Source organism: Enterobacter sp. ku-bf2 (assembly GCF_001742765.1).
Lineage (GTDB): Bacteria > Pseudomonadota > Gammaproteobacteria > Enterobacterales > Enterobacteriaceae > Enterobacter > Enterobacter quasiroggenkampii.
This window is the reverse complement of sequence record NZ_MDVW01000001.1, coordinates 515,829-631,171: the sequence shown is the minus strand read 5'-3', so window position 1 is coordinate 631,171 and position 115,343 is coordinate 515,829. Positions and strand designations below refer to the sequence as shown.

Genomic DNA, 115,343 nt, shown 5'->3' with positions numbered 1-115,343 from the left:
ACGCGATGCCAGAGTTCCCGGGCTACTGCGGCGAGGCGAATCCCTCCCTGCCGGTGATCAAAGTGAAAGCCGTGACCATGCGAAACCACGCTATCCTGCAGACGCTGGTGGGACCGGGAGAAGAACATACCACGCTGGCCGGATTGCCGACCGAGGCCAGCATCCGTAATGCGGTTGAAGAGGCTATTCCGGGCTTCCTGCAAAACGTTTATGCCCATACCGCGGGCGGCGGTAAGTTCCTCGGGATACTGCAGGTGAAAAAACGCCAGCCGTCAGACGAAGGACGCCAGGGCCAGGCGGCAATCATCGCCTTAGCCACCTATTCGGAGCTGAAGAACATTATTCTGGTCGACGAAGACGTGGATATTTTCGACAGCGATGACATCCTGTGGGCGATGACGACGCGCATGCAGGGGGATGTCAGTATCACCAATATTCCGGGGATCCGTGGCCACCAGCTGGATCCGTCCCAGTCGCCGGATTACAGCACCTCGATTCGCGGCAACGGCATTTCCTGCAAGACGATCTTCGACTGCACGGTGCCGTGGGCGCTGAAGGACCGCTTCGAGCGCGCGCCGTTTATGGAGGTGGATCCGCGTCCATGGGCACCGGAGCTGTTTGCTGACAACACGAAATAAAATCATGCGCGTATGACCTGCGGGTCATACGCTGATTTTCTTCTCAAGCGTGGCGATATTTTCACCCGCCACGCGTTCCACAGTGAAACGATCGACGCTCAGCAAAATGAGCATCAGCCCCCTGCCGCTCTCCAGCAGCGGCGACATTTCGCAGAAGCGGTCTCGCCTGGCGGCCTCAAGCCGCTCCTGCGGGAACGCGTCACCCGCGTCGTTAAAAACAACGCAGACGTCATTGCCGCGGACATCGAACTGGACGCGAAAGACGTGCGAGTTATCCTCGTGAAGCGCGTAGCGGATGATGTTCGTCGCCACTTCACAGGCGGCGAGATCGAAGGCGAAACGCCACTCATCATCGACGGGAAGCGCGCTCAACCTGTCGCCAAGCCAGCCGGACAGCGGCGTCAGGGACGCGATCACCGCCGGAAACTCAGCCTGCTCCGGCCTCTGCATCTACTGCCCCAGCTGCGCAAGCGCGCTATGTTTATCCGGATAGATGCGGAAGATGCGATCCATTCGGGTCAGGGTGAACATGTTCATGATCCCGGGGTTCAGGGAGCACAGCGCCATTTCGCCTTTTCCGTTCATCAGCTTGAACAACGACACCAGCATCCCCAGCCCGCTGCTGTCGATAAAATCCACTTTGCTAAAGTCGACGATTAAGGCTTTACGATCGCTGCCAATTTCCTCCGTCACGGACGCTTTAAACGTCGCGGCAACGGAGGCATCCAGCCGCCGGACTGCGGGCGTGAGAATGTTGGCATGCGGTAGTCGCTCGGTGTTAATAATCATTCTGTTCTCCCTGACGTTCAATCACGAGAAGTGACACGTCGTCGGTTAAGGCGATCGGTTCATCACGATTTGCATTGCGCCAGCCAGTCAGGTGGTCACCAAACCGCGGCAGGAGCTGGTCAACCGGGAGCCGGGCATGCTCATGAAGCCAGCGTTCGAGACGCTGCGGGCCAAACTGCTCGCCGCTGACGTTCTCGCACTCCGTAATACCGTCACTGAATAAGCATAAGCGATCCCCCGGATTGAGGGTAAACGCGACATCCTCCCAGCTCAGGTCTGGGATCAGCCCGACCGGCGGGCCGCCATCGCCCACGGACGTGACGGCGCTGTCTGCGTTCACAATGACGGGAGTAGGATGCCCTGCCTGGCACAACAACCCCTGCCCGCTTTCTGGATCGATCACGCCGTAAATGAGCGTGAAATAACTGGTGATGTCGCTCTCTTCACTGCAAAAGCGGCTGTTCAACATCCTGACAACCTCCGCGGGTGACTGAATGCCGCCCTCATCGGTAAACAGGAAGCGGTCCACCACCCGGCCATGTAAAAACTGGCGAGCCACCGCGAGGGACATCATCGCGGCCCCCACGCCGTGACCCGAGACATCAACGCAATAGAATCCCAGATGGGAATCCAGCGGAAAGATATTGAACACATCGCCCGAGACCCAGGCTGACGGCAAGAAAAGCCAGTCGGAGAAGTAGTCGCCGTAGCGTAAGCGGTGTGAAGGCAGCACCGAGTGCTGAACCCGTGCCGCCAGTTCAAGATCTTTTTCAATCTGATGCAAGGCTTCACTCAGGCGCTTGTTGTGCGCCGCGAGGGTCGCCTCCAGCGTCAAAATACGGACCCCGGCGTGAAGCCGCGCCCGGAGTTCAGCCTGTTCAACGGGCTTACTCAAAAAATCATCCGCCCCGGCATCAAACCCCTGCGTCACGTCCCCGGCATTCTCGCGGGCCGTCAACAGGATGATATACACATAGCGGCCAAACTGACGGTTGCGGATGGTCTGACACAGCGTCAGCCCGTCCATTTCCGGCATTTCCCAGTCGCTTATCACCATGCTGACCGGCTGGCTGGACAAGATTTCCAGCGCGGCAACACCATTTTCCGCCTCGCTCACGAGATACCCCCACTGGGTGAGCATCCGGGAGAGTAACCGACGATAAATCAGCGAATCTTCAACGATTAACACGTGCAGCGCCGACATGTATCCCTCCTAAAGCGGTAAGAACCAGATGAGGCTCACGGTCCCTTCCCTGAATTTTGCGTTACCGTTGCCGTGCCCCGGATAGCGCGTCCCCGCATAGTTTGCGTACTGGACAGAGAACGATCCCGGCGTATAGCCCGCGTAGCCGAAGCTGTAGCTGTAATCGCCGTTCCAGGGTTGCTGCTGGCTGCTGTCCGGGAACCAGAACGCAGTTGCGCGAACGAAGAAATGTTGTTTAAAGGTGTAGCCGCAGCCGCCGAGCATGACGTTTTTATTTTTGCGGATGTCATCGCTGCTGAGGTCGTAGTAGCGCGGCACCCAGCTGTACCCGACCTGGCAAATGATGGAATCCCCTTTATTAATCAGGAGCGTGTTTTCAACCTGTTTCGGTAGCGAAAACTTGTAGGCCAGCGTGAAGGCACCCTGTTCGAAATAGGTATGTCTCCGGCTGCCTGACGTCCAGAAGTGGTTTTCACCGTAGTTACCGTAAACCAGGCTCACCGTATTGGCATGCCAGTCGTCATAGCCGAAGCTGTAGCGAAAATCGGCGGTATAGCGGGTGGTATCTCTGACCGGCAACCGGGAGGTAATGTTGGCAAACCAGAAGCTGTACGGGGAATACTGCAGACTAAGGTTGAGCGTCTGGTTAATTTTTTTCTCCTGCGCGGCGCTGTCAGAGCTATTAGGCACGCTCACCAGCTGCTCTTTCAGCCCCGAACTGAAGCTCAGAGCGCCTGAAAATTTCTTGTCATTTCCCGAGAACAAACGCCCCCACCGGCTGGTGAAAACGCCTGCCTGAACGGGTTCACCGTTTTTATCGCGCAGGGTTTCTTTATCACTACTTTGTGCCGCCTCTGCGGCGGGGATCGCAGCGAGCAGCACGCCCGCCAGAAGCCATTTTTCGCGCATAACCGCCATCCTTAGTTAGGTATCCAGCGTGCGCCGACGTCGTATTTTGCCATCAGCCACAAAATACCCAGTGCCGCCGCATGCACTAACGTGTTCTCTATCCAGGCGTGACGCCATAAATCGAAGGTAATGAACTGGCTCACCAGCAGCACCACGTACACATGCAAAATAAAGGTATAAAGCGAGTGCTGGCCTAGCGGGATCAAGAACCATCCCAGCAGGCGGTTGAGCGGCGTCCAGCAATACGTCAGCACCAGGTAGACGGTAACCATCAGGGCGATATCGTTTAGCACCCTCACCGGGCCCAGCCCGTTCTTCGCCGCCCAGGTGTGATAAAACGTATTGAAGCTGTCAGGCGGGATGACGTGCATGAGTAGCGCGGGCGGCATAAACGGGTTGGTATGGTTCTGGGCAACAAACCCCAGCACCAGCGACACCATGACCAGCGCCACTACCACCCCTTTCCCCGGAGGCGTCCGGGCGAAAGAGAGCAGTTCGGCTTTATACCAGCCGCTGGCCATCCCCAGCACAAAGATGAACTGCCAGGCCAGCAGCGGGAAGGCAAATTCGAACTCCGACGGCGTCAGCCGAAGCGGCCACCGCTGCCATAGGCCGTACACCAGCAGCGACAGCCCCAGCAGCCACCAGACTTTCCCTTTCTGCAGCATCCCCAAAAATAGCGGGCTGAGTAGCAGCAAGAAGATATACAGCCCCAGAATCTGCGTCTGATGGGGGCCGATCTGCAAATAGAGAATAATGTTGAACCAGGTCTCTTTAATTTGCGGCGTAACAGGATAAAGCGACCAGCTTTGACCCGAAAAACGGTCGGTAAAATGGGTGACCTCGAACACATTAATATGTGGGATATAGGCCAGGAGAATAAATGACACTATGATAATGATATTTACGCGATATATTTTCCACGCCCTGAGATAAAGCCCCCAGGAAACCGTGAGTAAAACCACTTTTTGCAGACGCGCGCGATTCAGCATGCCAAGCATAAACCCCGAGAGAATGACAAAGCCTTCTGCACCGGTTGTTAGCCCAAAACGTTCCCAGGAGAATATATTAAATACCGACATGACCTCCGTATGCGCCACGACCATCATGACGAGGGCTATGCCGCGCATAAAGTCAATTCTCAGGTCCCTAGCACCTGCTACGGCATAACGCCATGCTGTTGATTTAGCGTCATCTTCTTGCGCTACCGACGGCGCAACATGGCTCATAGGGTGTCCTTTGCCTGAAAACGAAAATTAAGGTCTAAATAAAGTAGATAGTCTAAAGGAATAGTAACTGCAATTTATCACCGGCAGATGAAAAACATTAAGCAGAATTAAATCCAAATTAATCACTGCTACATATTAATAAAAACGACGCTGGACACTTTTATTCGGCGTTCTACACTTATCTTAAATCTTGTTTAATCGCTATTTTCTTTCGCTTTTGGGCAACTGTCTGCGCAGCAGAATGGGTCTGCATTTTCACGGAATCAGGAACGCCGGAACTATGGATTTTTATTTTTCCCGTTTTGAACATCGTCGTCCTCCGGAGCCGTTAACAACACCGCGCTGGGTAATGATGACCTGGCAGGTGTTAGCGGTCGCGGCGCTTATTCTGGGTGCCAATTATATTTACTGGCGCTGGACCGCCTCCCTGAATACTGACGCATTATGGTATGCCATTCCGCTGGTCCTCGCCGAAACCCTGGCGTGGATTGGCACCGTGCTGTTTACCATCAATTTGTGGAAAGAACAGGATCCTCCTCAGAGTCCGCCGCCCGGCGAAATTAACGAATGTCTGTCACCTGAGGAGGTCGTAGAACCTCGTCCTGTAAAAGTGGATTTGTTCATTGCCACCTACTCGGAAGACACCGAGCTGGTCAGGCTATCCATTCGCGATGCCCTGAAGATGGCGTACCCGTTCCCGATTGACTACCGCATCCACGTGCTTGATGACGGCCGCCGCCCGGAGATGAAAGCCGTCTGTGAAGAGGAAGGCGTTAACTATATTACTCGCCAGACCAACATCGGCTTTAAGGCCGGCAACCTGCGCAACGGCCTTGAGCAAACCGACGGCGATTTTATTGTTATCTGCGACGCCGATACCCGCGTATTTCCCACCCTGCTCAGCCATACGCTGGGTTATTTTCGCGATCCGGACGTGGCCTGGGTACAGACGCCGCAGTGGTTCTTCGATCTTCCGGAAGGAGAAAATCTGTCGCGCTGGGGCCAGCGAAAAGCCGGAAAAGTGGGCTACGGTCTGGGCTGGCTGATACAAAAGTGTGTTGGCCCGGTCACGATAGGCCGCGACCCGTTTTTTAACGATCCGCGCATGTTCTATGATGTGATCCTGCGGCGGCGCAACTGGGCGAACGCGGCTTTCTGCTGCGGTGCGGCGTCCATTCACCGTCGCGAGGCGGTCATGCAGGCCGCGCTGAGAAGCTATGTCTGGTCCGTCGAAGAGGAGATCCATCGGCATACCCGCGACATCCGCGATGACGAAACGCGGGACGCGCTGCAGAATGCAATGCGTCCGCACGTGGCGTTTGACACCGAGCTCACCCCCTACAAATTCCACGTCTCGGAAGATATTTACACCTCGGTGCTGCTGCACGGTGACGCCGCACGACGCTGGCGCTCGGTTATGCATCCGCGGGTTGAGTCGAAGATGCTCTCTCCGCAGGATATGCTGACCTGGATGATCCAGCGTTTTAAATACGCCGCCGGTTCGCTGGATATTTTGTTTCATGACAACATCTTCAGCCGTCGCCGCTTCAGGCTTTCCCTCCCCCAGACGCTGATGTATGCCACCACCTTCTGGTCGTACATGGCCTGCGTGTGGAACACGGTATTTTTGATTTCGCCCATTATCTATCTCTTTACCGGCATTCCGCCGGTGTCCGCCTGGTCGACGCCGTTCTATCTGCATTTTCTTCCGTTTTTTATTTTCTCCGAACTGGCCTTTATGTTTGGTACCTGGGGGATCTCGGCCTGGGACGGCAGGGCCTCTTACCTCTCCTTCTTTTCCATGAACCTGCGCGCGCTCAATACGGTGCTGCGGGGCGAGCAGATCAAATTTCACGTCACGCCAAAAGAGCGGCAGACGGGCCGTTTTCTCTACCTGGTGAAGCCGCAGATTGCCATCGTGGTACTGACCCTCGCAGGGCTTATCTGGGGCGGTATCCAGGTGGCGCGAGGACAGGTGGACGACCCCTCCGGCTACGTCATCAATATTTTCTGGGGAGGGGTGAACATCGCCGCCATGCTGCCGCTGATTTTCGCGGCCATGTGGACGCCCGCTGAAGAGGACGAGGTCACCCAATGAGGATACGTGATGCCCTGCTGCCCGCGCGCAGCTACCTCACCATTTTGCTCGGCTTCCTGCTCGGCTTTGCCATTGTGGTCTGGGTGGAGAAACAGATGCCCACGCGCGTGGAAAGCAGCGGCGGCATCGCGCTCAGTAAAGACTTCCCACCGCTGCCTGCGAAACGCGCGCTGACCTATGACGAAGCCATCTGGGCGCGGGTCGCCTGGCAATACTACGTGAATAATACCCAGCCAAACGGCCTGGCGAACGCCAGCGACGGTGAGCCGTGGCTGAGCCTCTGGAGCGTAGGGAGCTACCTGTTTGCGACCGCTGCCGCAGAGCAGCTCAATATTATTTCCGCCGATGAATTCGACGAGAGGGTCGGCACGGCCCTGTTCACGCTGGGGCAGTTACCGCTCAACAAGCAAGGCCTCCCTGCCGCGTATTACCATGCGGACACCCTGAAGATCCTCGGCAAACCCGACGCCTCGGCAATTGGGCTGAGCCGCCTGCTGACAGCGCTTCAGACCCTCCTGTGGCGCTATCCTCAGCACGCGGCGGCTATCCACGATCTGTTTAGCCTCTGGAACACCGGCGCACTGATTGAAAATAACGTTCAAAGTCAGGCGGCCGTTCCGCTCCATCACTGGACGCTGACTGATGACGAACAGCGGGACAGCTTTGGCTACCGTCTCTATGCCAGCCATACGCTGCGCCTGATTGACAGCGCGGCAGGCCTCGCGGTGACCAACCCGCCTGAAGGGCAAAAGATGATCGATCTGGATGGCGTGATGGTGCCGGATGAAGGGCTACGCACGCCATGGGGCAAGCAAACCTCCCTGATCAGTCTCCCCTATCTGTTAACCGGTCTTGAGCTGGGCTTTGATGCGCAGAGCGCTGAAATCGCGTGGCGGATTATGCAGATCCAGCAGCGGCGCCATAGCCTGCGCAGCCCAAAACCGCCGGTCAGCACGGATTATGCCGAACCGGCGCCGGATTACGTCAACGATCTGCCGGACAGGCAGCCGGTTCAGGCGCGCAACCTGCGCGACGAGGTGCCGGAGAAAGTGGCGATTACCTCCACCCGCACCGCGTTTGCCTGGTATGCCCTGTTCCGCAACAGCTGGAGCGAAGCGCTGCGCCAGCAGGTTCTGGCCCTTCAGGTGCCGGGTAAAGGCTGGCAGCGCGGGTTAAATCTCAACAACAGCGTCAATGCCGTCGTGGACGCCGATACCAATGCCATTGTGCTGGAAAGTCTGTCTTACATCGCGCATGGTCAGATGCTCTGTCTGGCCTGCCTCTACACTTCCCCCTCAGCAGGAGCAACGCCATGAAGCCACGATCCCCGATCCTTTTCCACCTGCTCACGGGAATAACGATCTGCTGGCTGGCCTTATCGACCGTGCGTGCGGATACCGAGCTTCCTGCATCAGGTTACTCCCCGCGCAGCGGCGAGCTGACCGCCCGGGAGATGACCATCGCGAAAAACGCCTGGCAGTATTTCGTCACCAACTATCAGCCCACGACGGGCCTGGTGAATGCGGTCAACAAATATCCCTCCACCACCATGTGGGACAGCGCCTCCTATCTGGCCGCCCTGACGGCGGCGCGCGAGCTGGGGATCATTGATAAAGCGGAATTTGACCGCCGGATGCTGAAATTCCTCGCCACGTTAAACACCCTGGTACTGTTCCGCAACGAGCTGCCCAACAAGGCCTATAACACCATCAGCGGCCAGAAGGTGGACTACACCAACAAGCCCGGCGAAATTGGCTTCTCGGCGCTGGATATCGGGCGAATGCTGGTCTGGCTGAAAATCATCAAGGAGCGTTACCCGGAATACGGCAACAGTATTGATAACGTGGTGCTCGGCTGGGATTTCAGCCATGCGATCGACCCCTGCGGCACGCTGTACGGGGCCTATCTGGAGAACGGCCAGCCGAAGTACGTTCAGGAAGGTCGACTGGGCTATGAAGAGTACGGCGCGGCCGGGTTCCAGCTCTGGGGTTTTAATACCTGTAAAGCCAGCCGTCCGCAGCCTTACGAGCTGGCCGAAATCTACTGCGTGCTGGTCCCGTACGATACACGCGACCCGCGCAACACGTCGCAGCATAACTACGTGGTGACGGAATCCTACCTGCTCTACGGGCTGGAGTTCGGCTTTGATAAACCGACCGACCGGGATAACGCCCCGCGCGACTACTCCCTGACGTGGATGAAAAACTTTGCTGACCGCGTTTATCAGGCTCAGGAGAACCGCTATACCATTACCGGCGTCCTGACCGCGCGCTCCGAGCACCAGCTCGATAAGGCGCCTTACTTCGTCTATGACACCGTCTTCAGCGACGGATACAACTGGAACACCATTACCGATAAGGGCCAGTTCGTCCCTAACGCTGCCGCGATTTCGCTGAAGGCGGCGCTGGGCATGTGGGTGCTGTGGAATTCTCCTTATACCGACCGCCTGCTGAACACCATTGAGAATGCCAACGAAGAGGGAAAAGGCTACTACGAAGGGCTGTATGAAAACGGTGACGGCCCGATCAAAGAGTTCACCGCGAACAATAACGGCATCATGCTGGAGGCCCTGTTGTTCAAAAAAGAGGGAAAACTGCTGGCCTTCAACACCGACAACCCGAAGAGCAAGGATTTTGCGCCGTCGCTGTGGGATCAAAAGCTGCTCGATCAGTTTGAAGAGAACAACGCGCTGCGCAGTCGCCCGTTCCTGACCAGTACACCGGCCGTAAAAAGCTGGTGCGACCGGACCGGCGTCACGCAGCGTACCAAACCCGCCTGTCAGGCCTGTCAGTGCGCGTCATGCAGCGCGGACGAGCCCGTTAAACTGCCTCCGGTGACTGCGCAATGCTTAAAACCTTAGCCAGAGGGCTCGCGGGATTACTCCTCGCAGGCGCGATCATCTTTGCCCTGTTTGGCCATCAGGGCGCAGGCTGGCGCTGGCTCATCCACGGCGGCTGGCACTCCAGTGCGCGTATTGCCGCCCTGACGCCGGAGGAGCAGACGTGGGCGGCGATCGCCTGGCGCTATTTCGTCAATAATACCCAGCCGCAAACGGGCCTGGTCAACGGGAGCGACAAACAGCCTCGCGTCACGCTCTGGCAAATGGGCGATACGCTTATCGCCCTGCTGGCGGCAAAAGAGCTGGGGCTAATTGATGATGCCGAGTATGACGCTCGCTTAACCCGTATCATGGGCACCCTTAACCGCCTGATGCTGACCGATGCCCGGACGCCGGGCCGACTCTATTCCAGCCAGACGGCGACGCCCGTCGACTTTAGCGGCAAGCCCAGCAAAAACGGCTGGTCCGCGCGCGATATGGCGCGTCTGATGCTCGCCCTGCGCCTTACCGCAGAGCGGGAACCGCAGTACAGCGAATACCTCGATAAAATCATCCTGCGCTGGAATTTCTGTCCGGTCATCGACGACGAAGGTGAACTGTGGTCATCTTCCCTGCAAAACGGCCAGCCGGTGGTGCGCGAGGAGCTGCGCCTGGGCGAGAGCGAATATGCCGCGACGGCGTTTCAGCTGTGGGGGTTTTCCCCGGAGAAAGCGTTTACGCCCCCGGCGCACCACGTCATCATCGCCCAGCGGCGTCTGGCCGTTGATGCCCGGGATCCGCGCACCACGTGGCAGCCCTCCCTGATTACCACCCTTCCCTATATGCTGCCGGGTCTGGAGTTTGGCTGGGAGCCCGAAGGCGTTGCGGCCGATCGGCAAAAGCACCTGCGCAAGCAGGCCGAAAACGTCTGGCTGAGCCAGAAGAGCCGCTGGGAGACCGATAAAATCCTGACGGCCAGAGCAGATTTCTCGCTCTCTCAGGCGCCCTGGCATATCCAGGATACGGTCTGGGGAAATGGCTATGCCTGGAACTCGGTCGGAGACGATGGCCGGGACTACACCCGTTTCGCGCAGGTATCGACCAAGGCGGTTTTTGCCCTGTGGGCCCTGTGGGACACTCCGTACACCGACGTGCTGATGACGGTCACAAAACACCTTAACGATCCGCAGAAAGGCTGGTACGAAGGCCGTCAGGAAGCCACGGGCGATACCAACGCTGCCTTAACCCTCTCAACCAATGCCACGGTTCTGGAAGCCCTTTTCTTTAAACACAACGCCGGGCCGCTGTTTGATGTGCGTCGGTCGAAGAAAGAGAGCTATTTTTCACGCCGTCTGGCAGAGGAATACACGCCTGTCGGCCACTGTCTGCCGGGCGAAAGCACCATAAGGAGGACGCCGTGAAGTTTTATCGCGATCTGTTTGAATCCAGCCTGAACCGCGTCTTTCCGAATAATGAAAAAACCGCGTTTTTTCAGACGTTCTATGACGCCTTCGTCCACATGTCACCCGAAACTGAAGCGCATTTTTCTCGTCTGCCGGATCGGGAGGGTCAGCAGACCCTGTTTAAGAGTTTCTTCGCCATGCTTGCGGTGGACGGCGCGTTAATCGTGCCTGATTTTCTCGAGCGCCTGGCGCGGGAGCAAAGCGACGACGGCCTCCACCTCCCCCCGCGATTCTTTGCCCTGTGGCGCGAAGCGATGTTGAACGCGGTGAGTGAGCGCGATCCGCAGTGCGACGATGAGATCCTGACGGCCTGGGCCATGGCGATCGCGCCCGGGCTGGAATATCTGCGCCGACAGGCAGAACTGCACTACCGCGCGTAGGGAGGATCACGATGAGTTCGTTCACGTACGATCTTAACGCACTGCCGGCCGCCGTCATGATTTATGACCGCGAGGAACGCCTTCAGGCCTGGAATCACAACGTGGCTCTGTTTTATCCGGTCATAACCCCGTGGCTGAAGGTGGGGACAACACTTGAGGCGCTGGCGGAACGCTTTATCGATGCCGTTTACAATGTCGACCCCGGCCTGCGCCAGACGCTGCGCGAGTCGATCGTGCGCAACTGTCGGCAGGATAAACATTGCGAAGTGCGGCAGGCGGGCCAGCGGCGGATCTTCGTCCAGCACCAGCGGCTTGCGGACGGCGGCATTGTCAGCCTGCACAGCGATATCACGGAGCTGGATGAAGCGCAGCGCGCGCGCCATCAGCTGCATGACGACTTTCTGCTGACGGCGGAATCCATCCATATCGGGATCTGGGACTGGCAGGTTTCTGGCGACACGCTCCAGGTGAATGACACCCTGCTTGCCATGCTGGGCCAGTCGCGCACACAGTGGCGATATCCGGTACGTTTTCTCCTCAATCAGGTCCACGAGGACGATCGCGCAGCGCTACGCAAGGCGCTGCACGCTTCGAAGCAGGATCACCGTCCGGTCTTTGAATGTGAAATTCGCGTGCATCACCCTACCGAAGGACTGCGCTGGATGCTGCTCTCCGGCCAGGTGGTCACCCTCTCCATTGAGGGAAACGCCGAGCGCGTGATTGGCACGCTGCAGGATATTACGCGGCGCAAAGAGGCTGAAATTCAGGCGTTCGCCTCGGCCATTGAGGCACAAAAAGCCAATGAGGCAAAAAGCGCGTTCCTGGCGAATATGAGCCATGAAATTCGCACCCCGATGAACGGCATTATTGGCATGACCCAGCTGTGCCTGGATACGTCTCTCAGTGCCGATCAGCGCGATTATCTGACCCTGGTGATGAGCTCTGCCCAGTCTCTGCTGCATATCATCAACGACATTCTCGATTTTTCCCGAATTGAAGCCGGCAAAGTGGAGCTGGAGGCGGACCCCGTGCCTGTCCGCCCCTTTATTCAGTCGCTTATTCGCCCGCACATGCCGGGGGCGAGCGAAAAAGGCATCGAGCTGCTGGTTGATATTGCGCCCGACGTCCCCGACGTGCTGCTGGTCGACGGCGCGCGTCTGCGCCAGATCCTGACCAATCTGCTGGGTAACGCGCTGAAGTTTACCCATCAGGGAGAAGTGATCCTGGTGGTTGAGCCAGACGATAGCGCGGACAGATGGCGTTTTCGCGTGCGCGATAGCGGCATTGGCATACCGGCAGATAAGCAGAAGGCTATTTTTGAAGCCTTCAGCCAGGCGGACAACTCAACCACCCGCCGCTACGGCGGTACGGGGCTCGGGCTAACCATCTCGGCAAGACTGGTTGCGGCGATGGGGGGCGAATTAACGGTCTCCAGCGAGCCGGGAAAAGGCAGCGAATTTACGTTCTCGCTGCCGCTGGCGGCGCAGACCCTTGCGCCCGGAGAGCGCCCACATAGCCAGCGCTTTAACGGGGAACCCGTGCTGGTGGTTGATGATAACGCGACCAACCTGCGGCTGCTGGCAGCGATGCTCAGCCAGATGGGGCTGAAACCCACCTGTGTTAACAACGCCAGCGAGGCCATCAACCGGGTTAAAACGGGAACGGCTTGGCCGCTGATCCTGCTGGACGCGCAGATGCCGGATATGGACGGCGTGTCGCTGGCCCTTGAGCTTTCGGTTCTGCCGCAGGTTGCTGAGAGCCATATCATTATGCTGAGCTCCATGAGCCGACATTTTGATATCAATATGCTGAAGCGGATCGGGATCAAGACCTATCTGCATAAGCCTATCGCCCAGGATGAATTACATCAGGCGATTGCCGCCGCGTTTGAACGTTCGCCGGCGCCCGTGGGTGAAAGCACCCCCGCGCCTGTCGCCTCGCCAGGAGCTACGGGACTGCGGATCCTGCTGGCTGAAGATAATCTGGTCAACCAGAAGGTCGCCGCGCGCCTGCTTGAGCGGCTCGGCCACACCTGTCAGATCGTCGATAATGGCGTCGCGCTGCTGGAACGCTGGCGCGAGGATACGTGGGACGTTTTGCTGATCGACCTTCAGATGCCAGAGATGGACGGTGAAACCGCCATTCGCCTGCTGCGTGAAGAAGAACGGTCCCGCCCCGGCCCGGCTCAGCCCACCGTCGCCATGACCGCACACGCCATGCAGGGGGACAAAGAGCGCTGTCTTAACATGGGTTTCGACGGCTACATTGCCAAACCCATCAGCCAGGAGCGTCTCGCTGAAGAGATTGCCCGCGTACTCCAGCACCACGAAGACACCTCCGCTTTTCCGGATGAAGCACGCCTGCTGAAGCAGTGCGCTGACGATCCCGCCCTGGTGCAAGAGCTGCTGGCCCTGTTTGGCGAAGGGCTAAATGAAGCAATCAAAACCATTACCCAGGCGATCGACAGCAACGATCGCGAGGCGCTGCGCCGCGCGGCCCACAAGCTGCGCGGAGAGGCCGTCACCCTGGACTTCAGCACGCTCGCACAGCAGCTGCAGGTGCTGGAAAGCGACGCGCATGCGCTGGATGGGCAACAGCTTGCGGCCCTGAATGACAACCTTCGCCAGGAATCGCTGCGCCTGATGGCGTGGCTCACCGCACGCGGGGTAAACGCATAATGACTCGCAACTGCGCGCTGCTCTTTGCCCTGTTGACCACCCACACGGTGGCGAACTCCGTGCCGGTCAGCTGGTCACTGGCAGGAGAATGGCAGGTTCAGGATGCCAATGACAGCGCACATCCTGCCGCATCAGGCTGGCGCCCACTTCAGGTTCCTGCCAACTGGTATAGCGCCGGGTACGATCACCAGGGCGCGCTGTGGTATAAGCACGCGTTTTCCCTGCCCGTGCAGTCCCCCGACGTAATGAGTACTCTGGTCTTTGACGGCGTCGATTATCTTGCAGAGGTGACGCTGAACGGCCAGCCGTTGGGCAAGCATGAGGGCTATTTTCAGCGCTTTTCGCTGGATGCCCGTTCGGCGTTACAACGTCACAACCAACTCGTGGTCAGGGTCGACAGCCCTTACGAAGATCCCACTAAGGTCTGGCCGCTGCATAAAACGCTCATGAAGGGGATCCTTAACCAGCATGACACGCGTCCCGGTGGGGCCTGGTCGCCGCAAGGGCAGGACGCTAACTCAGGCGGCATCTGGGCACCGGTCAGGCTGCATCTTAGCCGGGGCGCTACCCTTGATGAGACCATCCTGCGGCCCGACTGGACGCAGGGGCTGACTCGCCCGGCGTTAAAGGCGGAGATTCGCTATCGCGCACTCGATCCGGGCCCGGCGACCGTACGGCTCACCGCCACGCCCGCCAATTTCAGCGGCAAACGCTATCAGGCTGATTTTCCGGTTACCCTCGAAAGCGGCGCCCATTCGGTGCAGGTGACGCTGCCCATGCCGAAGGCAAAACTGTGGTGGCCCGTCGGCACGGGGAAACCCCACCTGTATACCATTCGCGTGGCATTGCGGGATGAAAACGGCCTGATGGATACGGCGGTCACCCGCACCGGGCTGCGTAAGATCGTCGAGCAGCCCGACAATAAGGGCTGGCTCATTAACGACAAACGCCTTTTCATTAAGGGCAGTAATTACATCGGTTCCCCCTGGCTCAGCACCATGACGCGAGAAAAATACCGTCGCGATCTTCGTCTGGTGGAGGCCATGAACGCAAACGCCATACGCGTGCACGGACACGTTGCCGGACGTGCGTTGTATGACGTGGCCGATGAGATGGGCATGATGATCTGGCAGGATGTTCCGCTGCAGTGGGGCTACAACAACAGTGCGGCTTTCACGGAAAATGCGGTTCGCCAGACGCGGGAGATGATCGAACAGTTTGGCAATTCGCCCGCCATCATCGTCTGGGGCGGCCATAACGAACCGCCGTGGAATTCGCCGTGGATGGAAAAACGCTTCCCGGACTGGAATAAAGATCTGAATCGCGCGCTCACGCAGCAGGTAGCGGATACGCTTGCCGAAGATACTTCGCGCATCGTGCATCGCTTTTCCGCCGTCGAGGAGCATTACTGGGCGGGCTGGTACTTCGGTACCCTGCGCGACCTGCTTGCACCGGCCAAAACGGGGATCATTACCGAGTTCGGCGCGCAGGCGCTTCCCCGCTTATCGACGCTAAAAACCATCATCCCGGCTGCGTCGCTCTGGCCAAAAACGACCGCCGCTGACGATCCCGGCTGGACCGTCTGGAAATACCATAATTTTCAGCCCTTCCAGACCTTTAAGTTTGCCGGTATTCCGCGCGGGAAGAACATTCAGGAGATGATTCGCAATACTCAGGCGTACCAGTCTCAGCTGGTGGCCACGGCGGCAGAAAGCTATCGCCGACAGCGCTACCAGCCGGTGACGGCCCTGTTCCACTTCATGTTCGTGGAAACCTGGCCCTCCATCAACTGGGGCGTGGTGGACTACCTGCGTAAACCTAAGGCCGGGTTTTACGCGTTACAACGTGCGTACCAGCCTGTTCTGCCATCCATTGAACCGGTCACCGCGCAGTGGCAATCCGGGGCGGCGGCGACCGTGCGTCTGTGGGTCATCAACGACACCTGGAAACCGTGCCGCGAATGCCGTCTGACCTGGCGCATCACCCAGCGCGATAAGGTGCTGGCAAAAGGCACGACGACGATGACGATCGCAGCAGACTCGGGAACGATGGTAAAAGCGGTCACGGCTACGCCCGCGGGCCAGGATGGCGTGTCGATTCGGTTTACGATAAAAAACAGTGCGGGAAAAATTGTCGGCGAAAATCAGCGCACGGAGTCCGTCATAAAGTGAGCGAGGGGAAAAGGAAAATTGCCGCTTCCCCTGCTTTCTTGTACCCTTTCAGCGTTTACCCCAATCCCCTAAAAATCGAGACATCCGGACGCCTATGACTGCACATATTTCCAAAGATCCTTTGCATGGCGTAACGCTGGAGATGATGGTCAACGCCCTGGTGGCGAAATATGGCTGGAGCGAGTTGGGCGACCGCATCAAAATTAACTGTTTCAGAAAAGACCCCAGCGTTAAATCGAGCCTGAAATTTCTGCGCCGCACCCCATGGGCGCGCGCGGAAGTGGAAGCCCTGTATCTGGACTCTCTCAACGATGAGGGAAATACAGCGCAGGCGGCGCCCGCCTTTAATCCCTGGGCCAACAGTCGGATTATCAAGAGCTAATACGCAAATGACGCGACACGTAAAACGGATCGGTGCGCTGGCTGCCTGCGCGCTTTTACTTGTGAGCTGCTCCTCAAAACCACCGAAATCGCTGGTTACCCCTCTCCCCACCGTCAGCAAACCGACGCCGCAGGCAAACCAGCCGATGCGCGGCATCTGGCTGGCGACCGTCTCGCGTCTCGACTGGCCCCCGGTGGCCTCGGTGAATGGCCGCAGCGCGGACCAGCGCATCGCGATGCAAAAGCAGGCGCTGATCGCAAAGCTCGACAACCTTAAGCACCTCGGCATCAACACGGTCTTTTTCCAGGTGAAGCCGGACAGCACGGCCCTCTGGTCATCAAAGATTCTCCCGTGGTCGGATATGCTGACGGGCAACATCGGGGAATATCCGGGATACGACCCGCTGCAGTTTATGCTCGATGAAGCGCACAAGCGCGGCATGAAAGTCCATGCCTGGTTTAACCCCTATCGCGTGTCGACCAACACCAAACCGTCCACCATCGCCGCCCTGAACCGGACCGCCTATCAGACCCCGTCCAGCGTCTATGTTCAGCATCCGGAGTGGGTGCGCATCTCAGGCGACCGCTTTGTGCTTGACCCGGGAATTCCCGAGGTGCGGGACTGGATAACCAAAGTGGTGACCGAAGTGGTGGCGAACTACCCGGTAGACGGCGTGCAGTTTGATGATTACTTCTATGCCGAATCGCCGGGCTCCGCGCTGAATGATTCACAGACCTGGCGGCAGTACGGCCAGGGTTTTGCCTCAAAAGCCGACTGGCGAAGGCACAACACGCAGCAGCTGATCGTCCAGGTCTCCCGCGCGATCAAGCAGACAAAGCCCGACGTTGAGTTTGGCGTCAGCCCGGCGGGGGTATGGCGTAACCGCTCCTTTGACCCGGCAGGCTCCGACACACGGGGCGCCGCGGCCTATGATGAATCCTTCGCCGATACGCGCCAGTGGGTGCAGCAGGGCCTGCTGGACTACATCGCGCCGCAGATTTACTGGCCCTTCTCCCGGGATGCCGCGCGCTACGACGTGCTGACCAGATGGTGGGCCGACGTCGTGAAGCCGACCCACACGCGCCTGTATATCGGCATTGCGTTCTATAAGGTGGGCGAACCGTCGAGAAACGAGCCGGACTGGACGGTTCAGGGCGGCGTGCCGGAGTTGAAAAAGCAGCTCGATCTCAACGATTCGCTGCCCAACGTCAACGGCACCATCCTGTTCCGGGAAGATTACCTGAACCAGCCGCAGACCCAGCAGGCGGTAAACTATCTCCGGGGACGCTGGGGTAGCTAAGTAACGGTCAGGCAGAAACGCCCGTTTCTGCCTGTTTTTTTACGGCTTCGGCCCGAACATCGCCTCGAGCTGCTGCGCATCCGGCATACCCACCACCTGCTGCAGCTCGTTTTCCGCATTCAGATAATAAATAGCCGGCGTGGCGTTAGCGCCCAGGCTGTCCATCAGCGCCTGGTGCTTCTGCAGTATCGCTACCGTTTCGCGTGAAGCCTCGCCTTCAGGCTTGGGCAGTTTTTTGCCGCCGGAGAGCTCGTATTCGCGCCAGGCCGCAACCGGATCTTTCGCATTCAGAATGGCGGCGGCGTTGCGTCCGCTGTTGGGGTTGAGGAACGCCACCAGCAGCGTATTGAGCTGAACCTTACCGGCCTTGACCCACGGCTGCGCTTCGGCCCAGAACTGCTTGCAGTACGGACAGAACGGATCGGCAAAGACAAAGACCTTACGCGGGGCGTTATCCGCCCCTTCTTTCAGGGGATGCGCCGCATTCAGGTTCTTCCACATTTCACGTCCCATTGGGGCGTAGATCTCTTTCTGGAAATAGCCCTCGCTGAGGTTCTTCCCTTTTTCATCATAAAGATAACCTGAGATCACGTGCTTGCCGTCCGGCGTAAGAAAGAGCGTCACGCCCATATCCTGATACTGCCCCAGCCAGGCTGGCGCCCCGCCCGGCGCATCCAGCTTCTTGATGATTTTGATGTTCTGCTGCTCGCTGAAGTGCTTCACCACATCCGGTATGGCTTCAGCCGCCTGTACCAGCCCTGACGTCGCCAGCGCCGAAAGTAACAGTAATTTTTTCATTTCCCTCTCCGGTTTGTCGGGGGCATTTCGCCCCCTTCAGGTTAGCGGTTTTTCAGTGCTTCACTGACCATTTCGTCGAATTGTTCGAACGGTACCCAGCCGGGAAGCAGCCCCTCGCCGATAAGCGTGGCGGGCGTGCCCTGGATCCCCATTTTTTCCGCGACGATGAGGCTGCGCCTGATCGTCAGAAAACTCTCCTCGTCCGGCGTCGTCACGCTCACGCCCGCCCGCTTTTGCGCCTCCTGAATGCTGGCGTCATCGTGGTACCCCTTTTTCGCCATCAGGGTGTGGTTCAGCTTCATAAACTGCTCAGGATGCGCACGCCAGACGGTTAACGCGTCTCGTGCGGCGGTCAGCGAACTTTCCGAGCGGAAAGGTAAAAACTTAAAGACCACCGCCACGTCCGGATGTTTTTCGACAATCTTCTCCAGGTACGGATCGAATTTTTTACAGTACGGGCAGTTGTAGTCAGTAAACACCACCAGGGTGAGCTTTGGGTTTTTCGCGCCGATGCGCGGGGAGTTTGGATCGTTAAACAGGAAATCAGCGATCATCTTCTGCGCGCGCTGCTCCTGGTCCGGCGTCAGCGGCTGGGCGGCAAATACCTGAAGCGGGGCCAGCAGGAGCAGCAGCGTAATAAGGAATTTTTTCATGACACAGTTAGCCTTTTGCGTTGTTCAGGGTGGTGACCAGGGTGCGCTTGTCCAGCAGCGGCGAGAGGATCTCGCCATCAGGCAGGCCGGGGCCATACACCGCGTTAAACGGAATGGCGTAGCGGTTTCGCTTTGCCAGAAAATCCGCGATAAACGCGGACGGCTGGCTCCAGTCTCCGCGCAGGGCCACCACGTCCGGCTGGCGCAGTGCGGCAACGATCTCCGGCTGGCTGAGCACCCGGTGTTCGTTAACTTTGCACGTTACGCACCAGTCCGCCGAGATATCCACAAACACTCGCTTCCCCTGCGCCAGCGCTTGCTCAATGGCCTCTTCACTGAGCGGCTGCCACGGGACGGTTTGCGCAACGTTTTGTGCCGGAGCGTCAGACGGCGCATTAAGCAGACCGCGCAGCTGATACCCGCCGAACGCCGACAGCGCGATGACCACCAGCCAGAACAGCGGCGAAGATTTTTGCCCCTTCAGCGCGAACAGCACCAGCGCAGAGGCAGTCAGCGCCAGCATCACGATCTGGCTGACCGCCTCGCCCAGATGCACGCTCAACAACGTCGCCAGCCAGAGGCTGGAGGCCAGCATCATCATGCCGAGGATGACCCTGAGCGTGTTCATCCAGCGGCCGGGTTTCGGCAGCAGCATGGCCGTTTTCGGTACCAGGGCAACGAACAGCCACGGCAGACTCATGCCCACGCCGAGCATCAGAAAGATCAGCCACAGGGCGTGCAGCGGCGCGCCAAGAGCAAAGGCGACCGCGGTACCGAGGAACGGCGCGGAGCACGGCGTCGCCAGCAGCGTGGCGAACATTCCTTCGCAGAAGCTGCCGCCGATCCCCGATCCCCCTGCCGTCGCCAGCCGTCCTGCGGCAGAAGAAGGCAGCAGCATTTCAAACGTCCCAAACAGGTTCAGCGCAAACAGGAAGGTCACTGCGACCATCAGGCCGATAAACCACGGGTTCTGGAACTGAATGCCCCACCCCAGCGACGCTCCGGCCAGCTTCAGCGCGGTGACCATCCCGGCCAGCAGCATAAAGGAGGTGAGGATCCCGGCGCTGGTGGCCAGAAAGCGCAGCCTGATGGCGCGGCTGTTCGATCCCGCCAGCAAGATGCTGTTAAGCTTCATGCCCATCACCGGCAGCACGCAGGGCATCAGGTTCAGGATCAGCCCGCCCAGCAGCGCAAAGAGCACCATTTTTCCCGTCCCGTCCGGCACGGAGGTCTCTTCGGGCGTTGTCCCAACGGTCATGGTGGTTTGCTGCGCCCGATCGCCGTTGGTCAGCACAAACGACAGCCTTTTGCCTGCCAGCGAAGCGGGTTTATCGCCCCATTCGTCGGTCACGGGTACCGTCACCCGAAGCGTAGTGCCGTCATGTTTAATGACCGGCTCGCCGGGCAGAATGTCACCCTCCAGCGGGTCAAAGTAGATCCCCGGATTGTCCCACTTCCCGTCCGTGGTGCCGGTAATCACCAGCTTGTCGCCAGAGAGCCAGGCAGAGAGATCCTTGGATACGCCAGACGTGCCCGGCACGGCGCGCATCGCTTGCCCGAAGGCGCTACGGAAGCCCTCATCCACCGGTTGGGTAAAATCGAGGTGCAGCGGGTAGTCCGTCAGCAGGCAGACGTTGCTGCACGTAGAGAGCGTCAGCGTCCCGTCGAGCGTGTCGCCCTTCGCTCCGTCGAGCGTAATCGGGATCGTCACCTTATCGTGATAGCCCTGCGTGGTCATGCCGGAGATATCAAAGCGCGACGGCACCGGCCAGGACCAGCTGTCCGTTACGTCTTCCGGCCAGCTGATTTTCGGCGCCACGCCGCCCTCGCCCGGCGATCGCCAGTAGGTTTTCCAGCCGGGCTTTAGCTCAACGGTGAGCAGGCCTTTAACATGCGTTTGTTCCCTCTCCGCCTGAAAGCGGATGCGGGCGTGATCGTTTTGTGGGGAGACCAGCCAGCCGGTGTCTGCCGCATGGACAATGCCGATGCAGGACAGCCACAGGAAGACGAATCCCCTGAAGAGGTTAACCATGTTGTACTCCGTGAACAGTAAAAAATTATCGTGTGAGGACGATGTTTTTCATTCACGGAAAACGCAGTTTTTAAGGTGTATTCGGGGAGGCGGCGCCTGAACGGGCTGTTCCGCCGGAGCCAGTGCCCGCCCTTGCGTCAACAGCTGCAGCAGCGCGAAGAAGATAATAATGGCCGGTAATGCACCGTCGAAGAACAGCGGCTGGGCGCAAAGCAGCGAGTGCGCGCCGAGCTGACACGGCGACGGGCCGGGTTGTTCAGTGTTGCTGGTTTGAGTCGGGGCATCTGCACTCAGCGAAATCTGCGGATCCAGTCCCTGTAAAAAATGGTTGAGCATCACCGCACGCTGCACGAGGCAAAGCGCCATCGCGAGACAGGTGATCATCAAAAGCCATTTTCCGAGGAGCTGACGGTTGCGCATAACATTCCAGAGTGATAAGACGCCCCGATCATAAACGATAGTGATGAATCTACAAGTGCCGGAAGTGTAAGGTTTTGTCTGCCGCCGCTATTCGCCCGTCAGCGCGTCATAGACGTCGCGTAGCCGCGTGCGGAGAAACAGCACCGCCTTGTGCTTGCGGGATAACAGCGCCTGTTCGCTGGCGCCGGTCTCCTCTGCCAGCATCTTAATGCTGTAGCCGTGGAGCTCGGTCTTTTCAAACGCCTCCCGCTGCGGCGGCGGAAGTTCAGACAGCGCCTGGCCCAGCTCTTCCCACAGCAGCGTCTTGAGGTACTCCTCTTCCGGCGTGTGCGGTACGCCGAACAGGGTTTCGGCTAGCTCGTCTTCCGGGAAACCGTCGTCGTCTTCGCCCGTAAAATAGCCGGAGAGCGACACCTCGCGCTTTTTACGCGCCCGGTCGGTCATTTCGTTACGCGCCGCGCGGAACAGCCAGGCGGCGACGTTTTCGACCGGCTGCTCCACTTTCATCAGCTGATACGTCACTTCCTGCAAAATGTCGTCGGCATCATCGCGCACGGAGGTCCGTCCGCGAATGAAGGCTTTCAGCCGGGCGCGGCAGGCGTTGAGCGCCGACATCAGCATGGATCCGCCCGCCTCCCCGGCTTTCATCTCGCTCACTCTGCTTCCGGCGCTTTTGGCGTGGCTTCACCGCGCTTATCGTCACGATGGCCATGCCAGCCGCAGTGGCCGCGACCATGGCGACCGAACCCTTCACGGCGCTGCTGAATAAACGCCTCACGCTGTTCGGGCGTCATGTTCATCCAGCGCTCGTGCATCCGGCGGTGCGCGCCAAACATCCCGGGGCGGAAACCCAGCCCGCCAAACAGAATGCGGCTCAGCACCAGGATCCCCAGCGCCTGCCAGAATCCGATGGCCTTCACGCCGAGGATCGCCGGGAGCAAGGCGTTCCACAGGGACATCACCAGCAGGCCGAGCACGATGAAAATCACCGCGCCGATGACTAAGCCCTTGCCCATACGGTGGCGACCAAATCCGCGCCCGTGGCCTCTGCCGTGCATTTCAAAATCTCTCATGGTGTTTACCTCGTTTACAGTAACTGATTATGGCTTGTGATGAGGTAGACGGATGAGGGAGTGAAATATTGCTGGGGGGAATGAATAATTTTGCGGGGAGCGTATTTTCACACGCCCCGTGAAAGCCATTACAGGCGCTTGTTCATGGTTTAAGGCCGGTTAAGCGCAATCTTATTCCTTATTTCCAGGATTTTATCTGCACACTCTTCCGCTGATAACAAAGCGGTGTCCAAGATGAGATGTTCTCTCTCCCAGGGTTCATACTCACGTTTTTTTACGCGTTCCCAGTCAGGAGGCGTGAGTCCCGGGATATCAGATATTCTGTTCTCTACGCGATAACGATGTTCTTTTTCGTCTGAGCAGACAATTTCAACTTCCAGGAAAGGGACATTCAACGACAGAGCAATATTGCGGAAAGCATCTCGCACAAGGTGAATATCATTAACGGAATCGGTCACAACGGTGGAGCCCAGCTTAAGATTTTCACTCGCTAAACCATAGAGGGCAAAATAGCCCTCCGGACCCGTTTTCTGACCGGGTTCAGAAACTGAACGAATGGCCTGCTCAACGGTATCAACCCGCAGGTAGACCGCTCCCAGCCTTTGAGCAACTATTTTTGCAACGGTGCTTTTACCGCTGCCGGGTAGCCCACTAAAAATAATTAACATAATTTCCCCTGGTGAGAGTTATATTAGATTTGTGCTGCCTGTAGAGACCTTCTGAATTATACAGTTACGGTTACGCCAGGTACAAAAAAGGCTCCTTGCGGAGCCTCCCCTCATAAAATCAAGCCTGCACCGGCAAACTAAAACTCGAAATACTCCGTGAAAGCTGCTGCGCCTGCTCTTCCAGCGAAGCCGCTGCCGCCGCGGACTGCTGCACCAGCGCGGCGTTCTGCTGGGTCACGCCGTCCATCTCGGTCACCGCCTGCCCAACCTGGCTGATCCCGCGGCTCTGCTCTTCAGAGGCGACGGAGATCTGCTCCATCAGCGTATTCACTTTATTCACCGACGAAATGATCGAATCAATCACCTCGCCCGAGCGGCTGACCAGCTCCGCACCGTTTTTCACGCTGGAAACCGACTGCGCGATCAGGCTTTCGATGTCTTTCGCCGCCACCGCGCTTTTCTGCGCCAGGGTGCGCACTTCGCTGGCCACGACCGCAAAACCGCGTCCCTGCGTACCGGCGCGCGCCGCTTCAACCGCCGCGTTCAGCGCCAGGATGTTGGTCTGGAAGGCGATGCTGTTAATCACGCTGGTGATGTCTTCAATGCGCTTCGAGTTCGCCGCAATGGTATTCATCGTGTCGATGACTTCACGGGTTACCGCTTCACCGGTGTGGGCATTTTTCACCGCGTCCTGCACCAGTTTTCCGGCCTGATACACATTATCGGTATTGTTCGCCACCGTCGCACTCAGCTCTTCCATGCTGGCCGCCGTCTGGGTTAACGCCGAAGCCTGCTGCTCGGTGCGTGACGCCAGGTCGATATTCCCGGAGGCAATCTCCTGGGCTGCGTGCGTTACGGTATGGCTCGCATCGCGCACCTGGGCGATGGTCGCCAGCAGCGCCTGACGCATCTGCTCCATCGAGCCCATCAGATGGTCGATTTCGTTGCCTGTACTCCCCTTCACCGGCACCGGAATGTCCAGCTTGCCTGCCGCAATCTGGCTGCAGTGCTCGCGCGCCAGGTTAACTGGCGCAAAGACAAAGCGCTTCATCAGCAGGCTGACGGCGACAATCACCACCACAAACAGGCTGGCGATAGCGGCAATGATCGCCAGGCCAGAGACGAAGTTACTGCTCGCATCCTCGTTCAGGCTTTTGGCGTATTTCTGGTGGACGGAAAGCACCTGGTCGAGAACGATCTCGTACTGGCGGTCGAGGCGGGAGACTTCCGGGATCAGCGCGTTGAATTTGGCAACATCGTGCGCCTCGGCGGCGTCGATCAGCGGCGCCAGCCCCTGGTTGCGGTAGTTTTGCCAGGCATCCTGATAGGCAGTGACCAGCGGCGCTTCATCGCTCAGGCGCGGCGACGCCATAAAGGCCGCAAAGGCGTGATCCGCTTTGGTCAGCGCCTCTTTCACGGCGGTAAGCTTTGCAGCGCCGTCCGCCGCGTTGCCCGCTTCCACCATCTTCACATACTCCATCACCCGCACGCGCAGCGTACGGCTGTGGTTAATAGGGTCAATAATGGACAGCACAACCTGGATCTCTTTGTTGACGTTATCCAGCGAATTATTACTTTTAATGATGAGGCCAACGCTGGTGACGGTGCTGACAACAAAGAAGAAAAGCAGCGAGAACAGGACAATCAGGGACGACTTTTTCAACGACATAAACCAATACCTCAAGGAGAATTATTCCTTATGGTTATCGGCCATTCCAAAACTTAAATTAATTAAAGTTATTGAAGTATCGAACCGGGCTATTTCGCTGACTTATAGCGTCGCTGCAGGGTGGCATTGAGCTTGCGCTGCAACGGCTGCGGCGTCTCCCCCTCGATTAATTTGCTAATCAAATCAAAGCAGTGCCACGCCAGTTGGCGGTTATCCTGACGAATGGTATCCACCGGGATCGTCAGCGAATCGTAGAGATAGTGATCGTCAAAACTGGCTAACCTGATATCGCTTTGCAGCAGGTTATGCTGGCCCATATAGCGCAGCACCCCTTCCAGCAGCCCGCAGGCGGCGGCGAAGAGCGCTTTCGGCGGACGCCCCAGGCGGGCGCAGAGTTCAGCAAACATCTCGTATCCGGAGCTCGGATGATAGTTGCCATGAATGATCCACTCGGGGCGCAGCGCCACACCGGCCTCACGCAGCCCTTGCTTAAAGCCTTCCAGGCGGTCGCGCGTGGGCGACAGACGGGGCTGCCCGCCGAGAAAGTAGAACTCATCAGGATGCTGGCGCGCAATGTCCGCCACCAGTTCGGTCGTCGGGGTAATGGAATCGGTGATCACCAGCGGCAGCGCGCTGTCGTTGATGTGGCGGTCAAACAGAACCACCGGCAGCTGCTCGCTCAGCTTATGGTAGTCCGCGTCGTTGAGCATACTGGAGGCCACAATCAGCCCGTCCACCTGACGCGCCACCATGTTGTTCACCACCACCGTCTCCTGCCCCGGGTTTTCATCGCTGCAGGAGATCAGCAGCTGAACGCCCGCCTCGCGGCACAGCGTTTCCAGCTCGTGAGAAAAGACGGCAAAACCGTAGTTGGTGATCTCAGGAACCACCAGACCAATGGTGTGGCTGCGGTTATCGCGCAACGAGCGGGCGTGAATGCTGGGCTGATAGTGGTGCTCTTTTGCAATTGCCAGCACGCGCTCGCGCGTCTCTTCCGCCACGCGTAGCTCTTTGCTGCGACCGTTCAGGACCAGGCTGGCGGTGGCTTTTGACACACCCGCCAGCTCCGCAATGTCTTTAATGGTGACGCGTTTTGTTTTTCTCACAACGACTTAGATCCGGCTGCCAAAACCCTCATTCTATCATGCAGGCGCGCAGCGACCAGTAGCGTAATGTGATATCGGACGCACCTTCGAATCGCACCCGGGCCGGATGGTCAGGAAAATAGCGGCTGCTCATCACCCCTTCGCCCTGGTTAATGAAGATTTCGACGCTGGAGCGGTCGCACAGAACGCGTAAGTGACGGACGTCACCCTGCCAGTAGCGGGTCAGTGTTTCACCGGTTTTCAGGCTCGCGCGTTCCAGGCGCACGCCCTGCTCATCGACCTTGAGACGCAGCGCGCCGGCAAAATCGACGTTCAACTGCGATGCGTCCAGCTCAAACTCCAGGCGCATCGCGTCCAGTTCGGGCGCGTCGCTGGCGCGCCCCTGCCAGTGCTGCTCATCTTCACGCAGCGCCGCCAGTTCGCGCGCCGGGGTCTGCCAGAGCCTGCCGTCGCGATAGCGTAGTTCGCGCGGGCAGGTCATCTGGTGCATCCAGCCGTGCGCCCGGGTGGGCTGAAGCATCTCTTCCCCGTCCGGTACGCCCATCCAGCCAATCAGGATGCGGCGTCCATCTTCCGCCAGCGTGGTTTGTGGGGCGTAAAATTCAAAGCCCGCGTCAAGCTCGTGCAGCTCGCCGTGATCGAATGCGGCGCTGGCGTAATCAAACGCCCCGCTCATCCAGGTGGCCGGATAGGTATTGAGGTAGCGATGCGGCTCGCGCGCCAGCCCCTGCGGGCAGCAGATCAGGACATGTGTCCCGTCGAGGGCGAACAGGTCCGGACACTCCCACATATAACCCGCGTCCGTCAGGCCGTTAACCCCGTGACCGGCGATCTCCCCGCAGGATGTCCAGGCGTGCAAATCGGCTGATTTAAACAGCAGCACCTTGCCGCGCTTCTGCACATCCTGCGCGCCGAGCACCATGTACCACATCCCCTCGTGCTGCCACACCTTCGGGTCGCGCACGTGGCCGGTGTAGCCTTCCGGCAGCGCCAGCACCGGCCCCAGCTTCCTGAAGGTCCCGTCCGGTTGCTTCACGGCCAGGCACTGCCAGGCGGTGCGGCTGCCGTCATCGAACTTGACGTTGCCGGTGTAGCACAGGGTCAAAACGCCCTCGTTATCGACGGCGCTACCGGAGTAGCAGCCGTTGCGGTCATACGCTTCGTCGGGCATCAGTGCCAGGGGCTCATGCCGCCAGTGCACCAGGTCTGCAGAGCTCCAGTGCCCCCAGCACTTAAAGCGATGCTCGCAGTCCAGCGGGTTCCACTGATAGAACAGGTGATAGCGGCCAGCGAACCAGATAAACCCGTTCGGGTCGTTCATCAGCCCCGTCACCGGCGCGGCGTGCCATTGCGGATAATGGCTGTCCGCCAGCGCCCGCGGCTGACCTGTCATAACGGCCTGCAGGATCGCAGGCCAGCGGGAAGGTAACGTCATTATTCAGAATCCGTTTTATATTTCAGCAGCAGTGAGACGGTGAACGCCACGCCGAAGGCAATCACCATGCCGATAATATAGTTCAGCAGCGAGCTGGCCTGCACGATGGCCATCCCCGGAATCGCGGTCAGCCCGACAGCGGTCATGTACACATGCACGGAGACCACCCAGGCCCCGCCCACCGCGCCGCCAATCAGCGCAGCGATAAACGGCTTAACGAAGCGCAGGTTGATACCAAAAATGGCCGCTTCGGTGATACCCAGCATTGCAGAGAACGCCGACGGCAGGGTAATGGCTTTGATTTTGGCGTCTTTGGTTTTGAACCACACCGCCAGACAGGCGCCGCCCTGCGCCACGTTCGCCATGGCCCAGATCGGCAGCAGGAAGTTAACGCCAATCGACGGGTTGCCCAGCAGCCCGGCTTCAATCGCGTGGAAGCTGTGGTGAATACCGGTGATCACAATCACCGAATACAGTCCGCCGAACAGCAGCCCGGCGAGCCAGCCCGCGTGGGCGATCAGCGTGCTCAGAATAAAGGAGATACCGTCGCCCAGAGCGCGCCCCGCCGGGCCGATAATCAGCAAGGCGATAAAGCCGGAGATGACGACGGTGAGGAACGGCGTCAGGATCAGGTCTAACGCATCCGGGATCGCGCGGCGCAGGTTTTTCTCCACGATGCTCATAAACCAGACGGCCAGCAGCACCGGGAATACCGTGCCCTGATAGCCAATCATCGCGATCTCAAGACCGAAGAAGTTCATGGTGTGGAAGCCCGATGCCACGCCCCAGGCGTTGGTCAGCGCCGGGTGGGTCAGAATGCCGCCCAGCGTCGCGCCGAGATACGGGTTACCGCCAAATTCGCGCGCGGCGGTAAAGCCAATCAGAATAGGCAGAATGATAAACGCCGCCGAGCTGCACATGTCCAGCATGATGTAGATGGCGTTATCCGCATTGACCCAGCCGTAGGTTTTCACCATGCCGAGCAGGCCCATCAGCAGACCGGACGCCACAATCGCGGGGATGATCGGCACAAAGATGTTGGAGAGCAGACGGGCAATGCGCTGGAACGGGTTCAGCTTGCGCGCCGCCAGATCCGCAGCCTCAGATTTACTGGATTCGCTAATCCCCGCCGCCTGAATAAAGGCGGCGTACACCTTGTTGACCACGCCCGTGCCAAAAATCACCTGCATCTGCCCGGCGTTGCGGAAGCAGCCTTTCACGCCGTCGACCTTGCCGATAGCCTGCTGATCCGCCAGCGCGTCATCGACCAGCACCAGACGAAGACGCGTTGCGCAGTGCGCCGCGCTGGCGATATTTTCCTTGCCACCGAGCAGCGGAATAAGCTCGCGGGCGATTTGATTAAAATCCATAGATACCTCTGCCTGACTTCTTTTTATGATGTGCGAAACGCTCCCGCCAGGCGGGAGCGTGATGGGTTAAAACCAGGTTTCCATCTGGACCCCAAAGTTCCATTCCCCGCCAGCGTTGAAGCCGCTGCTGCCAAAGGCATCATCGCTGGCGTAATGATCCAGTTTGCTGCTCCAGTCCATCCAGGTGGCAAACAGGCGCAGTTCAGGACGGCTGAAGAAATCGCCGATTTTGCTCGCTTTTAAGGTCGGCGCAAAGGTCAGCTTGTAGAAACTGCCGTTCACGGCGTTGCGATCCTTATAGCCTTCCGGGTTTAAATCCATGTACTGATAGCTGCCCTCAAACGCCAGCGCGAAATTCTGGGTGACCTCTTTGATCAGGCGGGTGTTGAGCGTTACCCACTCATAGCTATCGCCCTTGACGTAGCGATCTTTACTGCTCTGTGCCAGAACGGCGGGCGCAACGCTCCAGCCACCCCCGATTGGCGTGACACCGTAACTTGCGAAGCGCCAGGTATCCGCCTCTGACAGCAAGGCGCCATCGGAGCCGATGCTTTTCACCTCCGCACCCAGCCCGTGACCATACAGCAGCGCCGTTTTGGCGGTCCCTTCGCGCAGGCCGTAGAAGCTGTCATTATGCAAGCCCACCAGAGCATGAACGCCGTGATTGGCGGCATCCGTTTTGATGAGATCGCCGTTAGTGTCTTTACGGTCGTCGTTATCCTTCGCCCGCAGGCCGCTTACCATCAACTGGAACGGGCCGGCGAAGTGGTTCATGCTGAGGATATAGTTCTGAACGTTATTGTCGGTCTGCTCAACGCTGCCGAAGTTGCGGCCATAAATGGAGAAGTTGCTGCGCAGCGAATCGTTCCATTTCACGTCATAAACGCCGCCGCCGGTACCGGCCAGGAACACCACGTCGGAATCCAGCCAGTGGATGTCAAAGTTGTCGCGGTCGAAGCGTTTACCCGCCCAGAAGGTACTGCCCTTCAGCGCGCCGGTAAAATCAGGCAGGTTGCCCAGCTCTGCGAAGGCCTGGCGAATATTGAGGTCGCTGGTATCGGCTGACCAGTCGTTATAGGTTCTCTGACCGTCGGCCAGCATCGCCTTGAAGCGCGTGGTCGCCCCGTTATCCAGGGTTTGCTTGTGCTCGAGGTTCAGCTCGACGTAGGTGTCGGCTTCGTTACCCAGACGCCCCACCGCACCGCCGGTTTCACCGGCTGGCGTCAGGTAAGGGCCGCTTTTGCTGCTGGAGGCCGCATCGTTCATCAGCAGGCCAGAGCGGGCATAGCCGTGGAACTCAAACCCGCCGGTCTGATCCGCCTTTTTCTCCAGCGCGCTGGTGCGCTGCGCCACCTCCTGGGTCGTCGTTTGCGCCTGCCGCTGAGCGGCAACCAGCTGCTGCGTTTTTTGTTCTGCTGCCGCGGCGCGTTTCTCAGCCACCTGCGCGCGCGTCTCCGCGTCCTGAAGGCGCTGCTCCATCGCGGCAAGGCGCGCTTCAATACTGGACATATCCGTCTGGGCAAAAACAGAGGTACTTCCGGCCAGCATGCCTATCATCACGGCAAGTCTGCGTTTTTTATACATTTTGTCGCATCCCTAAAAGAAGTCATTAAACGTGCTAAATTGCTAAACCGGTTTAGGTTGCTGATACTAAGCCTGTGAATTTTGGATCGGCAATCTTTTTTGCTAAACCGATTTAGTAAGTGTGATCGAGGCGACAATTCAGGCCGCCGGATGGCGGCCAGGAGAGGAGAAATTACAGATCGTGCTGCCAGGGCAACGCGGTCATCGCCCCTTTGGCCGTGGTGGCCAGCGCGCCGCAGCGCTGGGCGAGCGCGATAACCGGCGTCAGGTCCTGTCCGGCGGCCAGCCCGTAGAGCAGCCCCGCCACAAAGGCATCGCCCGCACCGGTCGTATCGACGCACTGCACAGGCGTTGCCGGGTAGTGTTTTACGGTACCTTCATGCCACGCGGTTACGCCCGCTTTTCCCTGGGTAACCAGCACCAGACGCGCCGGGCAGCGCTGCATCAGCACCTCCAGACCGCCGTTGACCTCCGCGCTGCCAGTGAAAAAGGCCAGTTCTTCTACCGAGAGTTTCACCACGTCAGCGCTTTGCAGCGCCTGTTCAAGACAGCGGTGAAGTGCGTTCTCATCCGGCCAGAGATCCGGGCGAATATTGGGGTCGAAACTGACGTAACCGCCCGCCTCCCGAATGGCGGCCATCGCCTGAAAGGTCGCAGTACGGCTCGGCTCGGCGCTTAAGGCGATGGAGCAGACGTGCAGCCACTCCCCGGCGCTGAACGACGGCAGGTCGGCGGGTTCGAGAAACAGATCGGCGCTCGGGCGCACCATGAAGGTAAACGATCGCTCGCCGTGGTCGTCCAAATCGACCACCACCGTTGAGGTGCGGTGCGCCGGATCAAGGCGCATCCACGTCACGTTAACCCGCTCGTCAGCGAGCGTTTTCGCCATAAAGCGCCCGAAAGGATCGTCGCCAACCCTGCCGATAAAGGCGCTCTGGCCGCCCAGTCGGGCAATACCGACCGCGACGTTCGCCGGCGCGCCGCCGGGACACCGCAGTAATCGACCTTCTCCATCGGGCAGCAAATCCACTACCGCATCGCCAAGTACCCAGATTTTCTTCATGTGATCCTCGCAGCTAAACTATGTTAAACCGTTTTAGCTATTTAAGCACAGGCCGGGCAAAGGGGAAATAACGGGAGGGAAATTTGACTTAACGCACCAGATGCGGCCAGTGGATATCGCCGACGCCATTCAGCTGCGGCCGGGCAAACAGGAATCCCTGAAAGCGTCGGATCCCGGCCGATTCGAGCCAGCACCACTCCTCTATTTTCTCGATGCCTTCCGCCACCAGGGTGATTTCAAGATCGGAGCAGCAGCTGATGATGGAGCGCACAATCGCCTGTTTCGGGCCGCTCAGGTGGATATTGCTGACAATTTCCCGGTCGATTTTAATTTTATCCGGCTGGAACCGGGTCAGCAGCGAAAGTCCGGCATAGCCCGAGCCAAAATCATCGATCGCCAGGCCAATCCCCTCACCGCGAAGCTGCTTGATGGCACTGTTAAACTGGTTGAACCCGGAGATCATCTCGTTTTCAGTGACTTCAATGACTACCTGCTCCGGCTGAAGGCCATGTTTTTTAATCTGATCGACCAGAAATTCCACTGCGCCAGGGACATTCACCAGCGACATGGGCAGCAGGTTTACCGCGATTTTATGGCTGCCAATGCCCAGCTTTTCCGCCAGCGCAAAGGCATAGGCTTTTGTCTGGAGATCGACTTCGTAAATGTTGTCCGGATCGACACTGCTGAAGAAATGCTCCGGGCTGCCGCCGTCGTTGCTGCGGATAAGCGCCTCAAGGGAGCTGATCTTCCCTTCCGAGGGCTCGACAATAGGCTGCAGCGCAAACTGGCAGGTTTGCCCGGCAATCAGGCCCAGGTGTGCGCCAAAGGGTAGCGTTTCGGTCGAGAGCGTCCAGTTGCCCGCGGTGTAGCGTGCCCCCGACGGGACCGGACGTTTACCGGTTATAAAGGTCTGAATAAATTTGAACACCCGATCGTCGGAGGTCAGATAGCTGTCCAGCTTGCTGTAGCGCAGCACCGACTGCAGCACCTCTTTCGGCGACTGCGTTTGCAGATCAAACAGCAGCATGCCGACGTTTTCGAAGCGTCTGCGCGGACCATAGTCCCGCAGCAGTTCTACCACCCCACTGTGCCGCTTGTCCTCACGGATGGTATGGAAAAGTTTGACCACACTCTCTTCCGACCCTTCGAGGATCTGCAGAACCTCATTCCCATTAGCCAGGAGGACGCCGGTAATAGCCAGTTTTGTGTTGCGGCCCCTGGCGCGCTCCACCAGCTCCCGCAGTTCGGTGGACGGGCGGGATAAATTCAACTGGCTTCGGTAGATCAGAGTCGTCAGCACAAAAAGGGGTTCCAATGAGAAAGAGAGGTGCCTTGAAGCTACTATTTAACATACTTAATCAATGCGACCTAACATATTCACGCTACAGGGGAACGTTACTTTTTCTCGTCCCCGATCCGGCTGTTAATCCTCTCCTGCATAAAGTCGTAAAACGGGTTCGAGGTGACCCGCATCAGCGCCTCTTTTCCGACGCTCAATACGGACGTTTCTCCCCAGAGCGCAATCGTCCCCAGGCTGATACCGTAGCGGTTTTTCACCCCAGGTTCGCGACCATAGAGATCGTCATCCGGCGGGAACGGCACCGCAACGTGCGACAGGGAATAGACATCCTGCGGCCAGGACTGGGCAAGCGGCACCACCGTCTCCTGCGTTCTGCCTGCCGGGATTATTTTCGCCACCGTCGAGAAACTGTGCTCGCTGGCATTGGTGATAATAGTGACACTGTAACGTCTCTGCGCGACCGGTAGCAGCGCCGTGGTGGCCGTCCAGGACGACGGTTTGAAGAGCGGACGGAAGCTCGCCGCCTGGTTGATATCGAACATCACCAGTTCGCTGCCGTTTGCCGGAAGCTGGTCAAACAGGCCACTGACCACCGCGCGGGTACTGACCGTGGAGTCCATGACCGACTGGAACGCCAGCACCGGCGGCAAATTCGCCAGCCTGTTTTCCCGCGCCGCGCGGCCAATCTGCTCCTGCAGGGCCTTCGTCAGCAGCCACGACTGGCGGGCGGCGTTCACCGGGAACGAATTGTATTTATACGGATTATATTCCGGGGAGATATTCAGCCAGGCCGCTTTGGCAAACGGCGGCAGCAGCGCCGGTAGCCCGGCGAAACCGGCAAACCGCGCAAAGGCCGTCACGCCAATCATCGGTGAGAGCAGGATCACCTGCTGTGGTTTACGCAGTGCTGGCGCGTCCAGCGCATCGAGGGCATATTTCATCGCCAGCGCCCCGCCGTTGGAGTAGCCCACCAGATGCAGAGGCACAGCCTCACCCGCCAGGCGCGTGGCTTCCCGTACGGCAAGGCGCGTGGCCGCCAGCCACATTTCCCAGTCAACATCCGTCAGCGCGCCGGGCGCGGTGCCGTGTCCGGGAAGACGCGGGACCACGGCCACAAAGCCGTGCTGCTGATAGTTCACGGCAAGGCGCCTGACGCTGTATGGCGAATCCGTCAGCCCGTGCAGCAGCACCACCGCGCCGCGGGGCTTGCCGGCTGGCATCAGCACAAAGGAGCGGTTGGCATCGGGGGCAAACTGACCGGGCCACACCAGGCTCTGGCGGTAATAGCGGTTTAACGGGGTTTGTTCCTCGCCCGCTGTTTTCGCCGTCACCGCGTTATCCAGATCGGTGAAAATCGCCTTTTCCCGGGCGAGGTACCCGGCGAAATCGGCGTTATCCAGCTCGCGAACGGACATCTCATCTGCCCGCCAGGTGTGCCACAGGTGCAGTTCCGGCCCCTGCTGCGAGAGATACACCCGCACCGCCAGCAGGACGACCAGGACGATCCCCACGACCATTCCTGTTTTCTTTGCAAGCGCGATCAGGCGCACGCTGACTCGCCAGGGCAAATTCGCCATGAGGGATCCCTTTTATGTTCTCAGTGCTTCTATCTTATCAAAAATGTGAACAGGCTGACGTATTCACCAAATTCATACCTGTCCGGTCAGCCAGTGCACCAAAAGTGAACTACGCTGCACAAATGTTGATCATTGGTTAACCAAATATTGCATGATGTTTACTGCGCAGCGGGTTTTCGCCCGCCTGTGAACATGGCACGCGTCATGCATTGTTAACCAGGTAACACAATTTCGGCTATTGACAGCCTGTTAACAGCGAGGCGGTATGACGACGAAACCTGAGATGTTGAGCCGTATCGAAGCGACCTTTAGCCAGCTGACCCCCAGCGAGAAGCGGGTCGGAAGCTGGCTGCTGGCGCACGCCGCGCAAATCCCGTTTGAAACGGCGGAGAGCGTCGGGCTGGCGAGCGGGACCAGCGGGATCACCGTCGGACGCTTTCTGCGCAAGCTGGGGTATCGCAACCTGGAGGATGCCAAAAAGAGCCTGCGCGATCCTTACCAGCCCTGGGGCATGAACGAGCGCCTCGACTCCTGGCAGCAGCAGCGCCCCCTGCCCAACCGCCTTCAGCACGCCCTGTCGCTGGAAGTGGACGCCATTACGCAGGTGTATCAGCTGGCGCAAACGGACGCTTTTCGTCAGGTGGTGCACCATCTGGCCCACGCGGACGCGGTCTTTGTGCTGGGGATCCAGTCCACGCGCGGGATCGCCAACGCCTTCTTCAGCCACCTTGAATACCTCCGCCCGCGGGTGAGCTACTCCGAAGGGGCATCCGGCAGCTGGGTAGAATCCCTGAACTCCGGGTTTGCGCACCCTTATGTCGTGCTGACCGATACGCGTACCTACTCCACAATGGCCCGACAGTACTGCCGCGTCGCGAGCGAGAAAGGCATTCCGCTGGCCTTAATCACCGATATCTGGTGCCCGTGGGCGCGGGACTATCCGATTGATTTACTGCAGGTGAAAACCGATACCGGTCATTTCTGGGATTCACTTGCCCCCGTGAGCTGTCTGTTCAACCTGCTGCTGTCGGGTGTGGTGGAAGCGCTGGGTGATGCGCTTCCGGCGCGCCTGGCAGTAAACCGACAATTACAACAAGAGTTTGGTCAATTCGAACGCTAAAGGAGCGGAGCTATGCCCGTAGAGAGTGAACTGATTGATGTGGCGAAGACGTTCCCCACGCTGCATATCGATCTGAAGTACGCCACCGCCGACAATATTACCGGCCGCCCGATTTACCAGGAGGCGCTGTGCCTGCTGCATACCGACGCGGCCACCGCGCTGGCAAAAGCCATCAGCATTGCCACGCTGGCCGGACTGAAGCTGGTGGTCTACGACGCCTATCGCCCGCAGCAGGCGCAGGCCCAGCTGTGGGAGGCCTGCCCGAACCCGGAATATGTTGTCGACGTGGCGATTGGCTCCAACCACAGTCGCGGCACGGCCATCGACGTCACCCTGATGGACGAGCATAACGCCGTGCTGGATATGGGCGCCGGTTTTGACGAAATGCATGACCGCTCGCATCCGTATCACCCTTCCGTGCCGCCCCACGCCCAGCGCAACCGTCTGCTGTTGAACGCCATCATGTTCGGCGGCGGTTTTGTCGGGATCGGCAGCGAATGGTGGCACTTCGAACTGCCGAACGCCGCCAGCTACCCGCTGCTTGATGACCGTTTTGCCTGTTTTCCCCTGACGCACACCCCTCTTTAAACCTGGAGCACTGCCATGAAAACATCGCTTCTCTCGACCGTCATTGCCGCCACGCTGGCCCTGAGTGCACCGCAGGCGCTGGCTGCCGTCCCGAAAGACATGCTGGTCATCGGGAAAGCCGCCGACCCGCAAACGCTCGATCCGGCCATCACTATTGATAACAACGACTGGACCGTCACCTATCCGTCCTACCAGCGTCTGGTCAAGTACAAGCCAGGCTCTACCGAGGTGGAAGGCGATCTGTCGACGGGCTGGAAAGCCTCCGACGACCAGAAAGAGTGGACCTTCACCCTGGCGGATAACGCCAAATTCTCCGACGGCACGCCAGTCACCGCCGAGGCGGTCAAACTCTCCTTTGAACGCCTGCTGAAGCTCAGCCAGGGGCCGTCTGAAGCCTTTCCAAAAGATCTGAAAATTGATGCCGTTGATGACCATTCGGTGAAATTCACCCTCAGCCAGCCGTTCGCGCCTTTCCTCTACACCCTGGCGAACGACGGCGCCTCCATCATTAACCCGACGGTGCTGAAGGCCAATGCCGCGGACGACGCGCGCGGCTATCTGGCGCAAAACACCGCCGGGTCCGGGCCGTTTATGCTGAAGAGCTGGCAGAAAGGCCAGCAGCTAGTGCTGGTGCCAAACCCGCACTGGTCGGGCGACAAGCCGCACTTCAAGCGCGTCTCGGTAAAAATTATCGGTGAGAGCGCGTCGCGCCGTCTGCAGCTTTCCCGCGGTGACCTGGACATTGCCGACTCCCTGCCGGTCGATCAGCTGGCGGCCCTGAAGCAGGAAGGGAAAGTCGCCGTCGCCGAATACCCGTCCCTGCGCGTGACCTATCTCTACCTCAACAACAGCAAAGCGCCGCTCAATCAGGTCGATTTACGCCGCGCGGTCTCCTGGGCGACGGACTATCAGGGGATGGTGAAAGGCATTCTGAGCGGCAACGGCAAGCAGATGCGCGGCCCGATCCCGGAAGGCATGTGGGGATTTGACGCCACGGCCATGCAGTACAGCCTCGACGAGGCCAAAGCCAAAGCGGCCCTGGAGAAGGTTAAAGACAAGCCCGCCAGCCTGACCTTCCTCTACTCTGACAACGATCCGAACTGGGAGCCTATCGCGCTCTCAACGCAGGCCAGCCTTGGCAAGATCGGCATTAACGTCAAGCTGGAAAAACTGGCCAATGCCACCATGCGCGACCGCGTCGGCAAAGGCGATTACGACATTGCCATCGGCAACTGGAGTCCGGACTTTGCCGACCCGTACATGTTCATGAACTACTGGTTCGAATCGGACAAAAAAGGGCTGCCGGGCAACCGCTCGTTCTATGAGAACAAAGAGGTCGATTCCCTGCTGCAGGCCGCGCTGAAAACCACCGACCAGGCGGAACGCACCAAAGATTACCAGCAGGCGCAAAAGGTAGTCATCGACGAAGCGGCCTACGTTTATCTGTTCCAGAAGAACTACCAGCTAGCGATGAACAAAGAGGTCAAAGGCTTCACCTTTAATCCAATGCTCGAGCAGGTCTTCAACATCGCCACCATGAGCAAGTAACCGTTTCGCCGGGGGAAAGTGTATGACGTTCTGGAGCATCGTGCGCCAGCGCTGCTGGGGGTTACTCCTGGTGGTGGCCGGTGTCTGTATTATCACTTTTATTATTTCGCATCTGATCCCCGGCGATCCGGCCCGTCTGCTGGCCGGCGACCGCGCCAGCGACGATATCGTGCAGAACATTCGCCAGCAGTTGGGGCTGGATCAGCCGCTGTACGTTCAGTTTGGCCGTTACGTGGACGCCCTGGCCCACGGTGATTTAGGCACCTCCATCCGGACCGGCCGTCCGGTTGCGGAAGACCTGAAGGCTTTTTTCCCCGCTACGCTGGAGCTGGCCTTCTGTTCCCTCCTGCTGGCGCTGGTCATCGGCGTGCCACTGGGGATTTTGTCGGCGGTATACCGCAACCGCTGGCTGGATCACCTGGTGCGTTTAATGGCGATGACCGGGATCTCCACCCCAGCCTTCTGGCTTGGGCTGGGCGTCATTGTCCTGTTCTACGGCCATCTGCAGATCCTGCCGGGCGGCGGCAGGCTGGACGACTGGCTCGACCCACCTGCCCACGTCACCGGCTTTTATCTGCTGGATGCCCTGCTGGAAGGTAACGGAGAGGTCTTTTTCAATGCGCTGCAGCACCTGATTTTGCCCTCGCTGACGCTGGCGTTTGTTCACCTGGGCATCGTGGCGCGTCAGGTTCGTTCCGCGATGCTGGAGCAGCTTAGCGAAGACTATATTCGCACGGCCCGCGCCAGCGGCCTGCCCGGCTGGTATATCGTCCTGCGCTACGCCCTGCCGAATGCGATGATCCCATCGATTACTGTGCTCGGGCTGGCGCTGGGCGATCTGCTGTACGGCGCCGTACTGACCGAAACCGTCTTTGCCTGGCCGGGCATGGGGGCCTGGGTGGTGACGTCCATTCAGGCGCTCGATTTCCCTGCCGTGATGGGCTTTGCCGTCGTTGTTTCGCTGGCCTACGTGCTGGTTAATCTGGTGGTCGATCTGCTTTACCTGTGGATTGACCCGCGAATTGGGCGCGGAGGTGCCGAATGATGTTAACGCAGGAAACGCCCGTCCCGGTTAAACCCGTCAGACAACGCATCAACTGGGCAAAGCTGTTCTGGATGCTGCGTCAAAGCCCGCTCACGATCGTTGGCGGCGTCATTATGCTGGTGATGCTTTTCATTATGCTGGCCGCACCGTGGATCGTGCCGCACGACCCGAACGCGCTGGATCTGACCGCGCGCCTGCAGGCGCCGTCTGCGCAGCACTGGTTTGGTACCGACGAGGTGGGCCGCGATCTGTTCAGCCGCGTGCTGGCGGGCAGCCAGCAGTCCATTACCGCCGGACTGGCGGTGGTGGTGATCGCGGGCGGCATCGGTTCGCTGCTGGGCTGTCTGTCCGGCGTGCTGGGCGGGCGCGGCGACGCCGTCATCATGCGGGTGATGGACATTATGCTCTCGATACCTTCCCTGGTGCTGACCATGGCGCTGGCCGCCGCGCTCGGGCCGAGCCTGTTTAACGCCATGCTGGCGATTGCGATTGTCCGCATTCCGTTTTACGTCCGCCTGGCACGCGGCCAAACCCTGGTGGTACGCCAGTTTACCTACGTGCAGGCCGCCCGCACCTTTGGCGCCTCCCGCTGGCATTTGATCCGCTGGCACATCCTGCGCAACGCCCTGCCGCCGCTGATTGTGCAGGCGTCGCTGGACATCGGCAGCGCCATCCTGATGGCCGCCACGCTGGGTTTTATTGGCCTGGGGGCGCAGCAGCCGACCGCCGAATGGGGCGCGATGGTGGCCGTCGGCCGTAACTACGTTCTGGACCAGTGGTGGTACTGCGCTTTTCCCGGTGCGGCGATTTTGATAACCGCCGTGGGCTTTAACCTGTTTGGCGACGGTATCCGCGATCTGCTGGATCCGAAATCGGGAGGTAAACAGTGATGACCGATCCGGTACTCAAGATTGAAGACCTGCATCTGAGCTTCCCCATTTTTCGCGGCGAGGTTCACGCGCTGAACCACGTCTCGCTGGAGATCGGCAGGGGTGAAATTGTCGGCGTGGTGGGCGAATCCGGTTCAGGTAAATCGGTGACCGCCATGCTCGCCATGCGGCTGCTGCCGGAAGGCAGCTACCGCATTCATCATGGCCAGGTGAAATTACTGGGCGAAAACGTCCTGACGGCGTCCGAGAAACAGCTTCGCCAGTGGCGCGGCGCAAAGGTCGCGATGATTTTTCAGGAGCCCATGACCGCCCTCAACCCGACGCGGCGGATTGGCAAACAGATGGTCGAGGTGATCCGCCAGCATCAGCCGCTTTCCCGGCATGAGGCGCAGCAGAAGGCGATTACCCTGCTGGAAGAGATGCAAATCCCGGATGCGAAAGCGGTCATGGCGCGCTATCCGTTTGAGCTGTCCGGCGGGATGCGCCAGCGGGTGATGATCGCCCTTGCCTTCTCCTGCGAGCCGGAGCTGATTATCGCCGACGAACCGACCACCGCGCTGGACGTCACCGTCCAGCTGCAGGTGCTGCGCCTGCTGAAGCACAAGGCACGGGCCAGCGGCACCTCGGTGCTGTTTATCAGCCACGATATGGCCGTGGTGTCCCAGCTCTGCGACAGAGTGTACGTGATGTATGCGGGCAGCGTGATCGAGAGCGGTGCCACGCAAATGCTGATCCACCAGCCTGTACATCCCTATTCCATTGGCCTGCTGCAGTGCGCGCCGGAAAACGGCCAACCGCGCGCCCCGCTTCCCGCCATCCCCGGCACGGTCCCCAACCTCAGCCAGCTTCCGCAGGGATGTGCGTTCCGCGAGCGCTGCTTTGCCGCCGGGACGAAATGCAGCGAAACGCCGCGCTTACAGCCCCATGGCGCAGAAGGCCAACAGGCTGCCTGCTGGTATCCACAACGGGAGAAAGCCCATGTCTGATGTACTGCTGGAACTGGATAGCGTGCACGTCAATTTTGCGGCACGTAAAAACTGGCTGGGCCGCGTGACGGAACAGGTCCACGCGCTCAACGGGCTCGACCTTGAGATCCGTCGGGGAGAGACGCTTGGCATTGTCGGGGAGTCCGGCTGCGGGAAAAGCACGCTGGCCCAGCTGCTGATGGGCATGCTTAAGCCCAGCACGGGTGCCTGCCAGCGGGCGCACCATGCGGGAGGCATGCAGATGGTGTTTCAGGATCCGCTCTCTTCGCTCGACCCGCGCCTGCCGGTCTGGCGCATTATCACCGAGCCGGTGTGGGTACAAAAGCGCAGCAGCGAGCGCGAATGCCGTCAACTGGCTGAAAACCTGGCGCTACAGGTGGGCATTCGCCCGGAGTATCTCGACCGGCTTCCGCACGCCTTCTCCGGCGGGCAGCGCCAGCGCATTGCCATCGCCCGGGCGCTCTCGTCCGATCCGGATATCATCGTGCTCGATGAACCCACCAGCGCGCTGGATATTTCCGTGCAGGCGCAGATCCTCAACCTGCTGGTGACCCTGCAACAGCAGCGTAATCTGACCTACGTGTTGATCTCACATAACGTCTCGGTGGTCAGACACATGAGCGACCGCGTGGCGGTGATGTACCTTGGGCAGATTGTGGAGCTGGGCAGCGCCGCTCAGGTGCTTGGGGAGCCGCGCCATCCTTACACCCGTCTGCTGCTTGATTCGGTTCCCCGCACCGGTGAACCGCTGGATGAGACGCTGGCCTTACGCAAAACGGAGCTTCCCGGCAACCGTCATCTGCCCGAAGGCTGTTTTTTCCGTGACCGATGCCCGATGGCCGCGCAGGGGTGCGAACGTCCTCAGCCGTTACAGCCCTCTCGCGAGGGCCGTGATGTCCGCTGCTGGCGCAGTCTGGGTTAAATTTGCGCCATCCCACCGTCCACGAACAGCTCGGTGGCGTTAATAAAGCTGGCCGCGTCGGAGGCCAGAAACGCCACCGCTTTACCCACCTCACCCGGCGCGCCTAAACGGCCGAGCGGCACCTGTGCGGCCAGCGCGTCGTACAGCCCCTGACGATGTTCTTCCGGCACCAGATCGCCGAGGCCAGGGGTTTTGATCGGCCCCGGGCTTACCACGTTGACGCGGATCCCACGGCCCTGCAAATCCAGCGCCCAGGAGCGGGCAAAGTTGCGCACGGCGGCCTTGCTGGCGCTGTAGACGCTAAAGTTTGCCGTCCCTTTAATGGACACCGTCGAGCCGGTCAGAATAATCGAGGATCCGGCGGACAGCAGCGGCAGCGCCTTCTGTACCGTAAACAGCACCCCGCGGACGTTGGTGCCGAAAATCCGGTCAAATTGCTCTTCGGTTATCGCGCCCAGCGGCAGCATATCGCCGCCACCCGCATTGGCGAACAGAATATCGAGGCGGCCTTCTTCTTTGGCTATCCGGGCATAGACCTCGTCCAGGTCCGCCAGTTTTGACACGTCAGCGCGAATGCCCACTGCCGTTGAAGCGATTTCAGCCACCGCCGCGTCCAGCTCGGCCTGACGTCGTCCGGTGATGTACACCTTCGCGCCCTGTGCAGCAAGCTCCTGCGCCGTGGCAAGACCGATGCCGGTGCTGCCGCCGGTGACCAGTGCGATTTTTCCTGAGAGAGTCGTGTTCATGTCATTTACCTTTTGTTGGGTTTGCGTTGGACAAACTTTAGCCCTTGCGGGATTAGTGAAAAACCGGCAAAAATGAAAATGACTATTCACACACAGAAATAATCAGAGGAGCCTAATGGACCAGCTAATGGCGATGCGCGCGTTTACCCGGGTGGTGGAAACCGGCAGCTTTACCCGCGCGGCGGACTCGCTGAACATGCCCATTGCCACCCTGAGCAAGCTGGTGAAATCGCTTGAGGCGCATCTTGAAATACGTCTCCTGCACCGGACGACTCGCCGGGTGGTCGCGACGCCGGAAGGGGCGGATTACTATGAAAAAGCGCTTAGAGTCTTGATAGATATCGAAGATATCGACACCGCGTTTCGCGTTTCCCGCGCGACGCCCAAAGGGCATTTGCGGGTTGACGTGGGCGGCTCCACCGCTCGGGACGTGCTTATTCCCCTGCTGCCGGATTTTATGCAGCGTTATCCGGAAATCCGCATCGACCTTGGGGTAGCCGATCGTCCGGTGGATCTTATCAGCGGTAACGTAGACTGCGTCATCCGCGGCGGCCCGCTGAACGACTCGACCCTCATCGCCCGCCATATTGGCAACGCCGAAATGGTCACCTGCGCGACGCCGGGTTACCTGAAAAACCATGGCGTTCCGGCCTATCCGCAGGAGCTGTGCAACGGCCACAAGCTCATTAGCTACCTCTCGCCCGTCACCGGGCGGGCGTTTCCGTTTCGCTTCAGAGAGAACGGCGAGACGCTGGAAATCAATATTCCGCATTATCTCGGCGTAAACGAAAGTAATGCCCATCTGGCGGCTGCCGCAGCGGGATTGGGGATCGTTCAGACGTTTGAGTATTCGGCAAATGCGTATTTACAGGCGGGTACGCTGACTGCGATCCTGAGCGACTGGCGCCCTGCCGCCTATCCGTTTCATGTGGTTTACCCTCAGAACCGGCATCTGACGCACCGTCTTAAGGTGTTTATTGCGTGGCTGGCGGAGGTGTTTCCCGCCGCACTGAAGGGATAGCCGGGCGCAAACCCGGCAGGGAGTTAATTTAGCGTGTAGTCCAGGGTAATCTCGGCTTTCAGGAGCTGCGAAACCGGGCAGCCCGCTTTCGCTTTCTGAATAATACCGTCAAACTGCTGAGGAGCGATGCCGGGAACGGTCACCTTGCTTTTCAGGGCAACCTTCGTAATAGCAAAGCCGCCGTCGGTTTTATCCAGAGAGACGTCCGCGGTGGTATCAATAGAGTCAGCGGTATAGCCCGCTTCCCCAAGCATCAGCGACAGCGCCATCGAAAAACAGGCCGCATGTGCCGCGCCGATCAGCTCTTCCGGGTTGGTCCCCTTTTCACCCTCAAAGCGGGTATTGAAACCATAAGGCTGCTGATTGAGAACGCCGCTCTCGGTGGAAACCGTCCCTTTACCGCGCTTAATGTCGCCAGACCAGTGTGCCGAACCGTGCTTATGAATAGTCATTCTTGCTCTCCTTTTGGCTTACAAAGGGTTAAGTATAGAAGGCTGTCCGGATTCTGCGGGCAAGACAGACGAGTCTTAGTCACTGAGTAAATGGTGCGCCAGCGCGTCAAGGAACACCCGCAGCGCGGCAGGCTGGTATTCACGGGACTGATAAATGCCATGGATGGCCAGCGGTTTCGGCTCCAGCGTCTCCAGTACCGGCACCAGTATTCCCTGCGCCAGCGCGGTTCGCGCCTCACGCTCCGGCAGCATGGCGATACCGCAGTGCTTAACCGCCGCGTCCATCAGCAGCGAAGAGATGCTGGCGCTCAGGTTGCCGCTGACGGCCACGCTCAGGCTTTCGCCTTCCGGCGTCAGGAAGTGCCAGGACTGCCCGGCAAAAAAGCTGTAGTGCAGGCAGTTATGCTGGGCTAACTCTTCAGGGCTGACGGGCATGCCGTGCTGCGCCAGATACTCCGGCGAAGCGCAGAGCACCGAGCGACACTCCCCCAGCCTGCGGGCAATCATGCCGGGTTCGGGGTTGTCGGTAATGCGCACGGCGACATCAATGCGTTCTCCCACCAGGCTGACCGGATGGTTGTTCACATCCAGTTCGATGCGCAGCTGCGGGTAGCGCGAGAGCAGACCGGGCAGCACCGGCGCAATCAGGTGCATCGCGGTAAAGTGCGCGCAGGCCACCCGCAGGGTACCTGACGGGAGATCTTTCTCTGACTGGCCTTCAATTTCCTGCGAGATCTGCGAGAGCGTCCGCGTTTTTTGCAGCACCTTTTCCCCTGCCGCAGTCAGCGTCAGCTTGCGCGTGGAGCGGTTTACCAGACGCGTACCCGCCCACTTTTCCATCTGTTCAAGGTAGCGGCTCACCATCGGTCGGGAAATACCCAGCGCGCGGGCCGCCGCGCTCAAACTTCCCAGCTCGCATATCCGGTTGTAAACCTGGGCGGCAATAACGCGATCCATATCAACTCCATCTGCTCGATTTATGAAACTAAGCATGTCCTGTTTCAGGAATTCTGGCAAATGCGATTATCCGTACAATAGAGACATTCCTGAACAACAGAGACAACAGAGACAACAGTATGAAATTCACTCACCTTGCCCTGCTTTCCACGCTTTTCACTCCGGCTGTTTTTGCCGCGCCGTTGAGCATTGATACCTATAACCCTCAGGAGAAAGGCATTTTCGCGGTCTCCTCCACGCTGGTTTCCGGCCCGAAAGAAGCGGTGCTGTTTGACGCGCAGTTCAGCGTGAAGGATGGCGAAGCGCTGGTAGAGAAAATTCGTCAAAGCGGTAAAACCCTGAACAAGATTGTGATCACCTCCGGCGATCCGGATTTCTATTTTGGCCTGCAGCCGCTGGTCAAAGCCTTCCCGAACGCCAAAGTGGTGGCCACGCAGCATGTGGTTGACCACATCAAGGCTACCAAAGACGCCAAGCTCGCCTTCTGGGGTCCGCAGATGAAAGACGGCGCGCCAACCGAGCTGGTCGTCCCGCAGGTGCTCGCCTCCACCACGTTTATGGTGGACGGAGAAAAGATCGATATCGAACAGCCTGACAGCTACGCGGCCTATGTGTGGATCCCGTCAGCGAAAACCATCCTCGGCGGCACCGGGGTAGCCTGGGGAATTCACGTCTGGACGGCAGACACCCAGACAGCGGAAAGCCGTAAGCAGTGGCAGGAAACGCTGGTGAATATGGCGGCGCACAAACCCGATCGCGTGATCCCGGGTCACTATCTGGGTACCCCGCCAGCCGGGACGGGGGCGATTGATTTTACCCGTGACTATCTCCAGCGCTTTGAAAAGGCCTTATCCGTTCATAAAGATTCTGCAGGCGTCATCAGCACCCTGAAAAAACAGTATCCGAACCTGGCTGAAGAGAGCTCGCTGGAATTAAGCGCTAAGGTGAATACCGGCGAAATGAAGTGGTAATGTAAACTCTGCTCCTGCTATATTTTCGTGATAGCAGGAGCACCGTCATAATATCCCCTCAACGCCACTTTAATTTACCCCCCCCACATTTCAAAAGCACACAAAAGCATACACTTATGTCATTTTTATTTCTAAGATGAATCTGAGCCACAACCGGGAAAATATTTGCCATTCTGTTTATGAATTAAATTTTTTGCGAGCCGTACCATTAAACAGACAACGACACGGAGGCAGCATGTTTACTTATTACCCGGCAAATACCGCAGCAGCACAACCTGAACTCGTTAACGCGATTGCACAGGGACTTCACGCCGAGCACGGTGCTGTGACTGAAGATGACATTTTGATGGAACTCACCAAGTGGGTGGAATCCACAGATAATGATATCCTCAGTGACATCTACCAGCAGACCATTAACTACGTCGTCAGCGGGCAAAACGCACCCTTGTAAAAACCTGCTAAGCTGGATCTGCAACCTAAGGGGTTACATTTCGTTTGCGTAAGCAAACTGGTCCTTAAAACTATCAACAGGATTGAGGAGTTAATATGAAATCGAACCGTCAGGCACGCCATATTCTGGGACTGAATTACAAGCTTTCTAATCAGCGCAAAGTGGTGATTGAAGGCGACCATGAAACGCAAGTCACGCACGCCACCGGCAGAAAACGCCACGCCGGCAAGTAAGTTCCAGACTGAGATCCAGAACACCATCGGTAATCCCGATGGTGTTTTTGTTTATGTGTTGCGGTAATTAATATTTAGCTCCTTTATAATACCGCCGGACCGCACCCCATCGCACAGGCCAGAAAGATGACAAACAGCAGTGTCAGGGACGGATCTTCATAAAAAGAGTGAGTGACATGGACAACAAACTGAAAAAACATCGTTCCTTATACATCCCATACGCCGGACCGGTTTTACTCGAATTCCCCCTGCTCAACAAAGGCAGCGCCTTCAGCATGGAAGAGCGCAGCAGCTTTAACCTGCTGGGTTTACTGCCCGAAGTGGTTGAAACCATTGAAGAACAGGCAGAGCGCGCATGGATCCAGTACCAGGGTTTCAAAACTGAAATCGACAAACACATCTACCTGCGCAACATTCAGGACACCAACGAAACCCTCTTCTATCGCCTGGTACAAAACCATCTTGAAGAGATGATGCCGGTGATCTACACCCCGACGGTGGGTGCCGCCTGCGAGCGTTTCTCCGAGATCTACCGTCGCTCCCGCGGGGTATTCATCTCTTATCAGAACCGTCACAACATGGACGATATTCTGCAGAACGTGCCTAACCACAATATCAAAGTGATTGTGGTGACCGACGGCGAACGTATTCTCGGCCTCGGCGACCAGGGGATTGGCGGGATGGGGATCCCAATCGGTAAGCTCTCTCTCTACACCGCCTGCGGCGGCATCAGCCCGGCGTATACCCTGCCGGTAGTACTGGACGTCGGCACCAACAACCAGCAGCTGCTCAACGATCCGCTCTATATGGGCTGGCGTCATCCGCGTATTACCGACGACGAGTACTATCAGTTTGTCGACGACTTCATCCAGGCCGTGAAGCACCGCTGGCCGGACGTGCTGCTGCAGTTTGAAGACTTTGCGCAGAAAAACGCGATGCCGCTTCTGAACCGCTATCGCGATGAGATCTGCTCCTTTAACGACGATATCCAGGGCACCGCAGCCGTCACGGTGGGTACGCTTATCGCCGCCAGCCGTGCAGCGGGAAGCCAGCTGAGCTACCAGAAAATCGTCTTCCTTGGCGCAGGCTCCGCAGGCTGCGGTATTGCCGAGCAGATTATCGCCCAGACGCAGCGCGAAGGCTTAAGCGAAGAGCTGGCCCGCTCCCGCGTCTTTATGGTGGACCGTTTCGGCCTGCTGACCGACGGCATGCCGAACCTGCTTCCGTTCCAGACGAAGCTGGTGCAGAAACGCGACAACCTGAAAAACTGGGATACCGACAACGAAGTCCTTTCCCTGCTGGACGTGGTGCGCAACGTGAAGCCGGATATTCTGATCGGCGTTTCCGGGCAAACCGGTCTCTTCACTGAAGAGATTATTCGCGAGATGCACAAGCACTGCGAGCGCCCTATCGTGATGCCGCTGTCTAACCCGACGTCCCGCGTGGAGGCGACGCCGCAGGACATCATCGCCTGGACCGAAGGTAACGCGCTGGTTGCCACCGGTAGCCCGTTCGATCCGGTGGTGTGGAAGGATAAAACCTATCCGATTGCTCAGTGCAATAACTCCTATATCTTCCCGGGCATTGGTTTGGGCGTTATCGCCTCCGGCGCGTCCCGCATCACCGACGAAATGCTGATGTCGGCGAGCGAGACCCTGGCGGGCCATTCGCCGCTGGTCAACGACGGCGAAGGTCTGGTTCTGCCTGAGCTGAAGGATATTCACAAGGTGTCGCGCGCTATCGCGTTTGCGGTGGGTAAAATGGCGCAGCAGCAGGGCGTGGCGGTGAAAACTTCTGCCGACGCGCTGCAGCAGGCCATCGACGACAACTTCTGGAAGCCTGAATACCGCAGCTATCGCCGTACGTCGATTTAATTCGCTCCGCCCGGTGGCGCTTCGCTTACCGGGCCTACGGGCTGGCTGTTTTTCCTCTCCCTGTGGGAGAGGGTCAGGGTGAGGGCAACAAACCGCACCATCGAATACCCACTAGCCAAACCCCTTTTCCCCCGCTACACTCCTTTCATCCATTAACCCACTGAATATATAAGGAGGCCAATTATGCTGTATCGTGAAATTTTCAATGTTTCACATACATTTGGTGATCGCACCAGCTCAAGCGTTATCGGTATCGTGCTGCGATAACTTCTGCTTGAGCGAAGACACCAACCCCTGAAATCCCTTCTCTCGGGCTTACTGAGTTATCGTCAGCGATGTTTGACGAGGCATAAACATGCCTGTAACTCTTGGGTAAGCAACAATGAGCACTTTACTCACTGCACAATCTTTACGCGTTGATACGGCGTTTGGCACGCTCTTCGACTCACTCTCCTTTACGCTGAAAAAAGGCGACCGCATTGGCCTGCTGGGCGACAACGGCTGCGGTAAAAGTACGCTGCTGAAGGTGCTGGACGGCACGGATTCCCCCGCCGCCGGAACGGTCTCGCTGGCCGGGCACTGCCTGATGGCGCGCGTGGAGCAACATCTCCCGGACGCTATTTTTCCGCTGACCATGCTGGATGCCGTACTCGCACAGCTGCCTTTTGCTGAGCGCGATAGCCTGCGCTGGAAAGCCGAAACGCTGCTGGCAAGCATGGGCTTCACGCCGCAGGATATGGCGCTGCAATCCGCCACGCTGAGCGGCGGACAGCACACCCGCCTGCTGCTGGCGAGGGCGCTGATTCACGAGCCGGACCTGCTCCTGCTGGATGAACCCAGCAACCACCTGGACCTTCCGACCATGCTCTGGCTGGAACACTTCCTACAGAACTGGTCGGGCAGCTTTGTGCTGGTCTCGCATGACAGACAGCTGCTGGATGCCGTCACCAACGGAAGCTGGATCCTGCGCGATAAAACGCTGCACTACTTTGCCCTTCCCTGTACGGCAGCACGCAAGGCGCTTGAAGCAAAAGATGAGAGCGATGCGCAGCGCCACAAGGCGGAGCAAAAGGAGATCGACCGCGTGACCGCCAGCGCGAAGCGGCTGGCGACCTGGGGCAAGGTTTACGACAACGAAGACCTGGCCCGAAAAGCCAAACAGATGGAAAAGCAGGTCGAACGGCTCAGGGAGAGCCAGACGGAACTCACGGCAGGTAGCCCGTGGACGCTAACCCTTCGCGGCGACGCGCTGCGGGCCGACCGTTTACTGGAGATGGAAAACCTTGACGTGCCCCCTGCTCCGGGCCTGCCTGCGTTGTTCAGCGTCGACGTTGCGCGGTTAAAAAGCGGCGATCGCGTGGCGATTGTCGGTCGTAACGGCTGCGGTAAATCGTCGCTGATGAAGCTTATCTGGCGACAGTTTACCGATGAACTGACCCACGACGGGTTGAAGCTGCACCCGCGCGTGTCGCCGGGCTATTACGACCAGACGCTGAATCAGCTGCCCGACAACGCCACGCTGCTCGACGCGCTGGAGCCTTTCGCTCCGGATCCGCAGAACCGCAAAATGGCCCTGATAAGCGCCGGTTTCCCGTGGGCGCGTCACGGACAAACGGTCAGCACGCTCAGCGGAGGCGAACGTTCGCGCCTGCTGTTCGTTGGCCTGACGCTTGCCCGCTATAGCCTGCTGATGCTGGATGAGCCTACCAACCACCTGGACATGGAAGGCAAAGAGGCGCTGGCGCACACCCTTCAGCAGTTCGAAGGCGGCGTCCTGCTGGTCAGCCATGACCGTCAGTTAATTAGCCAAAGCTGCAACCGTTTCTGGCTGATTGAAGAGGGAAAACTGAGCGAGTGGCACGATGCAGAAGCGGTGTTTGAGCGGCTGCGTGAACGCGCGGGGCTGGTCACATCTAGTACGCCTGACATCGCGGCGCCGGCGGATCGCCCCTCGCCGTATGACGATCTGCTTGAACGCCTGATCGCGCTGGAGACGCTGCTGGAAGACGATCTGGCGCGTAAGCCGAAGCATCAAAAGCCGCAGCTGCAGGCGCAATGGCGTAAAGAGATAGAGGAGATAGAAGCCCAGCTGTAAGTCTGCGCCCGGCGAGCGCCTCGCCGGGCCAGAATTTTCCCCCTTAATTATTAGAGGAACGCCGTATTCTTAATCTGAAATCGAATCAAATGATGACATTATGTTGCTGCAGCCTTGCATTACCAGGCTAATGTATTAATCCTTAAGAGGTACTACACCTGCTATGCAGATTCTTATCATGAACAAGGAGATACACATGAAGGCTGCTGTTGTCACTCAGGATCACCAGGTCAACGTTACCGAAAAAACCTTACGCCCGCTAAAGCATGGGGAAGCCCTGCTGAAGATGGAGTGCTGTGGCGTATGCCATACCGACCTCCACGTGAAGAACGGTGATTTCGGCGATAAAACCGGGGTCATCCTGGGCCATGAAGGGATTGGTATCGTGAAAGAAGTCGGCCCTGGCGTGAAGTCGCTGAAAGTCGGCGACCGCGCAAGCGTGGCCTGGTTCTTTGAAGGCTGCGGGCACTGCGAATACTGTAATTCCGGCAACGAAACCCTGTGCCGTGACGTGAAAAACGCCGGTTACTCCGTCGACGGCGGCATGGCAGAAGAGTGCATCGTCACCGCGGATTACGCGGTAAAAGTGCCGGACGGTCTGGATTCGGCGGCGGCCAGCAGCATTACCTGCGCGGGTGTCACCACCTACAAAGCAGTGAAGGTATCGGGTATTAAACCGGGCCAGTGGATTGCGATTTACGGTCTCGGCGGGTTGGGTAACCTCGCGCTGCAGTACGCCAAAAACGTCTTTAACGCCAAAGTCATCGCCCTTGACGTCAACGACGAACAGCTGAAGCTGGCGGCCAGCATGGGTGCGGATCTCACCATCAACTCCCGCAGCGAAGATGCCGCTAAAATTGTGCAGGAAAAAACCGGCGGCGCGCATGCCGCCGTCGTCACTGCCGTCGCAAAAGCCGCCTTCAACTCGGCGGTGGATGCCGTGCGTGCCGGTGGCCGTGTGGTCGCCGTTGGCCTGCCGCCGGAAGCGATGAGCCTCGACATTCCTCGCCTGGTGCTGGACGGCATTCAGGTGGTGGGTTCGCTGGTTGGCACCCGTCAGGATCTGCAGGAAGCGTTCCAGTTCGCCGCTGAAGGTAAAGTCGTGCCGAAAGTCACGATGCGCCCGATCGAGGACATCAACGCCATCTTCAAAGAGATGGAACAGGGCCAGATCCGTGGCCGTATGGTGATTGACCTGCGTTCATAATCACCCACCGTTCAATTACCGCTCCTGACAGGGGCGGTTTTTTTATAGCCATTTTCCGGCAATCCTTATCTTAATTCCTTTGTTCCCTTGTTTTCCCCCGCGCCCGATGATGAATCCGACGCTAACAAGAAGATAACAAAGGAATTCACCATGCAAACCCCATTTCGTCTGCCGCTGCTGACGGCGCTGATTCTGACGACCACCGCCGCCTGGTCCGCGGATGCGCCTGTTAAAGGCGGCACGCTGATTTATCTGGAGCAACAGGCGCACACCAACCTCTATCCGCCTGCCGGCGGCTTCTACCCGAACGGCGGTATTCTGAACCAGATTACTGACAAACTGACGTGGCAGAACCCAAAGACGCTGCAGGTCGAACCGTGGGTGGCCGAAAGCTGGACCACCAATGCCGATAAAACCGAATACACCTTTAAACTGCGTCCCGGTATTACCTTCTCCGACGGCACGCCGCTGGACGCCAACGCCGTAGCAAAAAACTTTGATACCTACGGCTTAGGTAACAAGGCGCAGCGCCTGCCGGTGTCAGAAGTGATCAATAACTACGATCGCAGTGAAGTGGTCGACCCGCTGACCGTGAAGTTCTACTTCAAAAAGCCGTCACCGGGATTCCTGCAGGGCACCGCCACCATCGGGTCGGGCCTGGTCTCGCTCAGCACGCTCAAGCGCAATTTTGAAGAGCTGGGTGACGCCCGGCATATCATTGGCTCAGGCCCGTTTGTGGTGAAGGACGAGAAGCTGGGTCGCGAAGTGACGCTGGAAGCACGTAAGGACTACCAGTGGGGGCCCAAAAATCTGGCGCAACAGGGGCCAGCCAATCTTGATGGCATCAAGTTTATCGTGACTCAGGAAGACAGCGTGCGCGTCGGCGCCCTGCTGGCCGGTCAGGCCGACTTTATTCGCCAGGTGCAGGCGTATGACGAAAAGCAGGCGACCGATCAGGGCTATAAAATCTACGCCGCCCCGACGCGCGGGGTGAATGACAGCATTAGTTTCCGTCCGGATAACCCGCTGGTCTCCGATATTCGCGTGCGCCAGGCGCTGCTGCATGCCACCAATGCAAAACAGGTGGTTGAGACCCTCTTCTCGGCTAACTATCCGCAGGCGAAGTCGGTAATTGCCGATTCCGCCGCTGGCTTTGTCGATCTCAGCGACAAATTGTCCTTTGACCCGGCAAAAGCCAACCAGCTGCTGGACGAGGCAGGCTGGAAAACAGGCAGCGACGGGATCCGCACCAAGGATGGACAGCGGCTGGCGCTGACGGTATATGAATCCCTGCCGCAGCCACAAAATAAAGAGGTGCTGCAGTTGGTTGCCCAGCAGTGGCGTCAGGTGGGCGTGGCGCTGAGCGTGAAAGCCGGCGACGCAGGCAGCCGCACGCTGGATAACCTTGATCCGCTGAAAACCCCGTTAACCGTCTCCGAAGTGGGCCGCGCCGATCCGGACGTGGTGAAGAGCATGTTCTACCCCGCTAACCGCGACGCCCTGCTGCAAAAAGGCGGCTCCAGCGACAAGGTCAAAAGCTTCCGTGACGACAAGCTGAATGCGCTGCTGGTGAATATATCCTCAGAGGTTGATCCACAAAAACGCCTGCAGCTGACCGGCGATGCCCAGCGTTACCTGCTGGATAACGCCTACGTCATTCCGATTTTCGAAGAGCCGCAGGTCTTTGCCGGTGCGCCGTGGCTGAAAGGCGTCAATTTTGAAGCAGTCGGCCGCCCGTCGTTCTACGGCGCGTGGATAGAGAAACACTGAGGAGCTGACGATGCGCCACGCACTTCTTCAACGTTTTGGGCACGGGCTGCTGGTCTTGTGGGCCGCCTTTACCCTCTCGTTCGTGTTGCTCCAGGTGCTGCCGGGCGACGCGGTGCTGATTAAATTTCAGAACCCGGACCTGGGCTTAAGCCCGGCGCAAATCGAGGAAATGCGCGTGGCCTACGGCGCGGACAGCCCGCTTTGGCAGCAATACGGCCACACGCTGCTGGCGATGCTGCGCGGGGATTTCGGCTACTCGTTACAGGCCGGGGTGCCGGTCAGCGAGCTGATTGCCAGCAATCTGCCGGATACCCTGAGCCTCGCCCTGCCCGCCTTTTTACTCGCGGTCCTGCTGGCGTTTGCGCTGGCCTTTGCGTCGCGCCTGCCGGGTCTGCGCTGGCTAAGTAATACCCTCCAGTCTCTGCCGGTCCTGTTTATCTCCTTACCGACGTTCTGGCTGGGGATTGCCCTCATCCAGCTCTTTTCTTTCCAGTTGCGGCTGATCCCGGTGATTAACCCGACCCCGTTGCAGGGGCTGATCCTGCCGATCGTGACCGTCGCGATCCCGATCTCCGCCCCGCTGGCACAAATCCTGATGCGCAGCCTCGACCAGGTGGCGACGCAGCCGTTTGTCGCCGTGGCCAGGGCTAAAGGGCTGAGTGAAACCGCCGTGCTGTGGCGTCATGTCACCGGCAACGCCCTGCTGCCGGTCCTGAACATTGCCGGGCTGCTGCTGGGCGAGCTGATTGCCGGGGCGCTGATCACCGAAACCGTTTTTGGCCGCAGCGGGCTCGGGCAGCTGACCCAGCAGGCGGTGAACAACCAGGACATCGCCGTGCTTCAGGCGGTGGTCATGATATCCGCCCTCGGTTTTGTCCTGATCAATCTGCTGGTGGATCTGCTGATGCCGCTGCTGGATCCCCGTCTGCAAACCGTTACCGGAGGTGCATCATGAGCCTGGTCGATTACGCTGCCGCCGCGCGAAAACGCGTTCCCGGCTGGCAGGGCGTCGCGTGGCAGCCGGGACTGTGGCTGGCATGGGCGGTCATTATTATTGCGCTTTTTGCCGCCGTGGCGCCCGGCCTGTTAACCCACTACAGCCCGATTGAGGGCATCGCCGGAGCACAACGTCTGGCACCGCAGGCGGGCCACTGGCTCGGCACCGATCAGCTTGGCCGCGATGTTTATACCCGTATTGTGTATGGTGCGTCCCACTCCCTGAGCGCGGCGCTCGCTGCCGTCACGATGGGGCTGGTGGTGGGCACCGGTCTGGGGGTGATCGCCGGCGCGTTCGCCGGACGCGTCGAGTCTTTCCTGATGCGTTTTGTCGATGTGCTGTTATCCATTCCGTCTCTGCTGCTCTCGCTGACGGTCATTATTCTGCTCGGGTTTGGCACCGTTAATGCCGCGATTGCCGTCGGCGTGGCCTCCATTGCCAGCTTCGCCCGCCTCGCGCGCGGTGAAGTGGTGCGCATCCGCCATACGGATTATGTCGAGGCAGCGTTCGGCAGCGGCGGGACGTTCCTGGCGGTGCTGTGGCGACACATCCTGCCCAATGCCTTAACCGCCGTACTCGCCTTTGCCACGCTGCAGTTTGGTCAGGCCATTCTGGCCCTCTCCACGCTGAGCTTTCTCGGCTACGGTACCCCGCCGCCCGTACCGGAATGGGGTTTATTGATCGCCGAAGGCCGTAACTATCTCTCTACCGCATGGTGGCTAACCACCTTCCCCGGCGTGGTCGTCATCGCCGTCGTGCTTGCCACCAACCGTATCAGCCAGCAGTTCAGCGGAGGCCTGAAATGACCGTACTCTCGGTAGAAAACCTGACCATCAGTTACCGTACCGCGCGCCAGTGGCGCGAGGTGGTACATAACGTCAGTTTTACCCTCAGGCGAGGTGAAATGCTGGCCTTTGTCGGCGAATCCGGATCCGGCAAAACGACCACGGCACAGGCAATCATTGGCCTGCTGGCGGATAACGCCCGGCGCGATGCGGGAAAAATCGTGCTCAACGGCGAGGAGATTAGCCGGTGGTCAGCGAAGCGTCTCGATACCCTTCGCGGGGCGCGAATCAGCCTGGTTCCGCAGGATCCGGGTAATTCACTCAACCCGGTGAAGACGATCGGCGTGCAGGTCGGGGAAATTATTCAGCTGCACCAAAAGGTAACGGCTCTCCAGCGCGACGAGCAGGTGCTCGCCCTGCTGAGAAAGGTCGGCCTGAGCCACCCCGAACAGCGCATGACGCAGTATCCGCATCAGCTCTCCGGCGGGATGAAACAGCGCGTGCTGATTGCCATCGCCATTGCCCTGCGCCCGGACGTGATCGTTGCCGATGAGCCCACCAGCGCGCTGGACGTGACGGTGCAAAAACGCATTCTCGATCTGCTGGATATCCTGCGCCGGGAATCGGGTACTGCGGTTCTGTTCGTCACCCACGATCTGGCGCTGGCTGCCCAGCGCGCGGACAGGCTGCTGGTGTTTCGCAACGGTGAGGTTCAGGAGCACGGCGACACCGCCGACATTGTCCGCACGCCGCAGCACGCCTACACCCGTCAGCTACTGAGCGATCTCCAGGGCCAGCGCCTGACCATCGCCCCGGTATCAGGTCTTCCGCTCTCGTCACCGGCCATTCGCGCCCGCGCCATCAGCAAACGGTTCTCGCTGGGTAAAGGTCATCAGCTTCAGGCGCTGGATCGGGTGACGTTTGACGTCAGACGCGGCAGCACCCATGCGCTGGTCGGTGAATCCGGCTCCGGGAAGACCACCCTCGCCCGTATTTTGCTGGGTTTTGAACAGGCGGATAACGGACAGGTCATTATTGATGACATTGATGCCACCGCGCTCAGCCGCGAGGCCCGCCGTCAGCTGCGCCAGAAGATCCAGTTTGTCTACCAGAACCCGTTCGCCTCTCTCGACCCGCGTCAGACACTGTTTGACATCATCGAAGAGCCCCTGAAGAACTTTTCTCGCCTCGCTAAGGCGGAGCGAAAGGCCCGGGTGGAGACCGTGGCGCAGCGGGTTGCCCTGCCCGCCGAACTCCTGACCCGTACGGCCAGAGAGCTTTCAGGCGGGCAGCGCCAGCGCGTGGCCATCGCCAGGGCGCTGATCCTGGAGCCGACTATTCTGGTGCTGGACGAAGCCACCTCCGCGCTGGACGTGACCGTACAGGCGCAAATTCTGGCTCTGCTTCAGCAGCTGCAGCAACAGCTGGGATTAACCTATCTGTTCATCACGCACGATCTCTCCACCGTTCGCCGGATCGCCCACAGCGTCACGGTGCTGCGCAGCGGTCAGGTGGTCGAACACGGTGACGTCGAAACCTTATTCACCTCGCCACAGAACGACTATACCCGCGAGCTGATTGCCGCCATTCCCCATTTTTCACCCGCTACGGAGGAGTTCGCATGACGCGAAAACGCCTGGGATTTTTCACCCGCCTGCTTGACGATGCCACGCCAAAAGAGCGCTATCGACTGGCTACAGAACAGATCCGCCACGCCGAACGCCACGGTTTTGACAGCGCCTGGATTGCGCAGCACCACTTCCATGAGAATGAAGGCGGCCTGCCGTCGCCGCTGCTGTTTCTGGCCCACGTTGCGGCGCATACCGAAACCATTCGGCTGGGTACGGCCATCATTACCCTGCCGATGGAAAACCCGCTGCGTGTGGCGGAAGATGCCGCCGTGCTGGACTTACTCGCCGATGGACGTCTCGAAGTCGGCTTTGGTTCGGGCGGCACACCGACCTCTTTCCTGCCGTTCGGACTGACGTTTGAACAGCGCGGCGCGGCTTTTGCCGACCATCTACATGTGATCCAGAGCGCCTGGCGCGGGGATTCGCTCACCCATCCGGATAACCACCTTTACCCGCCAGCGCCACAGCTCGCTGACCGGATCTGGATTGCCACCTTTTCCGTCGACGGTGCCGTTCGCGCCGCGCGGGCCGGACACGGTTTAATGCTCTCCCGCACGCAGCCGCGCCCGGCAGACCAGTTGGATTTAACGCTTGACGCGATCCAGAACCCAATTGTTGATGCCTACCTTGAGGCGCTGCCCGCCGGTACCGCACCGCGCATTCTGGCTTCTCGTACGGCATTCGTCGCCGACAGCGATGACTATGCGCTGAAGGTTGCAACGCCGGGTCTCACGAAACAGGCCCAGCAGCATCGCGCTGCCGGACACGTGGTTAAAGGTGACACTGTCACAGATTTTCGTCGCCAGTTCGACGCCCATATCGGTTCGCCTGAGACGGTGTTGCGTTCGCTGCAGGCCGATTCTGTTCTCCGGCGCGCCACGGACATCTCATTCCAGGTCCATTCGGTCGAGCCCACCCATCGAGACACGCTGCGCTCCATCGAACTGATCGCCGAACATATTGCCCCCCATATCCATTGAGGAGATACCTATGTCATTAAGTCACGACATTCTCGCCGAGCTGGCGGAAATTAAACCCGGTTCCCCTCTGGCAGAGGCGCGCGCCACGCGGGACGCCGCCACGCGCCACGCACAGGGCAGCTACGAAATCTTATTCACTCAGCAGGATAGCGATTTTGCGCTGGACGAGCGCTTCGCCGTCGCGGCAAAAGTTGCGAGGTGGCATAACGCGGAGGCGCTGGCCGCGCACTATGCGGGGTTTGGCCTGGCAGACCCGACCTCAGACCGTCTGACCCCGGCGCTCAATTTCGCGCGCCTGCTGACCTTCTCCCCCGTCGAAGCCACGCCGACATCGTTAAGGGCGCTGACCCAGGCGGGATGGAGCAAGGAAGGCATCGTGACTCTGGCGCAGCTTATCGCCTTTGTCAGCTTCCAGAGCCGACTGATTGCCGGGCTGCGGCTGCTGAACGACAGGCCTGTCGCCACAAGCGATGCGCCGGTGGCGGCAGGCGTCTGGCACACGACCGCCACCACGGCCACCGGAAAGGCGGCTCCTGTCGCCTTCACCCAGCAGGAACTGGGCTGGGAGCCGTGGATCGCCGCCAAACCGCTGGCGGATTTTCGTGATGACGAGGTTGCTATACTGGCGAAGTTTGGCCACACCGATTCCGACTATTTCCGCCTGCTGGGGCGCAACCTGCCGGTGCTTGAACAGCGCACGCTAACGGATAAAGGGATTTTTTATACACCGGGAGGATTACCGCGCGCCGAGCGCGAGCTGGCCGCAACGGTCGCCAGTAAAATTAACGGCTGCATCTACTGCGCATCTGTCCATGCGCGGAAAGCCAGCCAGCTGTCAAAGGATGACGCGGCGGTAGAGGCCCTGCTGGCCGTGCGTCCAGGACAATCCCTGAGCGATGGGCAATCTGCGCGCTGGCAGGCGGAGATTAATTTTGCGGCAGCGCTGTCGGTTACCCCGCCTGCCGCCACGCCGCTGCACCTTGCCGCGCTGGAAAAAGAGGGGCTGGACACCTTAGCCCAGCTTGATCTGGTGCAGTCCGCCGCGTTCTTCGCCTGGGCCAACCGCCTGATGCTGACCCTGGGCGAGCCCTGGCTTGCCTGACTTCAATCAGGCTAGCGCGCGAGCGTTAGCCTGAGCCTGTCTGGCCCGCAGGTAACCGTATACCAACAGCGCGCTCATGGCCGAGAACGAGAGTATCGCCGCAGGCAGCGTGACGTAGCGCCAGCTAAAGCCGAGGGTAATCATCATCCCGCCAAAGTACGCCCCGATAGCACTGCCGAGATTAAACGCCATCTGCCCTCCGGCCGCCCCCAGCATCTCGCCGCCCTTCGCATTTTGCAGAAGGAGGATCTGCAGCGGTGCAGAGAGCGCGAACAGCCCGGCACAGCAGATAAAGCCCATCACCAGCGAGGCCGTTTTCAATTCACCGCAGGCGAAAAGCAGCAGCAGCGAGGCGACAATCACCATGTCGGTGGTGGCCGCAATGCGCAGCGGGCTAAAGCGTCCCGAGAGTTTGCCGCTCAACAGATTGCCCAACACCATGCCAAGGCCCATTAACATCATGATGATGGTCATCATGCCTTCGGAAAAGCCAGAAACGTTGACCATAAACGGTTTAACGAAGCTGAACCACGCGAACACGCCAGCATTGCCAAACATCGTGGCGGCAAAAATCAGCCAGGGCTCCGGTTTCTTCAGGAACTGGAACTGTTCGGTCAGTTTAATTTCTGATTTGTCATGGATGTCCGGCACCCAGATCAGCACCGAGAGGATCACCAGCGCATCGAACAGGGCGATCAGGAAAAAGGTATAACGCCAGCTGAACTGGTGTCCCAGCCAGGTGCCGAGCGGGACGCCCACGAGATTGGCGACGGTCATCCCGGCGATCATCCCGGCCACCGCGACCGTCACCTTCCCCGGCGGCGCAATTTTAGACAGAATAATCGCCCCGACGCCGAAAATCGCGCCGTGAGGAAAACCAGAAATCAGGCGCCCGGTCGCCAGCCAGAAATATGACGTAGAAAACGTAAACAGAGCGTTCCCGACCGCGCACAGGGCAACCAGAAACAGCAGCGTGGTTTTTAACGAGAACTTGCCTGAGAACAGCGCCACAATCGGGGCGCCAATCACCACGCCGAAGGCATAAAACGAGATCATATTCCCGGCGGAGGGAATCGAAATACCGGTGTCACGCGCCAGCTCGGTTAACACGCCCATAATGCCAAATTCGGCCATGCCCAGGCCAAATGTGCCAAGCGCCAACGAAAATATTGTCTTTTTCATACCTCAACCACGGGTTAATCACTCGCAACGGGCATTATTAAATAATCTTGTATGGTGAGCCAGTTCAAATCAGCTAGCTGACAGGTTAATCCATTAATTCAGGTGGATTACACTTCATAGTGCGGCCTCGCTTTTTCCGCACCGGACAACCTGAGGATGACAATCATGGGAAGCAAAAAGAAAACCCCTGTCGCTGTTGATGTCGTAACGAATGCACCGCTTAAGACCAAAGAGTATGAGAAAGAGCTCCGCCGCCTGCACGTCGAACTGGTTAAGCTCCAGCAATGGGTCGTCGCCAAAGGGTTAAAAGTGTGTATTGTTTTTGAAGGACGCGACGGTGCCGGCAAAGGCGGCACCATTAAAGCGATCACCGAGCGCGTCAGCCCGCGCGTGTTTCGCGTTGTTGCGCTCCCTGCTCCGACTGAAAAGGAAAAAAGCCAGCTTTACTTCCAGCGCTATGTGCCCCACCTGCCTTCGGCGGGTGAAATCGTGATCTTCGATCGCAGCTGGTATAACCGCGCGGGCGTTGAGCGGGTGATGGGGTTCTGCACGGAGGAACAGGCGGAGAAATTTTTAGACGGCGCGCCGGTTATGGAAAAAGCGATGGTCGATGCCGGGATTATCCTGCTGAAATACTGGCTGGAGGTGACGCCGAAAGAGCAGGAGCGACGCCTGCGCGACCGTATTAACGATGGGCGTAAGATCTGGAAGCTGTCGCCGATGGATATTAAATCCTTTAACCTGTGGGACGAGTACACCCGCGCCCGCGACGCCATGTTTGAAGCCACCGATACCGCCTGGGCGCCGTGGTTTGTGGCGCGTTCAGAGGATAAAAAACGCGTGCGACTGAACATTATTTCGCATTTGCTTTCGCAGATCCCGTATAAAGAAATACATGTTGAGAAAGTGGATTTACCGAAACGCAAAATCGGCAAAGTCAAACCCACAAAATATCCGTTCCGGTATGTGGAGGAGCGGTTCTGATTTGAAGAGTAGGCCCGCGCAAGCGCAGCGCCGCCGGGCAAAGCCGACGGCGCAGGTCTTACTTAATCCCTTCCGTACTTTCCTGTTTTGCTTCCAGTCGCTCCACATCACGGTACCAGCGCGGATGGTGTTTCTGCGCCCAGCGGCGGCTCACCTTCCCTTCAATCATCCCTTTGATTGATCCTTTCACCCAGAACGCCATATACATATGGATCAGGATGGCATGAATCAGGATGATGGCCGACGTCGCGTGGATCAGCAGCGCGTAACGCACCACCTGAATCGGGAAATAATGTGCAAAATACGGACGCCAGATCATCACGCCGGTCACCAGCAGCACAAAAATCATGCTCATGATGGTCCAGAACATCATCTTTTGCCCGGCGTTGTATTTCCCCACCTTCGCGACTTTGTGCTCGTTACCCTTCAGGACTTCGACAATCCCTTTCACCCACGGGATATCCTGCTTGTCAGGAATATTGTGATGGACGAAGCGCACGAACATAAACATCAGCACCACAAAAATCAGCACGCCGAAGAACGGGTGCAGAATGCGCCCCATCTGCGGCGTACCGAAGGTTTCGGTCAGCCACTGCAGCGTCGGGAAGAAGAACGAAATTCCCGATACCGCCACCAGGAAGAAGCAGATCACCACCGTCCAGTGACAGGCGCGATCGACAAATTTGGTGCGCACTATCATTTTCGACTTACTCATGATGCTCCTCCTCGTCGTCATCCACCTCTTTGTTTGGCCCGATACCGATGTAGTGATAGATCAACCCGGCAAAGGTGGCGATAAAGCCCGCCGCGGAGAGCGGTTTAAGCGCCCCTTTCCACAGGTTGATGGAGGTATCGATCGCCGGATCCTTCGGCAGGTTGTGGTACAGCTCCGGCTGGTCGCTATGGTGCAGCACATACATCACGTGCGTACCGCCCACGCCCTGCGGGTTGTAAATGCCCGCTTTGTTGTAGCCCCGCGCTTTGAGCTTATCGACACGCTGCTGCGCCACGTCCAGCATCTCTTTTTTGGTGCCGAAGTGGATCGCCCCGGTGGGACAGGTCTTCACGCAGGCAGGTTCCTGACCGACGCTGACGCGGTCCACGCACAGGGTACATTTGTATACCCGGTTATCCTCTTTATTGAGGCGCGGAATATTAAACGGACAGCCCGCGATGCAGTAGCCGCAGCCGATGCAGTTGTCCTGCTGGAAATCGACGATCCCGTTGGCATACTGGATAATTGCCCCGGCAGACGGGCACGCCTTCAGACAGCCCGGATCTTCACAGTGCATGCAGCCGTCTTTGCGGATCAGCCACTCCAGCTTGCCGTTCTGGTCGGTTTCGCTAAAACGCATCACCGTCCAGGATTTGGCGCTCAGATCCGCCGGATTATCGTAAACCCCTACGCAATGCCCCACCTCATCGCGGATGTCGTTCCACTCCGAGCAGGCCACCTGGCAGGCTTTACAGCCCACGCAGGAGGAGACGTCGATAAGCTTGGCGACTTCTGCCTTGTAGTCCCGCGCGCGAGGCGCGGGGGTAATCGGGTTAGTCGCGGAGCGTTTAATAATGTCTTGTGTTTCCATCGCCATTTAATCGCTCCTTACGCTTTCTCGATGTTGACCAGAAACGCTTTGTACTCCGGCGTTTGCGAGTTGGAATCGCCGACGTTTGGCGTCAGGGTATTAGCGATGTAGCCTTTCTGCGCCACCCCTTCAAAGCCCCAGTGCAGCGGGATGCCGACGGTTTCCACCTGCTGGCCGTGCACGTTCAGCGACTGCAGGCGGCGGGTGACCACCGCCACCGCGCGAATAAACCCGCGCTTGCTGCTCACCTTCACGCGATCGCCGTTGGCAATGCCTTTCGCCTTCGCCAGCGTTTCGCTTATCTCCACAAACTGTTCCGGCTGCGCGATGGCGTTAAGCCGTGCGTGCTTGGTCCAGGTATGGAAATGCTCGGTCAGGCGGTAGGTCGTCCCCACGTACGGGAATTTGTCCTTTTTGCCCAGACGCAGCGCGTCGTCTTCGTAGATACGCACCACCGGACTGGAGACCACGTTCGGGTGCAGCGGATTTGTCCCCAGCGGCGTTTCCATCGGCTCGTAGTGCTCCGGGAATGGCCCTTCCGCCAGCTTGTTGAGCGCAAACAAACGCCCCAGCCCTTCCGGCTGCATGATAAACGGCCCGGTGTTGCTGCCCGGTGCGGCGGTGCTGTAGTCCGGGATATCGTTCCCCGTCCATTTCGCCCCGTTCCACTGGATCAGCATGCGCTTCGGATCCCACGGCTTGCCGTTGATGTCCGCCGACGCGCGGTTGTACAGCACGCGACGGTTCAGCGGCCACGCCCATGCCCAGCCCAGGGTATTGCCCAGACCTGACGGATCGGCGTTATCGCGGTTGGCCATCTGGTTACCCTGCTCGGTCCAGCTACCGGTGTAGATCCAGCAGGACGAGGCCGTGGTGCCGTCGTCGCGCAGCAGCGCGAAGCTGTTCAGCAGCTGACCTTTCTTCGCCACCAGATTGCCGCTCGCGTCATACAGATCCGCCAGCGCCACGCCGTTATTCTCTTTCGCGACTTCTTCAGACTCGGGACGATCCGGCTGCTTGTAGCGCCAGCTCATCTTCAGCAGCGGCTCAGCGCCTTTGCCGCCTTCGGTGCGGTACATTTCGCGCAGGCGGTGGTAAATCCCGGCCAGGATCTCACCGTCGTTGCGCGCTTCACCCGGTGCATCCTGGCCTTTCCAGTGCCACTGCAGCCAGCGGCCGGAGTTGGCAATGGAGCCATCCTCTTCCGCAAAGCAGGTGGACGGCAGGCGGAACACTTCGGTCTGAATCGACGCCGGATCGACATCGTTTGATTCCCCGTGGTTCTGCCAGAAGGTGGAGGTCTCGGTCACCAGCGGATCGATAACGACCATGTACTTCAGCTTGCTCAGGCTGCGAACGACTTTGTTCTTGTCCGGGAAGGAGGCCACCGGGTTGAAGCCCTGGCAGATATACCCCGTGACGTTGCCCTTATCCATCATGTTGAAATACTTGATGACGTCATAAGCCTGATCCCACTTCGGCAGCCACTCAAAGCCCCAGTCGTTCTCTTTCTGCGCCGCATCACCGTAGAAGGATTTCATCAGGCTGACGTAGAACTTCGGATAGTTGCTCCAGTAGTTCACCTGGTCCGGCAGCGTCGCTTTTGGCGTGTTCGCCGCCAGATAGCTTTGCAGATCCGTCTGCTTTTCAGACGGCAGCGTCAGGTAGCCCGGCAGGCTGGTCGAGAGCAGGCCGAGGTCGGTCAGCCCCTGAATGTTGGAGTGACCCCGCAGCGCGTTCACGCCGCCCCCGGCCATGCCCATGTTGCCGAGCAGCAGCTGGATCATCGCCATGGTGCGGATGTTCTGCGCGCCGACGGTGTGCTGCGTCCAGCCCAGCGCGTACAGGAACGTGGTGGTTCTGTCGGCGGCGCTGGTGGAGGCCAGCACCTCACACACCTTCAGGAAGTCCGCTTTCGGCGTGCCGCAGATGTTTTCCACAACGTCCGGCGTATAGCGGGAAACATGCTGTTTCAGCAGGTTCCACACGCAGCGCGGATTCGTCAGGGTTTCATCCCGCATCGCATAGCCGTTTTCATCGAACTGATAGTTCCAGGACGTTTTATCGTACTGGCGTTTTTCGGCGTCATAGCCGCTAAACAGTCCGTCATCGAAGGCAAAGTCATCCCGCACCAGCAGGTTCGCGTTGGTGTAGTGCTTAACGTATTCCGCGTTAATTTTGTTGTTTTCGATCAGGTACAGCAGCACACCGGACAGGAACGTGATGTCCGTACCGGAGCGGATTGGCGCATAGATATCGGCCACCGATGCCGTACGCGTAAAGCGCGGATCGACGACGATAAGCGTCGCATCATTGTTGTTTTTCGCTTCCATCGCCCAGCGGAACCCCACCGGATGGGCTTCAGCGGCGTTACCACCCATCACCACCACGACGTTCGCGTTTTTGATATCAACCCAGTGGTTGGTCATCGCACCGCGACCAAATGTTGGAGCAAGACTTGCTACCGTTGGTCCGTGTCAGACGCGCGCCTGGTTGTCTACCGCCAGCATGCCGAGAGAGCGCACAAATTTTTGCGTCAACATGCCGGTTTCATTACTGGCCGCAGATGCGCATAACATGCCGGTGGTCAGCCAGCGGTTGACCGTCACGCCCTGCGCGTTCTTTTCAATAAAGTTGGCGTCGCGGTCGGCTTTCATTAATTTTGCAATACGGGAGAAGGCCTCATCCCAGGAGATACGCTGCCATTTATCAGAACCCGGCGCGCGGTATTCCGGGTAGCGCAGGCGGTTTTCGCTGTGAACGTAGTCCAACAGCCCCGCCCCTTTCGGGCAAAGCGCCCCACGGCTCACCGGATGATCCGGATCCCCTTCAATGTGGTAAATCGCTTCTCTGGCGTTCTTCGCGCCATCGCCCAGGCTATACATTAAAAGCCCACAACCCACGGAGCAGTATGTGCAGGTGTTACGGATCTCTTTCGCGCGCAGCAGCTTATAGTTGCGTGCCTGAGCCAGCGCCATTTTGGGAGCAAATCCCAGCATTGCGGCTGTTGTTCCGGCCATACCGCCCGCGCAGATTTTAAAAAATTGTCTGCGGCTGACGTCCATTGTTGTCCTCGTTATCTGAAAAGACTTCGCGCCGCAAACTAACAGCAAAGCCCCTGATTTTTTTGCGTCAAATCAAGGTCATCTGTCTTCCCCCCCTTAATAGTCACCCCCGCAATATTTCATTACCCCTTTTTGATTAACGGCTTAAGAGAATAATTCACGACAGCGACAGGCGTAATGCGATACATTTTTCCTTTGATTTTTATTGCGATGGCGAAGTAATGGACAGAAAGAGAGCAACGCTTATTGGGCTGGCGGCGATATTGTTATGGAGCACCATGGTCGGCCTTATTCGCAGCGTGAGTGAGGGACTGGGCCCGGTAGGCGGTGCAGCAATGATCTACACCCTCAGCGGATTGCTGTGCCTGGTGACGGTAGGATTTCCTGATATCAGACGGTTCTCGCCGCGGTATCTTATTGCGGGCAGCGTTTTATTTGTCAGCTACGAAATATGCCTGGCGCTGTCGCTGGGCTATGCCGCCACGCGCGCGCAGGCGATTGAAGTCGGTATGGTGAATTACCTCTGGCCGAGCCTGACGATCGTATTTGCGATTTTGTTCAACGGGCAAAAATCTACCCTGTGGGTGATCCCAGGCCTGGTCATTTCGCTGCTGGGCGTCTGCTGGGTATTGGGCGGCGAAGAAGGATTACACCTTGAAGAAATAACCCGCAATGTCGTTTCCAGCCCTCTCAGCTATGCGCTGGCGTTTGCCGGGGCCTTTATCTGGGCCGCCTATTGCACAGTCACCAGCAAATTTGCGAAAGGACAAAACGGCATCACCCTGTTTGTCTTGCTGACCGCGCTAAGTCTGTGGGTGAAATATGCCCTGAGCGATCAGCCCGACATGGTGTTTACCCTCCCGGTGGTGGTGAAGCTCGTTATGTGCGGCATTGCGCTTGGGTTTGGTTACGCCGCATGGAATATTGGTATCCTGCACGGTAACGTCACGGTGCTGGCTGCCGTGTCCTATTTTACCCCCGTCCTCTCTGCTGCGCTTGCAGCCGCAGTGTTAAGCTCCCCGCTTTCATTCTCGTTCTGGCAAGGCGCGTTGATGGTCTGCGCCGGGTCGTTGCTCTGCTGGTACGCAACGCGAAAATAAGGTTTTCTCCCGTGGCCGGGGGAATTTCAACCCGGCAACATAATTAACATAAATTTAAAGTGTGATCGCACTTCAGAATATTTATCCTGATAACAGACAGTCTGTTTAAATTCGGTTTATATTTGCTGATATCTGTAAAGTCCCCTGAAAGGAATTGACATAAACTGACAACGGCATGAAATTAGTCAACCATCAATATTAACGCCATGGATAGCCATGACTGCAATAATTCAGATCTGACACATTTGTGGAAATATGCGGAATAGCCGTTCAATACTCAGACCAACCCACTGCTTTTAAAGAAAAATAGCAATAAAACCCGCCTCTAACCCTCGAATATACCGAAATCTAACGCACGATACTAAAACCTTCAGAAATTATAGCGACAGCAATAATTCCACGCATTAAATACATATTAATCGTATAAATTCCGGTCATATTGTTTAAATATCACCCTTCCCACACGATCGAGATCACACTAATTGAAATTATCTCTAATATTTTGAAACTTATTATTGAAATAAGACTACGAGATTTTTAAGAATAGCATGCCATTGACGAACAGCCTCGTTTAGAAATCGTTCAAAGTGGTTCAGGAAATACCCAAAAAAATTATAAGGAACATTTAAGATGAAACTTAAATTAGTTGCAGTGGCAGTCACTTCCATGCTGGCAGCAGGCGTTGTTAACGCTGCCGAAATTTACAACAAAGACGGTAACAAGCTGGATCTGTACGGTAAAGTGACAGGTCTGCACTATTTCTCAGATGATACAAACAACGACGGCGACAAAACTTATGTTCGTCTGGGCTTCAAAGGCGAAACGCAGATTAACGACCAGATGACCGGTTACGGCCAGTGGGAATATGAGTTCAAGGGCAACCGCTCCGAAGCTCAGGGTTCTGACGGTAACAAAACGCGTCTGGCGTTTGCCGGTCTGAAATTCAACGAATTCGGTTCTTTCGACTATGGTCGTAACTACGGTGTTGCTTACGACGTCGGCGCATGGACTGACGTTCTGCCAGAGTTCGGCGGCGATACCTGGACCCAGACCGATGGCTTTATGACTGGCCGTACCACTGGCGTTGCAACCTACCGTAACACCGACTTCTTTGGCCTGGTTGATGGTCTGAACTTTGCAGCACAGTACCAGGGTAAAAACGACCGTACCGATATCACCGAATCCAACGGTGACGGCTGGGGTCTGTCTTCCAGCTATGAGTTTGATGGATTTGCTGCAAGTGCAGCCTACGCGAAATCTGACCGTACTGACCGTCAGGTTCGTGCTGCAAGCAACCTGAATGCAGGTGGTGAGAACGCAGAAGTATGGGCTGCAGGTCTGAAGTACGATGCCAACAACATCTACCTGGCAACCACTTACTCTGAAACCCGCAACATGACGGCATTCGGTAACGGTCACGTGGCGAACAAAGCACAGAACTTCGAAGTTGTGGCTCAGTACCAGTTCGACTTCGGTCTGCGTCCATCCATCGCTTATCTGAAATCCAAAGGTAAAGACATCGGTTCTTACGGCGACCAGGATCTGGTTGAATACGTTGACGTTGGCGCGAGCTACTACTTCAACAAAAACATGTCTACCTACGTTGATTACAAAATCAACCTTGTTGATGACAGCAAGTTCACCAAAGATGCTAAAGTGGCTACCGACAACATCGTTGCTGTAGGTCTGACCTACCAGTTCTAAGATGTGTCAGGACAAAAGGCCGGCGATTATCGCTGGCCTTTTTTCTATTCAGGGCGCTTATTCATGGCCCGCCGCCCGACGCAGCCAGGTTTGCAGCAGCTTGCCATCCTCGGTCATCTCTGAATCTGAACGCACGCAGAGGTAGTAATCGCGCCCGTCATCAATCGGTAAGTCAAAGATCTTCACCAGCTCACCGCTCTCTAGATACGGCGCAATCAGCGGCTCACGCATTAGTGCACAGCCCAGACCAGCCTGTACGCCCGCCAGCGTCAACAGTCCGTCTTCAAACAGCGGGCCGCTTCGCCGGAGAGGACGTTTTACCCCCTGCAACAAAAACCACTGCGTCCAGCTCGTACGCTCTTCATCGTGCAGGAGCGGCATTTGCAGCAACTGCTCAGGCGTATCGATATGGCCATGAATGCGCAAAAACGCACGGCTGCACACCGGCACCATCTGACCGGAAATCAGCTTTTCACTCTGATAGCCCGCCCACTGCCCGTTGCCAAAACGAATCGACATATCCGACGCGTCGCTCAGATAGTTACGGTGGTTGGCATACACCACGTTGATCTCGGTTTGGGGATTGGCGCGCATAAACGCAGGCAAACGTGGGATAAACCACCCCATACCAAACAGCGGGATCAGGCTGATGGTGACCTGACGCGTTTGCGCCTGCTCCGCCAGGTGCTCCGTTGCCTGGCGCAGCACGTTAAACGCCGCACGGATCGAGCGGTAATATTCCCGCCCGTGCTGGCTCAGCACCAGCCTGCGCCCCTGACGTTCCGTGAGCGGCATTTGCAGGTATCCTTCGAGCACCTTGAGCTGATGGCTGACGGCCGACGGAGAGATATTCAGCTCCTGTGCGGCCAGCGTGACGCTGCCCAGCCGGGCGATGGCCTCAAAGGCACGTACGGCCCGAAGCGGCGGATCGTTTGCCAGGCGGCTTTCTGCATACGCCGCCAGATTCGCCAATTGTTCTGTTTTATTCATATGTTGATTTCTTTAGGCTTTTCACCCAAAAGCAGGCGTAAACTATTTTCATATAAATCATAAAGATAAAACAATATTTATTTATCATAAGAAATAATAGATGCGTATTTTACAATTTAATTCATTTATTGGATGGTAGCCGCAGAACGAGCACTTTGCGGGTACAGACGTTGGATACACTCATACAACAACTGATCAACGGTGTGATGCTGGGAAGCATCTACGCGCTGATCGCGCTGGGCTATACCATGGTGTATGGCATTTTGCGCATTATTAACTTTGCTCACGGCGATATTCTGATGGTCGGCGCGCTCACCACGCTCTCCGCCATGAACGCCCTGAACACCACCTTCCCGCATATGCCGCTGCTGTTGCAGCTTGGCATTGCCCTGATGATTGCCATGGCCGTTTGTGCCGTGCTGGCGATGGCCGTGGAACGCTTTGCCTACCGTCGACTGCGCAACGCCCCGCGGCTCGCGCCGCTGATCTCGGGTATCGGCGTCTCCGTCCTGCTGCAAACCGTGGCGATGATTATCTGGACGCGCAACCCGCTGATGTTCCCGCAGATCCTGCCCATGGATCCGATTGCCGTGACGTCTGGAAGTGAAACGCACCCGCCCGCCATCGTGACCGTTACCGGCATTGTCACCGTGGCGCTGGCGCTGGCTGTGATGACCGGCCTGTGGCTGCTGGTGGAATACACCCGTCTGGGGCGCGGCATGCGCGCCGTGGCGGAAAACCCACGCGTGGCCACGCTGATGGGGGTTAACCCAAACGCCATCATCACCCTGACGTTTGCCATTGGCGGCGTGTTTGCCGCGCTGGCAGGCGTGATGATGGCCAGCAACTACGGTAACGCCAGCTTCTCGATGGGCTTTTTGCCCGGGATCAAGGCCTTTACCGCCGCCGTGCTGGGGGGCATTGGTAACATTCGTGGCGCCATGATTGGCGGTATCCTGCTCGGCATTATCGAAGCGCTGGGCGCAGGTTACCTCGGTGAACTGACCCATGGCGTATTTGGCAGCAACTATCAGGATGTCTTTGCCTTTATGGTGCTGATCCTGGTGTTGGTCTTTCGTCCGGCTGGCCTGCTGGGCGAGCGCGTGGCGCACAGGGCGTAAGGAATACCATGACAACACTTCAACTCCAGACCCCGACGACGACACGCAAATTCTGGTCAGGCATGAGCCTGTTCTGCCTTGCGCTGCTGATTGCTCCCGTGGTGGCCACGCAGCTTGGCGGCAACTACTGGGTGCGCGTCATCGACTTCGCTCTGCTCTACATCATGCTGGCGCTCGGGCTTAATATTGTGGTCGGCTATACCGGCCTGCTGGACATGGGCTTTATCGCCTTTTACGCGGTCGGCGCCTACCTCGCGGCACTGATGGCCTCCCCACACCTGCTGGAGGTGTTTCCGATCCTCGGCGTCTGGTTCCCGGGCGGGCTGCACACCTCGTATTTGCTCATTATTCCGCTGGCCGCCCTCGTCGCGGCAGTCTGCGGGATTTTACTCGGTGCTCCTACGCTCAAGCTGCGCGGGGACTACCTGGCGATAGTGACCCTCGGCTTTGGCGAAATTATCCGCATCCTGATGCGTAACCTCGACCGTCCGGTAAACATTACCAATGGAGCTAAGGGCATTACCGGGGTGGATACGCTGAACCTGTTCGGCCTGAAGTTCAGCGGCGTATTCCACTGGTTTGGTTTCAAAGTGCCTGCCCTGTGGCTGTGGTACTACCTGCTGATGCTGGTCATTGTGGCGATTATTTTTGTCTGCCTGCGCCTGCAGCATTCCCGCATTGGTCGCGCCTGGCACGCCATCCGCGAGGATGAAGATGTGGCGCGCGCGATGGGCATCAACGTGCGTAACTATAAATTGCTCGCCTTTGCGATGGGCGCCTCCTTTGGCGGCGTGGCGGGTGCGCTTTTCGGCGCGTTTCAGGGCTTTGTCTCCCCGGAGTCCTTCACGTTACAGGAATCGATTGCCGTACTGGCCATGGTGGTGCTGGGCGGCATGGGGAACATTCCGGGCGTGATCCTGGGCGCGGTACTGCTTACCGCCCTGCCGGAACTGCTGCGCAGCCAGGCAGCGCCGGTTCAGCAGGCGCTGTTCGGTACGGTGCTGATTGACCCGGAAGTGCTGCGCCAGCTGTTTTACGGTCTGGCACTGGTGCTGGTCATGCTGGTACGCCCGTCCGGGATCTGGCCGGTACGCCACAAGGAGGCGAAGGCATGAGCCTGTTAACCGTACGCAACATGACAAAACGCTTCGGCGGGCTGACTGCTGTAGATGACGTTTCGATAACCGTGAACAGAGGCGAGATCTACGGGCTGATCGGCCCCAACGGCGCGGGAAAAACCACCTGCTTTAACCTCATCACCGGCCTTTATCCGGCGGACAGCGGCGAGTTTTCGATAGCGGATAAGCCCTATTTCCCAAAACACATAGAGAAAGTGACCGCCGCCGGGATTGCGCGCACCTTCCAGAACGTGCGCCTCTTCAACGACATGTCGGTACTGGAAAACGTGATGGTGGGCCGCCACGTTCGCACCCGTAACGGCCTGTGGGCCGCGCTGAGCCGCCACAAACGCGCCCGTGAGGAAGAGAAACAGACCCGCGAACTGGCCTGGCACTGGCTGGACTATACCGGCATTGCGCAGTTCGCCCACTATCGCGCCTGCGATCTGGCCTATGGCCATCAGCGTCGCCTGGAAATCGCCCGCGCGCTGGCAACAGATCCGCTGCTGCTGGCGCTGGACGAGCCCGCCGCCGGGATGAACGCGGCGGAAAAAGTGGCGCTCGGCGAGCTGCTCATCCGCATCCGTGATGACGGCAAAACCCTGCTGATGATTGAGCATGACGTCAAGCTGGTGATGGGCATCTGCGATCGCCTGACGGTCCTTGATTACGGCAAAACGCTTGCCAGCGGCACGCCGGAAAACGTGCGGCGCGACCCGGCAGTGATCGCCGCCTGGCTTGGAGGCAACGCCCATGTCTGAATTACTGAAGGTAGAACGTCTGGACGTGCATTACGGCGGCATTCAGGCCGTACGCGATGTCTCCTTTACCCTGCGCGAGGGCGAACAGGCTACGCTGATCGGCGCGAACGGCGCGGGGAAAAGCTCCACCGTACGCGCCATTACCGGGCTGGAAAGCTTTAGCGGCAGTATTGAATTCAGCGGTAAAGCGGTGCGTAAACAGAGCCCGGAGACCCTGCTTCGCGACGGACTGGTGATGGTCCCGGAGGGCCGCGGGATCTTCTCCCGCATGACGGTACTGGAAAACCTGCAGATGGGCGCCTGGCTAAGGCGTGACACTGTCACCGTTAAACGCGAAATGAACGAGATATTCGAGCGCTTCCCGCGTCTGGGTGAACGCCAGCATCAGCTTGCCGGGCTGTTGTCCGGTGGTGAGCAACAGCTGCTGGCCCTTAACCGCGCCCTGCTCAGCCGCCCACGTCTGCTGATCCTCGACGAGCCCTCGATGGGCCTTGCCCCGAAAATGGTCGAGAACATTTTTGCCGTGATCGCCGGGCTGCGTGAGCGCGGTGTCGCCCTGCTGCTTATTGAACAAAACGCCCGGCTCGCGCTGGAAGTGACCGACAGCGCGTGGGTGATGGACAGCGGCAGCATTGTTCATCATGGCGAATCGACTGCGCTGCTTAACGACGACCAGATTGCACAGATTTATTTGGGCGAAATGCCCGTTTAACCACACCAGCCAACATCAGGGAAATACAATGAAAACAGTAAAAATCAGTGCGCTCAGCGCCGCTATTCTCCTCGGCAGCTTTGCCTCGACGGCCACGTGGGCCGCTGACAGCGAAACCGTGGTCATCGGTCTGGCGGGGCCGCTGACCGGCCCATCAGCCCGTATCGGGAAAGATCTGGAGAACGGCGCGCAGCTGGCCATTGACGACATTAATAAGCAGCACCCGACTATCGGCGGCAAAGCGGTCACCTTCAAACTGCAGTCCGAAGACGATCAGTCCGACCCGCGTACCGCCGTGGCCGTCGCGCAGCGTCTGGTGGACAGCGATGTGGCGGGCGTGGTCGGCCACTGGAACACCGGCACCAGCATTCCTGCGGCCCGCATTTATCACGATGCAGGCATCGCCCAGGTGGCACCAGTCGCGACCGGTCACGCCTATACGCAACAAGGTTTTGATACCAGCTTCCGCGTGATGGGACACGACGATGACGGCGGCCAGCTCGCCGGTCAGTATGCGGTCAATACCCTGAAAGCCAAACGCATTGCGGTGATCGACGACCGCACCGCATTTGGTCAGGGGCTTGCAGACCAGTTTATTAAATCGCTGGAAGCCCAGGGCGTGAAAATTGTCGATCGTCAGTACGTGGATGACAAAACGGTCGATTTCAGCGCCGTACTGACCGCTATCCGCAGTAAAAACGCCGATCTGATCTTCTTCGGCGGCGTCGACAGCCAGGCCGCACCGCTGGCTCGCCGCATCAAACAGCTGGGCATGAATGCCACGCTGATGGGCGCAGGCGGATTCGTCAGCCAGACGTTCCTCAAGCTGGCGCAGAAAGAAGGCGAAGGCGTTGTGGCGCTGGAGCCGGGTCTGCCCGTTGACCAGATGCCGGGTGGAAAGGCATTCGAGCAGGCCTATCAGTCCCGCTACCACACCCATATCGAACTGCACGCCCCGTTCGCCTATGACGCCACCCGCGTGCTGGTTGCGGCAATGGAAAAAGCAGACTCCGTTGAGCCTTCCGCGTATCTGCCTGCCCTGCGCGCCATCAGCTATTCCGGCGTCACCGGGCAGATCGCGTTCGATAAAGAGGGCAACCTGAAATCGCCGTCGTTCACGGTCTACAAAGTTGTCGACGGCAAATGGCAGCCGCAGACCGTGCTGGGCGGCGCAAAAGCGAAGTAACGCAGCGAGGCAATGTGATGAGTGATAATAACGAGCTGGGCATTCTCGCCCGCCGCAAAATTGAAGCCGAAATTATTAAGCCAATTTATGAAATCCTGGTGCGCGAGATAGGGAAAGCCCGCGCCCAGGCGGTGATTGGCGAGGCCATTGAGCAGGCCGCGATTGACGCTGGCAAAGCGTTTGCCAGCAAAGAACCCAACGGCGCGAACATCAAGAGCTTTATCGCCCTGCAGTATCTGTGGGAGAAAGATAACGCCCTGGAGGTGAAGGTGATCGACGCCGACGACCAGCAGTACAACTACAACGTGACCCGCTGTCGCTACGCGGAGATGTACCACGAGATGGGGCTGGGCGAGATTGGCCACCTGCTCTCCTGCGCGCGCGATGAAAAATTCATCGTTGGCTATGCGCCGGACGTTGAGCTAACCCGCACCACTACCATTATGCAGGGCGGCGCGTGCTGTGATTTCCGCTACCGCAGCAGCAAGGACAAGCCATGATGCGCGTCAACGCCGAACGGTTGTGGTCAACGCTTGAGATGATGGCGCAGATCGGCGGCACGCCCGCCGGTGGCGTCACCCGTCTGGCATTAAGCGAGGAAGATCGTGTTGCGCGTAACCTGCTGCGCGACTGGGCGCTGGACGCCGGTTTTACCTGTGACGTCGACAGCATGGGCAATATGTTTATCCGCCGCGCGGGAAAAAACCCGCAGCTTGCCCCGGTCATGACCGGTTCACACGTGGATACCCAGCCGCTGGGGGGGAACTACGACGGGGTTTACGGCGTGCTGGCCGGGCTGGAGCTGCTGCGTACCCTCAATGACCATCACGTTGAGACGGAGCGTGACATCGTGCTGGTTAACTGGACCAATGAAGAAGGCGCGCGCTTCGCGCCAGCCATGCTCGCTTCAGGGGTCTGGACGGGGCAGTTTAGCGAAGCGTACGCTCATGCCCGCGCCGATCACGATGGCATCACCGTGGGTGAAGCGCTGGATAGCATTGGCTACCGGGGTGAAGCCCCTGCCCGCGCGTTTCCGGTTCACGCCTGCTACGAGCTGCACATCGAACAGGGACCGATTCTGGAAGACGAAGCCCTGGATATCGGGCTCGTCCACGCGGCAATGGGCCAGCGCTGGTTTACCCTGACGCTGGACGGATTTGCCGCCCACGCGGGCACCACGCCGATGCACAGCCGCCGCGACGCGCTGACCGCCTTCGCGGAGCTGGCGCTGAAGGTGGAAGAGATTGGCTATCGGCATGCGCCGGACGGACGCGCGACGATCGGTATGGCGCAGGTTACGCCAAACTCGCGCAACGTCGTGCCGTCTCGCGTGGTATGCAGCGTGGAGTTTCGCCATCCGGCGCAGGCGGCACTGGAAGCCATGGAGGCAGCGCTGCATAAGGTGGCTGAAAGCCTGAGCCTGCGCGGCGTGTCGGCTCTCGTTGATCGCATTTTTGACTACGCGCCCATCGCGTTTGATGCAAAATGTCTGGCTCGCACGGAGAAGGCGGTGGCAGAACTGGGCTATTCGTCAAAACCGATGGTCTCGGGTGCGGGACATGACACCTGCTATGTCAGTAACATTGCCCCTGCCAGCATGATCTTTATCCCCTGCGTGAAAGGCATCAGCCATAACGAAGCGGAAAGGATCCTCCCTGAGTGGTCCGAGAAAGGGGCGAACGTGCTGTTGCACAGCGTCCTGTCCGCGGCCCAGGAGAGCTAGAACGGCGCGAAAGCAGCCCCTGCTTTCGCGCAACGCTAGACGGCAACGCGGCGGCTGATTTCAACCACCCGATCGCTGGGAAGGTGGTAGTGGTTGATGACGTGCGTGCAGTTGCGCTTCATGAAGGCAAAAATGTGTCGTTGCCAGGCCGCCATACCGGCCCCGCCTTCGCCTGCCACAATGGTTTCATGTCCGACATACCAGGTGGCGTCGTCCGTGGCAAAAATTGCGTTAATCTCGCTGACGCCCTGCAACAAACGCGGGATGTCCGGGTGTTCCATAAAGCCATATTGCGCCACGCCGTGCCAGTAGCCCGGCGCGCGCTGCTCCACCCTGATACGCTGCTCTTCTCCGACGTAGGGCACGTTAAGAATATCAATGGTCAGCGACAACACGTCCTGCTGTAGCGCCCGGTTTCGCGCGACATGCCAGCGCATTACCGGTGGGATATTGTTCTGCGTGCGGGTCAAAAAGACGGCAGAGCCCGTCACTCTGGGCACCGTCTTTTGCTGAAGCTGGGCAAAGAACGCATCCACGCTGACGCCCTTCTCGCCCACCGACGCGGATACCGCCTGCACGCCGCGATGCCAGATCAGCATCACCGTACAAATGGCGGCGGCCATCAGCAGCGGGATGTAGCCGCCCTCAAGGACCTTAATCAAATTGGCAAATAAGAAGGTGGCATCGATCGTCAGGAAACAGAGGGCGATGATCCCGCTGCTGAACAGGCTCCAGCGCCATACTTCCCGCATAGCGACAAACAGCAGTCCTGTCGTCATCAGCATGGTTAACGACACAGCAATGCCGTACGCCGCGGCAAGCTTGTCGGAGGATTTAAAGAACACCACCAGCCCTATCGTCACCACCATCAGCATCCAGTTTATTATCCCGATATAGATCTGACCGTAGCTTTCTGCCGCCGTCTGTTTGATGCGTAGCCGGGGTAACCAGCCGAGCTGAATCGCCTGACGCGTCATGGAAAAAGCGCCGGTAATAATCGCCTGACTGGCAATGATCGTCGCCAGCGCGGCAAGAATGATGAGCGGCACCTGCAGCGCTGGCGGACAGAGCGTATAGAATAGATTTTGTTTGCTGTCGGCACCGGCCAGAATCAGCGCTGACTGACCAGCATAGTTGAGCAGCAGCGAAGGAAAGACGACGCCGTACCAGGCAAACCAGATGGGCTTTTTACCGAAATGCCCCATGTCGGCGTACAGCGCCTCGGCCCCCGTCACGCAGAGAAATACGCCCCCCAGGACCAGAAAACTGGTGTACCCGTTCGAAAACAAAAACGCGATGCCGTAAGCAGGATTAAGGGCCAACAATACCGAGGGGTGCTGAACGATCCCCCGCACGCCCAGGGCCGCAATCGCCAGGAACCACAGCGCCATCACCGGGCCAAATATCTTCCCTATGCGGGCGGTGCCAAAAGGCTGGATCAGGAACAGCGCCAGCAACACCGCAACCGTGAGGGGTAAGATGTACGGCTGGGACTCCGGAATGACCATCTCCAGCCCTTCCAGGGCGGAAAGCACGGAGATGGCCGGGGTTATCGCGCCGTCACCGTATATCAACGCGGCGCCGATGAGGGCGGCAAAAATGACCCAGCGACCGCCTTTGCCTTTTTCCACCAGAAGCGACATCAGGGCCATAATGCCCCCCTCGCCATGATTATCAATTCGCATGGCGAAGGCGGCATACTTGATGGAGGTCACCAGGATGAGCGTCCAGGTAATCAGGGAGAGCAGGCCCAGGATGACGTCGGGCGTCGGGTCATGCTCAGAGAGCGAAAGCACAGTCCGGAAGGTATAAAGCGGGCTGGTGCCGATATCACCAAAAACAACACCCAGCGCGCCCCCTGCAAGCAGGGTTAACCGGGAGAGAGGTTGGGACGGTTCACTGCTGTGGCGCGGGCTCATATTTTCCAGCAAGAGTCAGATAATCCTTTAAAAAACATAGCTCATCTGCCCCGCCCGCGCCAACCGCTGCCCCTGTTTTACCACGCGGTTTACTGCGGATTGACCTTCGCCAGGCTGAACCAGATCCCCACTGCCAGCAACAGCAGCATGCCGCCCGCACTGCCCAGCGCCACGCTGTGGGAGGTAATAAACGCACTTTTCGCCGCCTCAATCACCGGCTCCGCCAGGGACGTCGTCAGATCCTGCGCCACCTTCATCGCTTCCCCAATCGATGACGAGGCTTTATCGATGAGCGAGGCATTCAGCCCCTGCGGCAGGTCAATCGACGCCGAGAAGCTGCGGGTCAACAGCAGACCAAAAATGGCGATCCCCAGCCCGGCTCCCAGCTCATAGGACATGGTTTCAATCGCCCCTGCGGCGGCGGCTTTCTCCTTCGGCGCAGCAGCCATAATGGCGGAAGTCGAGGCCAGCAGCGCGCTGGCGGCACTGAAGCCGAGCAGCACCATCAGCCCCCACGCCTGCCACTGCTGCGTGCTGAAGTCGAGCGTCGACAGGCCGATAAAGCTGACGGCGCTGAGCCCCATGCCGCCAGCCGCGACGATGCGTAGCCCTAATCGCCCAACCAGCACGCCCGCGATCGGCCCGCTGAACCCGCTGGCGACCATCACCGGCAGCATAAACATGCCCGCTTCAAACGGCGTAAAGCCGTGAACAAACTGCAGCTCCTGGGCCATCAGCAGCTCAAACCCGACCAGGGCAATCATGGCGGTCATCGCCATCACCACGCCGCTCAGAATAATGCGATGGCAGAAGAGACGCATATCGATCATCGGTACGCGGGCACGAAGCTGAATACGCACAAAGATAAACAACAGCACCGAGCCGGTAACCAGCGCGGCGGCCACCAGCCACGGCGACAGTACGCCCTTAAGCGCGGTTTTGGCGCTGTAGACCAGCAGCAAAATCGCCACAATCAGCATGATGGCATGGCTGATATTCAGCGGCTGCTCCGGGCGGCCCTGCTGACGGGGCACAAAACGCGCGGCCAGGGACACGACCACCAGCACGATCGGCACGTTGATTAAAAACACCGATCCCCAGTAAAAATGCTCCAGCAGCATACCGCCAATCAGCGGGCCAAACGCCGCCCCGCCGGAACCGACCGCCGCCCAGACGCCGAGCGCGATGTTGCGATCTTTCGCGTCGGTAAAAAGCGTGCGGATCCCTGCCAGGGTGGCCGGAATAATCATCGCCGCACCGATCGCCAGCGAGGCGCGCGCCGCGATCAGCCATCCTGCTGAGGGGGCAAACGCAGCCGCCAGCGATGACAGACCAAACAGCGTACTGCCGATCATCAACAGCCGTTTAAAACCGATGCGGTCACCCAGGGCGCCCATCGGCAGCACCATACCCGCCATCACCAGCGAGTAGATATCGATGATCCACAATAATTCGTTACCGCTGGCGCCCAGCGTCATGCTCAATGTTGGCGCCGCCACGTGCAGCACCGTCGCGTCAATCGCGACCGGGATATACACCAGCACGATAATCACTAACGCTAACCACTGACGAAACATAAATTTCCTTTTCATTTTAAACCTGGACACATGTCCAGATTGCGATCCTACGTAAAGTTGAACGCGTGTCCAGCTTTTTGTTACACTCGTTTCGTTCCCATTGAGAGTGAGTAACGATGCGATATCTGAGCAAGGATGAACGGCGCGAAGCCATCTTACAGGCCGCCATGCGCGTGGCGCTGGCCGAAGGACTGGCGGCAATGACGGTACGCCGCGTTGCGGCTGAAGCCGGCGTCGCGACCGGACAGGTTCACCATCATTTTACCTCCGGCGGGGAGTTAAAATCGCTGGCCTTTGTACGGTTAATCCGCGAACTGCTGGATGCGGATGTTGCGGGTGAACAGGCCGGATGGCGGGAACAGCTTCATGCCATGCTCGGCAGCGATGACGGCAGGTTCGAGCCTTATATTCGTCTCTGGCGTGAAGCGCAGATCCTGGCCAGCCGCGATGCCGACATTAAGGGCGCCTATGTGATGACCATGGAGATGTGGCATCAGGAAACGGTGGCGCTGATTAACGCGGGAACGGAGGCCGGAGTATTTCGTCCCGGCGATCGGGCGGAAAATATCGCCTGGCGCTTGATTGGGTTGGTGTGTGGTCTTGACGGGATGTATATCTTAAACATGCCCGAAATGGATGAGGCCGCGTTTAACAACCATCTGGATAAGTTAATCACGCTCGAGTTGTTTACTACCCCGTCTCAGCCGTGATGTTGCCGGGTGGCGGCTACGCCTTACCCGGCCTACAGCCACCTCTTTGCGCATTATTTCCCGGCCTGAGGGTGCGTATCAAAGCCCGCCATCACCGCCGTCAATTCTGCGAGTGAAAAACCGTGCTTAGGATCGTCAACGCCCAGCCCAAAGCGTTTCTGCATCAACTGGTAAAGCGCCTCAGCATCCGGCAAGTGGATCTGCTCCTCCACATGACCGTTCTGCCAGTGGGTAAAGTTGAAGTTGGTCAGCGTCAGCTTGCCGCCGTCCGGCAGATGGCGGCACATCAGCAGATGATGGCGGAAGTGCGACTGCGGCCAGTGCGCCGACCAGAAATTCCCCATCACGTAATCACTGAAATACTGTGTCGTCAGGTCGAAATGGTACATCGACTGCCAGTGCTCGTGGTGACGGAACTGCAGCACCCAGTCGTTACCCTCGCTCAGCAGACGATACAGGCCGTGCGGCGTTTCCTGTTCCTCACTGGCGAGCAGACGAATTGGCGCCGTCAGCGTCTGGCCGCCAAATCCCACGTCCGCAATCCAGCGCTCGCCGTTAAGCTCAACCAGCAGCAGGCGGTGCGTGCGCGGCGGCATTTGCGGCGGGCTCGCTAATACCACGCGTCCCAGCAGGCTGCGCACCGTGAACCCGACTTCACGTAATACCCGCTCAAACAGGCCGTTTTGCTCAAAGCAATATCCTCCGCGACGGGCGGTGACCAGCTTGTCGACCAGGCACCGATCGTCAAGCTGGATTTCGCGCGGCAGCACGACGTCAATATTCTCAAAAGGGATCGCACAGTTATGGTGTAAATGCAGCGCGCGCAGGGTATCGATATCCACCCGTGTCGGTTGCGTCCAGCCGATGCGAGCGAAGTAGGCGGTCAGGAATGGGGACATACATCAGTTTCCTTTGATTGTGATGTTCTGTTTATAAACTAATTTTACGCACTCACTTTGATTTACGTGCTTTTTCGTCATACTCATCGTTACAGATGAGGAGATCCTATGAGCCACTTTCGCCCTGTTGAATTACGTCATGCCAGCCGTCTGCTGAACCACGGCCCTACCGTGCTGATCACCAGCCGCGATGAAGGCCAGGACAGACGTAACGTTATGGCCGCCGCATGGTCAATGCCCGTTGAGTTTGAACCGCCGCGCATCGCAATCGTGGTGGACAAAAGTACCTGGTCACGCGAGCTGATCGAACGCAGCGGGAAATTTGGCATCGTTATCCCCGGCGTGGCGGCGGCCAACTGGACTTACGCGGTCGGCAGCGTCAGCGGGCGCGATGAGGACAAATTCAACTGCTATGGGATCCCGGTGGTGAATGGCCCGGCGCTCGGCCTGCCGGTCATTGAAGAGAAATGCCTGGCGTGGATGGAATGCCGGTTATTACCCGTGACCTCCGCGGCAGAGAAATACGACACGCTGTTTGGCGAAGTGGTTTCAGCGGCAGCGGATGAACGGGCGTTTATCGCCGGACGCTGGCAGTTTGACGGGGATAAGCTCAATACCCTGCATCATCTTGGGACCGGGACGTTTGTGGCGAGCGGGAAGATGGTGAAGGCGCTGGATTGAGAAAACCCGTCCCCTATGGGCTGAGGCATGCCCAGTAATTTTTAAGCAGAAGCAATAAGTTGCTTTCATGATGGCTGTAGGCTTTCAGCGACGCCCTGGTCCGGCTGTAAATCGCCGAAGCGTTTCCGTAAGGCCGGGGCGAGGCGCAGGGATGCGCCGAGAGGGTGTGGCCTGCAGGGATGCAGGCTCATGCCCGACCCGATAGCCTGAAGGAATAAGCTGAGGGCACCGCGAAGCGGCGATTTACCGCCGGGAGCCTGGGTTGCCAGGGCGGCGGCGATTGAGCCGCCCTGGCACGTTCACAGGAATTGTCGTTACAGAATAGCAAGGAACATAAAGTGAACGGAATAACCTCCACAGCCGTATGTTCCCCCTCACCCAGCCCTCTCCCTCAAGGGAGAGGGTGAACGTACTACTTCGCACGCCGTGAAATAATCTCATCCGCAACATTCCGCGGGGCTTCCGCAAAATGATGGAACTCCATCGTATACGCCGCGCGTCCCTGGGACATCGAACGCAATGTCGTGGCATAACCAAACATCTCTGCCAGCGGTACGTCGGCGCGGATAATCTGGCTGCCGTACTGCTCTGCCATCCCCTGCACCATGCCGCGTCGGGATGAGAGATCGCCCATGATGTTACCGGCGTACTCTTCCGGTGTTTCCACCTCCACATGCATGATCGGCTCAAGAATCACCGGATCCGCCCTGCGGGCCCCCTCTTTAAAGCCGAGGATCGCCGCCATGCGGAACGCCATCTCCGAGGAGTCGACGTCGTGATACGAGCCAAACGTCAGTGTCGCTTTAACATCGACGACCGGATAGCCCGCCAGCACGCCGCTGTTCATCGCTTCCCGCAGCCCTTTCTCAACGGACGGAATATACTCACGCGGCACCACGCCGCCCTTAGTGGCATCTTCAAATTTAAAGCCACTTCCGGGCTCCAGCGGCTCCAGGCTCAGCACCACATGGCCGTACTGGCCTTTACCGCCGGACTGTCGGACAAATTTGCCTTCGATATCCTTCACCGTTTTACGCAGGGTTTCACGGTAGGTCACCTGCGGACGACCGATATTTGCTTCGACGCCAAACTCACGCTTCATGCGGTCGACGATAATCTCAAGGTGTAACTCACCCATCCCGGAGATAATGGTCTGGCCGGACTCCTCGTCAGTGTGCAGGCGGAAAGACGGGTCTTCTGCCGCCAGACGCTGCAGCGCAATGCCCATTTTCTCCTGATCGCCTTTGGTTTTCGGCTCAATCGCCAGCGAAATCACCGGATCCGGGAACTCCATGCGCTCAAGCGTAATGACGGCGTTCGGATCGGTGAGCGTGTCACCGGTGGTCACGTCTTTCAACCCGACGCAGGCCGCGATATCCCCGGCGCGCAGTTCGTCCACCTCGTGGCGATCGTTGGCATGCATCAGCACGATACGCCCGATGCGCTCTTTCTTCCCTTTCACCGGGTTATACACCGCGTCGCCTTTGCGCAGCACGCCAGAGTACACGCGGATAAAGGTCAGTTGTCCGACGTACGGGTCGCTCATCAACTTGAACGCCAGAGCCGAGAACGGCTCATCATCACTCGGGTGACGCTCCGCGTGCTGCCCTTTTTCATCCACGCCATCAATGGCCGGCACGTCCAGCGGCGACGGCATAAGCTCAATCACCGCATCGAGCATGCGCTGTACACCTTTGTTTTTGAACGCGCTGCCGCACAGCATCGGCTGGATTTCCCCCGAAATGGTGCGAATACGTAGCCCTTTGATAATTTCCGCTTCCGTCAGGTCGCCGGTTTCCAGGTATTTGTCCATCAGTTCATCGCTGGCTTCCGCCGCCGCAGAGACCATTTTTTCCCGCCATTCCTGGGCGGTACTGACCAAATCGTCCGGCACGGGCGCATAGGTAAACACCATGCCCTGCGTCGCGTCGTCCCACAGAATGGTGCGCATCTTGATCAGATCCACCACGCCGGTGAAGTGATCTTCGGCCCCCACCGGGATGACAATCGGCACCGGATTGGCCTTCAGGCGTTCCTGCATCATCCGCACGACGCGGAAGAAATCGGCACCCGGACGGTCCATTTTGTTGACGAAGGCCAGACGCGGAACGTGATATTTATTGGCCTGACGCCAGACGGTTTCCGACTGCGGCTGCACGCCGCCCACGGAGTCATACACCATCACGGCACCGTCGAGTACGCGCATGGAACGTTCCACCTCAATGGTGAAGTCCACGTGCCCCGGGGTGTCAATGATGTTGATCCGGTGCGGTTCATAGCCTCTGTCCATGCCTGGCCAGAAGCAGCTAACCGCCGCGGACGTAATGGTGATCCCGCGCTCTTGCTCCTGCGCCATCCAGTCAGTGGTTGCCGCGCCATCGTGTACTTCACCCAGCTTGTGGCTCATCCCGGTATAAAACAGGATGCGCTCAGTGGTGGTGGTTTTACCGGCATCGATATGCGCGGAGATACCGATGTTGCGATAACGTTCGAGAGGGATGGGTCGGGGCATGATATTTCCTTAGTCACTATGACATGTTTGTGACGACCAGGATGGTCGTGCATTTGTTCGTTTGCTATAATAGTCCTATTGTACGAGTATTATCGAACTATTTTTTAAGGGTTGACCTATTGTTGATATAGCTCAATCTGACGCCATACGCAGGAAAACGATGATCCCTAACCACCCTGAAACTGAACAAATACTGCTGGAAAATGTGCTCTTTGCCCTCGGCAACCCGCTCCGGCTGTCGATTATTCGCCGGCTCGCCGATGGCAGCGAACTCAGCTGCAACGCGCTACGCCCGGAAGATGTGGTGAAGTCCACGATGACCCATCACTGGCGCGTATTGCGCGACAGCGGGGTCATCTGGCAGCGTCCGCAGGGACGCGAAAACATGATTTCATTGCGACGAGACGATCTGGATACCCGCTTTCCGGGGCTGATGGCGATCCTGCTGCAGGTTACGTAATTTCAGTCCCTTCCAGGCGATAGACCGGGATCTGCCGGGTTGTTTTGGTGAGCGTATCGAACACCTCGGCGTTGGACGTCACGATCCGCATCCCTGTTTTGCGTAACCGTTGTACATCAGCCGCGATGCGCTGAATGCCAAACCAGAAAAGCCCGTCGAGCGCGGTCACAGACAGCCCGTTTTCCAGCGCCAGTTTGAGGCGCTCCTTTGGCGCTTTCACCTGCTGGGCAATTTGCCGGTAAGACGCTTCCGTCGCACCCGTGGCGTCACTGCGCTGGATACGCGTCTTCAGGTGATAGGTAAACTCGTCAGGTATGCCGTCCAGATCCCGTTTAAGGCTGTAGACGCAGCCAAAGCGCTTGCCGTTAAACAGAACATTTTTCTGACTGAGCTGAAGCTCTTTTCTGACAGCGTCAATCAACTGGGGCGCGCGGGTGAGAAGCAGCCTGAAGGGCAGCTCGAAGCTGGTGACGTAATCCACATTAAGCAACGCGAGACGCAGACGATCCTCCGCACCGGACTGTTGCTCACGACACTCCTCCAGCACCTCCGCCCACTGGCGCGTCAGGCGCTCCGGTTCGGCGGCTTCGGTCAGGAGATATTTTTCAATCTGATAATCAACTCTTCCGGTCATCGTGTGGTATCCCGTCGCTGTGGCTGCGGTAATTCTATACAGCGCGGTGAGTTTTATAAAGGACTGAACCGCAGCGACACGCTGTAAATGTCGTTGCGATTCAGTATCCTGAGGTTTCGAATCAGTGCGCCATAACCCAGCCCATCAGCAGCGTGGCGAAAATGACCGTCGAGGCACCGCCGATACGCGTCGCAATCTGCGCGAACGGCATGAGCGACATGCGGTTGGAGGCGGACAGAATGGCCACATCTCCCGTACCGCCCAGCCCACTGTGGCAGCAGGTTACAATCGCCGCTTCCACCGGATACATATTCAGACGCGACGCAATCACGTAGCCGCTCAGCGCCATCGCAATCACCACCGATCCGCATACCACTACATAGCCCACCGAGAAGACCGACACCACGCTTTCAAGCGGCACGTATAGCATCCCGAGGCCGATCATCAGCGGCCAGACCAGCGCAGCCGAAACGAATTTATAGCAGCTGTGCGCCCCCTGCTCCATTGAGGCCGGGATCACCCTGAAGTATTTACACAGGACGGCAATCAGGATCATCAGCACCGGGCCGGGAATGTGGACCAGTTTTTCAAACAAGCCTCCGACGATGAAAAACGCGCACACCATCAGCAATCCGCCGCCCATCAGATGAAAATCCGTCTGCTGAGCGCCTGGCGCCCCGGCGAACAGGCTGGCGTCGTCTTTACTCCGCGTGAGCATGCCATTTCCTGAAAGCGCAGGACGTTTCGTCCCGAGACGCGCCAGCGAGCCCGCACAAATAATGGCGAAGATATTTCCGACGACCGCAGCGGGAGCCAGCTGCGCCACGTAGACGTCCGGCGTCTGCCCCAGGATTGCCGAATAGGCCAGAGACAGGGGCAAAATCCCCTCGCCAATTCCGCCGCCAATGATAGGGACAATGATAAAGAAGAAGGTGTGGTAAGGCGTATACCCAAACAGCGTTCCCACAATGAGGCCGCTCAGCACGGCCATCAATGTTCCCGCCACCAGCGGAACAAACATGCGCATCATGCCCTGGATCAGCAGCACCCGGTTCATCCCCAGAATACTGCCGACTACCAGGCAGGCGATGACGAAATAGAGCAGATTCGCCTCCTTCATCAGCAGATGCACCGTATCAAGGGTTTGTTTCCCGAATGCGCCAAAATAGACCAGCACGGAAGGCACCATCAGACACAGGATCGCCGGGCCGCCGATGTCCTTCAGCACGGGGATTTGACGCCCCACTTTGGCAAACGCAAAGCCAAGGGTCATGATGACCGCCAGTCCGCCTATCATATTTTTCGGCAGCAGCCCTGCCCAGGCGGACGTCGCCACAATCGCGGCAATCCCCACGAACAGCATCAACGGGACTGCGCCAACCTCGGTATTGTTGAGCCCAAAGGCGAAACGCGAGGTCGACAGCTCAGAAGTCGGTACAGGATTACCTTTCATATAATCACCTGAAATTTGTGTTCGGATATGCAGAGAACGGAATAAACGAAAAACTATTCCTGATTCAAATAAATGTTCTTAAATAGAAAATAAAAACTTTGGTGGCCTTTTCTAAAAACAGGCTCAGCGTGAAATTAACATACCCCCCCAAAGAGAAATGTGAACACAATAGCCCTTTCCTTTTAAATAATTTAATTCATTATTATGTAACTAAAGTTATTCATGACATTCAATGCAATTCTTTTGAAATTAATAAAACCAGAAAGAATGTGAACCTTGTCACTCCTGATCCGTTAGCTAAGCGCTAAATTAGCTCCCCAACAAAACACAGAAAACTCCGTGCCTTTATCATCCTTAAAGTCACTGTTTCTACTCGTCTTATTTCTGTTTCGTTTAAATATTCAGGAGTTGACCATGTCTCGTAAAGACGTTCTGTACACGCCCTATAATGGCGCCGTACTGCTGGAAAATCCGTTATTAAATAAAGGCCTCGCCTTTATTAAAGAAGAACGGGATAATTTTAATCTGCATGGATTATTGCCGCATAACGTTGAAACCATTGAAGAGCAAACCGAGCGCGCCTGGGTGCAGTTCTGCCATTTTAAAAGCGATATTTCCCGTCATGTTTATTTGCGCAATATTCAGGACACCAATGAAACTCTCTTTTACAACCTCTTGCGTTCGCATCTGAAAGAGACGTTACCGATTATCTATACCCCGACGGTGGGTGAAGCCTGCGAGCATTTCTCCACGATTTATCGCCGCGCGCGCGGCTTGTTTATTTCATGGCCTAACCGCCATCGTATTGATGAGATGCTGCAAAGTTTCTCGCGCAACGACGTTCGGGTGATTGTGGTAACGGACGGAGAGCGCATTTTAGGGCTCGGCGACCAGGGTATCGGCGGTATGGGCATTCCAATTGGCAAGCTGTCGCTGTATACCGCCTGCGGAGGGATCCATCCGGCCTCCACCCTTCCGATTATGCTGGATGTCGGCACCAATAATCAGCAACACCTCGACGACCCGATGTACATGGGCTGGCGTCATCCGCGCATCAGCGACGACCAGTATGCTGAGTTTATGGATATGTTTATCAGCACGGTTAAGACGCGCTGGCCCAACGTTCTCCTGCAATTTGAAGACTTTGCACAGAAAAACGCCACCCGACTACTCCAGCGCTACCGCGATCAGCTGTGCTGCTTCAATGATGATATCCAGGGCACGGCAGCCGTCACCGCGGGGACGCTGATCGCAGCGGCCCACGCGGCGGGCACACGCATTCGCGATCAGCGCGTGGTCTTCCTCGGCAGCGGCTCTGCGGGATGCGGGATCGCTGAAAAAATTGTGGCGCTGATGGTCGATGACGGCCTGAGCGAGTCGGAAGCCCGCAGCAGGATCTTCATGGTCGATCGCTTCGGCCTGCTGACCGACGGCATGACCAACCTGCTCGATTTCCAGAAAAACCTGCTTACCGCGCGCGACGCCGTAAGCCGCTGGCAGGTAGACGCGAAGAATATTTCCCTGCTGGACGTGGTGAAGAACGCACATCCAACGGTGATGATCGGCGTTTCAGGTCAGCCGGGGCTGTTCAGCGAAGAGATCGTCAAAGAGATGCATCGCCACTGCCCGCGCCCGATTATCATGCCGCTCTCGAACCCGACGTCGCGGGCGGAGGCCCAGCCGCAGGATCTCATCGCATGGACCCAGGGGGCCGCGCTGGTGGCCACCGGCAGCCCGTTCGCGCCGGTATTCTGGGAGAACGCGCACTACGAGATTGCCCAGTGTAACAACGCCTATATCTTCCCGGGTCTTGGGCTTGGCGTTCTGGCCTGTAACGCGCGCCGGGTGACGGAAGAGATGCTGATGGCAGCAAGCCGCAGCCTGGCCGCCCAGTCTCCGCTGGTGGCCACAGAAAGAGGAGGATTGCTGCCGCCGGTAGATCAGATTGAAACGGTCTCGCGCCAGATTGCCGTTGCCGTCGCCCGGGCCGCGATTGAACAAGGCATAGCGCCATCGTTAGATGATGAAACCCTGATGGCGCGTATCGAGAAGACCTGGTGGCAGGCGGACTATGCGCCGTACCGCCGATCCGCGCTGTAGCGCCGGTCATGCCCTCACCCTGCGGTGAGGGCATCGCTGTGGTGTTAGTGATGTATGCCTGAGCGGTCAGAAAAATCGCTGGCGGAGAGATTATCACCCCGAGTTGCCGCCTGTTTCAGACGGGCATACCGATCAGGTACCCCTTCAGGACGCGTTTTGAAGCGACGGTGCAGCCACATATACTGCTCTGGGGCCATGCGTACGGCCTGCTCAATTGCCCTGTTCATCTGCGTCGCCACGGCTTCTTTATCGCCGCCCTGCAACGCCTCACTGATATCCTCCAGAATAATCAGCTCGTAACCGGTGCCATCCGCCCTGCGACGCGGCACAAAGGGGATGACGGCAGGCTTAGCGCTTTTGACCAGCATATAGCTGCCCGCCGTCGTTGCGGCATCCGGCACCGCAAAGAACGGCACAAACACGCTGTTGGTTTTGCCATAGTCGTGATCCGGGGCGTACCACAAAATTTCATTCTGCTTCAGCGCGCGGATCATGCCCTTTAAATCATGGCGATCGAGCATGGTTTTGTTGGAGCGCAGACGTCCGCGCGTCTGAAGCCAGTCCAGCAGAGCATTGTTATTAGGGCGATACACCCCGATACCGGGGTTGAGCATGCCAAATATCCGCGCGCCCAGCTCAAGCGTCAGAAAATGCATCCCCACCAGCACCACGCCTTTTCCCTGCGCCCTCGCCTTTTCCATGTGCTCATACCCCTGCACGGTAAAGCATTTCTTCACCCGCCACGCAGGCCAGAACCATGCCATCCCGGTTTCAATCACCCCCATTCCTACCGATTCAAAATTACGCTGCAGCAATGACTCACGTTCATCCTTTTTCATCTCCGGGAAACAAAGTTCCAGGTTGCGGCGGGCAATCTCGACGCGGCGAGGAAGTAAGCGCATCGCCAGTCGCCCCAGGCCATGACCGATTCTGAACAAAAGCGGATAAGGGAGCAGCATGATGAGCCACAGAGCCGCAATGCCGGCCCAGCTTAGCCAGTAACGGGGATGAAGAAAGGCGAATGAAAAACGGGGTAATTTTGTCATCAGAAAATTATCCTTTAACGTGTCTGTCCTTAATTGATTCTGTTGAAGATCTTTCCTAAGGATGAATAAAAAGTCAGCCAGAAACGTTAAGTGTAGCGGATAAGACAAAACGCATTTTTATCGATTTTTGCGAAAAACGGGAAAACAAGCCGGGGAGGATTTATTCGCTCCCCGGCAGAAGATATTACATCGAATACCCGGGCTTCTTAATAAGCTCCTCCAGCTTCGGTCCAATTTCGGTATCCCAGACCTGCGCCTTCCAGTCTTCAGGCGCGATCTGCTTCAACGCCACCGACACGGAACTGTCTTTGCTGTTGAAATGGCGAATAATCACATCGGCAATATCTGCCGCCAGGGCAGCTTTTTGTTCGTCGTTCAAATCACGGGGAAAACATTTGATATCTACATGTGGCATGTGCAGGCTTCCGGTTGTGAATGAGGGTTCCACGTTATCAGATAATATTGTTTGCCTTTAACACCTTGTGCAGTTCCGGTCGCTGACATACGGCGTCCGCAATCGCCGTGAATTTAGGGGTGTTCTCGGCAAACCAGGCGTGACGGGGCCCCCAGGTGCGCGCTACCGCAATATACACATCCAGCAGCGTCAGCCTTTCCCCCAGCGCAAACGGGGCACCCTTAAGCTGGCTTTCGAACCACAAATAAAGAGATTTCCGGTATTCGATGCAGTTTTTCTGCAGCTGTTCCGGCGCATCCGGCACCCAGCGTTCGGGATAGTCTGCATAGGTAAACGTGGGATAGACGTTGGCCACAAACCAGATGAGCAAACGCTGAAACTGCTGACGCTCTGCCTGCCCCACGGGTGGAGCAAGATCGGGACACCGGTCGAGCACCATCAGGGCAATCGCCGCTGTTTCGGTCATGATGGCGCCATTTTCCAGCTCCAGCGTCGGCACCTGGCACAGCGGATTGAGCTTGTGCAGCAACTCACGCTGCGGACCGGGCTGGTCAAACCCGTCCACGTTGATGAATTGATAAGGGATATCAGCCAGGGTCAGCATCACCTCACTGATTGCCGAGCCCCAGCCGGGTACGCCATAAAGTTTAATCATGTTGCCCCCTCAGGAGTGAAATCCTAAGTGTAGAGCACCATTAGTATGTTATCCCTGGCGGGTTGACCTCCGATTGCGCCACCGCTTCGCCCTGCTCGCCCCAGCGCGCCAGCACCTTCTGGTACTCTCCGCGCTCAATCGCACCGTTCAGCGCGGCCTGCAGGGCATAAACCAGTTGATTGCCTTTTTTGGTCGTGGTGGCGACATAAGCTTTCTTCGGCCCTAAACCGACCACGCGGGTTTTGCCGGTGAGCGCCGCTTTGTAAGCTGAAACCGACTGAGGACCAAAGAACACATCCGCCCTGCCGGACTGGATATAGAGATTGCCCGAGGCATCGTCGTGAAGATAGACCGGCAGCGCAGGCGCCCGCCCCGCCTTTTTATTCTCTTCGTTCCAGCCCAGCAGGATGCGCTCCTGATTGGTACCCGAGCCGACAATCACCCTTTTCCCGGCCAGATCTTCCGCGCTTTTGATTGACTGAATCTCGCTGGTGGATTTCACCGAAAACGCCAGCGAATCGACGCGGTAGGTCGCAAAATCAAACTTCTCTTTACGCTGTTCGGTCACCGCAATGTTCACCAGCGCCACGTCGTAACGCCCAGAAGCGATCCCCAGCGGCCAGTCTTCCCACGCCGTCGGCACCAGCTTTAGCTTCAGCCCCAGGCTGCCCGCCAGCAGGCGGGCAATATCCGGGTCGCTGCCGATCCGCGTGCGGTTATCGCTGGCCAGCAGCGCCAGCGGCGGGGAGTTCAGCATCGAGACGGCGACCGTCAGCGTACCTGGCTCAACGAATTTATAACCGGCGGGGATTTTCGCCACGGCCTGCCGATCCACCGTCAACGGCAGCGGCTGCTCGTTGGCTTTCAGATCGATGCTGGCGTGGCTCGCCGTCGTAAAAAGCAGTCCTGCCAGAAGTCCATATTTCATCTGCGCTCCTTACAGCACTTTTGACAGGAACTGGCGCGTTCGCGCGTGCGACGGGCGGTTCAATACCGCGTCGCTGCTGCCCTGTTCCACGATTTTTCCATCGACCATAAACACCACCTGATCCGCCACTTCCCGGGCAAAGCCGATCTCGTGAGTGACCACCACCAGCGTAGTGCCGGACCGGGCCAGTTTTTTGATTACGTCCAGCACTTCCCCTACCAGCTCCGGATCCAGCGCCGAGGTAGGTTCATCAAACAGCATCACGCGGGGACGTAACGCCAGCGCGCGGGCAATCGCAATGCGTTGCTGCTGGCCGCCGGAGAGATGGCGAGACCAGGCATCGGCTTTGTCCCGCAGCCCGACCACGTCCAGCAGGCTGTACGCTCTTTCCACCGCCTCTCTTTTGCTGAGCTTTTTATGCGCGATGGGTGCCTCAATCAGGTTTTCCAGCACCGTGAGATGGGGAAAGAGATTGAAGTTCTGAAACACATAGCCCACGTTGACGCGCTGTTTGAGGATCTCTTTCTCCTTCAGCTCGTAGAGCTTGTCGCCCTGGCGACGGTAGCCAATGTAGTCCCCGTCAATCTGAATAAAGCCTTCGTCGACGCGTTCCAGGTGGTTAATGGTACGCAGCAGCGTCGATTTTCCCGACCCGGACGGCCCGAGGATGACCGTCACGGATCCCGGCGGGATCTCAAGCGACACGTTGTCGAGCGCCTTATGGCGTCCAAAATATTTGCTGACGCCGGTAATCGAGATATGTCCTTCAGGAGAGGCTTGCATGGATAGGCTCCTGTGCTGGCGTGGTGGTGACAGAACGGGTACGACGGGCGGCACGGTTCTGATTAACCGCAGAGCGGCGTTCGCTGCGGGCAAGTGCGCGTTCAACACCGTACTGGATAGCGGACAGGACGGTGGTGATCGCCAGGTACCAGGCGGCACCAACCATCAGCAGCGGGATCACCTCCTGCGTGCGGTTGTAGATCATCTGGATGGTATAAAACAGCTCCGGCATCGCCAGGACGTACACCATCGCCGTCCCCTTGGCGAGGCTGATGATTTCATTGAATCCCGACGGCAGAATGGTACGCAGCGCCTGAGGCAAAATGATGCGCACCGTGCGGCGCCAGGCCGGCAGACCGAGCGCGGCGGCGGCCTCATACTGCCCGTGATCGACCCCGAGGAAACCACCGCGAATGATCTCGGCGGTATAGGCGCTCTGCACCAGCGTTAGCCCCACCACGGCGGTAGAGAACTGCCCCAGCACGTTGATGGTTTCAAAACTGCCCCAGGTAATACCGGTAAACGGCACGCCGAGCGAGAGCGTGTCGTAGAGATAGGAAAAGTTGTACAGGATAATCAGCACGACGATCAGCGGCAGCGACCGAAACAGCCAGATGTACGCCCACGCCAGGCTGCTCAGCAGCCAGGATGACGAGAGTCTCGCCAGCGCCAGCATGCCGCCAAACACCACGCTCAGCGCGGTACCGATCAGCGTCAGCAGCAGGGTCTGCCCGACACCTTCGAGGATCACCGGGTCGAAGAACCAGCGGGCGAACACCGCCCACTCCCAGCGCGGGTTAAAGGCTACGGACTGAATCACGACCGCAAGGACAAACAGCGCCACCGCGGCGCCGACGGCCCGCAGCGGATAACGCGCCGGGACCACCTTAATGGTTTCAACGTTGCTCATCGTCGTTCCTCATGCGGTTTTACTGAACGCTTCACGTACCAGCGTTTTGGTGAAACGCAGCCGACCGTCAAACGGCGGCTGGCTATACTCTTCCGGATCGCGGTTCAGATCGAACTGCGGCTGATAGCCCTGGCTAAGATAGAGCCTGACCGCTTCCGGCTGACGAAAGCCGGTTGTCAGGTAGATTTGGCTATAGCCTGCCAGCACCGCCCTGCGCTCCAGCTCCTGCACCACGCGCCCGGCAAGCCCCTGCTGACGCAGGGTTTTGTCCGTCCAGATACGTTTGATTTCCGCGGTGCGTTCGTCGAACGGTTTGTACGCGCCGGTAGCAATAATCTTCCCGTCGCGCTCCAGGACGATAAACAGCCCCTGCGGCGCCAGATACCACTCGGTGAGCTCCACTTCCGCGTCTTTAGAGAAGTAGTCCCCGTAGCGGGCCGCATATTCACCGAACAGCCCCTCGATAATGGGCTGAAGTTCGGCATCTTCCGGTGATACATCACGAAATCGTTCGCTCATTACGCCTCCTTAATCGCCCAGGCCAGCCGGGTTCACTTCGGACTGAGGAATGCGCTCAACCCCTTCTCCCCAGCGGTTCAGCACTTTGTCGTAATCGCCGTTTTTGATGACACCGTTCAGCGCGGTTTGCACCGGCTCAACCAGTCCGCTGCCTTTTTTCAGCGTCACCGCGATGTGTGCCGCCTTCGGCCAGCCGCCGTCGACGCTGCCCACCAGTTTGGTTTTCCCGTTCAGCGCCGCTTTCCATGCGCCAATCACGTTCGGGCCAAAGTAGGCATCCGCGCGGCCGGACTGCAGCGCCAGGGTTTGGGCCGCATCGTCTTTGGTGTAGATCGGGGTAAAGGGCTTCAGCCCCTTCTTCAGGTTTTCGGCATTCCATGCCAGCAGGATGGCCTCCTGGTTGGTGCCGGAGCCGACGATAATCTTCAGCCCGGCGATGTCTTCCGCCTTCTGCAGCGACGTAATCGGGCTGGTGGATTTCACGTAAAAGCCGAGGGAATCCTTACGATAGGTAGCAAAATCAAACTTCTGTTTGCGCTCTTTAGTGACGGTGATGTTGCTGATGGCGGCATCGTATTTCCCGGACGCCACGCCCAGCGGCCAGTCCTCCCAGGAGGTGGGCACCACGTTGAGCTCCAGCCCGAGGCTGTCGGCGACCAGACGCGCGACGTCAACTTCGCTTCCCAGCAGCGTTTTGTTGTCGTCGGAGAAGACCGTCAGCGGCGGCTGATTGAGTCCCGCCACCGCAACGGTAAATTTCCCCGGCACGGCAAAGCGATAGTCTTTCGGCAGCTGCGCTACCGCCTCGCTATTTTTCGCGGTGTTAATCGGGGTTTTATTGGCCTCGATGCTCACACCGGTGCCGTTAATATTCACATTCTCTGCCCAGACGGCAGGGGTAAAGGCCAGCGTGAGCGCCAGAATAAGCGATGATTTCTGCATAGCGGGGTTCTCTTTTATTGTTGTGTGTACTGGTTTTTCGGTTGGTCTAAGCCAAGGCTTTCACGCAGCGTGGTGCCCGGGTAGTCGGTACGGAACAGGCCGCGGGCCTGAAGAATGGGCACCACCTGGTCAACAAAGCGCGGGAAGGTGTCCGGCGTGCCGCCCTGAATAATGAAGCCGTCTGCGGCATAGCCTTCAAACCAGGCCTGAAGACCGTCTGCCACCTCCTCCGGCGTGCCGGAAAAGCGCGGGCGCGGCGAAGCGGCCTCCAGCGCCACCTGACGCAGGGTTAAGTTGCGTTCGCGAGCGTTACGCTTGATTTCATCGGTGGTGCTGCGGAAGCTGTTTTTGCCTAAGTCGCCGATATCCGGGAACGGCTCGTCGAGCGGATACTGGCTGAAATCGTGATGTTCAAAATAACGCCCGAGGTAATTGAGGGCGTCATTAATCGACACCAGCGCCGCCGTGGTCTGGTACTGATTTTCCACATCATCGGCATCTTTCCCCACAATCACGCTGACGCCCTGGAAAATATGGAGATCCGACGCGCGGCGGCCGTTTGTTTCCAGCTGCTGTTTTACGTCGCGGTAAAAGGCTTTTGCCTCATCGAGCGTCTCGTGGTGGGTGAAAATGGCGTCGGCATGTTTCGCCGCCAGCTTTTTCCCGTCGTCCGACGCCCCGGCCTGAAAGACAATCGGGCGACCTTGCGGCGTGCGGCCAATATTCAGCGGACCGGCGACCTGGAAGAAGTCACCGTGGTGATCGAGCGTATGCAGTTTCGCCGGGTCAAAAAACTGGCCGCTCTCTTTGTTACGAATAAACGCGTCCTCTTCCCAGGAATCCCACAGCCCTTTCACCACGTCGAGATACTCATCCGCAATCCGGTAGCGCAGCGCATGCTCGGGGTGTTTTTCGCGGGAAAAGTTCTTGGCCGACCCTTCCAGCGGCGAGGTCACCACGTTCCAGCCCGCGCGGCCGTTGCTCAGGTGATCGAGGCTCGCGAACTGGCGCGCCGTGGTGAAGGGCTCGCTGTAAGAGGTGGATAAGGTTCCCACCAGCCCCAGGCGCGAGGTGATGCTGGCCAGTGCGGAAAGCACGGTTAACGGTTCAAAACGATTCAGAAAATGGGGGATAGATTTCTCGTTAATATAGAGGCCATCGGCCACAAAGAGAAAATCGAGCTTCCCTTCCTCGGCCTTTAACGCCGTCGCTTTCACAAAGTCGAAATTAATACTGGCGTCGGCGATCGCTGCAGGATGGCGCCAGGCGGACATATTCCCGGATGCACCATGCAGAATGGTGCCCAGCCGCAGTTGTCGGGTTGCAGACATATTTACCTCTCCTGAATTAAACGTGTTGCAGGGCTTTTTCCGCAAGCTGTGCAAAATAGCGGGCGGCGGGCTCAATCAGTGCTTCATCCGGGTTAAAGGCCGGGTGATGTAAACCAAACGGACTGTTGCTGCCAATGCTGACAAACGCGCCGGGAACAGACTGCAAATAGACCGCAAAATCTTCCCCGCCCATATGCAGTTCCGCGTGCCGGGTTTCATATCCGGCCTCACGCGCGACCGAGGTGGCAAAATCAGCCCAGCGCTCGTCATTCACCAGCGCGGTAGGCCCGGCATACCAGGTGATATCAATCTGCGCGCTGAAGGCGCTGGCAAAACCGGCGGCGATTTCGCCCACGCGGGCTTTCACATTCTGCTGCACTTCCGTGCGATGGGTTCGCAGCGTGCCTTCCAGCTCGACGCTTTCCGGCAGCACGTTCCAGGTGTTGCCGCCCGCAATGCGGGTCACGCTCAGCACCACCGAATCCAGCGTGTTGACGTTGCGACTGGCGACGCTTTGCAGCGCCGTTACCAACTGGCTCGCCAGCACAATCGCGTCGTTGCCTTCATGAGGACGTGCGGCGTGCGCGCCTTTGCCGGTAATGCGGATCACGAAGCGGTCAACGTTGGCGTAGAACGGCCCGCCGCGGGTGGCGAACTCACCGACTGGCAGGCCGGGCTCGTTGTGCATACCGAAAATCGCGCTGACATCGCGCAGGGCACCGGCGCGCACCATGCTCTTCGCACCGCCAAAGTTCTCTTCAGCAGGCTGAAACAGGATACGCACCCGGCCGTTAAGCGAGGCCTCCCGCTCTTTCAGCTTTAACGCGGCGCCGAGGATGACGCTGGTGTGAATATCGTGTCCACAGGCGTGCATCACCCCTGCATGCTGTGAGCTAAACGGCACGCCGCTGCGCTCCTCGATCGGCAGCGCGTCAATGTCGGCACGCAGCGCAACCAGCCTGCTGCCCGTTCCGATTTCCGCCACCAGCCCGGTCGACAGGTCGTAAGGCTGTGGGGTGATCCCGGCGTTGGTCAGCCACTGGCGCAGGCGCGCGGTGGTTTCGACCTCCTGACCGGACAGCTCCGGGTTCTGGTGCAGTTCGCGGCGCCAGGCAATCAGTTGTTCGCCAAAACTCATACGGTGACCTCCTTGTTAAGACGCGCCCCGGCCAGCAGACGCAGCGACGCGACGCGCGTAGCCCCCTCCGCTACCGGCGTGTCGATGATAAATTCGTCAATGCCCCACTGCTGATGCAGCGCGTTGAGCTGTTCCACTACCGACTCAGCGGTACCCGCCAGCAGCGACTGCGCGCGACGTGCAATGCGCACCGGCTCACTGCCCGCCTGGCGTGCAAACGCGTAGGCCTGCTCTTCGCTGGCCACGGTGACACGCTGCCCGTTTGCCAGCTCAACGCCCCACACTTCGACCTTCTGCGCCAGCGCGTCTGCCTCAGCCTGCGTCGGCGCGACAATCGCCTGCACCGCCACTATCACGTCACGCGCGCTGTTCTCGCGCCAGGTCGATACCACCTCGCGCAGCAGGTCCGGGTCACCGTTCAGGTGTGCGGCAAACACAAAGTGCCAGTCGAGCCTGGCGGCGAGCAGCGCGCTTTCGGTACTCGCGCCCAGCAGAAAACCCTCAGCAGGCAACGGCGGCAGCGGCGTGGCGCGGACGGCCTCTTCAATAGCGTGATGCTCAGGACGGATCCAGCGGTCGAGCTGGGCCAGTTGTTCGGCAAAGCTGCCCTTTTCCTGTTGATTCAGGCCCTGCTGCAGCGCGCGGGTTGAGAGCGGTAATCCGCCGGGGGCTTTCCCGACGCCGAGATCGACGCGGCCAGGCGCCAGCGCGGCCAGCACGTTGAAGTTCTCGGCGACTTTATAGGGGCTGTAGTGCTGAAGCATTACGCCGCCTGACCCGACGCGAATGCGCGTGGTTTGCCCGAGGATCCAGGCAATCAGCAGCTCCGGCGAAGGACTGGCAAGCTGTGGGGTGTTGTGGTGTTCGGCAATCCAGAAGCGGTGATAGCCCAGATTTTCTGCCTGCTGCGCCAGCGCCAGGGTACGCGCCAGTGCATCGGCAGCCGTTTCGTTTTCAGCGATGGGGCTTTTATCCAGAATGCTGATTCGCCATGACATGTTGCGTTCTCGTTTGACTTAACATGTCGACATTATTAAAGGCGCATTTCACCACTGAGAAACAATTAATTTACATTTAGTTTGCCGGAAAACAGATATATAAAACCCTGCTAAGAATAAGACTTTAAGGAGGCAATCAGCGATTCCACCTGCTCCCGACGGGTAATGCGGACGAAGCGAATATGGCTATATTGCGGGTTTTGCAGATCGGCTTCATAGCGCGTACGGTTGTTACGCCAGGTTTTCATCGTCCAGATGATAATGGATTCTCTGCTGAAGAACGCGCGCCGGAAACTCTCTTTATTCCCCGTTCCCGGCCAGAGCTCGTGCTTATGCCAGGCCCGCTTTATTGCTCGCGTGACGGCCTGCCAGAGGGTGCGGCAAAACCCGTAATCCACCCACACCACCACATCGACATCGCGCCATTTCACAGGCCGCGTGCGGTTGTAGTTACCGTCAAGTACCCAGTCTGGCGAAGCCTGTAGCGCCTGCGCCAGCTTTGCCTGAAATTCGTCGTCCGGCGTGCCCTGCCAGTCAGAGCGCCAGTAGAGTCTGTCCATCTCGATACAGGGAATAGCCAGCGCGGTCGCAATCTGCTTCGCCAGCGTGCTTTTTCCACTTCCGCTGGTTCCTATGACGTTAATTTTCACCTCAGCCTCCCTGTATTCACGAAAATGAGACCAAATCATAGCGTTTTCATTCTGTTAACGAAACGCTATTTCAGCATGACAATTTTTCCAGAGAGGTGATCTCCCTCTTGCAGTTTGGCTTATGTCATTTATTTAAATCGATTCAAAATAACACCCACTAAAATATTTTCAATTTTATTACATTCGACAACATTAACAGATTAAAAATAATGGATGCCGGGTATTTCGGAGGATCTCAATTTCAGCGAGAATATGCGCAGATCGTTATTAAAATAATCACTTTTATCTTGCCGGAGCGCTTTCCGGATTTTTTATTCTTGCACAACATCATGGAGTTACTCATGAGGCGTAACACCCCCGTTACACAAAACGAGTATTTACTTAACGCTGGTTCGACGTTAATGTCCACCACCGATACAAAAAGTCATATAACTTATGCTAACTCCGCTTTTATAGAAGCCAGCGGATATAAAGAAGAGCATCTTCTGGGTGAGCCGCATAACCTCATCCGCCATCCCGACATGCCTGCCGAAGCGTTTGGCGACATGTGGTTTACCCTCCAGCAGGGTGAGACCTGGACAGGGCTGGTGAAGAATCGTCGTCATAATGGCGATCACTACTGGGTGCGTGCCAACGTGACGCCGGTCTGGCAGGGGGAATCCCTGACCGGCTATATTTCGGTGCGCAATATCCCCTCACGGGAGGAGATCGCGGCCAGTGAAAATCTGTATGCAAAAGTACGTAATAATGAATTAAAACAGTACCGTTTTTATAAAGGATTGTTCGTTAGGCGCGGTTTATTTTCCTTTTTGTCGCTCTTTAAATGTCTCAGTACCGGAAAACGAATTCAGCTTGGTATTACTGCGACAGCGTTACTTTCCTGCCTGGCGGTATATTTATTCCGCGATCGTCTCGTTCAGGCCACCACTCTGGTGCTGCTTTTTTCTGCGCTGTCCTTTTATCTTCATGCGCAGATCGCCCGGCCGGTAAAATCCATCGTTCAACAGATGCAGCGCGTGGTTTCAGGACGTAAAACGGACTATTACCATTTTGACAGGATCGATGATATCGGGCTGATGATGCGCCTGGTGAATCAGTCTGGTTTAAACCTGAACTCGCTGGTTGATGATGTCGGGGCGCAAATCAGCGGTATTGGCACCATCAGCCAGCAGGTCGCGAAAGAAGGTGCGGCGCTGCAGACGCGCTCTGAGGAAACCGCAGATTTCTTGCAGCAAACCGCATCTGCGGTGGAAGAGATCGCCAGCGCCGTGAAGCAGACGGCCGAAACCGCAAACGAGGCGATTCAGATGGCGGATCGCACCCGCGAGAGCGCCCACTGCGGCGAAGCGATGATGAAAGAGACCATCGGTATGATGCAGTCCGTTTCGCAGGATAACGGCCAGATCGTCGATATTATCAGCGTTATCGATCGTATTGCCTTCCAGACCAATATTCTTGCGCTGAATGCCGCTGTGGAAGCGGCACGCGCCGGTGAAGCCGGCCGCGGCTTTGCCGTGGTCGCGGCTGAGGTGCGCAATCTTGCACAGCACTCCGCGACGGCGGCGAAAGAGATCAAAGCGCTGATCGAGAAAAACGTCGCCAGCGTCAACGCTGGCGTGGAGAAGGTGGTACAAACCGAATCACAGCTGACGGTCATGATCGACCATGTTCTGCAGGTTTCCACCTTGATTAAGGAGATTGGCCTCGCCACGCAGGAGCAAACCCAGGCGCTGACGCTGATTAACGCCTCCCTCTCCCGTATCGGCGCAATGACCCAGAGCAATACGGGGATGGTGGATAACGTCACTCACGCCGCGAATCACCTGACGCAGCGGACGACGCGCCTGCAGCAGGCGATTGCCGTTTTTGGCGGTTAGCCGTTCGGGTACTCCTCGTCGGTCACTTTTTCCAGCCATGTTACCGGGCTGCCATTTACCGCTTCGGCGATGGCGAGATGCGTCATCGCCGTTTGCGCGCTTGCGCCGTGCCAGTGCTTCACGCCGGGTGGGATCCAGGCGATATCGCCCTGATTCAGGATTTCCGCCTCTTTGCCCCACTCCTGTAACCAGCCACGCCCCTGCGTCACAATCAGCGTTTGTCCCAGGGGATGCGTATGCCAGGCCGTGCGCGCGCCCGGCTCAAAGGTTACGGTTGCCCCACCGACGCTGGCAGGTTCGGTCGCCTGAAAGGGCGCGTCAATGCGAACAGTCCCGGTAAACCAGGCTTCCGGTCCTCGTACTGAAGGTATTGAACCGCTGCGGATAATTTTCATCTTTTGCTCCTCGTTGACTGTTGCGTTAACAGTAGCGCAAAGCACTCGGGAGCATTAGGGTGCATAATCAGATAGGACACATGACTGAAACTCATAAATAGAACCGCGATGCTAAAAGATAATTTCAACGATCTGCTCTCCTTTATGGTGGTGGCCCGCGAGCGTAGCTTTACGCGCGCAGCGGCGCAGCTGGGCGTCTCGCAATCGGCACTGAGCCATGCGATGCGCAAGCTTGAGGCGCGATTAGACGTTCGCCTGTTAACCCGCACAACCCGCAGCGTGGTTCCGACACCCGCGGGTGAGCAGCTTTTTTCGCGCCTCAGCCCGCATCTGCTGGAGATCGAACAGGAACTCACGGCGCTTCGCAGCACCCGCGACAAACCCGCAGGCGCTATCCGCATCGTCGCCGGCGAGCACGCGATGGACGCCGTGCTCTGGCCGGTACTGAAGCCTTTTATGCTGCAGTATCCTGACATTAACGTCGAAGTGACGGTCGACAATGGCCTGACAGATATCGTAGATGGCCGCTTCGACGCGGGGGTTCGCCTGGGTGAACAGGTGGCAAAAGACATGATTGCGGTGCGGATTGCGCCGGACATGCGCATGGCGGTCGTCGGCTCGCCGGATTACCTGGCTCGTTTTGGCGTGCCGCTCGTGCCGGAGCAGCTGGGTGAACACCGCTGTATCAATCTCCGCCTGCCCACCCGAGGGGGATTGTATGACTGGGAATTTGAGCGCGACGGGCGCGAGCTTCGCGTGCGGGTTGACGGACAGCTTACGCTGAATAACCTGTCGCAGCGTATCGACGCCGCGGAGAATGGTCTCGGATTAGCCTACGTGCCCGAGTCCTCGGTTCTGGACGCTCTGAATCAGGGACGGCTGGTCAGGGTTCTTGAATCGTGGTGCCCCACGTTTGAAGGATATCACCTCTATTATCCGAGCCGTCGGCAGCACACAACCGCGTTCAGGTTACTTCTGGATGCCCTGCAGCAGCAAAAATTTATACCATCTGGTAATAATTAAGAGAATCTGATGATTAAATAATCAACCCCACCATTGTTTTGACTAAAAACTCATCACGTTTCAGCGTGTTGTGATCCCCGTCTGCTCTGACCACACGATTTCCTTCGACGTGCATCACTTTCGGCACGGTTATATTTTGCGTCGCTTATGAATTGCAGGTAGGATGCCTCGCCATGTTTCGCCTTATCCATACGCAGAATGACTGGGGAGGCGACATGTGTTTGCGCAGAAGCAATCGTTTGTATTGCGCTCTGCCAGGCAGGACTATCACGATAATGGTTCAGACAGGCAAACAGGTAACTCAATGAAAACAAGCAATAAAAGCGCAGCCGATCATCATGCTGCTAAACGTCGCTGGTTGAACTCCCATGAAGAGGGCTACCACAAAGCGATGGGCAACCGTCAGGTTCAAATGATCGCCATCGGCGGCGCTATCGGAACGGGTCTGTTTTTAGGTGCTGGTGCACGCCTGCAGATGGCTGGCCCGGCTCTCGCCCTGGTCTATCTGGTGTGCGGGATCTTCTCTTTCTTCATTCTTCGTGCACTGGGCGAACTGGTACTGCATCGCCCTTCCAGCGGCAGCTTCGTCTCTTACGCCCGTGAATTCCTCGGTGAAAAAGCCGCTTACGTCGCGGGCTGGATGTACTTCGTCAACTGGGCGATGACCGGTATCGTCGATATCACCGCCGTGGCGCTGTATATGCACTACTGGGGCGCGTTTGGCGATGTGCCGCAGTGGGTCTTTGCGCTTGGCGCGCTGGCGATTGTCGGCACCATGAACATGATCGGCGTGAAGTGGTTCGCGGAGATGGAGTTCTGGTTTGCGCTGGTAAAAGTGCTGGCCATCGTGGTGTTCCTGGTCGTGGGTACCGTCTTCCTCGGCAGCGGTAAGCCGCTGGATGGCAATGCCACCGGCTTCCACCTGATAACCGATAACGGCGGATTCTTCCCGCACGGTCTGCTGCCTGCGCTGGTTCTGGTTCAGGGCGTCGTGTTCGCCTTCGCCTCCATCGAGCTGGTGGGTACCGCAGCAGGTGAATGTAAAGATCCGCAGACGATGGTGCCAAAAGCCATCAACAGCGTGATCTGGCGTATCGGTCTCTTCTACGTCGGTTCCGTGGTGCTGCTGGTGCTGCTGCTGCCGTGGAACGCCTACCAGGCGGGCCAGAGTCCGTTCGTGACCTTCTTCTCTAAGCTGGGCGTGCCTTACGTGGGCAGCATCATGAACATCGTGGTGCTGACGGCGGCGCTCTCAAGCCTGAACTCCGGCCTCTACTCGACCGGTCGTATCCTGCGCTCCATGTCGATGGGCGGTTCTGCACCGAAGTTCATGTCCAAGATGAGCAAGCAGCATGTGCCGTACGCCGGTATTCTGGCGACGCTGGTGGTCTATGTCTTCGGCGTGTTCCTGAACTACCTCGTCCCGTCACAGGTGTTCGAAATCGTTCTGAACGTGGCTGCACTCGGGATTATCGCATCCTGGGGCTTTATCGTGGTCTGCCAGATGCGTCTGCGCAAGGCGATTAAAGAAGGCAAAGCCGCTGACGTCAGCTTCAAGCTGCCTGGTGCGCCGGTAACGTCCTGGCTCACCCTGCTCTTCCTGTTCAGCGTGCTGGTGCTGATGGCGTTCGACTACCCGAACGGCACCTACACCATCGCGACCATTCCACTGCTGGCCGTGCTGCTGATTGCGGGCTGGTTCGGCGTGCGTAAACGCGTTCATGAAATTCACAGCACCGCGCCGGTTCATCCTGACGATGAAAAACACGACGCGCCGTTGGTGGAAGAAACCTCGCGTTAATAAAAAAGCCGGGTGGCGGCTTCGCCTTACCCGGCCTACATTTCATTATTTTGTAGGCCCGGTAAGCGCAGCGCCACCGGGCAATTCCCATCTTACAGCGCGATACGAATCACGTCGTCAGGCTGGGTGGCTTCCTGCTGGCGGGTGGATTTTTGTTTCACCGTCACGTACAGGGTTTTACCATCCGCAGAGAGCGCCAGGCTGTTCGGGTAGACCGGCGTGTCGAACGTTTTAGTCACCTTATACGTTTTCCCATCAATCACGCTCACCTTGCCGGCTTCACGGTGCGTCACGTAGGCTTCATTGCGGGCCGGGTTAAACAGGACCGCCAGGGATTCCGGCGCGGCGATTTTCTCGATCACGCTGCCGTCTTTCAGGCTCACCACCAGCACTTCCGGCTGTTTTGAATCGGTCAGGAACGCACGCTGACCGGCTGTGTCGAGGCTAAGGTTCAGGTAGAAGTGCTCTTTCCCGTCATCCTGCACTTTTTTACGGCTCAGGATTTTGTTGGTGGCCGTATCAATGGTTAACAGCTCGCCGTCCGCATTCGTGGTGTACAGACGTTTCGCCTGCGCATCCAGCGCCAGGCCAGTGCTGTAAGTACCGGTATTGGCAATGGTCTCTTTCAGCTTCAGCGTGGCGCCATCCACCACCCAAATCACGCTCTCTTTACCGACACCGGTGATGTAAATCGTGTTGCTTGCGTCATCCGCCACCAGTTGGCGCGGCTGCAGCGGTTTGACGGTTTCGCTGCGTTGACGCCCATCCAGCACCAGTCGCCCTTTTACGTCACCCGTTTTTGCATCAATCGCGGTTACCGCGCCGTTGATCGTATTACCGAACCACAGCGTTTGGGTCGCGTTGTCAAAGGTGGCACCAAAGGGTTTGAGATCGCTATGGATCGCCTGCGTCACGTCCAGCGTGACCGGATCAAGACGGTAAACAACCCCGCCCTTGTCGGTTTTACGGCTTTGCGAGGTCGCCACCCACAGCGCATTCTCCTGCTGGCTCACGGCCATTTCATACGCCCCTTTACCCACCGCTTTACGCAGCACCTCTTCGGCGGCATGCACCTGGAACGTCCCGGCAAGCAGTAAAGTGGCAGACAGCAGTGACAGGCTCAGACGCGGCGAGCACAGATGACGTAAAGACATAACAATTCCTTTTCTGAAAAGTGGGGTTTGGGCTGACATCACTTCCGGCAGACAACGTCATGGCATTGCCTTTTGATAATGAGAATAGTAATCATTAATCAGATGAATGTGGAGTTTTTCTTTCCCCTCTCGCCTTTCATTAACGCAATGTGCGGTTATAGTTTTCAAAACATTTACAAAACCTTTAACATGTATGGACATGTTCCATTTGGTTCGTTTACATACCACAACCGGTTTTATTCATGAAAATCATTTCTGCCCGTAAGGCTTCTCTCCCGCTGCTGCTGGTTCCTGTTATTTTTGCGCCGCTCACCGCCATGAGCGCAGAGGAACAGACCATGATCGTCAGCGCCACGCCGCAAACCGTATCGGAACTCGATACCCCGGCAGCGGTCAGCGTCGTCAATGGCGATGATATGCGCCAGGCTGCACCCCGCATCAACCTGTCTGAATCCCTTGGCAGCGTCCCGGGACTGCAAATCCAGAACCGTCAGAACTACGCCCAGGATCTCCAGCTGTCGATGCGCGGATTTGGCGCTCGCTCAACCTTTGGGGTGCGCGGTATCCGTATGTACGTCGACGGTATTCCAGCCACCATGCCGGACGGACAGGGTCAGACCTCCAACATCGATCTTTCCAGCGTGGAGAGCGTTGAAGTGCTGCGCGGCCCCTTCTCTGCCCTGTACGGCAACGCCTCCGGCGGCGTGATTAACATCAACACCCAGACCGGTCAGCAGCCGCCGACCATTGAGGCGAGCAGCTATTACGGCAGCTACGGTACCTGGCGCTATGGCATGAAAGCCACCGGCGCGATGGGTGATGGCACCCACGCGGGCGATGTGGATTACACCGTTTCCACCACCCGTTTCACCACCAAAGGCTACCGCGACCACAGCGGCGCGCGTAAGAATCTTGCCAACGCGAAGCTGGGCGTGCGCATTGATGACGTCAGCAAGCTGACGCTGATCTTCAACAGCGTGGACATGAAGGCCAACGATCCGGGTGGACTGAATTATCAGGAGTGGCGGGACAACCCGCGCCAGTCGCCGCGCGGCGATCAGTACAACACCCGCAAGACCATCAAGCAGACCCAGGCCGGTCTGCGCTACGATCGCCAGCTCAGCACCCAGGACGACCTGAGCGTGATGATGTACGCCGGCGAGCGTGAAATGACGCAGTACCAGTCGATTCCGTATCAGCCGCAGCTAAAAGCCACTCACTCCGGCGGGGTGATTGATATGCAACGCCACTATCAGGGCGTGGATACCCGCTGGACGCACCGCGGCGAGCTGCTGGTGCCGGTGACCTTTACCACCGGTCTGAACTACGAAAACCTGAGTGAAGATCGTCGCGGCTATGAGAACTTCGTGATGAGCAACGGGGTGCCGGACTACGGCGTCAAAGGCGATAAACGTCGCGACGAACGCAACCTGATGTGGAACGTCGATCCTTATCTGCAGAGCAGTTGGCAGCTGACGCAGAAACTCTCTGTCGATGCGGGTGTTCGCTACAGTTCGGTCTGGTTTGATTCCAATGACCATTACGTTACGCCGGGCAACGGCGATGACAGCGGTGAGGCGAGCTATCACAAATGGCTCCCGGCGGGCGCCGTGAAGTATGCGGTGACTGACGGGTGGAACCTCTACGCTGCCGCAGGGCGTGGGTTTGAAACGCCAACCATCAACGAACTCTCCTATCGTGCCGATAATCAGGGCGGTCTGAATATTGGCCTGAAGCCATCCACGAATAACACGTATGAAGTGGGCAGCAAAACCCGAATCGGCAACGGTCTGCTGACGGCGGCGTTGTTCCGCACCGATACGGATGATGAGATCGTGGTGGACTCCAGTTCCGGCGGCCGCACAACCTATAAAAATGCCGGTAAAACCCGCCGTCAGGGTGTGGAAGTTTCCCTGGATCAGCAGTTCGCGGATAACTGGAAGCTGAAGATGGCGTGGACGTATCTGGATGCCACTTACCGGACTAACGTCTGCAGCGACGCAGACTGTAACGGTAACCGTATGCCGGGGATTGCGCGCAACATGGGCTTCGCTTCGTTTGGCTGGCAGCCGGAAGAAGGCTGGTACGCGGGCACGGACGTGCGTTACATGAGCGATATCATGGCCGACGACGAAAATACCGCGAAAGCGCCGTCTTATACGGTAGTCGGGCTGAATACCGGGTATAAGTTTAACTACGGCAACTGGGGAATGGACGTCTTTGGCCGCGTCGATAACCTGTTCGATAAAGAGTACGCGGGATCGGTTATTGTCAACGAGTCCAACGGTCGTTATTACGAGCCTGCACCAGGCCGTAACTATGGCGTCGGGCTGTCGGTCTCTTATCGCTTCGAGTAAGCAAAAAAGAAAAGTTTATTTTATAAATGAAATAACCCTCCTGATGGCAATAAGCCATCAGGAGTTATTCACCAGATAAATAATTAGCGGCGGTATATAGTCGCTCTGATAAATAATCTCTCAGTTAAAATATTGTCGCTGTAAAAGAGAATCCGCTTCATCAATCAACTTATCAATCGCCTTTTGGCTGGCCTCCACATCTCTCCGCTCAAGGGCTGAAAGAAGCTCGTCATAGTGATATGTTGCCGTTTTGATGTCGCTAAGCTCCTGGTGCAGATAGTTCATACAGGGGCCGATGCGGACCCATAGCTGTTCAATTAAAGCATTAAGCGTCGGCATTTCCGCATACTGATAAAGCGTAAACCTGAAGACACGATTCGCATGCAAGGCCTGCTGAACGTTTCCATTGCGCATGGCCTCATGGAAGGCCTCTGACATTTTGCGCAACGCCTCCAGCTTGCCGTCTGACATATTCTGGCATGCTGCGGCAACCGCCATTGGCTCAAGCTGTTTTCGGATGGCGTTAATCTCGTTATAACGCTCCAGCGTCACCTCAGGGACCAGAAAAGCCTGCGCTGGCGTGGCGTGAAGCGCGCCTGAGGAGACCAGGCGCAGCAGCGCTTCGCGAACCGGCGTAATACTGGTGCCTAATTTATCAGCAATCTCTTTCGTAATCAGTCGTGCTCCTGGTTTGAGGGAGCCTGTAATTAACGCCCCTTTCAAACTGTGTTCAACCTGCATGGTAAGGCTAACCCTTTGGGCTTTTTCTAAGTGATCCAAATCAAGCATGTGGAATTCCTGTAGCTAAAACTTAATGCTATTTTTAAACGCCAGTTTTAATAAAACGGCGCCGGTACGATATATCCTGTATCGTCATGCCTGGTGGTGGGAAGTACGTAAAACAGCAAAAAAAAGCAAACATCATTTTTTTTATCGTTTTCGGGCTCATCCGGGATGATGGCGCGAAAAACCGTGTCCAGTAATTAAAGACAATATATCGTATCTTCACAAATAAATATGGCGGGAAACCCCGCCATTGTGCGCTTTATTTATTGTCACTCGCGACGCGAATCACGACTTTGCCGAAGTTTCGTCCTTCCAGCAGGCCAATCAGCGCCTCGGGAGCATTTTCCAGCCCGTCCGTCACCTGTTCGCGATAGTGGATTTTCCCCTCCTGCACCCAGCGCCCCATCTCTTCCTGGAACTCATGAATGCGGTGTCCATAATCCTGGCCGATAATAAAACCCTGCATACGAATGCGTTTCTTGAGAAGGGTCGCCATCAGGAGCGGCAGGCGGTCCGGCCCGTCAGGCAGGCCCGTCGCGTTATAGCCGCTCACCAGGCCACACACTGGCACGCGCGCGGAGGTGTTCAGCAGGGGCAACACGGCATCAAACACTTTCCCGCCGACGTTTTCATAATAGACATCAATACCGTTCGGACAGGCGTGTTTCAGCTGGTCGGCAAAATCCGCCGCATGGTGATCCAGACACAGGTCAAAGCCGAGAACCTCAACGGCATGACGGCATTTCTCTGGGCCACCGGCCACGCCGACCACCCGGCAACCTTTGATTTTGCCGATCTGCCCTACTGTCGCGCCAACCGGACCGGTCGCCGCAGCCACCACCAGCGTTTCACCCGCTTTCGGTTGCCCGATATCCAGCAGCCCCATATAGGCGGTAAAGCCCGGCATGCCCAGTACGCCCAGCGACCAGGAAGGATGAGACGGATTGTCGCCCAGCTTCACCAGGCCGCTGCCGTCCGAAAGTTCATACTCCTGCCAGCCGCTGTAGCCCAGCACCCATTCACCGGCTTTGAAGTCAGGATGGTTTGACTGCTCAACGCGGCTGACCGTTCCCCCCACCATCACCGCACCGATCTCAACCGGCGGTGAATAGGATGGCGCGTCGCTCATGCGCCCTCGCATATAAGGATCCAGCGACAGCCAGACGGTACGAAGCAGAAGCTGCCCCGCACCCGGTTCCGGAACAGGCTGCGTTTCCAGACGAAAATTTTCCGCGACCGGTGCGCCCTGTGGACGAGAGGCCAGCACCCAGCGGCGGTTATGCGAAACAGAGTGATTCATCAGGATCTCCTTCTGGTACAAATGTCATTACAGCCTGGCTCACGTTCGGCGTTATCGCATTAGCATTACGAGCCAGACTGATTGAGGCGTACAACCAGATAGATGCAGGTTTCATTCGTCTCGTTGATGAACCGGCAGTCATTAGGCGGCCCCAGCTCAAGACAGTCTCCGGCGTGCATCTCGTGGCGGGTGTCGCCCTCCTGAAACACCAGCTCGCCGGACTGCAGCCAGATAAGCTGACGCGCCAGCGCGTAAGAAGAAGCCGGCATCGGAACGTCGCTTCCCGCAGGCAGTTCCACCTGAACAAGGTCGATGGGCAGATCGGTACGGGGAGAAACATGGCGGCGGAGGTAGTGCGTCTGCGGATCGCGCCAGACGGGCTGGTTTGCCAGGCGCAGCAGCTTGCCCTCCTGCATTTCGGCCCGGGCAATTAGCGTTGACATGCTGATGCCAAACGCGCCCGACAAGCGGGCAAGCAAGGTGGCTGTCGGGCTACTGTCCCCGCGCTCTATCTTATGGATCATGGCGCGGGAGACCCCTGCCCGGTCCGCCAGCTCGCTGAGGGACCATCCGCGAGACTCGCGTTCAAGGCGAATTCTTGCGCTAATCCGTTGATTCATTGTGTCTGTTATGGTGTTCATGACGTCATACTATAGTGTATGAACGGCAATTCAATGGGCTTTTGATAACAAAAAAATATGGCTTATGCCGTAGCGATCGGGCGATACAGTTGTGTAATATCGTAGCGATAACGTAATACTATAGTGAACAACACACAGAGGCTTCATCATGATCGTTCGTCATGCCTGCAAAGAAGACTGCGCTGCGATAGGCGAGATTTACAACCACGCGGTGCTGCACACAGCCGCGATCTGGAACGATAAAACCGTCGATACCGATAACCGAATCGCCTGGTTTGAGGCGCGCTCGCTTGCGGGCTACCCGGTTCTGGTAAGTGAAGAGGACGGCGTAATCACCGGCTACGCCTCTTTCGGCGACTGGCGCGCCTTTGACGGCTTCCGTCATACGGTTGAGCACTCGGTCTATGTCCACCCGGCCCATCAGGGCAAAGGGATTGGCCGCACGCTGATGAAGGCGCTGATTAACGAGGCCCGCGCCATTGGGAAACACGTGATGGTGGCCGGCATTGAAGCGCAAAACCATGCCTCGATTCATCTCCATGAAACGCTCGGCTTTGTGACGACGGGACAAATGCCGCAGGTGGGAACCAAGTTTGGCCGCTGGCTGGACTTAACCTTTATGCAGCTGCAGCTGGACGAGCGCAGCGATCCGGACGCGATCCCATGAATCAGTCACTGACGCTGGCGTTTCTGGTCGCGGCGGGCATCGGTCTGGTGGTGCAAAACACTTTGATGGTGCGTATCACCCAGTCCTCCTCCACCATTCTCATCGCGATGCTGCTGAATTCGCTGGTCGGCATCGTGCTATTTGTCGGTATTCTTCTGCTGAAACAGGGCGTGGCCGGGTTCAGCGAGCTGGCCGCGACGGTGCGCTGGTGGACGCTTATCCCGGGGCTGCTGGGGTCGTTTTTCGTGTTTGCCAGCATCAGCGGCTATCAGAATGTTGGCGCGGCGACGACCATCGCCGTGCTGGTCGCAAGCCAGCTGATTGGCGGGCTGGTGCTGGACGTGCTGAGGAGCCATGGCATCCCGCTGCGCGCCCTGATCGGCCCGGTGTGCGGCGCGGTGATGCTGGTGGTCGGGGCCTGGCTGGTGGCGCGACGCCAGTTTTGATGGTTACAGTATGGTGCCGCCTTTCGTCAGCTGTTCCTCACGCGCGTCCATCTCCTCTTTATGCTGCTTACCGTGATGCGAAATCGCGGTGCGCAGACGCTGCTGCTGGGTGTAGCGATCTTCACGGCTGAGCTCTGCATCATCGCTTAATTCAATCAGCAGCTCGTTCATGTGGGTAATGACGCTCTCTTCGATGGCGGCATCGACGCGGGCGATAACTTCGTTTAAATGTGACATTGTCACTCCTTGTTATGTGCCCGGTGGCGCTACGCTTACCGGGCCTACGGGTGCCAAATGTAGGCCGGGTAAGGCGTAGCCGCCACCCGGCTAAAAAGGCTTAGTTCAGCTTCGCTTTCGAGAAATCGCTGCCCATCAGGCTTACGCTGTACCCGGTCACATTGCTGCGGGTCGCGTAGAACGTTTTCCCGTTGGCCAGCGCGATCCACGGTGCCTGCTGGTAGAAAATCTCCTGCGCCTGGCCATAGAGCTTGGCGCGCTCAGCCGGGCTGCTGGTCAGCTTCGCTTTTTGCACCAGACCATCATACCCCTTATCGCACCAGCGCGCGGCGTTTGAGCCGGTTTTAATGCTGTTGCAGCCGAGCAGCACATCGGCAAAGTTGTCCGGGTCGCCGTTGTCGGACATCCAGCCAAACAGCGCGGAGTCATGTTCGCCTTTACGCATTCCGGAGAGATATTCGCCCCACTCGTAGGAGACAATTTTGGCCTTCACGCCGACTTTTGCCCAGTCGCTCTGGATCATCTCCGCGATACGACGCGAGTTCGGGTTATACGGACGCTGAACCGGCATTGACCACAGCGTGACTTCCGCGCCCTTCTCCAGACCCGCCTGCTTCAGCAGGGCTTTCGCTTTTTCAGGATCGTAGCTGTAGTCCTTCAGGTCTTTATTGAAGCCCAGCATATTTGGCGGGATCGGCGATTTTGCCACCGTGCCCGACCCCATAAAGACCGCATTAACGATGGCCTTCTTGTCAGTCGCGTAGTTGAGCGCCTGACGCACCAGCACGTTATCAAACGGTTTTTTCTCGGTATTAAACGCCAGATAACCGACGTTCAGCGCATCGACCGAGTGCAGCGTCAGGTCTTTGTTGTTTTTGATGGCGTCAAACTGAACCGGGGATGGCGCAGGAATGATCTGGCACTCGTTGGTCTGCAGCTTCGCCAGGCGAGTTTCCACGTTTGGCGTAATGGAGAAAATGAGATGCTTCGTCGGCACCTCGCCTTCCCAGTAATTCGGGTTCGCGACGTAGCGGATCAGCGAATCCACTTTGTACTGCTGCAGCACGTAAGGCCCGGTACCAATCGGCCAGGTGTCCACGTTCTCAGGCGTGCCTTTTTTCAGCATTGCGTCGGCGTATTCAGCGGAGAGAATCGAGGCGAAATCCATTCCCCAGTCGGCCAGAAACGCGGCGTTGGGTTCGCTGAGGGTGAACTGGACGTGATAATCATCGACCTTTTTAACGTCCTGGATCAGCTTATCGAGACCGACATCATTAAAGTACTCGTAGTTGCCCTGCGACACGTTGTGGTACGGGTGTTTAGGGTCTTTCTGACGCATGACCGAGAAAATAACGTCATCGGCATTAAAGTCGCGCGTCGGTTTGAAGTATTTGTTGCTGTTGAACTTCACCCCTTTACGCAGGGCAAAGGTATAGGTCTTGCCATCCGGCGAAATCGTCCAGGACTCCGCCAGCGACGGCACCGGGGTGTTTTTCACCGGGTCGAAATTGATCAGACGGTTATACAACACCTGAGAGCTGGCCACAAAAGACGGGCCAGAGCTGGCGATTTGCGGGTTGAAGGACTCGGGGGAGGCTTCTGAACAGTAAATAAGGGTGTCGTTATTTGCCGCCCATGCGGCACCGGCTGGTAACAGCGCGCTCAGCGCAAGGGCGAGCAGTGTTTTCCCTGTAGACATGGTTATAACCCTGACAGTTTTATTATATAGGACAGTAATAACAGCACAGGCGTTTTGACCTGGCAAATAACGAAACACTATCAGGTTATTCTAAAGCCGCGTTTTTTGCTGTTTTAACCGCCAGCGCTCAAAAAGATGATTTGCCTTAAGTGCCATTATTCGTCAAGCACAACCGTCACTTTCTATGCCGCAAGAAATCGGCGCTTTTAGCGTCTCTTCCTCCGTTTGTTTGCATCCTCGTTTCGTTAAAGTAATGGTGTGAAGAAGTATATGGGATCAAATCGTGGCAAAAACTCTTTTACGCAGCGGTAATCTGGATGATTTTCAGGCCGTTGGCGGCGGCGGACAAGCCGTTTTCGAATCAGCGTTGCAAATCCGTGAAGCGCTCCGTTTGCGCAAACAACAGGCCATCGTCGACTGTCTGGCGATTCCTCAGGTCAACGACAGCGGCGACCGCGTGGACTGGTATTCCCCGGCTGAAGGGAGCGTAATCAGTTGGAAAGCGGCCGATGAAGATGATCGCTATCGCGCCCTGCGCTATCTGGAAAACACGCTCGCCAGCGTCGAGTCATTAAGTAAGAAATGCCTGCAGTCGCCCAAAACCGCGCAACAGCTTTTTGGCTCTCTGCTGTCAAAGGCGTTTCAGTTTCCGGGCGAAAACTTCCTCTTCCTGGTGGACGGAAAGCCGGTCATTAGCTTCTGGGGGTTTGTAAACCTGAACGAGAACGCGCGCGACGATGTCCTCGACTGCCTGCGTGAATCGCTGATCCCTGAGCCAGCCCCCGTTGTGATTGACGATCCTGAACCCGAGCCTGAGCCAGAGCCGGTGATGACCTTCGAGCATGCTGACGAGCCGCTGATCGCCCCATCCACGGTGGTGCGTATTACGCCAGAGGAGCTGTATGAGCCCGAACCGGCCCCCGCCGTTGCTCAACCTCTTCAGGCGCCTGCTCCAGCGAACATCGTGAAAAAGCGCCGCGTTCCCCTGTGGACCCTGCCGGTTGCCGCCGTGATCGTCGCCGCCATTGCCGCCCCGCTGCTGTGGCCAAAACAGGCACCTTCCGCTGAGCCCGCCCCGGCACCCACACCTGAACCTGTGGAGATTGCGCCAAAACCGATCAAAGCGGTTGAGCCGCTGGCGATGAAGCTACCGCTGCATCAGGCGGAGGTCGTGGCCAGCAAAGAAAAAGAAGCCGCTCCGGCCGCTCCTGCGCCACAGCCCGCTCCGGTGGTGATTGTCGCCATCCCAAAAGACGCCATGGTGATGGAAGCGAATCAGGTAAAAGCGGG

Annotated in this window: 102 protein-coding genes and 1 pseudogene (2 of these 103 cut by a window edge); 51 read left to right on the top strand and 52 right to left on the bottom strand. The window is 57.9% G+C overall.

Annotated features, from left to right (window positions below; genetic code table 11):
• On the top strand, nt 1-638 hold the 3' portion of the coding sequence (locus BFG58_RS03000) for a UbiD family decarboxylase (protein WP_069719207.1). It extends 853 nt beyond the left edge of the window; only the last 638 of its 1,491 coding nucleotides appear in the window; its start codon lies off the left edge, out of view; it ends in the stop codon at nt 636-638.
• A 24-nt stretch (nt 639-662) separates the two neighbouring features.
• Here BFG58_RS03000 and BFG58_RS02995 read toward each other — a convergent pair whose 3' ends face one another.
• Genes BFG58_RS02995 through opgC form a run of 5 tightly spaced genes read right to left on the bottom strand, consistent with a single transcriptional unit; the run spans nt 663 to nt 4,769 of the window.
• The gene (locus BFG58_RS02995) at nt 663-1,088 is read right to left on the bottom strand and encodes an ATP-binding protein (protein WP_069719206.1); all 426 of its coding nucleotides are present in this window, start codon (nt 1,086-1,088) and stop codon (nt 663-665) included.
• Nucleotides 1,089-1,427, bottom strand: a complete 339-nt coding sequence (locus BFG58_RS02990) for an STAS domain-containing protein (protein ID WP_024908544.1) — start codon at nt 1,425-1,427, stop codon at nt 1,089-1,091.
• Entirely contained in the window at nt 1,417-2,631 is a 1,215-nt protein-coding gene (locus BFG58_RS02985) for a PP2C family protein-serine/threonine phosphatase (RefSeq protein WP_069719205.1), read from the bottom strand. Before BFG58_RS02985 ends, BFG58_RS02990 begins: the two co-directional genes overlap by 11 nt.
• 9 nt (nt 2,632-2,640) lie before the next feature.
• Complete coding sequence (locus tag BFG58_RS02980; RefSeq protein WP_083261452.1) at nt 2,641-3,540, bottom strand: hypothetical protein; 900 nt, start codon at nt 3,538-3,540, stop codon at nt 2,641-2,643.
• 11 nt (nt 3,541-3,551) lie between these two features.
• Nucleotides 3,552-4,769, bottom strand: coding sequence for an OpgC domain-containing protein (gene opgC / locus BFG58_RS02975; RefSeq protein WP_069719203.1), 1,218 nt, complete (start codon nt 4,767-4,769; stop codon nt 3,552-3,554).
• 280 nt (nt 4,770-5,049) lie between these two features.
• Here opgC and BFG58_RS02970 point away from each other — a divergent pair, with 280 nt between their 5' ends.
• From BFG58_RS02970 to BFG58_RS02930, 9 genes are all read left to right on the top strand, one after another.
• Entirely contained in the window at nt 5,050-6,867 is a 1,818-nt protein-coding gene (locus BFG58_RS02970) for a glycosyltransferase (RefSeq protein ID WP_069719202.1), read from the top strand.
• Complete coding sequence (locus tag BFG58_RS02965; RefSeq protein ID WP_069719201.1) at nt 6,864-8,183, top strand: DUF3131 domain-containing protein; 1,320 nt, start codon at nt 6,864-6,866, stop codon at nt 8,181-8,183. Before BFG58_RS02970 ends, BFG58_RS02965 begins: the two co-directional genes overlap by 4 nt.
• Entirely contained in the window at nt 8,180-9,727 is a 1,548-nt protein-coding gene (locus BFG58_RS02960) for a DUF3131 domain-containing protein (RefSeq protein ID WP_069719200.1), read from the top strand. The genes BFG58_RS02965 and BFG58_RS02960 overlap by 4 nt, the downstream gene beginning before the upstream one ends.
• Entirely contained in the window at nt 9,712-11,106 is a 1,395-nt protein-coding gene (locus BFG58_RS02955) for a DUF3131 domain-containing protein (RefSeq protein ID WP_069719199.1), read from the top strand. The genes BFG58_RS02960 and BFG58_RS02955 overlap by 16 nt, the downstream gene beginning before the upstream one ends.
• Entirely contained in the window at nt 11,103-11,528 is a 426-nt protein-coding gene (locus BFG58_RS02950) for a globin (RefSeq protein WP_024909518.1), read from the top strand. The genes BFG58_RS02955 and BFG58_RS02950 overlap by 4 nt, the downstream gene beginning before the upstream one ends.
• Nucleotides 11,529-11,539: 11 nt before the next feature.
• Complete coding sequence (locus BFG58_RS02945; RefSeq protein WP_069719198.1) at nt 11,540-14,206, top strand: PAS domain-containing hybrid sensor histidine kinase/response regulator; 2,667 nt, start codon at nt 11,540-11,542, stop codon at nt 14,204-14,206.
• The gene (locus BFG58_RS02940) at nt 14,206-16,377 is read left to right on the top strand and encodes a glycoside hydrolase family 2 (protein WP_069719197.1); all 2,172 of its coding nucleotides are present in this window, start codon (nt 14,206-14,208) and stop codon (nt 16,375-16,377) included. Before BFG58_RS02945 ends, BFG58_RS02940 begins: the two co-directional genes overlap by 1 nt.
• Nucleotides 16,378-16,471: 94 nt before the next feature.
• The gene (locus tag BFG58_RS02935; RefSeq protein ID WP_045415848.1) at nt 16,472-16,759 is read left to right on the top strand and encodes a VF530 family DNA-binding protein; all 288 of its coding nucleotides are present in this window, start codon (nt 16,472-16,474) and stop codon (nt 16,757-16,759) included.
• Between the two features lie 7 nt (nt 16,760-16,766).
• Nucleotides 16,767-18,059 (top strand): glycoside hydrolase family 10 protein, encoded by a 1,293-nt coding sequence (locus tag BFG58_RS02930; RefSeq protein ID WP_069719196.1) that lies wholly within the window; start codon nt 16,767-16,769, stop codon nt 18,057-18,059.
• 39 nt (nt 18,060-18,098) lie between these two features.
• Here BFG58_RS02930 and dsbG read toward each other — a convergent pair whose 3' ends face one another.
• From dsbG to BFG58_RS02855, 15 genes are all read right to left on the bottom strand, one after another.
• The gene (dsbG, locus tag BFG58_RS02925) at nt 18,099-18,857 is read right to left on the bottom strand and encodes a thiol:disulfide interchange protein DsbG (RefSeq protein ID WP_069719195.1); all 759 of its coding nucleotides are present in this window, start codon (nt 18,855-18,857) and stop codon (nt 18,099-18,101) included.
• A 41-nt stretch (nt 18,858-18,898) separates the two neighbouring features.
• Nucleotides 18,899-19,510: a DsbA family protein gene (locus BFG58_RS02920; RefSeq protein ID WP_063435440.1), complete on the bottom strand. Its 612-nt coding sequence runs from the start codon at nt 19,508-19,510 to the stop codon at nt 18,899-18,901.
• A gap of 7 nt (nt 19,511-19,517) precedes the next feature.
• Nucleotides 19,518-21,542 carry a protein-disulfide reductase DsbD gene (locus BFG58_RS02915; RefSeq protein ID WP_069719194.1) on the bottom strand — a complete coding sequence of 675 codons (2,025 nt, stop codon included), beginning with the start codon at nt 21,540-21,542 and terminating at the stop codon, nt 19,518-19,520.
• A gap of 48 nt (nt 21,543-21,590) precedes the next feature.
• Nucleotides 21,591-21,962: a hypothetical protein gene (locus BFG58_RS02910; RefSeq protein WP_069719193.1), complete on the bottom strand. Its 372-nt coding sequence runs from the start codon at nt 21,960-21,962 to the stop codon at nt 21,591-21,593.
• Between the two features lie 87 nt (nt 21,963-22,049).
• Nucleotides 22,050-22,610 carry an RNA polymerase sigma factor gene (locus BFG58_RS02905; protein WP_023327516.1) on the bottom strand — a complete coding sequence of 187 codons (561 nt, stop codon included), beginning with the start codon at nt 22,608-22,610 and terminating at the stop codon, nt 22,050-22,052.
• A 5-nt stretch (nt 22,611-22,615) separates the two neighbouring features.
• Nucleotides 22,616-23,035 carry a hypothetical protein gene (locus BFG58_RS02900; protein WP_069719192.1) on the bottom strand — a complete coding sequence of 140 codons (420 nt, stop codon included), beginning with the start codon at nt 23,033-23,035 and terminating at the stop codon, nt 22,616-22,618.
• A 149-nt stretch (nt 23,036-23,184) separates the two neighbouring features.
• Nucleotides 23,185-23,703, bottom strand: coding sequence for an AAA family ATPase (locus BFG58_RS02895; RefSeq protein ID WP_069719191.1), 519 nt, complete (start codon nt 23,701-23,703; stop codon nt 23,185-23,187).
• A 118-nt stretch (nt 23,704-23,821) separates the two neighbouring features.
• Nucleotides 23,822-25,372, bottom strand: a complete 1,551-nt coding sequence (locus BFG58_RS02890; RefSeq protein ID WP_024909531.1) for a methyl-accepting chemotaxis protein — start codon at nt 25,370-25,372, stop codon at nt 23,822-23,824.
• 89 nt (nt 25,373-25,461) lie between these two features.
• Nucleotides 25,462-26,478, bottom strand: coding sequence for a LacI family DNA-binding transcriptional regulator (locus BFG58_RS02885; RefSeq protein ID WP_023344186.1), 1,017 nt, complete (start codon nt 26,476-26,478; stop codon nt 25,462-25,464).
• Between the two features lie 28 nt (nt 26,479-26,506).
• On the bottom strand, nt 26,507-27,913 hold the full coding sequence (locus BFG58_RS02880; RefSeq protein ID WP_069719190.1) for a sucrose-6-phosphate hydrolase: 1,407 nt from the start codon (nt 27,911-27,913) through the stop codon (nt 26,507-26,509).
• Nucleotides 27,913-29,283, bottom strand: coding sequence for a sucrose-specific PTS transporter subunit IIBC (locus BFG58_RS02875; protein ID WP_023619263.1), 1,371 nt, complete (start codon nt 29,281-29,283; stop codon nt 27,913-27,915). The genes BFG58_RS02880 and BFG58_RS02875 overlap by 1 nt, the downstream gene beginning before the upstream one ends.
• A gap of 66 nt (nt 29,284-29,349) precedes the next feature.
• Nucleotides 29,350-30,867: a carbohydrate porin gene (locus BFG58_RS02870; protein WP_069719189.1), complete on the bottom strand. Its 1,518-nt coding sequence runs from the start codon at nt 30,865-30,867 to the stop codon at nt 29,350-29,352.
• Between the two features lie 172 nt (nt 30,868-31,039).
• Entirely contained in the window at nt 31,040-31,930 is an 891-nt protein-coding gene (locus tag BFG58_RS02865; protein WP_069719188.1) for an aminoimidazole riboside kinase, read from the bottom strand.
• Between the two features lie 88 nt (nt 31,931-32,018).
• Entirely contained in the window at nt 32,019-33,230 is a 1,212-nt protein-coding gene (locus tag BFG58_RS02860; protein WP_069719187.1) for a diguanylate phosphodiesterase, read from the bottom strand.
• 95 nt (nt 33,231-33,325) lie between these two features.
• Complete coding sequence (locus BFG58_RS02855; RefSeq protein WP_069719186.1) at nt 33,326-34,807, bottom strand: carboxylesterase; 1,482 nt, start codon at nt 34,805-34,807, stop codon at nt 33,326-33,328.
• Nucleotides 34,808-35,072: 265 nt separating this feature from the next.
• On the opposite strand from BFG58_RS02855, the gene BFG58_RS02850 reads away from it, so the two are divergent.
• From BFG58_RS02850 to BFG58_RS02820, 7 genes are read left to right on the top strand one after another with little or no spacing between them, the layout of a single operon-like run.
• A complete protein-coding gene (locus tag BFG58_RS02850; protein WP_045410261.1) occupies nt 35,073-35,927 on the top strand; it encodes a MurR/RpiR family transcriptional regulator in 855 nt (284 codons plus the stop codon).
• A 12-nt stretch (nt 35,928-35,939) separates the two neighbouring features.
• Entirely contained in the window at nt 35,940-36,515 is a 576-nt protein-coding gene (gene ddpX / locus BFG58_RS02845) for a D-alanyl-D-alanine dipeptidase (RefSeq protein WP_025911023.1), read from the top strand.
• 15 nt (nt 36,516-36,530) lie between these two features.
• Nucleotides 36,531-38,063, top strand: coding sequence for an ABC transporter substrate-binding protein (locus BFG58_RS02840; RefSeq protein WP_069719185.1), 1,533 nt, complete (start codon nt 36,531-36,533; stop codon nt 38,061-38,063).
• Between the two features lie 22 nt (nt 38,064-38,085).
• Nucleotides 38,086-39,108 carry an ABC transporter permease gene (locus BFG58_RS02835; RefSeq protein ID WP_023327529.1) on the top strand — a complete coding sequence of 341 codons (1,023 nt, stop codon included), beginning with the start codon at nt 38,086-38,088 and terminating at the stop codon, nt 39,106-39,108.
• Nucleotides 39,105-39,998 carry a D,D-dipeptide ABC transporter permease gene (gene ddpC / locus BFG58_RS02830; protein WP_069719184.1) on the top strand — a complete coding sequence of 298 codons (894 nt, stop codon included), beginning with the start codon at nt 39,105-39,107 and terminating at the stop codon, nt 39,996-39,998. The genes BFG58_RS02835 and ddpC overlap by 4 nt, the downstream gene beginning before the upstream one ends.
• Nucleotides 39,998-40,984 carry an ABC transporter ATP-binding protein gene (locus BFG58_RS02825; protein WP_069719183.1) on the top strand — a complete coding sequence of 329 codons (987 nt, stop codon included), beginning with the start codon at nt 39,998-40,000 and terminating at the stop codon, nt 40,982-40,984. The genes ddpC and BFG58_RS02825 overlap by 1 nt, the downstream gene beginning before the upstream one ends.
• Complete coding sequence (locus BFG58_RS02820; protein WP_069719182.1) at nt 40,977-41,906, top strand: ABC transporter ATP-binding protein; 930 nt, start codon at nt 40,977-40,979, stop codon at nt 41,904-41,906. The genes BFG58_RS02825 and BFG58_RS02820 overlap by 8 nt, the downstream gene beginning before the upstream one ends.
• Here BFG58_RS02820 and BFG58_RS02815 read toward each other — a convergent pair.
• The gene (locus BFG58_RS02815) at nt 41,903-42,652 is read right to left on the bottom strand and encodes an SDR family NAD(P)-dependent oxidoreductase (RefSeq protein ID WP_008501706.1); all 750 of its coding nucleotides are present in this window, start codon (nt 42,650-42,652) and stop codon (nt 41,903-41,905) included. The genes BFG58_RS02820 and BFG58_RS02815 overlap by 4 nt on opposite strands.
• Nucleotides 42,653-42,767: 115 nt before the next feature.
• Here BFG58_RS02815 and BFG58_RS02810 point away from each other — a divergent pair, with 115 nt between their 5' ends.
• Entirely contained in the window at nt 42,768-43,673 is a 906-nt protein-coding gene (locus BFG58_RS02810) for a LysR family transcriptional regulator (RefSeq protein ID WP_069719181.1), read from the top strand.
• 23 nt (nt 43,674-43,696) lie between these two features.
• On the opposite strand, the gene BFG58_RS02805 is transcribed toward BFG58_RS02810, so the two are convergent.
• The gene (locus BFG58_RS02805; RefSeq protein ID WP_069719180.1) at nt 43,697-44,125 is read right to left on the bottom strand and encodes an OsmC family protein; all 429 of its coding nucleotides are present in this window, start codon (nt 44,123-44,125) and stop codon (nt 43,697-43,699) included.
• Nucleotides 44,126-44,200: 75 nt separating this feature from the next.
• Complete coding sequence (locus tag BFG58_RS02800; protein ID WP_063621742.1) at nt 44,201-45,082, bottom strand: LysR family transcriptional regulator; 882 nt, start codon at nt 45,080-45,082, stop codon at nt 44,201-44,203.
• 119 nt (nt 45,083-45,201) lie between these two features.
• Here BFG58_RS02800 and BFG58_RS02795 point away from each other — a divergent pair, with 119 nt between their 5' ends.
• From BFG58_RS02795 to BFG58_RS02740, 12 genes are all read left to right on the top strand, one after another.
• Nucleotides 45,202-46,053 carry a Vmh family MBL fold metallo-hydrolase gene (locus BFG58_RS02795; RefSeq protein ID WP_069719179.1) on the top strand — a complete coding sequence of 284 codons (852 nt, stop codon included), beginning with the start codon at nt 45,202-45,204 and terminating at the stop codon, nt 46,051-46,053.
• A 235-nt stretch (nt 46,054-46,288) separates the two neighbouring features.
• The gene (bdm, locus tag BFG58_RS02790; RefSeq protein WP_013096534.1) at nt 46,289-46,504 is read left to right on the top strand and encodes a biofilm-dependent modulation protein; all 216 of its coding nucleotides are present in this window, start codon (nt 46,289-46,291) and stop codon (nt 46,502-46,504) included.
• A gap of 95 nt (nt 46,505-46,599) precedes the next feature.
• Nucleotides 46,600-46,737, top strand: coding sequence for a stationary-phase-induced ribosome-associated protein (gene sra / locus BFG58_RS02785; RefSeq protein WP_008501714.1), 138 nt, complete (start codon nt 46,600-46,602; stop codon nt 46,735-46,737).
• A gap of 176 nt (nt 46,738-46,913) precedes the next feature.
• Entirely contained in the window at nt 46,914-48,611 is a 1,698-nt protein-coding gene (locus BFG58_RS02780; RefSeq protein WP_032674848.1) for an NAD-dependent malic enzyme, read from the top strand.
• A gap of 382 nt (nt 48,612-48,993) precedes the next feature.
• Nucleotides 48,994-50,706, top strand: coding sequence for an ABC-F family ATP-binding cassette domain-containing protein (locus BFG58_RS02775; protein ID WP_069719178.1), 1,713 nt, complete (start codon nt 48,994-48,996; stop codon nt 50,704-50,706).
• Nucleotides 50,707-50,902: 196 nt separating this feature from the next.
• Nucleotides 50,903-51,913: an alcohol dehydrogenase AdhP gene (gene adhP, locus BFG58_RS02770; RefSeq protein WP_008501719.1), complete on the top strand. Its 1,011-nt coding sequence runs from the start codon at nt 50,903-50,905 to the stop codon at nt 51,911-51,913.
• 150 nt (nt 51,914-52,063) lie between these two features.
• Entirely contained in the window at nt 52,064-53,683 is a 1,620-nt protein-coding gene (locus BFG58_RS02765; protein WP_069719177.1) for a TIGR04028 family ABC transporter substrate-binding protein, read from the top strand.
• 10 nt (nt 53,684-53,693) lie between these two features.
• Nucleotides 53,694-54,638: an ABC transporter permease gene (locus BFG58_RS02760; RefSeq protein WP_023327539.1), complete on the top strand. Its 945-nt coding sequence runs from the start codon at nt 53,694-53,696 to the stop codon at nt 54,636-54,638.
• Entirely contained in the window at nt 54,635-55,486 is an 852-nt protein-coding gene (locus tag BFG58_RS02755) for an ABC transporter permease (RefSeq protein ID WP_069719176.1), read from the top strand. Before BFG58_RS02760 ends, BFG58_RS02755 begins: the two co-directional genes overlap by 4 nt.
• Nucleotides 55,483-57,090: an ABC transporter ATP-binding protein gene (locus tag BFG58_RS02750; RefSeq protein ID WP_069719175.1), complete on the top strand. Its 1,608-nt coding sequence runs from the start codon at nt 55,483-55,485 to the stop codon at nt 57,088-57,090. The genes BFG58_RS02755 and BFG58_RS02750 overlap by 4 nt, the downstream gene beginning before the upstream one ends.
• Nucleotides 57,087-58,076 (top strand): putative FMN-dependent luciferase-like monooxygenase, encoded by a 990-nt coding sequence (locus BFG58_RS02745; protein ID WP_048223343.1) that lies wholly within the window; start codon nt 57,087-57,089, stop codon nt 58,074-58,076. The genes BFG58_RS02750 and BFG58_RS02745 overlap by 4 nt, the downstream gene beginning before the upstream one ends.
• A gap of 10 nt (nt 58,077-58,086) precedes the next feature.
• The gene (locus tag BFG58_RS02740) at nt 58,087-59,178 is read left to right on the top strand and encodes an alkylhydroperoxidase domain protein (RefSeq protein WP_069719174.1); all 1,092 of its coding nucleotides are present in this window, start codon (nt 58,087-58,089) and stop codon (nt 59,176-59,178) included.
• A gap of 6 nt (nt 59,179-59,184) precedes the next feature.
• Here the strand turns inward: BFG58_RS02740 and araJ are convergent, their stop codons facing one another.
• A complete protein-coding gene (gene araJ, locus BFG58_RS02735) occupies nt 59,185-60,360 on the bottom strand; it encodes an MFS transporter AraJ (protein WP_069719173.1) in 1,176 nt (391 codons plus the stop codon).
• A 165-nt stretch (nt 60,361-60,525) separates the two neighbouring features.
• On the opposite strand from araJ, the gene ppk2 reads away from it, so the two are divergent.
• Entirely contained in the window at nt 60,526-61,344 is an 819-nt protein-coding gene (ppk2, locus tag BFG58_RS02730) for a polyphosphate kinase 2 (protein ID WP_069719172.1), read from the top strand.
• 58 nt (nt 61,345-61,402) lie between these two features.
• Here the strand turns inward: ppk2 and fdnI are convergent, their stop codons facing one another.
• Genes fdnI through fdnG form a run of 3 tightly spaced genes read right to left on the bottom strand, consistent with a single transcriptional unit; the run spans nt 61,403 to nt 65,995 of the window.
• Nucleotides 61,403-62,059 (bottom strand): formate dehydrogenase-N subunit gamma, encoded by a 657-nt coding sequence (fdnI, locus tag BFG58_RS02725; RefSeq protein ID WP_048223347.1) that lies wholly within the window; start codon nt 62,057-62,059, stop codon nt 61,403-61,405.
• On the bottom strand, nt 62,052-62,936 hold the full coding sequence (fdxH, locus tag BFG58_RS02720; RefSeq protein WP_069719171.1) for a formate dehydrogenase subunit beta: 885 nt from the start codon (nt 62,934-62,936) through the stop codon (nt 62,052-62,054). Before fdxH ends, fdnI begins: the two co-directional genes overlap by 8 nt.
• Nucleotides 62,937-62,947: 11 nt before the next feature.
• Entirely contained in the window at nt 62,948-65,995 is a 3,048-nt protein-coding gene (gene fdnG / locus BFG58_RS02715) for a formate dehydrogenase-N subunit alpha (RefSeq protein WP_139125290.1), read from the bottom strand.
• A 221-nt stretch (nt 65,996-66,216) separates the two neighbouring features.
• On the opposite strand from fdnG, the gene yddG reads away from it, so the two are divergent.
• Complete coding sequence (gene yddG, locus BFG58_RS02705; RefSeq protein ID WP_008501732.1) at nt 66,217-67,095, top strand: aromatic amino acid DMT transporter YddG; 879 nt, start codon at nt 66,217-66,219, stop codon at nt 67,093-67,095.
• Nucleotides 67,096-67,725: 630 nt separating this feature from the next.
• Complete coding sequence (gene ompC, locus BFG58_RS02700; RefSeq protein WP_021240201.1) at nt 67,726-68,799, top strand: porin OmpC; 1,074 nt, start codon at nt 67,726-67,728, stop codon at nt 68,797-68,799.
• 57 nt (nt 68,800-68,856) lie between these two features.
• Here ompC and BFG58_RS02695 read toward each other — a convergent pair whose 3' ends face one another.
• Entirely contained in the window at nt 68,857-69,789 is a 933-nt protein-coding gene (locus BFG58_RS02695) for a LysR substrate-binding domain-containing protein (RefSeq protein ID WP_045908799.1), read from the bottom strand.
• A gap of 170 nt (nt 69,790-69,959) precedes the next feature.
• Here BFG58_RS02695 and BFG58_RS02690 point away from each other — a divergent pair, with 170 nt between their 5' ends.
• From BFG58_RS02690 to BFG58_RS02660, 7 genes are read left to right on the top strand one after another with little or no spacing between them, the layout of a single operon-like run.
• Nucleotides 69,960-70,910, top strand: coding sequence for a branched-chain amino acid ABC transporter permease (locus tag BFG58_RS02690; protein ID WP_069719169.1), 951 nt, complete (start codon nt 69,960-69,962; stop codon nt 70,908-70,910).
• An 8-nt stretch (nt 70,911-70,918) separates the two neighbouring features.
• Nucleotides 70,919-72,025 carry a branched-chain amino acid ABC transporter permease gene (locus BFG58_RS02685; protein WP_069719168.1) on the top strand — a complete coding sequence of 369 codons (1,107 nt, stop codon included), beginning with the start codon at nt 70,919-70,921 and terminating at the stop codon, nt 72,023-72,025.
• Nucleotides 72,022-72,789, top strand: coding sequence for an ABC transporter ATP-binding protein (locus BFG58_RS02680; RefSeq protein WP_048029857.1), 768 nt, complete (start codon nt 72,022-72,024; stop codon nt 72,787-72,789). Before BFG58_RS02685 ends, BFG58_RS02680 begins: the two co-directional genes overlap by 4 nt.
• A complete protein-coding gene (locus BFG58_RS02675; RefSeq protein ID WP_069719167.1) occupies nt 72,782-73,501 on the top strand; it encodes an ABC transporter ATP-binding protein in 720 nt (239 codons plus the stop codon). Before BFG58_RS02680 ends, BFG58_RS02675 begins: the two co-directional genes overlap by 8 nt.
• A gap of 28 nt (nt 73,502-73,529) precedes the next feature.
• Nucleotides 73,530-74,687 (top strand): branched-chain amino acid ABC transporter substrate-binding protein, encoded by a 1,158-nt coding sequence (locus BFG58_RS02670; RefSeq protein WP_045908804.1) that lies wholly within the window; start codon nt 73,530-73,532, stop codon nt 74,685-74,687.
• Between the two features lie 17 nt (nt 74,688-74,704).
• Complete coding sequence (locus BFG58_RS02665; RefSeq protein WP_023619185.1) at nt 74,705-75,187, top strand: L-2-amino-thiazoline-4-carboxylic acid hydrolase; 483 nt, start codon at nt 74,705-74,707, stop codon at nt 75,185-75,187.
• On the top strand, nt 75,184-76,410 hold the full coding sequence (locus BFG58_RS02660) for a Zn-dependent hydrolase (protein WP_069719166.1): 1,227 nt from the start codon (nt 75,184-75,186) through the stop codon (nt 76,408-76,410). Before BFG58_RS02665 ends, BFG58_RS02660 begins: the two co-directional genes overlap by 4 nt.
• A gap of 35 nt (nt 76,411-76,445) precedes the next feature.
• Here BFG58_RS02660 and BFG58_RS02655 read toward each other — a convergent pair whose 3' ends face one another.
• Both BFG58_RS02655 and BFG58_RS02650 read right to left on the bottom strand, forming a co-directional pair.
• Nucleotides 76,446-78,329 (bottom strand): potassium transporter Kup, encoded by a 1,884-nt coding sequence (locus BFG58_RS02655; RefSeq protein ID WP_069719654.1) that lies wholly within the window; start codon nt 78,327-78,329, stop codon nt 76,446-76,448.
• Nucleotides 78,330-78,418: 89 nt separating this feature from the next.
• Nucleotides 78,419-79,906, bottom strand: coding sequence for an MFS transporter (locus BFG58_RS02650; RefSeq protein WP_069719165.1), 1,488 nt, complete (start codon nt 79,904-79,906; stop codon nt 78,419-78,421).
• Between the two features lie 116 nt (nt 79,907-80,022).
• Here BFG58_RS02650 and BFG58_RS02645 point away from each other — a divergent pair, with 116 nt between their 5' ends.
• The gene (locus BFG58_RS02645; protein WP_069719164.1) at nt 80,023-80,616 is read left to right on the top strand and encodes a TetR family transcriptional regulator; all 594 of its coding nucleotides are present in this window, start codon (nt 80,023-80,025) and stop codon (nt 80,614-80,616) included.
• Nucleotides 80,617-80,669: 53 nt separating this feature from the next.
• Here BFG58_RS02645 and nhoA read toward each other — a convergent pair whose 3' ends face one another.
• Entirely contained in the window at nt 80,670-81,515 is an 846-nt protein-coding gene (gene nhoA, locus BFG58_RS02640) for an N-hydroxyarylamine O-acetyltransferase (protein WP_069719163.1), read from the bottom strand.
• Nucleotides 81,516-81,623: 108 nt separating this feature from the next.
• On the opposite strand from nhoA, the gene BFG58_RS02635 reads away from it, so the two are divergent.
• Entirely contained in the window at nt 81,624-82,196 is a 573-nt protein-coding gene (locus BFG58_RS02635; protein WP_069719162.1) for a flavin reductase family protein, read from the top strand.
• Between the two features lie 412 nt (nt 82,197-82,608).
• Here the strand turns inward: BFG58_RS02635 and fusA are convergent, their stop codons facing one another.
• A complete protein-coding gene (fusA, locus tag BFG58_RS02630; protein WP_069719161.1) occupies nt 82,609-84,708 on the bottom strand; it encodes an elongation factor G in 2,100 nt (699 codons plus the stop codon).
• Nucleotides 84,709-84,868: 160 nt separating this feature from the next.
• Between fusA and BFG58_RS02625 the strand changes: the two genes are divergently transcribed.
• On the top strand, nt 84,869-85,168 hold the full coding sequence (locus BFG58_RS02625) for a helix-turn-helix transcriptional regulator (RefSeq protein WP_069719160.1): 300 nt from the start codon (nt 84,869-84,871) through the stop codon (nt 85,166-85,168).
• On the opposite strand, the gene BFG58_RS02620 is transcribed toward BFG58_RS02625, so the two are convergent.
• Nucleotides 85,161-85,802, bottom strand: coding sequence for a helix-turn-helix domain-containing protein (locus BFG58_RS02620; protein ID WP_048029846.1), 642 nt, complete (start codon nt 85,800-85,802; stop codon nt 85,161-85,163). The two genes, BFG58_RS02625 and BFG58_RS02620, sit on opposite strands and share 8 nt — an antisense overlap.
• 121 nt (nt 85,803-85,923) lie before the next feature.
• Nucleotides 85,924-87,255, bottom strand: coding sequence for a 2-hydroxycarboxylate transporter family protein (locus tag BFG58_RS02615; RefSeq protein WP_069719159.1), 1,332 nt, complete (start codon nt 87,253-87,255; stop codon nt 85,924-85,926).
• 414 nt (nt 87,256-87,669) lie between these two features.
• Here BFG58_RS02615 and BFG58_RS02610 point away from each other — a divergent pair, with 414 nt between their 5' ends.
• Nucleotides 87,670-89,355 carry an NAD-dependent malic enzyme gene (locus BFG58_RS02610; protein WP_069719158.1) on the top strand — a complete coding sequence of 562 codons (1,686 nt, stop codon included), beginning with the start codon at nt 87,670-87,672 and terminating at the stop codon, nt 89,353-89,355.
• A gap of 44 nt (nt 89,356-89,399) precedes the next feature.
• Here the strand turns inward: BFG58_RS02610 and BFG58_RS02605 are convergent, their stop codons facing one another.
• The 11 genes and pseudogenes from BFG58_RS02605 to BFG58_RS02550 form a co-directional block, all read right to left on the bottom strand.
• A complete protein-coding gene (locus BFG58_RS02605) occupies nt 89,400-90,401 on the bottom strand; it encodes a Kdo(2)-lipid IV(A) acyltransferase (RefSeq protein ID WP_069719157.1) in 1,002 nt (333 codons plus the stop codon).
• 184 nt (nt 90,402-90,585) lie between these two features.
• On the bottom strand, nt 90,586-90,816 hold the full coding sequence (gene pptA / locus BFG58_RS02600) for a tautomerase PptA (RefSeq protein ID WP_008501760.1): 231 nt from the start codon (nt 90,814-90,816) through the stop codon (nt 90,586-90,588).
• Between the two features lie 37 nt (nt 90,817-90,853).
• The gene (locus BFG58_RS02595) at nt 90,854-91,471 is read right to left on the bottom strand and encodes a glutathione S-transferase family protein (protein ID WP_069719156.1); all 618 of its coding nucleotides are present in this window, start codon (nt 91,469-91,471) and stop codon (nt 90,854-90,856) included.
• A gap of 40 nt (nt 91,472-91,511) precedes the next feature.
• A complete protein-coding gene (locus tag BFG58_RS02590) occupies nt 91,512-92,399 on the bottom strand; it encodes an ABC transporter substrate-binding protein (RefSeq protein ID WP_069719155.1) in 888 nt (295 codons plus the stop codon).
• 9 nt (nt 92,400-92,408) lie between these two features.
• Nucleotides 92,409-93,182 carry an amino acid ABC transporter ATP-binding protein gene (locus BFG58_RS02585; RefSeq protein ID WP_048029837.1) on the bottom strand — a complete coding sequence of 258 codons (774 nt, stop codon included), beginning with the start codon at nt 93,180-93,182 and terminating at the stop codon, nt 92,409-92,411.
• Complete coding sequence (locus tag BFG58_RS02580) at nt 93,166-94,092, bottom strand: amino acid ABC transporter permease (protein WP_023327573.1); 927 nt, start codon at nt 94,090-94,092, stop codon at nt 93,166-93,168. Before BFG58_RS02580 ends, BFG58_RS02585 begins: the two co-directional genes overlap by 17 nt.
• 9 nt (nt 94,093-94,101) lie before the next feature.
• A complete protein-coding gene (locus BFG58_RS02575; RefSeq protein WP_008501765.1) occupies nt 94,102-94,611 on the bottom strand; it encodes a GNAT family N-acetyltransferase in 510 nt (169 codons plus the stop codon).
• Between the two features lie 9 nt (nt 94,612-94,620).
• Nucleotides 94,621-96,884 (bottom strand): annotated as a pseudogene (locus tag BFG58_RS24260) (NtaA/DmoA family FMN-dependent monooxygenase).
• A 16-nt stretch (nt 96,885-96,900) separates the two neighbouring features.
• Complete coding sequence (locus tag BFG58_RS02560; RefSeq protein ID WP_045908821.1) at nt 96,901-98,022, bottom strand: amidohydrolase; 1,122 nt, start codon at nt 98,020-98,022, stop codon at nt 96,901-96,903.
• On the bottom strand, nt 98,019-99,020 hold the full coding sequence (locus BFG58_RS02555) for an LLM class flavin-dependent oxidoreductase (RefSeq protein ID WP_008501769.1): 1,002 nt from the start codon (nt 99,018-99,020) through the stop codon (nt 98,019-98,021). Before BFG58_RS02555 ends, BFG58_RS02560 begins: the two co-directional genes overlap by 4 nt.
• A gap of 110 nt (nt 99,021-99,130) precedes the next feature.
• Entirely contained in the window at nt 99,131-99,670 is a 540-nt protein-coding gene (locus tag BFG58_RS02550) for an AAA family ATPase (protein ID WP_069719653.1), read from the bottom strand.
• Nucleotides 99,671-100,011: 341 nt separating this feature from the next.
• On the opposite strand from BFG58_RS02550, the gene BFG58_RS02545 reads away from it, so the two are divergent.
• Nucleotides 100,012-101,547 carry a methyl-accepting chemotaxis protein gene (locus BFG58_RS02545; protein ID WP_069719152.1) on the top strand — a complete coding sequence of 512 codons (1,536 nt, stop codon included), beginning with the start codon at nt 100,012-100,014 and terminating at the stop codon, nt 101,545-101,547.
• On the opposite strand, the gene BFG58_RS02540 is transcribed toward BFG58_RS02545, so the two are convergent.
• A complete protein-coding gene (locus BFG58_RS02540) occupies nt 101,544-101,942 on the bottom strand; it encodes a cupin domain-containing protein (RefSeq protein ID WP_069719151.1) in 399 nt (132 codons plus the stop codon). The two genes, BFG58_RS02545 and BFG58_RS02540, sit on opposite strands and share 4 nt — an antisense overlap.
• A gap of 108 nt (nt 101,943-102,050) precedes the next feature.
• Here BFG58_RS02540 and BFG58_RS02535 point away from each other — a divergent pair, with 108 nt between their 5' ends.
• Both BFG58_RS02535 and ansP read left to right on the top strand, forming a co-directional pair.
• Entirely contained in the window at nt 102,051-102,965 is a 915-nt protein-coding gene (locus tag BFG58_RS02535) for a LysR family transcriptional regulator (protein ID WP_048223405.1), read from the top strand.
• A gap of 304 nt (nt 102,966-103,269) precedes the next feature.
• Entirely contained in the window at nt 103,270-104,766 is a 1,497-nt protein-coding gene (gene ansP / locus BFG58_RS02530) for an L-asparagine permease (RefSeq protein WP_008501774.1), read from the top strand.
• Nucleotides 104,767-104,858: 92 nt separating this feature from the next.
• Here the strand turns inward: ansP and BFG58_RS02525 are convergent, their stop codons facing one another.
• Entirely contained in the window at nt 104,859-105,920 is a 1,062-nt protein-coding gene (locus BFG58_RS02525; protein ID WP_069719150.1) for a YncE family protein, read from the bottom strand.
• A 242-nt stretch (nt 105,921-106,162) separates the two neighbouring features.
• On the opposite strand from BFG58_RS02525, the gene pqqU reads away from it, so the two are divergent.
• Nucleotides 106,163-108,277 (top strand): TonB-dependent receptor PqqU, encoded by a 2,115-nt coding sequence (gene pqqU, locus BFG58_RS02520; RefSeq protein WP_069719149.1) that lies wholly within the window; start codon nt 106,163-106,165, stop codon nt 108,275-108,277.
• A 120-nt stretch (nt 108,278-108,397) separates the two neighbouring features.
• On the opposite strand, the gene BFG58_RS02515 is transcribed toward pqqU, so the two are convergent.
• The 3 genes from BFG58_RS02515 to BFG58_RS02505 all read right to left on the bottom strand — a co-directional run bounded on the left by BFG58_RS02515 (nt 108,398) and on the right by BFG58_RS02505 (nt 111,004).
• A complete protein-coding gene (locus tag BFG58_RS02515) occupies nt 108,398-109,066 on the bottom strand; it encodes a GntR family transcriptional regulator (RefSeq protein ID WP_044596524.1) in 669 nt (222 codons plus the stop codon).
• Nucleotides 109,067-109,322: 256 nt separating this feature from the next.
• A complete protein-coding gene (locus BFG58_RS02510) occupies nt 109,323-110,363 on the bottom strand; it encodes an NADP-dependent oxidoreductase (protein WP_069719148.1) in 1,041 nt (346 codons plus the stop codon).
• A gap of 65 nt (nt 110,364-110,428) precedes the next feature.
• Entirely contained in the window at nt 110,429-111,004 is a 576-nt protein-coding gene (locus tag BFG58_RS02505) for a helix-turn-helix domain-containing protein (protein ID WP_008501301.1), read from the bottom strand.
• A gap of 148 nt (nt 111,005-111,152) precedes the next feature.
• Between BFG58_RS02505 and BFG58_RS02500 the strand changes: the two genes are divergently transcribed.
• Both BFG58_RS02500 and BFG58_RS02495 read left to right on the top strand, forming a co-directional pair.
• Nucleotides 111,153-111,671 (top strand): GNAT family N-acetyltransferase, encoded by a 519-nt coding sequence (locus BFG58_RS02500; protein ID WP_023292298.1) that lies wholly within the window; start codon nt 111,153-111,155, stop codon nt 111,669-111,671.
• Entirely contained in the window at nt 111,668-112,117 is a 450-nt protein-coding gene (locus tag BFG58_RS02495; protein WP_069719147.1) for a DMT family transporter, read from the top strand. The genes BFG58_RS02500 and BFG58_RS02495 overlap by 4 nt, the downstream gene beginning before the upstream one ends.
• Nucleotides 112,118-112,120: 3 nt before the next feature.
• Here BFG58_RS02495 and BFG58_RS02490 read toward each other — a convergent pair whose 3' ends face one another.
• Both BFG58_RS02490 and BFG58_RS02485 read right to left on the bottom strand, forming a co-directional pair.
• Complete coding sequence (locus BFG58_RS02490; protein ID WP_008501298.1) at nt 112,121-112,354, bottom strand: YdcY family protein; 234 nt, start codon at nt 112,352-112,354, stop codon at nt 112,121-112,123.
• A gap of 100 nt (nt 112,355-112,454) precedes the next feature.
• Nucleotides 112,455-114,053 carry an ABC transporter substrate-binding protein gene (locus tag BFG58_RS02485; protein WP_063621800.1) on the bottom strand — a complete coding sequence of 533 codons (1,599 nt, stop codon included), beginning with the start codon at nt 114,051-114,053 and terminating at the stop codon, nt 112,455-112,457.
• Nucleotides 114,054-114,336: 283 nt separating this feature from the next.
• On the opposite strand from BFG58_RS02485, the gene BFG58_RS02480 reads away from it, so the two are divergent.
• A protein-coding gene (locus BFG58_RS02480; RefSeq protein ID WP_069719146.1) for an SrfA family protein crosses the window boundary here: on the top strand, nt 114,337-115,343 show its 5' portion. The gene runs 343 nt beyond the window's last position; 1,007 of the gene's 1,350 nt are visible here — the first part of the coding sequence; its start codon is at nt 114,337-114,339; the stop codon falls past the right edge of the window.

What these genes read in the sequence shown, in the direction of transcription:
- BFG58_RS02525 (WP_069719150.1), bottom strand. Translation starts at nt 105,920, where the DNA reads ATGTCTTTACGTCATCTGTGCTCGCCGCGTCTGAGCCTGTCACTGCTG.
- BFG58_RS02540 (WP_069719151.1), bottom strand. Translation starts at nt 101,942, where the DNA reads ATGAAAATTATCCGCAGCGGTTCAATACCTTCAGTACGAGGACCGGAA.
- BFG58_RS02755 (WP_069719176.1), top strand. Translation starts at nt 54,635, where the DNA reads ATGAGCCTGGTCGATTACGCTGCCGCCGCGCGAAAACGCGTTCCCGGC.
- BFG58_RS02495 (WP_069719147.1), top strand. Translation starts at nt 111,668, where the DNA reads ATGAATCAGTCACTGACGCTGGCGTTTCTGGTCGCGGCGGGCATCGGT.
- BFG58_RS02545 (WP_069719152.1), top strand. Translation starts at nt 100,012, where the DNA reads ATGAGGCGTAACACCCCCGTTACACAAAACGAGTATTTACTTAACGCT.
- ddpX (WP_025911023.1), top strand. Translation starts at nt 35,940, where the DNA reads ATGCCCGTAGAGAGTGAACTGATTGATGTGGCGAAGACGTTCCCCACG.
- BFG58_RS02740 (WP_069719174.1), top strand. Translation starts at nt 58,087, where the DNA reads ATGTCATTAAGTCACGACATTCTCGCCGAGCTGGCGGAAATTAAACCC.
- BFG58_RS02635 (WP_069719162.1), top strand. Translation starts at nt 81,624, where the DNA reads ATGAGCCACTTTCGCCCTGTTGAATTACGTCATGCCAGCCGTCTGCTG.
- BFG58_RS02855 (WP_069719186.1), bottom strand. Translation starts at nt 34,807, where the DNA reads ATGGCGAATTTGCCCTGGCGAGTCAGCGTGCGCCTGATCGCGCTTGCA.
- BFG58_RS02660 (WP_069719166.1), top strand. Translation starts at nt 75,184, where the DNA reads ATGATGCGCGTCAACGCCGAACGGTTGTGGTCAACGCTTGAGATGATG.
- BFG58_RS02865 (WP_069719188.1), bottom strand. Translation starts at nt 31,930, where the DNA reads ATGAAGAAAATCTGGGTACTTGGCGATGCGGTAGTGGATTTGCTGCCC.
- araJ (WP_069719173.1), bottom strand. Translation starts at nt 60,360, where the DNA reads ATGAAAAAGACAATATTTTCGTTGGCGCTTGGCACATTTGGCCTGGGC.
- BFG58_RS02980 (WP_083261452.1), bottom strand. Translation starts at nt 3,540, where the DNA reads ATGCGCGAAAAATGGCTTCTGGCGGGCGTGCTGCTCGCTGCGATCCCC.
- BFG58_RS02990 (WP_024908544.1), bottom strand. Translation starts at nt 1,427, where the DNA reads ATGATTATTAACACCGAGCGACTACCGCATGCCAACATTCTCACGCCC.
- BFG58_RS02970 (WP_069719202.1), top strand. Translation starts at nt 5,050, where the DNA reads ATGGATTTTTATTTTTCCCGTTTTGAACATCGTCGTCCTCCGGAGCCG.
- BFG58_RS02795 (WP_069719179.1), top strand. Translation starts at nt 45,202, where the DNA reads ATGAAATTCACTCACCTTGCCCTGCTTTCCACGCTTTTCACTCCGGCT.
- BFG58_RS02895 (WP_069719191.1), bottom strand. Translation starts at nt 23,703, where the DNA reads ATGTTAATTATTTTTAGTGGGCTACCCGGCAGCGGTAAAAGCACCGTT.
- BFG58_RS02945 (WP_069719198.1), top strand. Translation starts at nt 11,540, where the DNA reads ATGAGTTCGTTCACGTACGATCTTAACGCACTGCCGGCCGCCGTCATG.
- dsbG (WP_069719195.1), bottom strand. Translation starts at nt 18,857, where the DNA reads ATGAAAAAATTACTGTTACTTTCGGCGCTGGCGACGTCAGGGCTGGTA.
- BFG58_RS02670 (WP_045908804.1), top strand. Translation starts at nt 73,530, where the DNA reads ATGAAAACAGTAAAAATCAGTGCGCTCAGCGCCGCTATTCTCCTCGGC.
- BFG58_RS02825 (WP_069719183.1), top strand. Translation starts at nt 39,998, where the DNA reads ATGACCGATCCGGTACTCAAGATTGAAGACCTGCATCTGAGCTTCCCC.
- BFG58_RS02965 (WP_069719201.1), top strand. Translation starts at nt 6,864, where the DNA reads ATGAGGATACGTGATGCCCTGCTGCCCGCGCGCAGCTACCTCACCATT.
- BFG58_RS02505 (WP_008501301.1), bottom strand. Translation starts at nt 111,004, where the DNA reads ATGAACACCATAACAGACACAATGAATCAACGGATTAGCGCAAGAATT.
- BFG58_RS02920 (WP_063435440.1), bottom strand. Translation starts at nt 19,510, where the DNA reads ATGAAAAAATTCCTTATTACGCTGCTGCTCCTGCTGGCCCCGCTTCAG.
- BFG58_RS02555 (WP_008501769.1), bottom strand. Translation starts at nt 99,020, where the DNA reads ATGTCATGGCGAATCAGCATTCTGGATAAAAGCCCCATCGCTGAAAAC.
- adhP (WP_008501719.1), top strand. Translation starts at nt 50,903, where the DNA reads ATGAAGGCTGCTGTTGTCACTCAGGATCACCAGGTCAACGTTACCGAA.
- BFG58_RS02900 (WP_069719192.1), bottom strand. Translation starts at nt 23,035, where the DNA reads ATGAGAGATTTTGAAATGCACGGCAGAGGCCACGGGCGCGGATTTGGT.
- BFG58_RS02760 (WP_023327539.1), top strand. Translation starts at nt 53,694, where the DNA reads ATGCGCCACGCACTTCTTCAACGTTTTGGGCACGGGCTGCTGGTCTTG.
- BFG58_RS02585 (WP_048029837.1), bottom strand. Translation starts at nt 93,182, where the DNA reads ATGCAAGCCTCTCCTGAAGGACATATCTCGATTACCGGCGTCAGCAAA.
- BFG58_RS02820 (WP_069719182.1), top strand. Translation starts at nt 40,977, where the DNA reads ATGTCTGATGTACTGCTGGAACTGGATAGCGTGCACGTCAATTTTGCG.
- fusA (WP_069719161.1), bottom strand. Translation starts at nt 84,708, where the DNA reads ATGCCCCGACCCATCCCTCTCGAACGTTATCGCAACATCGGTATCTCC.
- BFG58_RS02805 (WP_069719180.1), bottom strand. Translation starts at nt 44,125, where the DNA reads ATGACTATTCATAAGCACGGTTCGGCACACTGGTCTGGCGACATTAAG.
- BFG58_RS02995 (WP_069719206.1), bottom strand. Translation starts at nt 1,088, where the DNA reads ATGCAGAGGCCGGAGCAGGCTGAGTTTCCGGCGGTGATCGCGTCCCTG.
- pqqU (WP_069719149.1), top strand. Translation starts at nt 106,163, where the DNA reads ATGAAAATCATTTCTGCCCGTAAGGCTTCTCTCCCGCTGCTGCTGGTT.
- BFG58_RS02620 (WP_048029846.1), bottom strand. Translation starts at nt 85,802, where the DNA reads ATGACCGGAAGAGTTGATTATCAGATTGAAAAATATCTCCTGACCGAA.
- BFG58_RS02625 (WP_069719160.1), top strand. Translation starts at nt 84,869, where the DNA reads ATGATCCCTAACCACCCTGAAACTGAACAAATACTGCTGGAAAATGTG.
- BFG58_RS02930 (WP_069719196.1), top strand. Translation starts at nt 16,767, where the DNA reads ATGACGCGACACGTAAAACGGATCGGTGCGCTGGCTGCCTGCGCGCTT.
- BFG58_RS02580 (WP_023327573.1), bottom strand. Translation starts at nt 94,092, where the DNA reads ATGAGCAACGTTGAAACCATTAAGGTGGTCCCGGCGCGTTATCCGCTG.
- BFG58_RS02915 (WP_069719194.1), bottom strand. Translation starts at nt 21,542, where the DNA reads ATGGTTAACCTCTTCAGGGGATTCGTCTTCCTGTGGCTGTCCTGCATC.
- BFG58_RS02500 (WP_023292298.1), top strand. Translation starts at nt 111,153, where the DNA reads ATGATCGTTCGTCATGCCTGCAAAGAAGACTGCGCTGCGATAGGCGAG.
- BFG58_RS02745 (WP_048223343.1), top strand. Translation starts at nt 57,087, where the DNA reads ATGACGCGAAAACGCCTGGGATTTTTCACCCGCCTGCTTGACGATGCC.
- BFG58_RS02595 (WP_069719156.1), bottom strand. Translation starts at nt 91,471, where the DNA reads ATGATTAAACTTTATGGCGTACCCGGCTGGGGCTCGGCAATCAGTGAG.
- BFG58_RS02765 (WP_069719177.1), top strand. Translation starts at nt 52,064, where the DNA reads ATGCAAACCCCATTTCGTCTGCCGCTGCTGACGGCGCTGATTCTGACG.
- BFG58_RS02850 (WP_045410261.1), top strand. Translation starts at nt 35,073, where the DNA reads ATGACGACGAAACCTGAGATGTTGAGCCGTATCGAAGCGACCTTTAGC.
- BFG58_RS02960 (WP_069719200.1), top strand. Translation starts at nt 8,180, where the DNA reads ATGAAGCCACGATCCCCGATCCTTTTCCACCTGCTCACGGGAATAACG.
- BFG58_RS02605 (WP_069719157.1), bottom strand. Translation starts at nt 90,401, where the DNA reads ATGACAAAATTACCCCGTTTTTCATTCGCCTTTCTTCATCCCCGTTAC.
- BFG58_RS02695 (WP_045908799.1), bottom strand. Translation starts at nt 69,789, where the DNA reads ATGAATAAAACAGAACAATTGGCGAATCTGGCGGCGTATGCAGAAAGC.
- BFG58_RS02560 (WP_045908821.1), bottom strand. Translation starts at nt 98,022, where the DNA reads ATGAGTTTTGGCGAACAACTGATTGCCTGGCGCCGCGAACTGCACCAG.
- ddpC (WP_069719184.1), top strand. Translation starts at nt 39,105, where the DNA reads ATGATGTTAACGCAGGAAACGCCCGTCCCGGTTAAACCCGTCAGACAA.
- fdnI (WP_048223347.1), bottom strand. Translation starts at nt 62,059, where the DNA reads ATGAGTAAGTCGAAAATGATAGTGCGCACCAAATTTGTCGATCGCGCC.
- BFG58_RS02750 (WP_069719175.1), top strand. Translation starts at nt 55,483, where the DNA reads ATGACCGTACTCTCGGTAGAAAACCTGACCATCAGTTACCGTACCGCG.
- BFG58_RS02655 (WP_069719654.1), bottom strand. Translation starts at nt 78,329, where the DNA reads ATGAGCCCGCGCCACAGCAGTGAACCGTCCCAACCTCTCTCCCGGTTA.
- BFG58_RS02955 (WP_069719199.1), top strand. Translation starts at nt 9,712, where the DNA reads ATGCTTAAAACCTTAGCCAGAGGGCTCGCGGGATTACTCCTCGCAGGC.
- BFG58_RS02840 (WP_069719185.1), top strand. Translation starts at nt 36,531, where the DNA reads ATGAAAACATCGCTTCTCTCGACCGTCATTGCCGCCACGCTGGCCCTG.
- BFG58_RS02535 (WP_048223405.1), top strand. Translation starts at nt 102,051, where the DNA reads ATGCTAAAAGATAATTTCAACGATCTGCTCTCCTTTATGGTGGTGGCC.
- BFG58_RS02590 (WP_069719155.1), bottom strand. Translation starts at nt 92,399, where the DNA reads ATGAAATATGGACTTCTGGCAGGACTGCTTTTTACGACGGCGAGCCAC.
- BFG58_RS02910 (WP_069719193.1), bottom strand. Translation starts at nt 21,962, where the DNA reads ATGCGCAACCGTCAGCTCCTCGGAAAATGGCTTTTGATGATCACCTGT.
- BFG58_RS02510 (WP_069719148.1), bottom strand. Translation starts at nt 110,363, where the DNA reads ATGAATCACTCTGTTTCGCATAACCGCCGCTGGGTGCTGGCCTCTCGT.
- BFG58_RS02815 (WP_008501706.1), bottom strand. Translation starts at nt 42,652, where the DNA reads ATGAACACGACTCTCTCAGGAAAAATCGCACTGGTCACCGGCGGCAGC.
- BFG58_RS02985 (WP_069719205.1), bottom strand. Translation starts at nt 2,631, where the DNA reads ATGTCGGCGCTGCACGTGTTAATCGTTGAAGATTCGCTGATTTATCGT.
- sra (WP_008501714.1), top strand. Translation starts at nt 46,600, where the DNA reads ATGAAATCGAACCGTCAGGCACGCCATATTCTGGGACTGAATTACAAG.
- BFG58_RS02890 (WP_024909531.1), bottom strand. Translation starts at nt 25,372, where the DNA reads ATGTCGTTGAAAAAGTCGTCCCTGATTGTCCTGTTCTCGCTGCTTTTC.
- BFG58_RS02610 (WP_069719158.1), top strand. Translation starts at nt 87,670, where the DNA reads ATGTCTCGTAAAGACGTTCTGTACACGCCCTATAATGGCGCCGTACTG.
- pptA (WP_008501760.1), bottom strand. Translation starts at nt 90,816, where the DNA reads ATGCCACATGTAGATATCAAATGTTTTCCCCGTGATTTGAACGACGAA.
- nhoA (WP_069719163.1), bottom strand. Translation starts at nt 81,515, where the DNA reads ATGTCCCCATTCCTGACCGCCTACTTCGCTCGCATCGGCTGGACGCAA.
- ompC (WP_021240201.1), top strand. Translation starts at nt 67,726, where the DNA reads ATGAAACTTAAATTAGTTGCAGTGGCAGTCACTTCCATGCTGGCAGCA.
- BFG58_RS02685 (WP_069719168.1), top strand. Translation starts at nt 70,919, where the DNA reads ATGACAACACTTCAACTCCAGACCCCGACGACGACACGCAAATTCTGG.
- ppk2 (WP_069719172.1), top strand. Translation starts at nt 60,526, where the DNA reads ATGGGAAGCAAAAAGAAAACCCCTGTCGCTGTTGATGTCGTAACGAAT.
- BFG58_RS02515 (WP_044596524.1), bottom strand. Translation starts at nt 109,066, where the DNA reads ATGCTTGATTTGGATCACTTAGAAAAAGCCCAAAGGGTTAGCCTTACC.
- ansP (WP_008501774.1), top strand. Translation starts at nt 103,270, where the DNA reads ATGAAAACAAGCAATAAAAGCGCAGCCGATCATCATGCTGCTAAACGT.
- BFG58_RS02880 (WP_069719190.1), bottom strand. Translation starts at nt 27,913, where the DNA reads ATGACGTTACCTTCCCGCTGGCCTGCGATCCTGCAGGCCGTTATGACA.
- BFG58_RS02615 (WP_069719159.1), bottom strand. Translation starts at nt 87,255, where the DNA reads ATGAAAGGTAATCCTGTACCGACTTCTGAGCTGTCGACCTCGCGTTTC.
- BFG58_RS02940 (WP_069719197.1), top strand. Translation starts at nt 14,206, where the DNA reads ATGACTCGCAACTGCGCGCTGCTCTTTGCCCTGTTGACCACCCACACG.
- BFG58_RS02835 (WP_023327529.1), top strand. Translation starts at nt 38,086, where the DNA reads ATGACGTTCTGGAGCATCGTGCGCCAGCGCTGCTGGGGGTTACTCCTG.
- fdxH (WP_069719171.1), bottom strand. Translation starts at nt 62,936, where the DNA reads ATGGCGATGGAAACACAAGACATTATTAAACGCTCCGCGACTAACCCG.
- BFG58_RS02870 (WP_069719189.1), bottom strand. Translation starts at nt 30,867, where the DNA reads ATGTATAAAAAACGCAGACTTGCCGTGATGATAGGCATGCTGGCCGGA.
- BFG58_RS02875 (WP_023619263.1), bottom strand. Translation starts at nt 29,283, where the DNA reads ATGGATTTTAATCAAATCGCCCGCGAGCTTATTCCGCTGCTCGGTGGC.
- BFG58_RS02775 (WP_069719178.1), top strand. Translation starts at nt 48,994, where the DNA reads ATGAGCACTTTACTCACTGCACAATCTTTACGCGTTGATACGGCGTTT.
- BFG58_RS02810 (WP_069719181.1), top strand. Translation starts at nt 42,768, where the DNA reads ATGGACCAGCTAATGGCGATGCGCGCGTTTACCCGGGTGGTGGAAACC.
- opgC (WP_069719203.1), bottom strand. Translation starts at nt 4,769, where the DNA reads ATGAGCCATGTTGCGCCGTCGGTAGCGCAAGAAGATGACGCTAAATCA.
- bdm (WP_013096534.1), top strand. Translation starts at nt 46,289, where the DNA reads ATGTTTACTTATTACCCGGCAAATACCGCAGCAGCACAACCTGAACTC.
- BFG58_RS02780 (WP_032674848.1), top strand. Translation starts at nt 46,914, where the DNA reads ATGGACAACAAACTGAAAAAACATCGTTCCTTATACATCCCATACGCC.
- BFG58_RS02665 (WP_023619185.1), top strand. Translation starts at nt 74,705, where the DNA reads ATGAGTGATAATAACGAGCTGGGCATTCTCGCCCGCCGCAAAATTGAA.
- BFG58_RS02800 (WP_063621742.1), bottom strand. Translation starts at nt 45,082, where the DNA reads ATGGATCGCGTTATTGCCGCCCAGGTTTACAACCGGATATGCGAGCTG.
- BFG58_RS02650 (WP_069719165.1), bottom strand. Translation starts at nt 79,906, where the DNA reads ATGTTTCGTCAGTGGTTAGCGTTAGTGATTATCGTGCTGGTGTATATC.
- BFG58_RS02485 (WP_063621800.1), bottom strand. Translation starts at nt 114,053, where the DNA reads ATGTCTACAGGGAAAACACTGCTCGCCCTTGCGCTGAGCGCGCTGTTA.
- BFG58_RS02905 (WP_023327516.1), bottom strand. Translation starts at nt 22,610, where the DNA reads ATGAAAGCCGGGGAGGCGGGCGGATCCATGCTGATGTCGGCGCTCAAC.
- BFG58_RS02490 (WP_008501298.1), bottom strand. Translation starts at nt 112,354, where the DNA reads ATGTCACATTTAAACGAAGTTATCGCCCGCGTCGATGCCGCCATCGAA.
- BFG58_RS02935 (WP_045415848.1), top strand. Translation starts at nt 16,472, where the DNA reads ATGACTGCACATATTTCCAAAGATCCTTTGCATGGCGTAACGCTGGAG.
- BFG58_RS02675 (WP_069719167.1), top strand. Translation starts at nt 72,782, where the DNA reads ATGTCTGAATTACTGAAGGTAGAACGTCTGGACGTGCATTACGGCGGC.
- yddG (WP_008501732.1), top strand. Translation starts at nt 66,217, where the DNA reads ATGGACAGAAAGAGAGCAACGCTTATTGGGCTGGCGGCGATATTGTTA.
- BFG58_RS02680 (WP_048029857.1), top strand. Translation starts at nt 72,022, where the DNA reads ATGAGCCTGTTAACCGTACGCAACATGACAAAACGCTTCGGCGGGCTG.
- BFG58_RS02645 (WP_069719164.1), top strand. Translation starts at nt 80,023, where the DNA reads ATGCGATATCTGAGCAAGGATGAACGGCGCGAAGCCATCTTACAGGCC.
- BFG58_RS02575 (WP_008501765.1), bottom strand. Translation starts at nt 94,611, where the DNA reads ATGAGCGAACGATTTCGTGATGTATCACCGGAAGATGCCGAACTTCAG.